The sequence below is a fragment of the Shigella sp. SIG3 genome, from assembly GCF_053555855.1.
The window spans coordinates 57,672-141,664 of record NZ_JBQZXE010000001.1; the positions used below are offsets into that span (position 1 = coordinate 57,672).

At 49.5% G+C, this 83,993-nt stretch carries 73 protein-coding genes, 4 tRNA genes, 1 other RNA gene and 8 pseudogenes (1 of these 86 only partly in view); 43 read left to right on the forward strand and 43 right to left on the reverse strand.

Annotated features, from left to right (window positions below; translation table 11 throughout):
- The 9 genes and pseudogenes from gadC to ACUU1I_RS00285 form a co-directional block, all read right to left on the reverse strand.
- A protein-coding gene (gene gadC, locus ACUU1I_RS00245; RefSeq protein ID WP_000063570.1) for a putative glutamine/gamma-aminobutyrate antiporter GadC crosses the window boundary here: on the reverse strand, positions 1-249 show its 5' portion. Its footprint begins 1,212 nt before the window's first position; 249 of the gene's 1,461 nt are visible here — the first part of the coding sequence; the start codon lies at positions 247-249; its stop codon lies beyond the left edge, outside the window.
- 94 nt (positions 250-343) lie between these two features.
- Positions 344-986 (reverse strand): annotated as a pseudogene (locus tag ACUU1I_RS00250) (pyridoxal-dependent decarboxylase); the annotation flags it as partial.
- 311 nt (positions 987-1,297) lie between these two features.
- The gene (locus tag ACUU1I_RS00255; protein ID WP_000806589.1) at positions 1,298-1,504 is read right to left on the reverse strand and encodes a hypothetical protein; all 207 of its coding nucleotides are present in this window, start codon (positions 1,502-1,504) and stop codon (positions 1,298-1,300) included.
- Between the two features lie 464 nt (positions 1,505-1,968).
- Positions 1,969-2,511: a hypothetical protein gene (locus ACUU1I_RS00260; RefSeq protein ID WP_000338538.1), complete on the reverse strand. Its 543-nt coding sequence runs from the start codon at positions 2,509-2,511 to the stop codon at positions 1,969-1,971.
- 64 nt (positions 2,512-2,575) lie between these two features.
- Positions 2,576-2,797 carry a hypothetical protein gene (locus ACUU1I_RS00265; protein ID WP_000555794.1) on the reverse strand — a complete coding sequence of 74 codons (222 nt, stop codon included), beginning with the start codon at positions 2,795-2,797 and terminating at the stop codon, positions 2,576-2,578.
- Between the two features lie 17 nt (positions 2,798-2,814).
- Positions 2,815-3,210, reverse strand: coding sequence for an HNH endonuclease (locus ACUU1I_RS00270; protein ID WP_000181722.1), 396 nt, complete (start codon positions 3,208-3,210; stop codon positions 2,815-2,817).
- Positions 3,211-3,969: 759 nt separating this feature from the next.
- The gene (locus ACUU1I_RS00275) at positions 3,970-4,722 is read right to left on the reverse strand and encodes a hypothetical protein (protein WP_171769626.1); all 753 of its coding nucleotides are present in this window, start codon (positions 4,720-4,722) and stop codon (positions 3,970-3,972) included.
- A gap of 1,050 nt (positions 4,723-5,772) precedes the next feature.
- Complete coding sequence (locus ACUU1I_RS00280) at positions 5,773-6,750, reverse strand: helix-turn-helix domain-containing protein (RefSeq protein ID WP_252992186.1); 978 nt, start codon at positions 6,748-6,750, stop codon at positions 5,773-5,775.
- Positions 6,751-7,044: 294 nt separating this feature from the next.
- Complete coding sequence (locus tag ACUU1I_RS00285; protein WP_000047768.1) at positions 7,045-8,250, reverse strand: tyrosine-type recombinase/integrase; 1,206 nt, start codon at positions 8,248-8,250, stop codon at positions 7,045-7,047.
- Between the two features lie 188 nt (positions 8,251-8,438).
- On the opposite strand from ACUU1I_RS00285, the gene eutB reads away from it, so the two are divergent.
- The 5 genes from eutB to eutR all read left to right on the forward strand — a co-directional run bounded on the left by eutB (position 8,439) and on the right by eutR (position 13,060).
- Positions 8,439-9,800 carry an ethanolamine ammonia-lyase subunit alpha gene (eutB, locus tag ACUU1I_RS00290; RefSeq protein ID WP_000769945.1) on the forward strand — a complete coding sequence of 454 codons (1,362 nt, stop codon included), beginning with the start codon at positions 8,439-8,441 and terminating at the stop codon, positions 9,798-9,800.
- A gap of 20 nt (positions 9,801-9,820) precedes the next feature.
- On the forward strand, positions 9,821-10,708 hold the full coding sequence (eutC, locus tag ACUU1I_RS00295; RefSeq protein ID WP_000372316.1) for an ethanolamine ammonia-lyase subunit beta: 888 nt from the start codon (positions 9,821-9,823) through the stop codon (positions 10,706-10,708).
- Between the two features lie 9 nt (positions 10,709-10,717).
- A complete protein-coding gene (eutL, locus tag ACUU1I_RS00300; protein ID WP_001111038.1) occupies positions 10,718-11,377 on the forward strand; it encodes an ethanolamine utilization microcompartment protein EutL in 660 nt (219 codons plus the stop codon).
- A gap of 12 nt (positions 11,378-11,389) precedes the next feature.
- On the forward strand, positions 11,390-11,851 hold the full coding sequence (gene eutK, locus ACUU1I_RS00305; RefSeq protein ID WP_000606254.1) for an ethanolamine utilization microcompartment protein EutK: 462 nt from the start codon (positions 11,390-11,392) through the stop codon (positions 11,849-11,851).
- Positions 11,852-11,935: 84 nt separating this feature from the next.
- Positions 11,936-13,060 (forward strand): HTH-type transcriptional regulator EutR, encoded by a 1,125-nt coding sequence (eutR, locus tag ACUU1I_RS00310; protein ID WP_000753687.1) that lies wholly within the window; start codon positions 11,936-11,938, stop codon positions 13,058-13,060.
- Here eutR and hemF read toward each other — a convergent pair.
- Both hemF and amiA read right to left on the reverse strand, forming a co-directional pair.
- Positions 12,994-13,893 (reverse strand): oxygen-dependent coproporphyrinogen oxidase, encoded by a 900-nt coding sequence (gene hemF, locus ACUU1I_RS00315; RefSeq protein WP_000801376.1) that lies wholly within the window; start codon positions 13,891-13,893, stop codon positions 12,994-12,996. The genes eutR and hemF overlap by 67 nt on opposite strands.
- Before the next feature lie 3 nt (positions 13,894-13,896).
- The gene (amiA, locus tag ACUU1I_RS00320) at positions 13,897-14,766 is read right to left on the reverse strand and encodes an N-acetylmuramoyl-L-alanine amidase AmiA (protein WP_000102891.1); all 870 of its coding nucleotides are present in this window, start codon (positions 14,764-14,766) and stop codon (positions 13,897-13,899) included.
- Positions 14,767-14,979: 213 nt separating this feature from the next.
- Here amiA and ACUU1I_RS00325 point away from each other — a divergent pair, with 213 nt between their 5' ends.
- From ACUU1I_RS00325 to yfeX, 4 genes are all read left to right on the forward strand, one after another.
- Positions 14,980-15,405 (forward strand): GNAT family acetyltransferase, encoded by a 426-nt coding sequence (locus ACUU1I_RS00325; RefSeq protein WP_000406000.1) that lies wholly within the window; start codon positions 14,980-14,982, stop codon positions 15,403-15,405.
- Complete coding sequence (locus ACUU1I_RS00330) at positions 15,392-15,841, forward strand: DUF2919 domain-containing protein (RefSeq protein WP_001399260.1); 450 nt, start codon at positions 15,392-15,394, stop codon at positions 15,839-15,841. Before ACUU1I_RS00325 ends, ACUU1I_RS00330 begins: the two co-directional genes overlap by 14 nt.
- Positions 15,842-15,901: 60 nt before the next feature.
- Entirely contained in the window at positions 15,902-16,477 is a 576-nt protein-coding gene (locus ACUU1I_RS00335; RefSeq protein WP_000838944.1) for an RpoE-regulated lipoprotein, read from the forward strand.
- 95 nt (positions 16,478-16,572) lie between these two features.
- Positions 16,573-17,472 carry a porphyrinogen peroxidase gene (gene yfeX, locus ACUU1I_RS00340; RefSeq protein ID WP_001380597.1) on the forward strand — a complete coding sequence of 300 codons (900 nt, stop codon included), beginning with the start codon at positions 16,573-16,575 and terminating at the stop codon, positions 17,470-17,472.
- Between the two features lie 88 nt (positions 17,473-17,560).
- On the opposite strand, the pseudogene ACUU1I_RS00345 reads toward yfeX, so the two are convergent.
- The 3 genes and pseudogenes from ACUU1I_RS00345 to murQ all read right to left on the reverse strand — a co-directional run.
- Positions 17,561-17,647, reverse strand: a pseudogene (locus ACUU1I_RS00345) (hypothetical protein); the annotation flags it as partial.
- 4 nt (positions 17,648-17,651) lie between these two features.
- On the reverse strand, positions 17,652-19,076 hold the full coding sequence (gene murP / locus ACUU1I_RS00350) for a PTS N-acetylmuramic acid transporter subunit IIBC (RefSeq protein ID WP_001040476.1): 1,425 nt from the start codon (positions 19,074-19,076) through the stop codon (positions 17,652-17,654).
- A 3-nt stretch (positions 19,077-19,079) separates the two neighbouring features.
- Positions 19,080-19,976 carry an N-acetylmuramic acid 6-phosphate etherase gene (murQ, locus tag ACUU1I_RS00355; RefSeq protein WP_001175640.1) on the reverse strand — a complete coding sequence of 299 codons (897 nt, stop codon included), beginning with the start codon at positions 19,974-19,976 and terminating at the stop codon, positions 19,080-19,082.
- 163 nt (positions 19,977-20,139) lie between these two features.
- Here murQ and murR point away from each other — a divergent pair.
- From murR to cysM, 7 genes and pseudogenes are all read left to right on the forward strand, one after another.
- Positions 20,140-20,998, forward strand: a pseudogene (gene murR, locus ACUU1I_RS00360) (HTH-type transcriptional regulator MurR).
- A gap of 128 nt (positions 20,999-21,126) precedes the next feature.
- Positions 21,127-21,918 (forward strand): SDR family oxidoreductase UcpA, encoded by a 792-nt coding sequence (gene ucpA / locus ACUU1I_RS00365; protein ID WP_152030550.1) that lies wholly within the window; start codon positions 21,127-21,129, stop codon positions 21,916-21,918.
- A 303-nt stretch (positions 21,919-22,221) separates the two neighbouring features.
- On the forward strand, positions 22,222-23,238 hold the full coding sequence (gene cysP, locus ACUU1I_RS00370; protein WP_000290218.1) for a thiosulfate/sulfate ABC transporter substrate-binding protein CysP: 1,017 nt from the start codon (positions 22,222-22,224) through the stop codon (positions 23,236-23,238).
- Positions 23,238-24,071, forward strand: a complete 834-nt coding sequence (cysT, locus tag ACUU1I_RS00375; RefSeq protein WP_000458420.1) for a sulfate/thiosulfate ABC transporter permease CysT — start codon at positions 23,238-23,240, stop codon at positions 24,069-24,071. Before cysP ends, cysT begins: the two co-directional genes overlap by 1 nt.
- Entirely contained in the window at positions 24,071-24,946 is an 876-nt protein-coding gene (gene cysW / locus ACUU1I_RS00380) for a sulfate/thiosulfate ABC transporter permease CysW (protein WP_000852686.1), read from the forward strand. Before cysT ends, cysW begins: the two co-directional genes overlap by 1 nt.
- Positions 24,936-26,033: a sulfate/thiosulfate ABC transporter ATP-binding protein CysA gene (gene cysA, locus ACUU1I_RS00385; protein WP_000021054.1), complete on the forward strand. Its 1,098-nt coding sequence runs from the start codon at positions 24,936-24,938 to the stop codon at positions 26,031-26,033. The genes cysW and cysA overlap by 11 nt, the downstream gene beginning before the upstream one ends.
- Positions 26,034-26,166: 133 nt before the next feature.
- Entirely contained in the window at positions 26,167-27,078 is a 912-nt protein-coding gene (gene cysM, locus ACUU1I_RS00390; protein WP_005070112.1) for a cysteine synthase B, read from the forward strand.
- 203 nt (positions 27,079-27,281) lie between these two features.
- On the opposite strand, the pseudogene ACUU1I_RS00395 reads toward cysM, so the two are convergent.
- Both ACUU1I_RS00395 and ACUU1I_RS00400 read right to left on the reverse strand, forming a co-directional pair.
- Positions 27,282-28,005: pseudogene (locus ACUU1I_RS00395) on the reverse strand (WGR domain-containing protein).
- A 32-nt stretch (positions 28,006-28,037) separates the two neighbouring features.
- Positions 28,038-28,412: a YfeK family protein gene (locus tag ACUU1I_RS00400; protein WP_000719924.1), complete on the reverse strand. Its 375-nt coding sequence runs from the start codon at positions 28,410-28,412 to the stop codon at positions 28,038-28,040.
- Positions 28,413-28,516: 104 nt separating this feature from the next.
- Here ACUU1I_RS00400 and pdxK point away from each other — a divergent pair, with 104 nt between their 5' ends.
- The gene (gene pdxK / locus ACUU1I_RS00405) at positions 28,517-29,368 is read left to right on the forward strand and encodes a pyridoxine/pyridoxal/pyridoxamine kinase (protein ID WP_000096660.1); all 852 of its coding nucleotides are present in this window, start codon (positions 28,517-28,519) and stop codon (positions 29,366-29,368) included.
- Positions 29,369-29,409: 41 nt separating this feature from the next.
- Here pdxK and crr read toward each other — a convergent pair whose 3' ends face one another.
- The 5 genes from crr to cysZ all read right to left on the reverse strand — a co-directional run bounded on the left by crr (position 29,410) and on the right by cysZ (position 34,290).
- Positions 29,410-29,919, reverse strand: a complete 510-nt coding sequence (gene crr, locus ACUU1I_RS00410) for a PTS glucose transporter subunit IIA (protein WP_000522247.1) — start codon at positions 29,917-29,919, stop codon at positions 29,410-29,412.
- 40 nt (positions 29,920-29,959) lie between these two features.
- Positions 29,960-31,687, reverse strand: coding sequence for a phosphoenolpyruvate-protein phosphotransferase PtsI (gene ptsI / locus ACUU1I_RS00415; RefSeq protein WP_000623124.1), 1,728 nt, complete (start codon positions 31,685-31,687; stop codon positions 29,960-29,962).
- Positions 31,688-31,731: 44 nt separating this feature from the next.
- A complete protein-coding gene (ptsH, locus tag ACUU1I_RS00420; RefSeq protein ID WP_000487600.1) occupies positions 31,732-31,989 on the reverse strand; it encodes a phosphocarrier protein Hpr in 258 nt (85 codons plus the stop codon).
- Positions 31,990-32,372: 383 nt separating this feature from the next.
- Positions 32,373-33,344: a cysteine synthase A gene (gene cysK, locus ACUU1I_RS00425; protein ID WP_000034406.1), complete on the reverse strand. Its 972-nt coding sequence runs from the start codon at positions 33,342-33,344 to the stop codon at positions 32,373-32,375.
- Between the two features lie 184 nt (positions 33,345-33,528).
- Positions 33,529-34,290 carry a sulfate transporter CysZ gene (gene cysZ / locus ACUU1I_RS00430; RefSeq protein ID WP_000254830.1) on the reverse strand — a complete coding sequence of 254 codons (762 nt, stop codon included), beginning with the start codon at positions 34,288-34,290 and terminating at the stop codon, positions 33,529-33,531.
- Between the two features lie 229 nt (positions 34,291-34,519).
- Here cysZ and zipA point away from each other — a divergent pair, with 229 nt between their 5' ends.
- From zipA to ACUU1I_RS00445, 3 genes are all read left to right on the forward strand, one after another.
- Positions 34,520-35,407 carry a cell division protein ZipA gene (zipA, locus tag ACUU1I_RS00435; RefSeq protein ID WP_000983145.1) on the forward strand — a complete coding sequence of 296 codons (888 nt, stop codon included), beginning with the start codon at positions 34,520-34,522 and terminating at the stop codon, positions 35,405-35,407.
- Between the two features lie 70 nt (positions 35,408-35,477).
- The gene (gene ligA / locus ACUU1I_RS00440; RefSeq protein ID WP_000443651.1) at positions 35,478-37,493 is read left to right on the forward strand and encodes an NAD-dependent DNA ligase LigA; all 2,016 of its coding nucleotides are present in this window, start codon (positions 35,478-35,480) and stop codon (positions 37,491-37,493) included.
- Between the two features lies 1 nt (position 37,494).
- Positions 37,495-37,713, forward strand: coding sequence for a DUF3820 family protein (locus ACUU1I_RS00445; protein ID WP_000410201.1), 219 nt, complete (start codon positions 37,495-37,497; stop codon positions 37,711-37,713).
- On the opposite strand, the gene ACUU1I_RS00450 is transcribed toward ACUU1I_RS00445, so the two are convergent.
- Complete coding sequence (locus ACUU1I_RS00450; RefSeq protein WP_000765613.1) at positions 37,710-38,708, reverse strand: bile acid:sodium symporter family protein; 999 nt, start codon at positions 38,706-38,708, stop codon at positions 37,710-37,712. The two genes, ACUU1I_RS00445 and ACUU1I_RS00450, sit on opposite strands and share 4 nt — an antisense overlap.
- Before the next feature lie 89 nt (positions 38,709-38,797).
- Between ACUU1I_RS00450 and ACUU1I_RS00455 the strand changes: the two genes are divergently transcribed.
- Complete coding sequence (locus ACUU1I_RS00455) at positions 38,798-39,724, forward strand: LysR family transcriptional regulator (protein WP_001109794.1); 927 nt, start codon at positions 38,798-38,800, stop codon at positions 39,722-39,724.
- Here the strand turns inward: ACUU1I_RS00455 and ACUU1I_RS00460 are convergent.
- The 5 genes from ACUU1I_RS00460 to ACUU1I_RS00480 form a co-directional block, all read right to left on the reverse strand.
- Complete coding sequence (locus ACUU1I_RS00460) at positions 39,715-40,056, reverse strand: FlxA-like family protein (protein WP_000201413.1); 342 nt, start codon at positions 40,054-40,056, stop codon at positions 39,715-39,717. The genes ACUU1I_RS00455 and ACUU1I_RS00460 overlap by 10 nt on opposite strands.
- A 119-nt stretch (positions 40,057-40,175) precedes the next feature.
- Positions 40,176-40,301, reverse strand: a non-coding RNA gene (locus tag ACUU1I_RS00465) — RtT sRNA.
- A 30-nt stretch (positions 40,302-40,331) separates the two neighbouring features.
- Positions 40,332-40,407: transfer RNA gene (locus ACUU1I_RS00470), tRNA-Lys, on the reverse strand.
- A 4-nt stretch (positions 40,408-40,411) separates the two neighbouring features.
- Positions 40,412-40,487 (reverse strand) — tRNA-Val (locus ACUU1I_RS00475).
- A 44-nt stretch (positions 40,488-40,531) separates the two neighbouring features.
- Positions 40,532-40,607, reverse strand: a tRNA-Val gene (locus tag ACUU1I_RS00480).
- Positions 40,608-40,865: 258 nt separating this feature from the next.
- On the opposite strand from ACUU1I_RS00480, the gene gltX reads away from it, so the two are divergent.
- Positions 40,866-42,281: a glutamate--tRNA ligase gene (gene gltX / locus ACUU1I_RS00485; protein ID WP_000695655.1), complete on the forward strand. Its 1,416-nt coding sequence runs from the start codon at positions 40,866-40,868 to the stop codon at positions 42,279-42,281.
- Between the two features lie 51 nt (positions 42,282-42,332).
- Here gltX and ACUU1I_RS00490 read toward each other — a convergent pair whose 3' ends face one another.
- Entirely contained in the window at positions 42,333-42,725 is a 393-nt protein-coding gene (locus ACUU1I_RS00490) for a MerR family transcriptional regulator (protein WP_000826503.1), read from the reverse strand.
- Between the two features lies 1 nt (position 42,726).
- The gene (locus tag ACUU1I_RS00495) at positions 42,727-43,086 is read right to left on the reverse strand and encodes a YfeC-like transcriptional regulator (protein WP_000032487.1); all 360 of its coding nucleotides are present in this window, start codon (positions 43,084-43,086) and stop codon (positions 42,727-42,729) included.
- Between the two features lie 220 nt (positions 43,087-43,306).
- Here ACUU1I_RS00495 and ACUU1I_RS00500 point away from each other — a divergent pair.
- A tRNA-Ala gene (locus tag ACUU1I_RS00500) sits at positions 43,307-43,382 on the forward strand.
- Positions 43,383-43,589: 207 nt separating this feature from the next.
- Positions 43,590-45,779, forward strand: a pseudogene (locus tag ACUU1I_RS00505) (bifunctional diguanylate cyclase/phosphodiesterase).
- A gap of 49 nt (positions 45,780-45,828) precedes the next feature.
- On the opposite strand, the gene nupC reads toward ACUU1I_RS00505, so the two are convergent.
- Positions 45,829-47,031, reverse strand: coding sequence for a nucleoside permease NupC (gene nupC, locus ACUU1I_RS00510; protein WP_000376337.1), 1,203 nt, complete (start codon positions 47,029-47,031; stop codon positions 45,829-45,831).
- Positions 47,032-47,329: 298 nt separating this feature from the next.
- Here nupC and ACUU1I_RS00515 point away from each other — a divergent pair, with 298 nt between their 5' ends.
- A complete protein-coding gene (locus ACUU1I_RS00515) occupies positions 47,330-47,386 on the forward strand; it encodes a hypothetical protein (RefSeq protein WP_418134935.1) in 57 nt (18 codons plus the stop codon).
- Complete coding sequence (locus tag ACUU1I_RS00520; RefSeq protein ID WP_000186369.1) at positions 47,367-48,605, forward strand: Nramp family divalent metal transporter; 1,239 nt, start codon at positions 47,367-47,369, stop codon at positions 48,603-48,605. Before ACUU1I_RS00515 ends, ACUU1I_RS00520 begins: the two co-directional genes overlap by 20 nt.
- Before the next feature lie 140 nt (positions 48,606-48,745).
- Here ACUU1I_RS00520 and ypeC read toward each other — a convergent pair whose 3' ends face one another.
- Together ypeC and ACUU1I_RS00530 are read right to left on the reverse strand one after the other, a co-directional pair.
- Entirely contained in the window at positions 48,746-49,072 is a 327-nt protein-coding gene (gene ypeC, locus ACUU1I_RS00525) for a DUF2502 domain-containing protein YpeC (RefSeq protein ID WP_000490072.1), read from the reverse strand.
- A 114-nt stretch (positions 49,073-49,186) separates the two neighbouring features.
- Positions 49,187-50,443: an ion channel protein gene (locus ACUU1I_RS00530; protein ID WP_152030549.1), complete on the reverse strand. Its 1,257-nt coding sequence runs from the start codon at positions 50,441-50,443 to the stop codon at positions 49,187-49,189.
- A gap of 203 nt (positions 50,444-50,646) precedes the next feature.
- Between ACUU1I_RS00530 and glk the strand changes: the two genes are divergently transcribed.
- The 7 genes from glk (at position 50,647) to ptsP (ending at position 58,087) form a co-directional block, all read left to right on the forward strand.
- Positions 50,647-51,612 (forward strand): glucokinase, encoded by a 966-nt coding sequence (gene glk, locus ACUU1I_RS00535; protein WP_000170347.1) that lies wholly within the window; start codon positions 50,647-50,649, stop codon positions 51,610-51,612.
- A 218-nt stretch (positions 51,613-51,830) separates the two neighbouring features.
- Positions 51,831-52,157 carry a PTS fructose transporter subunit IIB gene (locus tag ACUU1I_RS00540; RefSeq protein ID WP_000038456.1) on the forward strand — a complete coding sequence of 109 codons (327 nt, stop codon included), beginning with the start codon at positions 51,831-51,833 and terminating at the stop codon, positions 52,155-52,157.
- Positions 52,158-52,178: 21 nt separating this feature from the next.
- Positions 52,179-53,426, forward strand: a complete 1,248-nt coding sequence (locus ACUU1I_RS00545; RefSeq protein WP_000985333.1) for a PTS fructose transporter subunit IIC — start codon at positions 52,179-52,181, stop codon at positions 53,424-53,426.
- A gap of 14 nt (positions 53,427-53,440) precedes the next feature.
- The gene (gene ypdF, locus ACUU1I_RS00550) at positions 53,441-54,106 is read left to right on the forward strand and encodes an aminopeptidase (RefSeq protein ID WP_005070064.1); all 666 of its coding nucleotides are present in this window, start codon (positions 53,441-53,443) and stop codon (positions 54,104-54,106) included.
- The gene (locus ACUU1I_RS00555) at positions 54,081-54,524 is read left to right on the forward strand and encodes a M24 family metallopeptidase (protein ID WP_250542690.1); all 444 of its coding nucleotides are present in this window, start codon (positions 54,081-54,083) and stop codon (positions 54,522-54,524) included. The genes ypdF and ACUU1I_RS00555 overlap by 26 nt, the downstream gene beginning before the upstream one ends.
- A complete protein-coding gene (gene ypdE / locus ACUU1I_RS00560) occupies positions 54,524-55,561 on the forward strand; it encodes an aminopeptidase (RefSeq protein ID WP_000366002.1) in 1,038 nt (345 codons plus the stop codon). Before ACUU1I_RS00555 ends, ypdE begins: the two co-directional genes overlap by 1 nt.
- Positions 55,562-55,585: 24 nt before the next feature.
- Positions 55,586-58,087, forward strand: coding sequence for a phosphoenolpyruvate--protein phosphotransferase (gene ptsP, locus ACUU1I_RS00565; RefSeq protein WP_000955823.1), 2,502 nt, complete (start codon positions 55,586-55,588; stop codon positions 58,085-58,087).
- Positions 58,088-58,089: 2 nt separating this feature from the next.
- On the opposite strand, the gene ACUU1I_RS00570 is transcribed toward ptsP, so the two are convergent.
- The 3 genes and pseudogenes from ACUU1I_RS00570 to ypdA all read right to left on the reverse strand — a co-directional run bounded on the left by ACUU1I_RS00570 (position 58,090) and on the right by ypdA (position 61,405).
- Positions 58,090-58,947 (reverse strand): AraC family transcriptional regulator, encoded by an 858-nt coding sequence (locus tag ACUU1I_RS00570; protein ID WP_000646844.1) that lies wholly within the window; start codon positions 58,945-58,947, stop codon positions 58,090-58,092.
- Positions 58,948-58,959: 12 nt separating this feature from the next.
- A pseudogene (gene ypdB / locus ACUU1I_RS00575) lies at positions 58,960-59,693 on the reverse strand (two-component system response regulator YpdB).
- Positions 59,694-59,707: 14 nt separating this feature from the next.
- Complete coding sequence (ypdA, locus tag ACUU1I_RS00580; protein ID WP_000544359.1) at positions 59,708-61,405, reverse strand: two-component system sensor histidine kinase YpdA; 1,698 nt, start codon at positions 61,403-61,405, stop codon at positions 59,708-59,710.
- Positions 61,406-61,781: 376 nt separating this feature from the next.
- Between ypdA and alaC the strand changes: the two are divergent.
- Positions 61,782-63,009, forward strand: a pseudogene (gene alaC / locus ACUU1I_RS00585) (alanine transaminase).
- Between the two features lie 64 nt (positions 63,010-63,073).
- Here the strand turns inward: alaC and ypdK are convergent.
- Complete coding sequence (ypdK, locus tag ACUU1I_RS00590; protein WP_010723117.1) at positions 63,074-63,145, reverse strand: membrane protein YpdK; 72 nt, start codon at positions 63,143-63,145, stop codon at positions 63,074-63,076.
- A gap of 354 nt (positions 63,146-63,499) precedes the next feature.
- Positions 63,500-64,420: a kdo(2)-lipid IV(A) palmitoleoyltransferase gene (gene lpxP / locus ACUU1I_RS00595; RefSeq protein ID WP_000484404.1), complete on the reverse strand. Its 921-nt coding sequence runs from the start codon at positions 64,418-64,420 to the stop codon at positions 63,500-63,502.
- A gap of 352 nt (positions 64,421-64,772) precedes the next feature.
- On the opposite strand from lpxP, the gene ACUU1I_RS00600 reads away from it, so the two are divergent.
- Complete coding sequence (locus tag ACUU1I_RS00600) at positions 64,773-65,015, forward strand: YfdY family protein (RefSeq protein WP_000639883.1); 243 nt, start codon at positions 64,773-64,775, stop codon at positions 65,013-65,015.
- A gap of 76 nt (positions 65,016-65,091) precedes the next feature.
- Here the strand turns inward: ACUU1I_RS00600 and ypdI are convergent, their stop codons facing one another.
- Complete coding sequence (gene ypdI / locus ACUU1I_RS00605; RefSeq protein WP_000867638.1) at positions 65,092-65,367, reverse strand: colanic acid biosynthesis lipoprotein YpdI; 276 nt, start codon at positions 65,365-65,367, stop codon at positions 65,092-65,094.
- A gap of 296 nt (positions 65,368-65,663) precedes the next feature.
- On the opposite strand from ypdI, the gene ACUU1I_RS00610 reads away from it, so the two are divergent.
- The 5 genes from ACUU1I_RS00610 (at position 65,664) to yfdE (ending at position 72,031) form a co-directional block, all read left to right on the forward strand.
- Positions 65,664-66,287: a YfdX family protein gene (locus tag ACUU1I_RS00610; protein ID WP_000825597.1), complete on the forward strand. Its 624-nt coding sequence runs from the start codon at positions 65,664-65,666 to the stop codon at positions 66,285-66,287.
- 512 nt (positions 66,288-66,799) lie between these two features.
- Entirely contained in the window at positions 66,800-68,050 is a 1,251-nt protein-coding gene (gene frc / locus ACUU1I_RS00615; protein WP_000106759.1) for a formyl-CoA transferase, read from the forward strand.
- A gap of 53 nt (positions 68,051-68,103) precedes the next feature.
- Positions 68,104-69,798, forward strand: a complete 1,695-nt coding sequence (gene oxc, locus ACUU1I_RS00620; protein WP_001283468.1) for an oxalyl-CoA decarboxylase — start codon at positions 68,104-68,106, stop codon at positions 69,796-69,798.
- A gap of 69 nt (positions 69,799-69,867) precedes the next feature.
- Positions 69,868-70,812 (forward strand): transporter YfdV, encoded by a 945-nt coding sequence (gene yfdV, locus ACUU1I_RS00625; RefSeq protein ID WP_000955024.1) that lies wholly within the window; start codon positions 69,868-69,870, stop codon positions 70,810-70,812.
- Positions 70,813-70,885: 73 nt separating this feature from the next.
- Entirely contained in the window at positions 70,886-72,031 is a 1,146-nt protein-coding gene (gene yfdE / locus ACUU1I_RS00630) for a CoA:oxalate CoA-transferase (RefSeq protein WP_005047065.1), read from the forward strand.
- A 55-nt stretch (positions 72,032-72,086) separates the two neighbouring features.
- Here yfdE and evgS read toward each other — a convergent pair whose 3' ends face one another.
- Together evgS and evgA are read right to left on the reverse strand one after the other, a co-directional pair.
- The gene (gene evgS / locus ACUU1I_RS00635; RefSeq protein WP_005070035.1) at positions 72,087-75,680 is read right to left on the reverse strand and encodes an acid-sensing system histidine kinase EvgS; all 3,594 of its coding nucleotides are present in this window, start codon (positions 75,678-75,680) and stop codon (positions 72,087-72,089) included.
- A 4-nt stretch (positions 75,681-75,684) separates the two neighbouring features.
- Complete coding sequence (gene evgA / locus ACUU1I_RS00640; protein ID WP_000991370.1) at positions 75,685-76,299, reverse strand: acid-sensing system DNA-binding response regulator EvgA; 615 nt, start codon at positions 76,297-76,299, stop codon at positions 75,685-75,687.
- Between the two features lie 415 nt (positions 76,300-76,714).
- Between evgA and emrK the strand changes: the two genes are divergently transcribed.
- Together emrK and emrY are read left to right on the forward strand one after the other, a co-directional pair.
- Positions 76,715-77,878 (forward strand): multidrug efflux MFS transporter periplasmic adaptor subunit EmrK, encoded by a 1,164-nt coding sequence (emrK, locus tag ACUU1I_RS00645; protein WP_000435187.1) that lies wholly within the window; start codon positions 76,715-76,717, stop codon positions 77,876-77,878.
- A complete protein-coding gene (gene emrY, locus ACUU1I_RS00650) occupies positions 77,878-79,416 on the forward strand; it encodes a multidrug efflux MFS transporter permease subunit EmrY (protein ID WP_001018726.1) in 1,539 nt (512 codons plus the stop codon). The genes emrK and emrY overlap by 1 nt, the downstream gene beginning before the upstream one ends.
- A 107-nt stretch (positions 79,417-79,523) precedes the next feature.
- Here emrY and dsdA read toward each other — a convergent pair whose 3' ends face one another.
- Entirely contained in the window at positions 79,524-80,852 is a 1,329-nt protein-coding gene (gene dsdA, locus ACUU1I_RS00655; protein ID WP_000426407.1) for a D-serine ammonia-lyase, read from the reverse strand.
- A 17-nt stretch (positions 80,853-80,869) separates the two neighbouring features.
- Positions 80,870-81,088: pseudogene (locus ACUU1I_RS00660) on the reverse strand (GntT/GntP/DsdX family permease); the annotation flags it as partial.
- Positions 81,089-81,318: 230 nt separating this feature from the next.
- Here ACUU1I_RS00660 and ACUU1I_RS00665 point away from each other — a divergent pair.
- The gene (locus ACUU1I_RS00665; protein ID WP_001344440.1) at positions 81,319-82,314 is read left to right on the forward strand and encodes a LacI family DNA-binding transcriptional regulator; all 996 of its coding nucleotides are present in this window, start codon (positions 81,319-81,321) and stop codon (positions 82,312-82,314) included.
- A gap of 7 nt (positions 82,315-82,321) precedes the next feature.
- Here the strand turns inward: ACUU1I_RS00665 and cscA are convergent, their stop codons facing one another.
- Positions 82,322-83,755: a sucrose-6-phosphate hydrolase gene (gene cscA / locus ACUU1I_RS00670; protein WP_000194512.1), complete on the reverse strand. Its 1,434-nt coding sequence runs from the start codon at positions 83,753-83,755 to the stop codon at positions 82,322-82,324.
- Between the last annotated feature and the right edge of the window lie 238 nt (positions 83,756-83,993).

Here is an 83,993-nt window from a genome sequence, read left to right on the forward strand (position 1 = left end):
CCCAAATGCTTCTCCTATCCATCGAAATGCCCCCCCTTTTTGTGGATATGTTGTAGCTAGCTCAGCCGCAACAAAGGCAACAGGTACTAAAAACATAATTGCAGCAAAGGTATAGTAAAAAATGGCACCTAAGCCGTATTCTGCTTCAGAAGGTATAAATCGTAGACTTACTACAGCAGTTATATTCATGATAGCGAGTGTCCCCACTGTCATTTTCTTACTTTTGGGTGCGATATTAGCATTAGACATTTTTATACTCTCGAATATTTTTAAAATAGAAACATATAATTACGATGTAAATATAAAAACTAATATTAACTTTAACACTTATCTTAAAAACACTAACGCAATCTGCTTTACAAAAATAAGTAATACCTAAAGTCGTAACGACACCAATAGTGTTTTCATCGACATGCTTCAAAACCTCTTTAGCATTCATTATCAGGTGATGATCATCAAGTGGAATTTCACACAATTTCACATCACAGTAACGGCAGAATTTATGCCAGCATATTTGCACAGGATCGCAAATCAGGTTCGGTTGATTTACCTTGTACTTCGCGTTTTTTACACCACTGCCATTTTAACGCCAAGCGGCCGAGCATAGCAGCTTCAGATGAACCAATGGTTGAGCAACCTAAGGTGTGTCGCGAATCGGGGAAACTCCACGAATCGGAAAGCATACGCACACAGCGACCTTCAGGTTCCGCCATTTGTGGATATTCATCTTTATAAATCATGTTTTTATCAATAGCTAAATTAAGCAACTCACGGATTTCATCATCAAGCCATGTTTGACAGAAAGTAGCTAAGTTTTGTCGTGAATCCCCATCAAGGATGAGCTCATCACGTATGGCGCTGAATACATTTCGAGATTTCTTCTCATCTACACGCAAATGATATTTATGCAATATAAATGAAAGCTCAAGTGAGCTATGAATATCGACTGCTTCTCTATAACAAGAATTACCTGATTTATTTTTCATAATAAACGCCACTCAATACAATCAGATTAAACATTACAAACACAATCTGGATTTTGCAATTTTAAAACTATCAATTTTAGATATATTTTAATTAATATAAAACCATAAACATATCAAAAAATTACTTTATTATGGTCATGGTAGATGTGTTTCAATGCCAACCTGGTCTATTCCTACATATGTGAGAGCATATTTACAAAAAAATCGTTATTGTGATTTCAACGGTGATGCTGAAGTGGCACACTAAATTTGGCCACCTGAACAGAGGTGATATGCTCACCTCAGAACAACATGACGTGGTGTTATTCTGCTCAGTACTGTTCTGGCAATGAATCCAGCCAGTCCTCTGCATCTTCCTTGTAACACTCGTAGATGCAGTAATTGGTGAAACTGATGTATTTGGTTAGTAACTCTGCTTCGTTGTTCCTGTGCGCTCTTCTGGCCTGCTTACGTAGTTGTTTCGCTTCTGCCCGCTGGCCTTCGAGTATCTCCAGCCTGTCTGCAATATCTTGCTTCATGTTCAGCTCCTCGCGCGCGCATAGTACTTGTCCGAAAATTAATCGCCCGTCCCATCATTAATATCGATTCCCACGCTGTGTAACTGGCTATGAATGTCTCTGCGAATGAGAATTAAACGCTTGATGAACTCCATTTCCTCCGCGCTCTGGTTGCTCGGCCCCGATTTCATGTCGATGATTTTATTGATAGTTCCAAGCGAATATTCAGCCCACAGACGAAGCGTTTAGCGCTTCATGGCCTGTTTGCTCAGTGGCGAATGTTTCAGGTCTAAGACATGTTCTGCGAGGGTCTTAGCGATGCCCTGCATGATGCGTAGTGCCAACATGATGATTTTCTCCGGACTTGTGCTAATATAGTTCCCGAACATTGTTTCGAGACTGCTTATCCTGTTTGTCTTGTCCGATTTGTTCATTGGTCACATTGTTAAGTCAGCCGGGGTAATTCCCGGCTTTCTTTTATCCGATCAGTACCGAATCCCTATCGCATTGAATACGCGTTTCCGTTGCTCAGCTTCAGGATCGGTGGCCATTTCTGGTTCTGGCTCCGGCATAGACGGGGCGGCATCAAAATGCTCAATTTCACGACCGAAATACGAGTTCAGGTCAATACCTGCCGAACTATCCACTCCATCAAAATAGCGACGCTGTTCCTCGGTGAGACAGCTACCCAGACGTTCCTCAACCTGCGCCATAAACTCAACATCCGGTGAGAAGTACTCATCGGGATTCGGAGCACCGCTCTGTTTGTGCATCTCCATTTTCTCTGCGTTCGTTTTTAGCCCGGCAATGCGTTTCTCCAGTCCGGCGGCTTTAATAGCGTCAGCAACGATTTGTGGGATCTGCGGTTTAATTGTTTCGATAACTTCATTACTGATTAATTTAAACTGGGCCATACGGATCGCTTTAATCTGTTTATTTAGCAGTGCGCGTTCCCCTTCGTTGGCGGTTTTATCACGCTGTGCTACCAGTTCAGCGCCTTTATTTGCCAGTACCTCAAATGCGTCCATTATCTTTCCCCCCTTTTTTCGATTATTTAAAAGCGCTTATTGACACGCCAAAACGACGACTTAATTAGCAAATGAGTCGCCGCTTTGCAGTGCCTTCCATATCTTCCGGCATTTCAGACTGAAGTTTATCAGCTACTTCATCAACAAGTGGACGAACCGTTTCCACGAACTTGTCCGCAATATAATCAGCAGAACGCATCACTTTCTCATGGAATTCCTCACGGCGTTCCTGGGCGGCTGATTTAGGGGCTGTCGTGCGCTGAAAATAACTGTCTAATGAATGCATGGTATTTACTACTGTGTTTATAGTGATTGTTCAATTAATTGCGGTTGAAGCCATTGTGTGTGGCCCAGCCGAATAAGTTTGCGGACGTTTTTATGTATCCGGCGGTGCTTTTCTTTCGGCATCAGGCGAATATTCTTGATGCGGTTATCCTGTTTGTCCAAATTAACGTGGTGCACTTCATATAATGTCTCGTCATAAGCGCCGTATGTGTATACATAGCAGGCTTTCTGATAGGTGAGTGTCACTTTGAATTTACCTTCATGTACCGTTACAACCAAATGCCCTTTATTGGTCATGCTGCCTTTGATAACGTCTTTTGTTTCACGGCTAAACAATAAACCCGCTTCAGGGTCATAAATCCATCTGCGCCGCATAATATCGGCACAGCGTTCTAATCTTTCGATATTGGTCATGATGTTTACCTCAAAATGTGATGCGTGATTATTATCGTTCTGTTCTGTACAACCATTCTTTGCATTCGTGCTCCCAGAATAATTGGCGAGTACCGCGTGGGGTAAATGGCAAAGGGACTCCGGTTGATGGTTTTTTTAGCCAGCGCCTCAGCGTTCTGGTCGATACATTCGCCATTGCTGCGAACTGTTCTAATGTTATTGCTTTCATAAATACCTCGATACGAAAAAGAAGCCGCCCCACGGAGGAAAGAAGAAGCAAATTTTGAATTTCCGTGAGGCGGTGGATTCCGATTCCCTGAACCCATTACCCATGTGATACTTAATATTATAAACCTTATTTTTTCTGTTAACATTTTTGGCCATATATTGACAGCGGTTTTTGTTAGCAAAAAGTGCTATTTATTAAATCATCAAAGCAATAAAAGATTATTTGCACCCGCAAGGTAATGGCGGGATAATATTAGCGAGGGTTAGCCGCCCTCGACCTCAAAGTGATCTGTTAATAACTACAACGATATGTCTCTATTTCCCGCTTCTCCGGCGGGTTTTTTTTGCCTGCAAATCACCACATCAGAATTAATTAAATTGATACCGTTTAAAACGCTCCCAATCGCAATATAACGGCCTTAACTTCTGGCTATGCATTTGCTCAGGTGTGATCAAATTGATTCGTCAGGCGTGGAATAAGGCAATAAAAACGGGCATTGCGCCCGCTTGTGTTCACTGCATCGAAAATAACTTATCCATAATTCTTTTCTCCTATTCCCTGCACATCATTTCGGCACGGTCCCGATCTTCCTGTGTCGGATTAAAGTCCGGCGTTCTGTATCTGTTGCCTGAAATATACCGTGCATGATTGCGGCGACCTGAACGCGGCATTATCCAGTATTCGATGTTCTCACGCGTGGCAATGAGTAAACCATCTTCTACAAGCGTATTCAGGGCGTGCCATAGCTGCTTGTAAGTAACGTAACCTTCACCGACAAGATAATCCAGTGCGCACGACAATCCGCTTACTGTTAACTCTTTGGCGGCGAAATTTGGGTGTTCAGAAAGGAAATACTCCTGACCCTGTTTGCTGAATACCCAAAGGATCTGGCGGCGCAATTCTTCAACGTCCTGGCTATAAGCGTGATTGATATGTCTTTCAGCTACGAAAGCGCGGCCTTGTTTCCTGATTAGCCCATTACTAACCATCGTCATGAGTGAGCGGCGGGCGGCGTCAACCTGGACGCGGGTAACATTGCCACCATAAACGAGATCTGCGGCTTGTCGTGCGGTGATTGATTCGTTTTTTGCCAGATAGTCGAGGATCTGCCGTTGTTGTTCTGATATGCGCATGATGTGTAACCCCCTGATTTTCACAATAAACTTATCTCTTTTCTGCTTAATGTATGTATCTATTATGCGCTCAATATCGAGGCGGGGCAATGTTGCGATCAGTCCTGATCGCCACCATTCAGGCGAGTGAGAAAAATTTAATGAAATCGCATCGATTTTAAGCGCTCTCAATCGCTCTGTGGCGACGTTAAGTTTTCAGGTAAGCAAGTTAGCGCTTATGTGTGTTCATCGCGTTCTATGGGCCATTCCTTTCGAATTTGGCGCGGTCATGATAGTTCGCGGTGATCGGCGGCGGGGATAAAGTTTCCTGAGTGATCACTTAAGCCTGCTGTGCGTCGTGTGAGTGTGCTGTCTGCACCTGGCTATACGCTGCTTTGCTGCTGTTTCCTGTCTGGTCTGTATACGCGATAAAAACCATTGGTCTTGCAGTGTGGCGGTGTCGTTGGTTTTTATTGAGCGCGTAGCGCGATAGAAGGTGCGCTCTCAGATGTTTATGTGTCTACCTATGGTGAGCGCTCCGTGCCTTACGTCGTTTCATTGAGCATTGGCCCCAGGAGACGAGCGAAGCGAAGCTCTCCCCACTGCTAAGCTGGTTTTGTTTTTATCCTGCATGCTATTCCGCTTAAGCCAGCTAGTTAATTCGTCAAGGAATGATTTAAAGAGTCCTTTAACATTATGGTCACAATCCGAACAGCTTTATCGTGAGGATTTGACCTAGCCGAGCGGCAATGAGCGTAGTCCTGCTGCACAGAAGTTAAGGTCTGCTCTGGAGGTTATCAGGACGTAAGCACTAGTCTCATGATTCCGCCGAAAAGACGAAAAATCTTGGCGCTGATCTGTATTTATTATTTCTCTGTATTTATTACTTTGGGCCGCAAAAATGCGGCTAGTGAGTGGGCAAATTTGCGGCTAGTGAGTGGGCAAAAATGCCCACCTATTTTTTTTCAGCGTCAAAATCATGGCAAAATCATGACCTTTCTGGATGCTTCTTGAACAGTAATCACGCTTTTTCTTGCACTAACCAATTGAATAATAAAAGGTTCTGGCAAATAGGACCGCATTTTTGCGGCTTATTTTGCTTGCAGCCAGCGCCACGTCTGGGTTTGAGCTATCACTATCAAACTGGTTGTAACCGCGATGTGATTATTAGTTTATTGAGGTAATGATCTGATTATCTGACATGAAAAAAGGGGCATTTGCCCCCCTTTGCTGACCCGCTGCCTAGTGTACCAGGTAGCTGACTTTTGCTTCTCTTTCGTGCTGCTGTGCCGTCATTGAGGCCTCTTCTGCTGTGCCTTTTGACGGGATTCGCAGTCTGTAGGTTTTTCCACATTTGCCCCTCAGTGCCTGGCGCATTTCCTGGATAAGTCCCAGCTTTCTCAACGCTTCCAGGTGGCGATCTATCGTGTCAACGCTCTTACCTAACGCTTTTGCCATTTTGGTGCGGGAATACCAAATCTCATATTTGTCGTTACCGCGATACCTGCACTTGGATACCATCCACGTATATAGCTTTAACTCATCGCCTTTCAGCTTGTGAAACAGCCCGCTTTTGAAGAGGTAAGCCATAGCGTTATTGACGGCTGGAAGGTTGCGATAATCGTTTTGCTGGTCTTCCGTTTCCACCTGTTCCCGCTCTTCAGGCAACTGCTCCTCTTTACTATCAAAACGCAAATCTTCTTCCGCTTCTTCGTTAAACCATGAAGTCGGCTTGTCTGTGTTGGCTTTCGCTACTGGCTTGGGCATTGCCAGCGGGTGGCGGCATTCTTCTTGCTGCGCTGTGATTTGTTGTCTTTGCAGCTCCTTGAACTCGGCAATAGCCGCCGCTTTATTCTGTTCCTGTTCCTGTTCCTGTTCCTGTTCCTGTTCCTGTTCCTGTTCCTGTTCCTGTTCCTGTTCCTGTTCCTGTTCCTGCTCCTGCTCCTGCTCCTGCTCCTGCTCCTGCGCTGGTTCTGCATTGGCTAGCGCTGGCTCTTCATTGGCTGGCGACAAGATTTGATCTATGCGCACGAATCCAGTTGCTGGCTTGTATTCCCAGCGATACCCATCGAAGCGGATGATGTTCATGCCATCACGAAAGGCGGCCTGAACCTGTTCCGGAAGGGCTTGGAGTGTTTGAAGTGCTTGGAGTGTTGCAATTTTGTGTTTGACCAGTGTTTCGCCTGGTTTCGCCACGTAGGCGGTTGCTGATTGGTACATGGTATTTTTTTCCTGTGTTGTTTTTGTGTCCCCCTAGTGTGCTGTAGCCTCCAGGGTGTTTTTGTGTTGATCCTATTTTCGATCCCCGATCCACCCTGTTGCAAACACGGCTTTAAGTCATTGATATTTATTCATTTATTCCAACGATACTGGAATAATTGGAATAATTGATCCCATCGGCAAAGACAAAAAAAGCCGGACGAATCCGGAAAAAGTGAATAGTTATTTTGAAGGTGTCCAGTGTTTATCCGGCCTACTCCGGTGGAGTCGTCGGAAAACGTGATTAATCATTCATTACAGTTCAAGCGGATTGATACCATCAGCCAGTATCGAATCAATCGCGTCGGCGTAGTCCTGAAGCATTTGACGGCGCATTTTGAGATAGGCCGCTTGGTTGTAAACTCCCCTAATTCCCTTCGGGACGTGGGCTAGTTGGATCTCAATCCAATCAGGGTTATACCTGCCGCTTTCGTTAAGTGCGGTGCTGAACGTTGTGCGCCAGCCGTGGCCTGTGGCTATTGACTTGTATCCGATACGCTCAAGCGCCTTGAGTATCGCGCTGGCTGATAATGGCTTATCCATGAATCGGCCCGGGAACACGAAAACACTGTATCCGCTGCGTGTGAACTGGTCCTGCAATAGCTCGACCGCCTGCCGTGATAGCGGGACCACATGCGGGCGGCGGGCCTTCATGACTTCAGCGGGCAATGTGATTGTTGCGTCCTCCAGGTTTATCCATTCCCAACGGCACAAACGCAGTTCTGCGGTCCTTAATGCCGTTAATATAAGCAAACGTATTGCCGCCTGAATCTGGACGCTCCCGGCCCTCTCAAGGGCTTTGTAGAAGGCCGGAATTTCACTAATCGGTATCCACGCGTTGTGACCAGGTCGGCGGGCCTTCAGTGCCGTATCAAGATCTGCAACCGGATTCCTCGTTACCAGTTCGGTGATAACGGCAAACTTGAAGATCTCACCGATGCGCTGGCGTAGCTTGCGGGCCTGCTCCGGTGCGGTACGTTCTTTCTTCTGGAGTAATGCCAGCACGTCACGGGCGGTTATATCAACGATTGAACGCTTGCCAAGTACCGGATAAACGTCTTTCTCCAGTGCTGATTTGACCTGCTTTGTATAGCTCTCACTCCAGCCGCCTACCCTGGTAGCCAGCCAGTCCTCCGCTACCGTCTTAAAACCTGCCGCCATGTTGAGTGCATCAATGGCTTTCTCCTTGCGTGCCAAATCCATTGGGTCAATTCCCTGGGCTATCAGTAAACGGCTCTCTGTGGCGCGTTTGCGGGCTTCCTTGAGGCTAATCAGCGGATATACCCCAATAGCCTGTAACCGCTCTTTCTTGTCTATCCAGTACCGGAATCGCCAGTATTTGCTGCCGTTGGGATGCACCAGCAAAAACAGGCCGGGCGTCAGTGAAGCGGTGAGTTTGTATTGCTTGTCCTTTGGTTGTGCGGCGTCTATGGCCTTTGCTGTGAGTGGTGTTTTGCTCAAAACCGGATACCTCGATCTAACGACTCGATAACCCCGCTCATGTATCCGGCGAGTTCGGTTGCGTTCGGCAGGATAAGTAACGGGCGTGTTAAGGAAATCACCTTACATGACAAGGGCTAACGATGAAATAGAATTGTTTGCAGGCTGTGAGAAATGTTACTCATCACTTCTTCCTGAGGGAACGACTTATGAAACTAAAGACCACATTGTTCGGCAATGTATATCAGTTTAAGGATGTAAAAGAGGTGCTGGCTAAAGCCAACGAACTGCGTTCGGGGGATGTGCTGGCGGGCGTTGCAGCGGCAAGCTCACAGGAGCGCGTGGCGGCAAAGCAGGTGTTGTCGGAAATGACCGTAGCGGACATCCGCAATAATCCGGTGATTGCCTATGAAGATGACTGCGTGACGCGGCTGATTCAGGACGACGTTAACGAAACGGCCTACAACCAGATTAAAAACTGGAGCATCAGCGAACTGCGTGAGTATGTGCTGAGCGATGAAACCAGCGTGGACGACATTGCCTTTACCCGCAAAGGGCTGACCTCGGAAGTGGTCGCGGCGATAGCGAAGATTTGCTCCAACGCGGACCTGATCTACGGCGCGAAGAAAATGCCGGTAATCAAAAAGGCCAATACCACCATCGGTATTCCGGGCACCTTTAGCGCCCGTTTGCAGCCGAACGATACCCGTGACGACGTGCAAAGTATCGCTGCGCAAATCTATGAAGGGCTTTCCTTCGGGGTGGGCGATGCGGTGATCGGCGTTAACCCGGTAACTGACGACGTGGAAAACTTAAGCCGCGTGCTGGATACCATTTATGGCGTGATCGACAAATTCAACATCCCAACTCAGGGCTGCGTACTGGCGCACGTCACCACCCAGATCGAAGCGATTCGTCGCGGCGCTCCTGGCGGACTGATTTTCCAGAGTATCTGTGGCAGCGAAAAAGGGCTGAAAGAGTTTGGCGTGGAACTGGCGATGCTCGACGAAGCGCGCGCAGTGGGCGCAGAGTTCAATCGTATCGCCGGGGAAAACTGCCTCTACTTCGAAACCGGACAAGGCTCTGCGCTATCCGCTGGCGCTAACTTCGGCGCTGACCAGGTGACGATGGAAGCACGTAACTATGGGCTGGCGCGTCATTACGATCCGTTTATCGTCAACACCGTGGTTGGCTTTATTGGGCCGGAGTATCTCTACAACGACCGCCAGATTATCCGTGCTGGCTTAGAAGATCACTTTATGGGCAAGCTGAGCGGCATCTCTATGGGCTGTGACGGCTGCTACACCAACCACGCTGACTCTGACCAGAACCTCAACGAAAACCTGATGATCCTGCTCGCCACCGCAGGCTGCAACTACATCATGGGGATGCCGCTGGGTGATGACATCATGCTCAACTACCAGACCACCGCATTCCACGATACCGCCACTGTGCGTCAGTTACTCAACCTGCGCCCGTCACCAGAGTTTGAACGCTGGCTGGAAAGCATGGGCATTATGGCAAACGGTCGCCTGACCAAACGGGCGGGCGATCCGTCACTGTTCTTCTGATGACGCGGAGATAACACATCATGGATCAAAAACAGATTGAAGAAATTGTACGCAGCGTGATGGCGTCAATGGGACAAGCGGCCCCCGCGCCGTCAGAAGCAAAGTGCGCCACCACCAACTGTGCGGCACCGGTGACCTCGGAAAGCTGTGCGCTGGATTTAGGTTCCGCTGAAGCAAAAGCGTGGATTGGTGTTGAAAACCCGCATCGCGCAGACGTATTAACAGAACTGCGCCGCAGCACCGTGGCCCGCGTTTGTACCGGTCGTGCCGGTCCGCGTCCACGTACTCAGGCGCTGCTGCGTTTCTTGGCCGATCACTCTCGTTCGAAAGATACCGTACTGAAAGAAGTGCCGGAAGAGTGGGTGAAAGCGCAGGGCTTGCTGGAAGTACGCTCTGAAATTAGCGACAAAAATCTCTACCTGACTCGCCCGGATATGGGCCGCCGCCTGTGTGCAGAAGCTGTTGAAGCGCTGAAAGCACAGTGTGTTGCTAATCCGGACGTACAGGTCGTTATTTCTGATGGCCTGTCAACTGATGCCATCACCGTCAACTACGAAGAGATCCTGCCGCCGCTGATGGCGGGCCTGAAACAGGCCGGGCTGAAAGTCGGCACGCCATTCTTTGTTCGTTATGGTCGCGTGAAGATTGAAGATCAGATCGGTGAGATCCTCGGCGCGAAAGTGGTGATCCTGCTGGTGGGGGAACGTCCGGGGTTAGGGCAGTCAGAAAGCCTCTCCTGCTACGCCGTTTACTCGCCGCGTATGGCGACCACCGTTGAGGCCGATCGCACCTGTATCTCTAACATTCACCAGGGCGGCACGCCGCCGGTTGAAGCCGCAGCCGTCATTGTGGATTTGGCGAAACGTATGCTGGAGCAGAAAGCATCCGGCATCAACATGACCCGATAAGGAGGCATCATGCCAGCTTTAGATTTGATTCGACCGTCGGTAACCGCCATGCGGGTGATTGCCTCCGTTAACGCTGAATTTGCGCGTGAACTAAAATTGCCGCCGCATATTCGTAGCCTCGGGCTGATTTCTGCCGATTCTGACGACGTAACCTACATTGCGGCTGACGAAGCGACCAAACAAGCGATGGTCGAAGTGGTATATGGTCGCTCGCTGTATGCGGGAGCGGCACACGGCCCGTCACCGACTGCCGGTGAAGTGCTGATTATGCTTGGTGGGCCAAACCCGGCGGAAGTGCGTGCCGGTCTGGATGCGATGGTTGCACATATTGAAAATGGCGCAGCTTTCCAGTGGGCCAATGACGCAGAAAACACCGCCTTCCTGGCGCATGTAGTTTCGCGTACAGGTTCTTATCTTTCATCAACCGCCGGGATCACGCTTGGCGATCCGATGGCGTATCTGGTGGCACCGCCGCTGGAAGCGACCTACGGCATTGATGCCGCGTTGAAATCTGCCGACGTACAGCTGGTGACCTACGTCCCGCCACCGTCTGAAACCAACTACTCGGCAGCATTTTTAACCGGTAGCCAGGCCGCGTGTAAAGCAGCCTGTAACGCCTTTACCGATGCAGTGCTGGAAATCGCGCGTAATCCAATCCAGCGTGCGTAACGGAGGTTGCCGATGATCAATGCACTGGGATTGCTGGAAGTGGACGGCATGGTCGCCGCGATAGATGCAGCGGATGCCATGCTCAAAGCAGCTAACGTTCGTCTGCTCAGTCACGAAGTGCTTGACCCTGGTCGCTTAACGCTGGTGGTGGAAGGCGATCTGGCGGCGTGTCGTGCGGCGCTGGACGCAGGTTGTGCTGCCGCGATGCGTACCGGGCGTGTCATCAGCCGTAAGGAGATCGGTCGGCCAGACGATGACACCCAGTGGCTGGTTACTGGCTTTAACCGCCAGCCGAAGCAACCCGTAAAGGAACCCGACGCGCCAGTTATCGTCGCGGAATCTGCTGACGAGTTGTTGGCGCTGTTAACATCAGTATGTCAGGGAATGACGGCAGGAGAAGTGGCCGCCCACTTTGGCTGGCCGCTGGAAAAAGCCAGAAATGCGCTCGAACAGCTCTTTTCTGCCGGGACGTAACGTAAACGCAGTAGTCGTTATCGTCTCAAGCCCCATTAACCTGTCGGAGGTGCCGGGTGTCCTACAACACCCGGCATTAACATCATGAAAAAGACCCGTACAGCCAATTTGCACCATCTTTATCATGAACCCTTACCCGAAAACCTGAAGCTCACGCCGAAGGTCGAAGTGGATAATGTTCATCAACGACAGACAACGGATGTCTATGAACATGCTTTGACGATTACCGCCTGGCAGCAGATTTACGATCAGCTGCATCCGGGCAAGTTTCATGGTGAATTTACGGAAATTCTACTCGATGATATTCAGGTTTTTCGTGAATACACCGGTCTGGCGCTGCGTCAGTCGTGCCTGGTCTGGCCGAACTCGTTCTGGTTTGGCATTCCGGCGACGCGCGGTGAGCAGGGATTTATCGGTTCGCAATGTCTGGGAAGCGCAGAAATAGCAACGCGCCCCGGTGGAACCGAGTTTGAATTAAGTACGCCGGACGATTATACGATCCTGGGCGTAGTGCTGTCTGAAGATGTCATCACCTGTCAGGCTAACTTTTTGCACAATCCGGATCGGGTATTACATATGCTGCGTAGCCAGTCGGCGCTGGAAGTGAAAGAGCAGCATAAAGCCGCGCTGTGGGGCTTTGTCCAACAGGCGCTGGCGACGTTTTGCGAGAACCCGGAAAATCTCCATCAGCCTGCAGTGCGAAAAGTGCTGGGGGATAATTTGCTAATGGCGATGGGGGCGATGCTGGAAGAAGCGCAACCAATGGTGACGGCGGAAAGCATCAGTCATCAGAGTTACCGTCGGTTGCTTTCCCGCGCCCGTGAATATGTGCTGGAAAACATGTCCGAACCGGTGACGGTGCTGGATTTGTGTAATCAACTGCATGTCAGTCGCCGCACGCTACAAAACGCGTTTCACGCTATTTTAGGCATTGGCCCAAACGCGTGGCTGAAACGCATTCGCCTGAACGCCGTACGCCGCGAACTGATAAGCCCGTGGTCGCAAAGCACAACGGTAAAAGACGCCGCCATGCAGTGGGGATTCTGGCATCTGGGGCAATTTGCCACGGATTACCAGCAGCTGTTTGCCGAGAAGCCGTCGTTGACGTTGCATCAGCGGATGCGGGAATGGGGGGGAGGGAGTTACACCCAATCCCTGACCTTAATAAACTCACTTAACGCCGCTTCTGGGCTGCCATCTTTTGGCTGATAATCATACTCCCAGCGTACCAGTGGCGGCATTGACATCAGGATCGACTCGGTGCGCCCGCCAGTTTGCAGGCCAAACAGCGTGCCGCGATCCCAGACCAGATTGAACTCGACATAACGACCGCGACGGTAGAGCTGAAAATTGCGCTCGCGCTCGCCGTAGGCCATCGCTTTACGTCGCTCTACAATTGGTAAATAAGCGTCGGTGTAGCCTTTGCCTACCGCCTGCATAAAGGCAAAACAGTGGTCGAAATCTGGCGTGTTCAGATCATCAAAGAACAGCCCGCCAATGCCGCGCTGTTCGTTGCGATGTTTGAGGTAGAAGTAATCGTCGCACCACTTTTTGTAACGGGGATAAACGTCTTCACCAAATGGCTGGCACAGGTCACGGGCGGTGCGGTGCCAGTGAATGGCGTCTTCTTCAAAACCATAGAAAGGGGTTAAATCGAAGCCGCCGCCAAACCACCAAACGGGCTCTGCACCCGGTTTTTCGGCAATAAAAAAACGCACATTCGCGTGGCTGGTGGGAACATACGGGTTATGCGGATGCACTACCAGTGAAACGCCCATCGCCTCGAAACTGCGCCCGGCAAGTTCCGGGCGATGAGCGGTGGCGGAAGCAGGCATCGCCTCACCGTGGACGTGAGAAAAGTTGACGCCCGCCTGTTCGAAAACACCACCATTACGCAACACCCGACTGCGCCCGCCGCCGCCAGCTTCGCGCTGCCAACTATCTTCGACAAATTCTGCGCCATCGACGGCGGTCAGCTGCTGACAAATCGTATCCTGAAGGTTGAGCAGAAACTGTTTAACCTGGTGTGCGTCGGGTTTCATAACTTATCGCTTTTTCGAATGTGCTTTCTGGTTGTCGAACCAGTGGAAATAACTGATCACGCCTTCAGCAATCGCTGTGGCGATTTTCTGACGAAACGCCGCCGTGCCTAACAGCCGCTCTTCTTCCGGGTTGGTGATAAACGAGGTTTCCACCAGCACCGAAGGAACCGACGGCGATTTCAACACCACAAACGCGGCTTGTTCGGTGTTGCGGCTGTGCAGTTTATGCACCGGCTTAATCTTTTTCAGAATATGCGAGCCAAGCGTCAGGCTGTTTTTAATAGTATCGGTTTGCACCAGATCAAACAGTACTTGCTGCAATAGGTGATCCTTGTCAGTCGCCTTTTTACCGGCAACTTCATCGGCGCGGTTTTCGCGTTCAGACAGGTATTTCGCCATTGCGCTACTTGCCCCACGGTTAGAGAGGGCAAATACCGAAGCACCGGCAGCTTTCGGGTTGGTAAAGCCATCGGCATGAATTGACATAAACAGATCTGCGCCATGTTTATGGGCGATTTCAACGCGATCGTAAAGTGGGATAAACGTATCGCCAGAACGCGTTAAACGCGCATCAATCCCATGATTACGCAAAATGGAACGGACGTTTTTAGCAATCGCCAGCACCACATGTTTTTCTTTCGAACCGTTGCGTCCGATCGCTCCGGTATCAATTCCGCCGTGGCCTGGATCGAGAACAACGACACGTTTGCCGCCAGATTTTTTTGCTTTCGGCTTGCTGTGTCCGTTGCTGGTTTTTAAAGGTTCGTCTTTGGCAATGGCTTGCGACATTCCTGACAACGTCAGGGCAGCTAAACCGGCTTTCAGCACCTGGCGGCGCGAAGTGAGTGTTTTTAGTGGTTTAAAAGTGCTCATACGGCCTGAGTTGTAATAATAAAGTTCCAGATGTTATATCGTATCGCGTAATCCGTTACGACGGTTTGCTGTTGAGAATTGTTTTACTTTTCATTTCAATAGTTGACAACTCCCCATTATGCCACTTTTTCAACCGATTTTCGTCAGATATTGGCTAATTCGACCGTTCACGCCATAATCAGCCTTTTAACCCGCAAAAAGGTAACGAATACCATGGAGATACGCGTATTTCGCCAGGAAGATTTCGAAGAGGTCATCACCCTTTGGGAGCGTTGCGACTTGCTGCGTCCGTGGAACGATCCGGAAATGGACATCGAGCGTAAGATGAACCATGACGTCAGTTTGTTTTTGGTCGCTGAGGTAAACGGTGAAGTGGTCGGAACGGTGATGGGCGGTTATGACGGGCATCGCGGGTCTGCTTATTATCTTGGCGTGCATCCAGAGTTTCGTGGGCGTGGAATTGCCAATGCGTTGCTTAACCGGCTGGAGAAAAAGCTGATTGCTCGCGGCTGCCCGAAAATTCAGATCAACGTGCCGGAAGATAACGACATGGTGCTCGGAATGTATGAACGCCTGGGATATGAACACGCCGACGTGCTGAGTCTGGGTAAGCGTTTGATTGAAGATGAAGAGTACTGAGTTCCATCCTGTCCATTATGATGCGCACGGACGCCTGCGTTTACCCTTGCTCTTCTGGCTTGTGCTATTGCTTCAGGCGCGAACCTGGGTGCTGTTTGTCATTGCCGGTGCGTCGCGCGAGCAGGGTACTGCGCTGCTAAATCTGTTTTATCCCGATCACGATAATTTCTGGCTGGGGCTGATTCCCGGTATTCCGGCGGTGCTGGCGTTTTTGTTGAGCGGTCGGCGGGCTTCGTTTCCTCGCACCTGGCATGTGCTCTATTTTCTGTTGCTGTTGGCGCAGGTGGTTTTACTTTGCTGGCAACCGTGGCTGTGGCTGAACGGTGAATCCGTTAGCGGTATCGGTCTGGCGCTGGTAGTGGCGGATATTGTGGCGTTAATCTGGCTGCTGACCAATCGACGTTTACGCGCTTGTTTTAATGAAGAAAAAGAATAACGGCACTTTTTGGTGAATTTGCACTCCAAGCAACGTTATTGAATAACCAAAGGAAGTGACATGAAATCGCTGCGTTTAATGTTATGCGCTATGCCGTTGATGCTGACCGGCTGTTCCACGATGTCGTCAGTTAACTGGTCTGCCGCTAACCCGTGGAACTGGTTTGGATCGTCCACCAAAGTGAGCGAGCAGGGCGTGGGTGAATTAACGGCGTCCACACCACTGCAAGAACAAGCCATTGCTGATGCGCTTGATGGCGATTATCGCCTGCGCAGCGGAATGAAAACCGCGAACGGCAACGTGGTGCGCTTTTTTGAAGTGATGAAAGGCGACAACGTGGCGATGGTGATTAACGGCGATCAAGGCACGATCAGTCGCATTGACGTGCTGGATAGCGATATTCCTGCTGACACCGGTGTTAAAATCGGTACACCGTTTAGCGACCTTTACAGCAAAGCATTTGGCAATTGCCAAAAAGCTGATGGTGATGATAATCGTGCCGTCGAATGTAAAGCCGAAGGCAGTCAACATATTAGCTACCAGTTCAGCGGGGAATGGCGTGGTCCTGAAGGGTTAATGCCTTCGGACGATACCCTGAAAAACTGGAAAGTCAGTAAAATTATCTGGCGGCGTTAATTTGCGTCTGAACAAACCGCCGTCGCGAAAAAACACGTAAAATAGCGCTCAACAATGCCACGGATTGCGTGGCATTCTTATTTTCAGGAGGAACAATGTCTCAGGTTCAGAGTGGTATTTTGCCAGAACATTGCCGCGCGGCGATTTGGATCGAAGCCAACGTGAAAGGGGAAGTTGACGCCCTGCGTGCGGCCAGTAAAACATTTGCCGACAAACTGGCAACTTTTGAAGCGAAATTCCCGGACGCGCATCTTGGTGCGGTGGTTGCCTTTGGTAACAACACCTGGCGCGCTCTGAGCGGCGGCGTTGGGGCAGAAGAGCTGAAAGATTTTCCGGGCTACGGTAAAGGCCTTGCGCCGACGACCCAGTTCGATGTGTTGATCCACATTCTTTCTCTGCGTCACGACGTAAACTTCTCTGTCGCTCAGGCGGCGATGGAAGCCTTTGGTGACTGCATTGAAGTGAAAGAAGAGATCCACGGCTTCCGTTGGGTGGAAGAGCGTGACCTGAGCGGCTTTGTTGACGGTACAGAAAACCCGGCGGGTGAAGAGACGCGCCGCGAAGTGGCGGTTATCAAAGACGGCGTGGATGCCGGCGGCAGCTATGTGTTTGTGCAGCGTTGGGAGCACAACCTGAAGCAGCTCAACCGGATGAGCGTTCACGATCAGGAGATGATGATCGGGCGCACCAAAGAGGCCAACGAAGAGATTGACGGCGACGAACGTCCGGAAACCTCTCACCTCACCCGCGTTGATCTGAAAGAAGATGGCAAAGGGCTGAAGATTGTTCGCCAGAGCCTGCCGTACGGCACCGCCAGTGGCACTCACGGTCTGTACTTCTGCGCCTACTGCGCGCGTCTGCATAACATTGAGCAGCAACTGCTGAGCATGTTTGGCGATACCGATGGCAAACGTGATGCGATGTTGCGTTTCACCAAACCGGTAACCGGCGGCTATTATTTCGCACCGTCGCTGGACAAGTTGATGGTGCTGTAAGCGTTTCTGATTCATTGATTAAAGGCCAGGCAGTAACATTACTGACTGGCCTTTTTATTACTGCTTTAACGCCGCATATACTTGATCAACTACCTTCTGTCAGAACAGGGTATTTTGCGGCGCTGACGCTACAACTAACAGCCAGCAGAGAAAGATAGAGCATTGTCCGTTTCATAATATCAGTCCAGATTGACGTTACGGCAGCCAAAGAGCGTGGTGAAAATAAACCCGCAAACCCATGCCACCAGAATCCCGCCAGCATAAACCGCCATTGCCGGAAGGATGCCTTGTGCGGAAGTCATCAGCGGCAGCGCCACCAGACCAGACGGCCCAAAGGCGCTGTTTAAGCCCATCGGCAGACCCCACCAGGCTATCAATCCGATAAACAAACCGCCCGCCGCGCCGCCTAAACAGGCGGTAACAAACGGCTTCATGCGGGGCAGGGTGACACCGTAAATCAGCGGTTCACCAACGCCCAGCAGGCCGGGAATAATCGCCCCGCGTACCTGACTGCGTAGCGCACTGTGCGGTTGCGCCCGCCAGTAGAGTGCCAGCGCCGCGCCCACCTGGCCCGCGCCTGCCATTGAAAGGATGGGAAATAAGCTGTTGAATCCCTGGCTGTCCATTAACGCGAGGTAAACAGGAATAAAGCCCTGATGCACGCCAAATACCACGGCGATCAGGAACAGCCCGGCTAAAACCGCACAACCGAACGGATTACTGTTCAGGTGCATAAACAGCCATGACATACCTTCGAATAACCAGCCACCCAGCGGCATAATGATCAGGTACGCAAGCGTAGCGGTGATCAGCAGGGTGATTAACGAGGTCAGCAGCATGTCGAGATCGTCCGGCATAAAGCGGCGCACCATGCCTTCAATGCGGGCGCAGGCCCTCGCGGCAATCAGCACGCCGATAATATTGCCGCGCGGATCGATGGGCAGACCAAAGAAATCGTGAAAACCGGCGTAGTAACCGGTGGTTGCAGCGGGGTTATAACCGAGCAAAAAGAGTGCGGCAATAATTGCGCCATTGACGCCCGTGCCGCCAAATGCCTGGGCGGCGTTATAGCCCACCAGAATCACTAGGAAGGTGAACAAACCTTTGCTGAACACCTTCATAAAATTCAGCGCGTCGGGTAGCGTGCCCTGAGCATCTGCCGGAACGTGCATCACCGTGGCAATTAACGTCGCTATCCCCAGCAGCAGACCGGCGGCAATAAAACCGGGGATCAGCGGCGTGAAGATGGTGGCGAATTTGGCGAGAAATTGTTGCACGCCGGAGGTTTGTTTGGCTTTTAACTGACGTTTGTTCTGGGCGGCGATTTCTGCGGCATCCTGTACCGGTGCCTCGCCCAGCAGCTCGCTCATCGCTTTTGCGGCACGATGCGCTTTACCAGGCCCAAAAACGACCTGCACCTGGTCGCTGGTCAAAATGACGCCCTTCACGCCTTCCAGCGTTTTGATATTGGGATCAACCAGTGAACTGTCATGTACACCCAGACGCAGGCGCGTCATACAGTTACCACAACTGGCGATATTTCCCGGTCCGCCGACACGGGTAAGAATGGTGTTCAGAAGTTCACTGCTGATCTCTTTGGCCATGGGTTATTCCTTGTCTAAAACCTGACGAATAAAGCCGCCGTGTTGATCCAGGCGTTTTTTAGCTTCTGCGGCATCGAGATTTTTCAGCACCATCACAATGGCCGTTTTACAGTTGCGCTCGCAGGCAATTAACGCCGCTTCCGCTTGTTCGGCATTACATCCGGTGGCGTTTTTAACGATATTGACCTGGCGCACATGCAGTTTTTCGTTGGTGGCGACCACATCGACCATCAGGTTGCCGAACACTTTGCCGGATTTAATCATCAGCCCGGTGGAAAGCATATTGAGCACCAGTTTCTGCGCTGTGCCTGCTTTCATCCGCGAAGAACCGGTAACAACTTCGGCACCTACAATCGGTGTAATGGCAAACTCAGCGGTGGTTGAAACGGCGCTCCCCGGATTACAGGAAATTCCCACTGTGCGGCAGCCGAGCTGGCGTGCGTATTCCAGTCCGGCAATCACATACGGCGTGCGACCGCTGGCAGCAATGCCAACCACCACATCCTGTGCCGTTAAATTAATATTTTTCAGATCGTTAACACCACCTTCCCGGCTATCTTCAGCGCCTTCCACCGCGTGCTGAATGGCATATTCGCCTCCAGCAATCAAACCAACCACCAGACCCGGTTTCACGCCGTAGGTGGGCGGACATTCGCTGGCATCCAGAATCCCCAGACGACCGGATGTTCCCGCACCGAGATAAATCAGACGACCGCCGCCGCTGACCTGGGCGTGGATAACATCGATCGCCGCGGCGATATCCGGCAGGACGCGATCAACGGCAAGCGGTACGGTTTTATCTTCATCGTTGATAATCCGGCACATTTCCAGCGTCGATACGCGGTCAATTTCAGCCGAGGCGGTGTTCGAGCCTTCAGTAATCATCTTTTCTAGTTGCATCGGTGGTGACCTTACTATTTACGATCAAATAATTGCAGATGTATGGAATCATATATCCCGAATTGACAGACTTAAAGGAATCATTGAGTCTACACTCGCAGAGTGTGAAGAGCGTCATAAGAACTTAAGCGGAATTTTTGCTGCCAGCCCAGGAGAGTGGAAGATGTTGTACCTGACGAAAATACGCAATGCGGAAAGTGAATTTACCGGGAACGAGCAAAAAATTGCTGACTTTCTGCGGGCCAGAGTGAGCGAGCTGAAATCCGTCTCTTCACGGCAGATGGCGAAACAGCTCGGTATCAGCCAGTCGAGCATTGTGAAATTTGCCCAGAAGCTCGGCGCGCAAGGATTTACTGAATTGCGTATGGCGTTAATTGGCGAATACAGTGCCAGCCGGGAGAAAACGAATGCCACGGCGCTGCACCTGCACAGTTCGATTACCAGTGATGATTCGCTGGAAGTGATTGCCCGCAAACTGAATCGCGAAAAAGAGCTGGCGCTGGAGCAAACCTGTGCGTTGTTCGACTACGCGCGGCTGCAAAAAATCATTGAGGTCATCAGTAAAGCACCGTTTATCCAGATAACGGGCCTGGGCGGATCGGCGCTGGTGGGGCGCGATCTGTCGTTCAAACTGATGAAAATTGGCTATCGCGTGGCCTGCGAAGCCGACACGCACGTACAAGCCACCGTTTCCCAGGCGTTGAAAAAAGGCGATGTACAAATCGCTATCTCTTACAGCGGCAGTAAAAAAGAGATTGTCTTGTGCGCAGAAGCGGCACGAAAGCAGGGGGCAACGGTGATTGCCATTACTTCTCTGGCTGACTCTCCGCTGCGGCGGCTGGCGCATTTCACGCTCGATACCGTTTCCGGTGAAACCGAATGGCGTAGCTCGTCGATGTCTACCCGCACGGCGCAAAATTCTGTTACCGATTTACTGTTTGTTGGTCTTGTGCAACATCAATGATGTGGCGTCATTGAAAATGATTCAGCGCAGCAGTGAGCTAACACAACGCCTGAAATGATGCATAAAGCAGCGACTGGATTGAGATTTTCCTGAATTAGTGAGCTGATCCGCAGCAATATTTTGTTTATCCTGTATTTTCAGAGGGAATGGAGTGTAACGCTCTGTATTAACAAGGAGAGCATTAAAATGGGTAAACTCACGGGCAAGACAGCACTGATTACGGGCGCATTGCAGGGAATTGGCGAAGGAATTGCCAGAACTTTTGCACGTCATGGCGCGAACCTAATCTTGCTGGATATCTCCCCTGAGATCGAAAAGCTAGCGGACGAACTGTGTGGTCGTGGTCATCGCTGTACGGCGGTTGTCGCCGATGTGCGTGACCCGGCGTCGGTAGCCGCAGCTATCAAACGCGCGAAGGAAAAAGAAGGGCGCATTGATATCCTAGTGAATAACGCAGGCGTTTGTCGTCTGGGCAGTTTCCTCTATATGAGCGATGAAGATCGCGATTTCCATATTGATATCAATATTAAAGGCGTATGGAACGTCACGAAGGCGGTGCTGCCGGAGATGATTGCGCGCAAAGATGGTCGCATTGTGATGATGTCTTCAGTCACTGGTGATATGGTGGCCGATCCTGGCGAAACGGCGTATGCCTTAACGAAAGCGGCGATTGTTGGCCTGACTAAATCGCTGGCGGTGGAGTACGCGCAATCCGGTATTCGCGTTAACGCCATCTGCCCGGGATACGTCCGCACGCCAATGGCGGAAAGCATTGCCCGCCAGTCGAACCCGGAAGATCCAGAATCGGTGCTGACTGAAATGGCAAAAGCAATCCCGCTGTGTCGCCTCGCCGATCCGCTGGAAGTCGGCGAACTGGCGGCCTTCCTCGCATCGGATGAATCCAGCTATTTAACCGGTACACAGAATGTGATTGATGGCGGCAGCACACTGCCGGAGACGGTTAGCGTCGGTATCTGATTCACCTCTGTTTCCTCCCTGCATGTGTGGGGAGGATTTCGTCTTGAACTAAGTTCACCAGGCTATTTCATTTGTCATTTTGGCCCCGGGCAGTGCTCGAAATCCTCACGTACTATGTGTACGCTCCGGTTTCTCCGCGCTGTCCGTGTCCAAACTGCCTGCAACAATTACGCCTGTTGAACCAAGTTCTTATTCCCTTTTTAACTTCCAAATCACCAAACGGTATATAAAACCGTTACTCCTTTCACGTCCGTTATAAATATGATGGCTATTAGAAAGTCATTAAATTTATAAGGGTGCGCAATGGCCGTTAACTTACTGAAAAAGAACTCACTCGCGCTGGTCGCTTCTCTGCTGCTGGCGGGCCATGTACAGGCAACGGAACTGCTGAACAGTTCTTATGACGTCTCCCGCGAGCTGTTTGCCGCCCTGAATCCGCCGTTTGAACAGCAATGGGCAAAAGATAACGGCGGCGACAAACTGACGATAAAACAATCTCATGCCGGGTCATCAAAACAGGCGCTGGCGATTTTGCAGGGCTTAAAAGCAGACGTTGTCACTTATAACCAGGTGACCGACGTACAAATCCTGCACGACAAAGGCAAGCTGATCCCGGCTGACTGGCAGTCGCGCCTGCCGAATAATAGCTCGCCGTTCTACTCCACCATGGGCTTCCTGGTGCGTAAGGGCAACCCGAAGAATATCCACGACTGGAACGACCTGGTGCGCTCCGACGTGAAGCTGATTTTCCCGAACCCGAAAACGTCGGGTAACGCGCGTTATACCTATCTGGCGGCATGGGGCGCAGCGGATAAAGCTGACGGTGGCGATGAAGCCAAAACCGAACAGTTTATGACCCAGTTCCTGAAAAACGTTGAAGTGTTCGATACCGGCGGTCGTGGCGCAACCACCACTTTTGCCGAGCGTGGCTTGGGCGATGTGCTGATTAGCTTTGAATCGGAAGTGAACAACATCCGTAAACAGTATGAAGCACAGGGCTTTGAAGTGGTGATCCCGAAAACCAATATTCTGGCGGAATTCCCGGTGGCGTGGGTCGATAAAAATGTGCAGGCCAACGGTACGGAAAAAGCCGCAAAAGCCTACCTGAACTGGCTCTACAGCCCACAGGCGCAGACCATCATCACCGACTATTACTACCGTGTGAATAACCCGGAAGTCATGGACAAACTGAAAGATAAATTCCCGCAGACCGAACTGTTCCGCGTGGAAGACAAATTTGGCTCATGGCCGGAAGTGATGAAAACCCACTTCACCAGCGGCGGCGAGTTAGACAAGCTGTTAGCGGCGGGGCGTAAGTAATGTTTGCAGTTTCTTCAAGACGCGTGCTGCCGGGCTTTACTTTAAGCCTTGGCACCAGTCTGCTGTTTGTGTGCCTGATATTGCTGCTGCCGCTCTCTGCGCTGGTGATGCAGCTTTCTGAGATGAGCTGGGCGCAGTACTGGGAGGTGATCACCAACCCGCAGGTGGTCGCGGCCTACAAAGTGACGCTGCTGTCGGCGTTTGTGGCATCGATTTTTAACGGCGTTTTCGGTCTGCTGATGGCGTGGATTTTAACACGTTATCGCTTTCCGGGCCGCACGCTGCTTGATGCGCTGATGGATTTACCCTTTGCGCTGCCAACGGCAGTCGCCGGTTTAACGCTGGCCTCGCTCTTTTCCGTAAACGGTTTTTACGGTGAATGGCTGGCGAAGTTTGATATCAAAGTCACCTATACCTGGCTTGGTATTGCGGTGGCGATGGCCTTTACCAGCATTCCGTTTGTGGTGCGTACCGTGCAGCCGGTGCTGGAAGAGTTAGGCCCGGAATATGAAGAAGCGGCGGAAACGCTTGGTGCAACGCGCTGGCAGAGTTTCTGCAAAGTGGTGCTGCCGGAGCTTTCTCCGGCGCTGGTGGCGGGCGTGGCGCTGTCGTTTACCCGTAGTCTTGGTGAATTTGGCGCGGTGATTTTTATCGCCGGAAATATCGCGTGGAAGACGGAAGTGACGTCGCTGATGATTTTTGTGCGCTTACAGGAGTTTGATTACCCGGCAGCGAGCGCGATTGCTTCGGTGATCCTCGCGGCATCTCTGCTGCTGCTGTTCTCAATTAACACTCTGCAAAGTCGCTTTGGTCGGCGTGTGGTAGGTCATTAATGGCGGAAGTTACCCAATTGAAGCGTTATGACGCGCGCCCGATTAACTGGGGCAAATGGTTTCTGATTGGCATCGGGATGCTGGTTTCGGCGTTCATCCTGCTGGTGCCGATGATTTACATCTTCGTGCAGGCATTCAGCAAGGGGCTGATGCCGGTTTTACAGAATCTGGCCGATCCGGACATGCTGCACGCCATCTGGCTGACGGTGATGATCGCGCTGATTGCCGTACCGGTAAACCTGGTGTTCGGCATTCTGCTGGCCTGGCTGGTGACGCGCTTTAACTTCCCGGGACGCCAGTTACTGCTGACGCTACTGGACATTCCGTTTGCCGTATCGCCGGTGGTTGCCGGTCTGGTGTATCTGCTGTTCTACGGCTCCAACGGCCCGCTCGGCGGCTGGCTGGATGAACATAATCTGCAAATTATGTTCTCCTGGCCCGGAATGGTGCTGGTCACCATCTTTGTGACGTGTCCGTTTGTGGTGCGCGAGCTGGTGCCGGTGATGTTAAGCCAGGGCAGCCAGGAAGACGAAGCGGCGATTTTGCTTGGCGCGTCCGGCTGGCAGATGTTCCGTCGCGTCACATTGCCGAATATTCGCTGGGCGCTGCTTTACGGCGTGGTGCTGACCAACGCCCGCGCGATTGGCGAGTTTGGTGCTGTGTCGGTGGTTTCCGGCTCGATTCGCGGCGAAACACTTTCGCTGCCGTTACAGATTGAATTGTTGGAGCAGGACTACAACACCGTCGGCTCCTTTACCGCCGCCGCGCTGTTGACGCTGATGGCGATTATCACCCTGTTTTTAAAGAGTATGTTGCAGTGGCGCCTGGAGAATCAGGAAAAACGCGCGCAGCAGGAGGAGCATCATGAGCATTGAGATTGCCAATATCAAGAAGTCTTTTGGTCGCACCCAGGTGCTGAACGATATCTCACTGGATATTCCTTCTGGTCAGATGGTCGCGTTGCTGGGGCCGTCCGGTTCCGGGAAAACCACGCTGCTGCGGATTATCGCCGGGCTGGAGCATCAAACCAGCGGGCATATTCGCTTCCACGGCACCGACGTGAGTCGCCTGCACGCGCGCGATCGTAAAGTCGGTTTCGTGTTCCAGCATTACGCGCTGTTCCGCCATATGACGGTATTCGACAATATCACTTTTGGCCTGACGGTGCTGCCGCGTCGCGAGCGCCCGAATGCCGCAGCCATCAAAGCGAAAGTGACAAAATTGCTGGAAATGGTCCAGCTTGCGCATCTGGCGGATCGTTATCCGGCGCAGCTTTCCGGCGGCCAGAAACAGCGTGTGGCGCTGGCGCGCGCGCTGGCTGTAGAACCGCAAATTCTGCTGCTTGATGAACCGTTTGGCGCGCTGGATGCGCAGGTGCGTAAAGAGCTGCGTCGCTGGCTGCGTCAACTGCATGAAGAGCTGAAATTCACCAGCGTGTTTGTGACCCACGACCAGGAAGAGGCGACCGAAGTAGCCGATCGTGTAGTGGTGATGAGTCAGGGGAATATTGAACAGGCTGATGCGCCGAATCAGGTATGGCGCGAACCAGCGACCCGTTTTGTACTCGAATTTATGGGCGAAGTGAACCGCCTGCAGGGAACCATTCGCGGCGGGCAGTTCCATGTTGGCGCGCATCGCTGGCCGCTGGGCTACACACCTGCGTATCAGGGTCCGGTGGATCTCTTCCTGCGCCCGTGGGAAGTGGATATCAGCCGCCGTACCAGTCTCGATTCGCCGCTGCCGGTACAGGTACTGGAAGCCAGCCCGAAAGGTCACTACACCCAATTAGTGGTGCAGCCGCTGGGGTGGTACAACGAACCGCTGACGGTCGTGATGCATGGCGACGATGCCCCGCAGCGTGGCGAGCGTTTATTCGTTGGTCTGCAACATGCGCGGCTGTATAACGGCGACGAGCGTATTGAAACCCGCGATGAGGAACTTGCTCTCGCACAAAGCGCCTGATAGGTTGAGTGAATGTTAAACGCCCGGAGGCGCTTCCCGCGATCCGGGCTTTTTAATGGCAAGGTTTGTAACCTGTAGGCCTGATAAGACGCGCAAGCGTCGCATCAGGCAACACCACGTATGGATAGAGATCGTGAGTACATTAGAACAAACAATAGGCAATACGCCTCTGGTGAAGTTGCAGCGAATGGGGCCGGATAACGGCAGTGAAGTGTGGTTAAAACTGGAAGGCAATAACCCGGCAGGTTCGGTGAAAGATCGTGCGGCACTTTCGATGATCGTCGAGGCGGAAAAGCGCGGGGAAATTAAACCGGGTGATGTCTTAATCGAAGCCACCAGTGGTAACACCGGCATTGCGCTGGCAATGATTGCCGCGCTGAAAGGCTATCGCATGAAATTGCTGATGCCCGACAACATGAGCCAGGAACGCCGTGCGGCGATGCATGCTTATGGTGCGGAACTGATTCTTGTCACCAAAGAGCAGGGCATGGAAGGTGCGCGCGATCTGGCGCTGGAGATGGCGAATCGTGGCGAAGGAAAGCTGCTCGATCAGTTCAATAATCCCGATAACCCTTATGCGCATTACACCACCACCGGGCCGGAAATCTGGCAGCAAACCGGCGGGCGCATCACTCATTTTGTCTCCAGCATGGGGACGACCGGCACTATCACCGGCGTTTCACGCTTTATGCGCGAACAATCCAAACCGGTGACCATTGTTGGCCTGCAACCGGAAGAAGGCAGCAGTATTCCGGGCATTCGCCGCTGGCCTGCGGAATATCTGCCGGGGATTTTCAACGCTGCGCTGGTGGATGAGGTGCTGGATATTCATCAGCGCGATGCGGAAAACACCATGCGCGAACTGGCGGTGCGGGAAGGAATATTCTGTGGCGTCAGCTCAGGCGGCGCGGTTGCTGGAGCACTGCGGGTGGCAAAAGCTAACCCTGGTGCGGTGGTGGTAGCGATCATCTGCGATCGTGGCGATCGCTACCTCTCCACCGGAGTGTTTGGGGAAGAGCATTTTAGTCAGGGGGCAGGGATTTAAGGATTAATAGCATTGGAGACTGATGACAAACGCAAAACTGCCTGATGCGCTCCGCTTATCAGGCCTACAATGTTTCTGCAATATATTGAATTAGCAATATTTTTATGCCGGATCAGGCGTTTACGCCGCATCCGGCATAAACAAAGTGCACTTTGTCAATAATCTGATTTGTCGGCAGTTGTTGCTGCCGACAAATGTAGTTTTTAATTTTCGTGTGGAAAAGAAGTAAGGTCATCAATCATTTTTTGAAGTATTGGTGAGTCCTGACCGTCACCCCATTGAAGAATTTTTGCGGTAAGCTGATGACGCGCTAGTGCATTGAGTCCCATCTTTTTAAGTTTATGGGAGATTTTACCCATGACTTTGATCTGACCGAATGCAGTCGCGTAGGTAATCATATTGCTCTGGATAGAGCTCATTTCATCGGCTAGTAATTGCGCACGCACATCCTCTTCAAGAATACTGTCCATAGCGATGTATTTCATACCCCACATAGTTTCAATTAACATTTGAGGGAAATCAGCACAGTCCAGAACGGAGGCTATTTTCAAGTTCGTTTAGAGCATCAGCACCTTCATCGCTACCAAAAGGAGATTCTTCATCCCAGCAACACATATAAAGTGGATCAGTAAAATGGCACTGGAAGTTTGGGTGTGACGTTTTAAGATGTAACCCAATCTCTTCATCATCAAAATAGTAGAGATCCATGAAGTTAAAGTCTGGAGTTTCTTGATATCCTTTTTTCATTTTTGCGGCAATCAATTTACTGGCTTCTTTCAGACACTGTTCTTCATTATCGAATTCTTTTGTATGGAATTTACCAATACTACCTACCTTGCCATAGTTGACAGCTAAACTATCCCCTTCGTAATCTATCCACCAAAATTTATTCGATTTTTCATCGTGATAAATAAAGCATTTTTTCATGTTACCTCCTGTAAATGCCTTACCAAAGCGGATTAATTTCCTTCCGCAGGCACCGTTTTATCCGTCTGCGCAATTAACGCATGTAAAAAAGGCTGTGCGTTCTCATCGCTCTTACCGGGGATCTTCACGATATACGGCTTCCCGGTAATCGATGACGACGAAGCTACCTTATCAATAAACTGCTCGGCAGTGTCAATGCGGTTACGGGTATTGCCGAGCTTCAGACGCAGGTGGGAAACCGCTTCATCGCAGGTATGTTCATCACCGTTGCGCACAAATATCAAATCCTTTTTCTGTGCTAATCCCTCCAGCATGGCGTTGATGCGGGCTTCTTCATGAACAGTTAACTTCGCGTAAGCGGGGAGTGTCATTAGCAGCGTAATGGCCAGACAAATGATTTTCTTCACTGAATTACCTTATCTTTGTTTTGTAATAGCCGATTTGACTGCCAGAATCAGGTAAAGTTTCGGTTGGAATACGATGAGGATCATCGGCAAGGAGAAAAAATTAAATGAGTAGTTTGTTGTTGTTTAACGATAAGAGTAGGGCGCTGCAGGCGGATATCGTCGCCGTGCAGTCGCAGGTAGTGTACGGAAGCGTAGGCAACAGCATTGCGGTGCCTGCTATAAAACAGAACGGCTTGAATGTCTTTGCCGTGCCGACGGTATTGCTGAGCAATACGCCGCATTATGACACTTTCTACGGTGGTGCGATTCCGGACGAATGGTTTAGCGGCTATTTGCGTGCGCTTCAGGAGCGTGATGCGCTGCGCCAACTTCGTGCTGTAACCACGGGCTATATGGGAACGGCATCGCAAATCAAAATCCTTGCCGAGTGGCTGACTGCGCTACGCAAAGACCATCCTGACCTATTGATCATGGTCGATCCGGTGATTGGCGATATTGATAGCGGAATTTATGTCAAACCTGACCTTCCCGAGGCGTATCGACAATATTTACTGCCGCTGGCGCAGGGAATTACCCCCAATATCTTTGAGCTGGAAATCCTGACCGGTAAAAATTGCCGCGATCTCGACAGTGCCATTGCTGCCGCAAAAAGTCTGCTTTCAGACACATTAAAATGGGTGGTGATTACCAGCGCCTCCGGTAATGAAGAAAATCAGGAGATGCAGGTGGTGGTGGTCAGTGCCGACAGCGTGAATGTCATTTCCCATTCACGGGTAAAAACCGACCTGAAAGGGACTGGCGACCTGTTTTGTGCTCAGCTTATCAGTGGTTTGCTGAAAGGGAAGGCGTTAAACGATGCGGTGCACCGTGCGGGGTTGCGCGTACTGGAAGTGATGCGCTACACCCAGCAGCATGAGAGCGATGAATTGATTTTGCCGCCGCTGGCGGAAGCATAAAAAATGGCGCCGATGGGCGCCATTTTTCACTGCGGCAAGAATTACTTCTTGATGCGGATAACCGGGGTTTCACCCACGGTTACGCTACCGGACAGTTTGATCAGTTCTTTGATTTCGTCCATGTTGGAGATAACAACCGGAGTCAGGGTAGACTTGGCTTTCTCTTCCAGCAGCGGCAGATCAAATTCAATGACAGTATCGCCAACTTTCACGCGCTGACCTTCTTCAGCAATACGCTTGAAGCCTTCGCCTTTCAGTTCAACGGTGTCGATACCGAAGTGGACGAACAGTTCAACGCCGCTATCAGATTCGATAGAGAACGCGTGATTGGTTTCAAAGATTTTACCAATGGTACCGTCTACAGGCGCGACCATTTTGTTACCCGTTGGTTTGATAGCAATACCATCACCAACGATTTTTTCCGCAAAAACGACATCCGGCACGTCTTCGATATTGACGATCTCGCCAGAGAGCGGAGCAATGATCTCAATAGTTCCGGTATCCTTTTTGTCGTCGGAAACCAGAGATTTCAGTTTATCGAACAAACCCATGATCTTCTCCTAAGCAGTAAATTGGGCCGCATCTCGTGGATTAGCAGATTGTTTTTTCTTCAATGAACTTGTTAACCAGCGTCATTAACTCGTCCGTTGTCGGTTGAGCAAGAGCCTGCTCTGCTAACACCTTCGCATCTTCGAAGTTCGTGTTACGGATAATCTTCTTAATGCGCGGGATAGAAATGGCGCTCATAGAGAATTCGTCCAGACCCATCCCCAGCAACAGAAGTGTAGCACGTTCATCGCCAGCAAGCTCACCACACATGCCAGTCCATTTGCCTTCAGCATGAGAAGCATCAATAACTTGCTTGATCAAGTTCAGCACGGACGGTGACATTGGCTGGTAAAGGTGTGAAATCATATCATTACCACGGTCAACTGCCAGAGTGTACTGCGTTAAATCATTGGTGCCGATACTAAAGAAATCAACTTCTTTGGCTAAATGACGTGCAATTGTTGCGGCAGCCGGTGTTTCCACCATTACGCCGATTTCAATTGACTCGTCAAACGCTTTACCTTCGTCGCGCAGTTCCTGTTTGTAGATTTCGATCTCTTTGCGCAGTGCACGCACTTCTTCAACAGAGATGATCATCGGGAACATAATGCGCAATTTACCGAAAGCCGAGGCACGCAGGATAGCGCGGAGCTGATCGCGCAGGATCTCTTTACGATCCATCGCGATACGGATAGCGCGCCAGCCGAGGAACGGGTTCTCTTCTTTCGGGAAGTTCATGTATGGCAGCTCTTTGTCGCCGCCGATGTCCATGGTACGAACGATAACCGCCTGCGAGCCACACGCTTCAGCCACTGCTTTGTAAGCAGCAAACTGTTCTTCTTCAGTGGGCAGCGCGTCGCGGTCCATGAACAGGAACTCAGTACGATACAGACCAACGCCTTCAGCGCCGTTACGCTCTGCACCTTCAACGTCACGAACCGTACCAATGTTAGCGCATACTTCTACCTGGTGACCGTCCAGCGTAATAGCTGGCAGATCTTTCAGTTTAGCAAGCTCTGCTTTTTCAGAAGCCACTTGCTCCTGAACAGCGCGCATTTTATCAATAACTTCGTTGGTTGGATTGACGTAAACCTGATTATTTACGGCATCCAGAATCAGATAGTCGTCATTTTTCACCTGAGAGGTGACGCTACCGGTACCCACGATAGCAGGCAGTTCCAGAGAACGCGCCATGATAGAGGTGTGGGAAGTACGGCCACCCGCGTCGGTGATGAAACCCAGCACCTTCTTCAGGTTCAGCTGTGCGGTTTCGGACGGCGTCAGGTCAGCGGCAACCAGAATGACTTCATCCTGAATGGCGCTCAGGTCGATAATCTTCAGGCCCAGGATGTTGCGCAGCAGGCGCTTACCGATATCACGTACGTCAGCCGCACGTTCTTTCAGGTATTCATCATCCAGCTCTTCCAGGGCAGAAGCCTGACCTTCGATAACTTCATGAGCAGCTGCGTCAGCTGTCATGTGTTTATCTTTAATCAGGGCTATGATTTCCTGCTCCAGCTCCTCATCTTCGAGCAGCATAATATGCCCTTCAAAGATGGCTTCTTTTTCTTCACCGAACGTTTCACCAGCTTTCGTTTTGATCGTTTCCAGCTGGGCTGATGCCTTGGCACGACCGCTCAGAAAACGTTCAACTTCCTGAGCAACCTGGTCGGCAGAAATTTTTTTCCGGTCAATGACAATTTCGTCTTCTTTCAGAAGCAGAGCTTTACCGAAAGCGATACCCGGGGATGCTAAAATGCCTGAAATCATAACCCTACCTTACTTGTGACTGATTTTTAAAAGAACCCGGGAAATTACTCGAGTTCCGCCATCAGTTTAACCAGATGTTCAACCGCTTTCTGCTCGTCTTCGCCTTCTGCGGAGATAGTCACAACGGTACCTTGAGTCAGGCCCAGAGTCTGCAGTTTAAACAGGCTTTTCGCGCTGGCGCTTTTGCCGTTGGAAGTCACAGTAATTTCAGAAGTGAAGCCCTTAGCTTCTTTTACAAACTGGGCAGCAGGGCGGGTGTGCAGACCGTTCGGAGCGGTAATGGTAACTTCTTGCTGGAACATTGTATTTCCCCAACTTATAGGTTTAGTGTTGTGGAACTAAAGTCTAGCCTGGCGGTTCGACTTTAGCCTGTATTGTTAGCGCCAGTTTTTAACAGACGCGACGCACGAAGAGCGCAATACAGTCCATTGCTGGCGGGTGTTGACCGCTGACGTTTCGTACGTCATTAAACATTATGCCGCTAAAGGAAGAATTGAACCAAATCATAAAATCGATTCAGCTTTGGCTTTTCCTGTAACGATTAATTTCGCGCATCAAAATAATTAGTCTGGTTAAATACCAGTTCCGACAGGCTGAATCAATGCCAGGAGGGGCGAAAGTTTGAAGCAGGCCACAAAAAAGCACCTAAAAAGGTGCTTTTTTACGCATTTTTAACAAGCTGGCATTACTGTTGCAATTCTTTCTCAGTGAAGAGATCGGCAAACAATGCGGTGCTTAAATAACGCTCACCCGATGATGGTAGAATAACCACAATATTCTTGTTGGTAAAGCTTTCATCTTCTTGTAGTTTCAACGCTGCGGCAACAGCTGCTCCAGAAGAGATACCTGCAAGAATACCTTCTTCTTCCATTAGACGACGGGCGGTAGAAATGGCTTCTTCATTGGTGATGCCAATGACTTTATCGACCAGCTTGAGATCGAGGTTAGCCGGGATAAAACCAGCGCCAATACCCTGAATTTTATGCGGGCCAGGTTTAATCTCTTCACCTGCCAGCACCTGGGCGATAACTGGAGAATCGGTTGGCTCAACGGCGACAGAGATAAGATCGGTCTTGCCTTTGGTGCCTTTAATGTAGCGGCTGACGCCAGTCAGCGTACCGCCAGTCCCAACGCCAGCAATAAATACATCAACCTGACCGTCGGTATCTTCCCAGATCTCCGGACCGGTGGTTTTTTCGTGAATTTCAGGGTTTGCCGGATTGCTGAATTGTTGCAGCAGCAGGTATTTCTCTGGATTGCTGGCGACAATTTCTTCTGCTTTTTGGATTGCGCCTTTCATGCCTTTAGCACCTTCCGTCAGCACCAGGTTTGCACCTAACGCTTTCAGCAGCTTGCGGCGTTCAATACTCATGGTTTCTGGCATGGTCAGGGTGAGTTTGTAACCGCGAGCGGCAGCTACATAGGCCAGTGCAATCCCGGTATTACCGCTGGTCGGTTCAACCAGTTCAACGCCTGGTTTCAGCACGCCGCGCTTTTCGGCATCCCAAATCATGTTGGCACCGATACGGCACTTAACGCTGAAGCTGGGGTTACGAGATTCCACCTTCGCCAGAATGCGTCCGTTACCGATGCGATTCAGGCGAACCAGCGGCGTGTGACCGATAGTCAGCGAGTTATCTTCAAAAATCTTACTCATGGCCTGTCCTTAACTGTATGAAATTGGGATACAACAGGTAGCATACCCGCTCAGAGAATATGCGGAAGTAAGGATTTAGCATATCTATATACAGAAGGGAAATAATGACATGCAAGATGGAATAAGGGGCGGCATAAGCCACCCCTGTTTCACACAAACGGTTTACAAAATAACCGGTAGATTGTTACCGCCACATCGCGTGTTTATCGCGATAGCAATCGACCCACATCGCCGTCGCGCCACAAACGGCAACGGGCATGATGAACAGATTAAGCAGCGGGATCATCGTAAACAGGCTGGTTAAAGCACCAAACTGCATATTGGTGATTTTGCGTGTGCGCAGGGCGGTGCGCATCTCTTTAAACGGCACTTTGTGGTTATCGAAGGGGTAATCGCAATACTGGATGGCTAACATCCAGGCGCTAAACAGGAACCACAGTACCGGCGCGACGGTTTGCCCAATACCAGGGATGAAGTAAAGAATTAGTAATACAATTGCGCGCGGCAGATACCAGACAAATTTTTGCCATTCGCGTTTCATGATTCGCGGCACATCTTTCATGATACCGAAAATCCCGGTATCTGGCGGTGTAGCGCCAGTCAATCGTGCTTCCAGTTGTTCAGCCAATAAACCGTTAAACGGAGCGGCAATCCAGTTAGCAATCGTGGAGAAGAAATAGCCAAACACTAACAGCACAGAGATGACAGCCAGAGGCCACAACAGATAACTCAGCCATTGTAGCCAGTCCGGAACGTAACTCATGAAAGTCGGGATCCAGACATCGAGCTGTGTAAAGAGCCACCAGAATGCGCCCCCCATCAACAAAATATTGACCAGCAGCGGTAAAATAACGAAACGCCGAATCCCAGGTTGCGAGACGAGCTTCCAGCCTTGCGCAAAATAGTAAAAACCGCTGCGTGGGGCAGATGTGAATGATGAAACCATAATCAGGATGAGCTCCTTTTGACCAATCCCAGGAAAATTCTGCGTATTTTACCGGGTAATTGCGCAATGGACAGTTAGGATATGTTCGAAAAAACAGCAAAAAGCACGATTTCATCTATCTTTGTGCTGTGAAAGTTAATAGTGCACTTGCACTTGAGGTAATCGGCAAATACTCTTAGTGAGTAAATGTTTGCCGTGGTGGCAAGGTGTTAGAACAACAGAGAATATAATGATGCAGGATTTGCGTCTGATATTAATCATTGTTGGCGCGATCGCCATAATCGCTTTACTGGTACATGGTTTCTGGACCAGCCGTAAAGAACGATCTTCTATGTTCCGCGATCGGCCATTAAAACGAATGAAGTCAAAACGTGACGACGATTCTTATGACGAGGATGTCGAAGATGATGAGGGCGTTGGTGAGGTTCGTGTTCACCGCGTGAATCATGCCCCGGCTAACGCTCAGGAGCATGAGGCTGCTCGTCCGTCGCCGCAACACCAGTACCAACCGCCTTATGCGTCTGCGCAGCCGCGTCAACCGGTCCAGCAGCCAGTTTCGCCACAGGTCGCGCCAGCGCCGCAGCCAGTGCATTCAGCACCGCAACCGGCACAACAGGCTTTCCAGCCTGCAGAACCCGTAGCGGCACCACAGCCTGAGCCTGTAGCGGAACCGGCTCCAGTTATGGATAAACCGAAGCGCAAAGAAGCGGTGATTATCATGAACGTCGCGGCGCATCACGGTAGCGAGCTAAACGGTGAACTGCTTCTTAACAGCATTCAACAAGCGGGCTTCATTTTTGGCGATATGAATATTTACCATCGTCATCTTAGCCCGGATGGCAGCGGCCCGGCGTTATTCAGCCTGGCGAATATGGTGAAACCGGGAACCTTTGATCCTGAAATGAAGGATTTCACTACTCCGGGTGTCACTATCTTTATGCAGGTACCGTCTTACGGTGACGAGCTGCAGAACTTCAAGCTGATGCTGCAATCTGCGCAGCATATTGCCGATGAAGTGGGCGGTGTCGTGCTTGACGATCAGCGCAGTATGATGACTCCGCAGAAATTGCGCGAGTACCAGGACATCATCCGCGAAGTCAAAGACGCCAACGCCTGATACACTTAAGGCAAATTAACTCCTCTTCGAACCCCCGCTTGTCGGGGGTTTTTAGCATTGATGGTGCGATATGGAATCAATCGAACAACAACTGACAGAACTGCGAACGACGCTTTGCCATCATGAATATCTTTATCATGTGATGGATGCGCCGGAAATTCCCGACGCTGAATACGACAGGCTGATGCGCGAACTGCGCGAGCTGGAAACCAAACATCCAGAACTGATTACGCCTGATTCGCCTACCCAACGTGTAGGTGCTGCGCCGCTGGCAGCTTTCAGCCAGATACGCCATGAAGTACCAATGCTGTCACTGGATAACGTTTTTGATGAAGAAAGCTTTCTTGCTTTCAACAAACGTGTGCAGGACCGTCTGAAAAACAACGAGAAAGTCACCTGGTGCTGTGAGCTGAAGCTGGATGGCCTTGCCGTCAGTATTCTGTATGAAAATGGCGTTTTAGTCAGTGCCGCGACCCGTGGCGATGGCACCACCGGGGAAGATATCACGTCTAATGTGCGTACTATTCGCGCCATTCCGCTGAAGCTGCACGGAGAGAATATCCCGGCGCGTCTGGAAGTGCGTGGTGAAGTGTTCCTGCCGCAGGCGGGGTTCGAAAAGATTAACGAAGATGCGCGACGCACGGGCGGGAAAGTTTTTGCTAACCCACGTAATGCGGCAGCTGGTTCACTGCGTCAGCTTGATCCGCGTATTACAGCGAAGCGACCGCTCACTTTTTTCTGCTATGGCGTTGGTGTTCTGGAAGGGGGCGAGCTGCCGGATACTCATCTTGGCCGTTTACTGCAATTTAAAAAGTGGGGGTTGCCGGTCAGCGATCGGGTAACGCTTTGTGAATCGGCGGAAGAAGTGCTGGCGTTCTATCACAAAGTGGAAGAAGACCGCCCGACGCTGGGCTTTGATATCGACGGCGTGGTGATTAAGGTCAACTCACTGGAACAGCAGGAGCAGCTTGGCTTTGTCGCGCGTGCCCCGCGCTGGGCGGTAGCGTTTAAATTCCCGGCGCAGGAGCAGATGACCTTTGTGCGTGACGTCGAGTTTCAGGTTGGGCGTACTGGCGCGATTACGCCTGTTGCGCGTCTGGAACCTGTCCATGTTGCTGGCGTGCTGGTGAGTAACGCAACCTTACACAATGCGGATGAAATCGAACGTCTTGGTTTACGCATTGGCGATAAAGTGGTGATTCGCCGCGCTGGCGACGTGATCCCGCAGGTGGTTAACGTCGTGCTTTCTGAACGCCCGGAAGATACCCGTGAGGTTGTATTCCCGACGCATTGTCCGGTATGTGGTTCTGACGTTGAGCGTGTGGAAGGTGAAGCGGTTGCCCGCTGTACCGGTGGCCTGATTTGCGGTGCGCAGCGTAAAGAGTCGCTGAAACACTTTGTTTCCCGCCGTGCGATGGATGTTGACGGAATGGGCGACAAAATCATCGATCAGCTGGTTGAAAAAGAATATGTCCATACTCCGGCAGATCTGTTCAAACTCACCGCAGGCAAACTGACCGGACTGGAGCGTATGGGGCCAAAATTGGCACAAAACGTGGTTAACGCGCTGGAAAAAGCGAAAGAAACCACCTTTGCTCGCTTCCTCTATGCACTTGGCATCCGTGAAGTCGGCGAGGCCACCGCAGCAGGTCTGGCGGCATATTTCGGCACGCTGGAAGCGCTGGAAGCCGCTTCGATTGAAGAGCTGCAAAAGGTGCCTGATGTTGGCATTGTCGTTGCATCCCACGTTCACAACTTCTTTGCCGAAGAAAGCAACCGCAATGTCATCAGCGAGCTGTTGGCGGAAGGTGTTCACTGGCCTGCGCCGATCGTTATCAACGCGGAAGAGATTGACAGCCCGTTTGCTGGTAAAACCGTGGTGCTTACGGGCAGCTTAAGCCAGATGTCGCGTGATGACGCTAAAGCTCGACTGGTCGAACTGGGCGCGAAAGTCGCGGGCAGCGTGTCGAAGAAAACCGATCTGGTGATAGCGGGTGAAGCTGCAGGATCTAAACTGGCGAAGGCGCAGGAACTGGGCATTGAAGTCATCGACGAAGCGGAAATGCTGCGTTTGCTGGGTAGCTGAGATGGAAAAAGAGCAGCTGATTGAAATAGCCAATACGATAATGCCGTTTGGCAAATACAAAGGGCGTCGCTTAATTGACCTGCCGGAGGAGTATCTGCTGTGGTTTGCCCGCAAAGATGAGTTCCCGGCAGGGAAGCTCGGTGAGCTAATGCAAATCACGCTGCTGATTAAAACCGAGGGGCTGACGCAACTGGTCCAGCCCCTGAAGCGTCCGCTTTAAGCTTTATCGGCGCTGCTTTCCTGCTGCGCCTGTAACTGTTCGGTCTGGCGTTTGTATCGACGCGCTAGCACCGCACAGACCATCAATTGGATCTGATGGAAAATCATCAGGGGCAGCACCATCATACCGATCACCGATGTGGGGAACAGAATGTTTGCCATCGGGATGCCATTTGCCAGACTCTTTTTCGAACCACAAAAGACGATAGTAATTTCATCTGCCTTATTGAAGCCCAGTCGGCGTGCCATAAAGACGTTAACTACAATCACGATAGCCAGAAGAACGCAGCTGACCACCACGATAAACAGCAATGATCCCCAGCCAACTTTATGCCAGATACCATTAACGACGGCTTCGCTGAACGCTGTATAAACCACCAACAGAATGGACGTCTGGTCAGTTTTCGCAATCCATTTTTTATTGCGCGACACCCAGTCACCAATCCACGGCCGGGAAAGATGCCCCAACACAAACGGCAGCAGCAGTTGCAGCATAATTTTACCGACCTGCTCAAGGCTGCCCCTTGCACCGTGAACGTTCATCACCAGACCAACCAGCAATGGTGAAAGGAAAATCCCCAGCAGGCTGGATGCTGACGCAGAACAAACCGCCGCCGCGACGTTACCGCCCGCCATTGACGTGAAGGCGATTGCAGACTGCACGGTAGCCGGGAGAATGCACAAGTAGAGAAAACCGGAGTAGAGCATCGGGTCGACATTTACCGGTTTCCACCAGGCAAACAGTACACCCAGAATCGGAAACAGCACGAAGGTGCTGCACATTACCCACAAATGCAGTCGCCAGTGACCACCGCCAGCAATAATCGCCTCACGCGACAACTTCGCGCCGTGCATAAAGAACAGCAGGGCAATAGCTGCGGTGGTCAGATTTTCAAAGAAGGGGACGAAATCGCCTCTGGCCGGAAAGAAAGAGGCCAGCAACACCACCGTGATCAGGGTTAAGGTGAAAGGATCGAGGATACGAAAAAGTTTCATAAAGACTCCAGATGATCGATGGTTCTATTGTGCTTCTTCCAGTTTGAGAAATAAAATTGATTTATTGCATCCATTCATGAAGAAAACAGATGAATTATTCTTTAAAACAATTAAAGGTTTTCGTCACAGTAGCGCAGGAGAAAAGTTTTAGTCGTGCAGGAGAGCGTATCGGCTTGAGCCAGTCGGCAGTAAGTCACAGTGTGAAGGAGCTGGAAAATCATACTGGTGTTCGCCTGCTGGACAGAACCACGCGTGAAGTGGTGCTTACAGATGCAGGGCAGCAGTTGGCTTTGCGTCTTGAGCGACTGCTGGATGAACTTAACAGCACGTTGCGCGATACCGGGCGTATGGGGCAACAACTGAGCGGAAAAGTTCGGGTCGCTGCCAGCCAGACCATTTCCGCGCATCTTATTCCGCAATGCATTGCTGAAAGCCATCGCCGCTATCCAGATATTCAGTTTGTCCTGCATGATCGTCCGCAGCAGTGGGTGATGGAAAGTATTCGCCAGGGAGATGTCGACTTTGGCATCGTCATCGATCCAGGCCCAGTGGGCGATCTGCAATGTGAAGCGATTCTTTCCGAGCCTTTCTTTCTGCTTTGCCATCGCGATAGCGCTTTGGCCGTGGAAGATTATGTACCCTGGCAGGCATTACAGGGAGCGAAATTGGTGTTGCAGGATTACGCGTCAGGCAGCCGACCGCTGATTGACGCAGCGCTGGCGCGCAATGGTATTCAGGCGAATATTGTGCAGGAGATTGGACATCCGGCGACGCTGTTCCCGATGGTAGCCGCAGGCATCGGCATCAGTATTCTTCCTGCACTGGCGCTACCATTGCCTGAAGGTAGCCCACTGGTGGTTAAGCGCATTACGCCGGTGGTTGAACGCCAGTTGATGCTGGTGCGCAGGAAGAACCGTTCACTTTCCACCGCCGCTGAAGCGTTATGGGACGTGGTACGAGACCAGGGCAATGCGCTAATGGCTGGTCGGGAAGGGGATCCGTTGTATCAGATATAGATATCGATATGAGTCGTTTTTTCAACAGGATTTAGAAGGGATACATTCAGAGACAAACGCTGCTCTTTCTCCTGCGCCTTTTCTGCCTGCTGTTTCTGCAACTGCGCCAGTTGTGTTTCCAGTAGGGTGATTTGCTGTTGAATCAATTCGGCCTGTTTTTGCTTGTCTTCAGCACTGCCGCTAGTGTCTACAATCTCTTTAATTTGTTGAGTGAGTTTGATGATTTGCTGACTTATCCGCGCGATTTGTGAAGCAACATCGCTACCTTGTGATGCCCTGTTACTACTCTGTGTTTGTATGGAAGGAATTGAAGTTGAAGAGATAGTGGCCATTGTTCAGTCCTCGTCACTGTACGAGGTAATATCGGTAGAAGAACAAGGAACTTGAGAAGAAAAATCAATCTTACAAATCGCAGATAGCAAAAAAGCGCCTTTAGGGCGCTTTTTTGCATTGGTGGGTCGTGCAGGATGACTCGCTTCGCTCGCCCTTCGGGCCGTCGCCGCGAGCGGCTCCGTTGTTTCGCTGCGCTCAACTCAAACCTGCTGCAGGTTCGAATCTTTGAGTATCGCAGATAGTAAAAAAGCGCCTTTAGGGCGCTTTTTTACATTGGTGGGTCGTGCAGGATTCGAACCTGCGACCAATTGATTAAAAGTCAACTGCTCTACCAACTGAGCTAACGACCCGAAGTGGTGGGTGATGACGGGATCGAACCGCCGACCCCCTCCTTGTAAGGGAGGTGCTCTCCCAGCTGAGCTAATCACCCACTTCTCAATTTCTTGCTACACGGCGGAGACTACATAAAGTAGTTGGTGGGTGATGACGGGATCGAACCGCCGACCCCCTCCTTGTAAGGGAGGTGCTCTCCCAGCTGAGCTAATCACCCCCGCTGTGTGGAGTCGCATTATAGGGAGAGTTCAAAATGAGTCAACGCATTTTCTAAAGAAATTGTTCGTTCGTCGTAAATTTAAGCAAGATGATCGCAAAACAGACCGTGTTGCGCAATTTGTCAACGAAAACAATAATGCGTAAGGTAGAAACCCGAACTACATTGAGGAATCAGGCGGGAGTGATAGAATATCGCCCACTCAATTTTTCCAGGATTTGCCGGTTGTCGGCATCTTTCTAAACGTAAGGCCATTTCATGAAAATCAAAACTCGCTTCGCGCCAAGCCCAACAGGCTATCTGCACGTTGGCGGCGCGCGTACTGCTCTTTACTCCTGGCTTTTTGCACGTAACCACGGCGGTGAGTTCGTGCTGCGTATTGAAGACACCGATCTTGAGCGTTCCACGCCGGAAGCTATCGAAGCCATTATGGATGGCATGAACTGGCTGAGCCTGGAGTGGGATGAAGGTCCGTACTACCAGACCAAACGTTTTGATCGCTACAACGCGGTGATCGATCAGATGCTGGAAGAGGGCACTGCTTATAAATGCTATTGCTCTAAAGAGCGCCTGGAAGCGCTGCGCGAAGAGCAAATGGCGAAAGGTGAGAAGCCGCGTTATGACGGTCGCTGCCGCCACAGCCATGAGCATCATGCTGATGATGAACCGTGTGTTGTACGTTTTGCTAACCCGCAGGAAGGTTCTGTTGTTTTTGACGATCAGATCCGTGGTCCGATCGAGTTCAGCAACCAGGAACTGGACGATCTTATTATCCGCCGTACCGATGGTTCCCCAACCTATAACTTCTGTGTGGTTGTCGATGACTGGGATATGGAAATCACCCACGTTATCCGTGGCGAAGACCATATCAACAACACGCCGCGCCAGATCAACATTCTTAAGGCCCTGAAAGCGCCGGTGCCGGTTTACGCGCACGTTTCTATGATCAATGGCGATGACGGTAAAAAACTGTCCAAACGTCACGGGGCAGTCAGCGTAATGCAGTATCGTGATGACGGTTATTTGCCAGAAGCACTGCTGAACTATCTGGTGCGTCTGGGCTGGTCCCACGGCGATCAGGAAATCTTCACTCGTGAAGAGATGATCAAATACTTCACTTTGAATGCCGTCAGCAAATCTGCCAGTGCGTTCAACACCGACAAGCTGCTGTGGCTGAACCATCACTACATTAACGCGCTGCCGCCGGAGTATGTTGCTACTCACTTACAGTGGCACATTGAGCAGGAAAATATCGATACCCGTAACGGCCCGCAGCTGGCTGATCTGGTGAAACTGCTGGGCGAACGCTGCAAGACGCTGAAAGAGATGGCACAGAGCTGCCGTTATTTCTACGAAGATTTTGCTGAGTTCGATGCCGATGCGGCGAAAAAACATCTGCGTCCGGTAGCGCGTCAGCCGCTGGAAGTGGTTCGTGACAAACTGGCCGCGATTACTGACTGGACCGCTGAAAACGTTCATCACGCTATTCAGGCGACGGCGGATGAGCTGGAAGTGGGTATGGGTAAAGTTGGTATGCCGCTGCGTGTCGCCGTAACCGGTGCGGGGCAGTCTCCAGCACTGGATGTTACCGTTCACGCAATTGGTAAGACCCGCAGTATCGAGCGTATCAACAAAGCGCTGGATTTTATTGCTGAACGCGAAAATCAGCAGTAATTAGCGTGTAAAAAGATAAACGGCAGGAGATAATATCCTGCCGTTTTTTATTTATGCTGATTCGTCAATATCGAGACGGGCGAGGAAATTGCGAATTCCTTCACGTGACAAAAATTGCGCGACTTTTTCCTGCTCAATGTCTGTCATATTATCTATCGCGTTGATGATTTGTCGATACGCCGGGGCGCGTGCTCCAGGAGCGTATTCAGCAATTCTCTCTTCAGCTTCCATCAACATTGGTGTGTTATGGAAGGCTGGCGTGTTCTGAATAAACTCGCAAACTTGCGTATCGACCAGAATAAGTCTGGCACGACCGCCTTTCACGCCGGGAAATTTTTCCGTTTTCCAGCCTTTTTCTCTGATCCAACGGTTAACAGTTTGTTTAGCCACACCGAGGCATTCAGCCAGTTCTTCGGTGGTCATTTTATTGCGTAATCTTTTCATATTATTTGCTATCGCGAATCCCTAAGCGTTGTAACAATCCGATAATCCCTTCCCGCAGAAGCAAGGATGTAAACTGTTTTTGTTCAACTGGCGTCATCTCTTTCGCCAGTGTCACCAGCAATACTTCAAGCGGCGCATCACCAGAAAGGGCAGGCGCTTCTCCCTGACCTTCTGGACGTTCAGCATTGCGAATATATTCACGAACCTGTTCATTGACGTGAACCAGTCGGGCTTTACCACCCTGGACGCCAGGTTTTGGTGACGTTGTCCAGCCTTCCTTGCGTACCCATTTATTAATGGTCTGGCGGCTATAGCCGGTCAGTCTGGCAAGTTCATCTGGTGTCATCCTCTCCTTGGACATAACAATTCCCTGAATGTATGTGGGTCTATTAGTAGTTCATTTTATAACACCACTTTACAGGAAACCGTGACATGAATAACTACTGAATGCGAGCGGTTTTCCAAAATTGTTCATTTGCCTGATTTTTCAGCGATTGAAACTACACGTTGCAATTTGCCGTTGACACATTCGGGCGGAATTCATATGATGCCGCCCGTCAACTCGACAAGCTTTACGTGACGGGGCTATAGCTCAGCTGGGAGAGCGCTTGCATGGCATGCAAGAGGTCAGCGGTTCGATCCCGCTTAGCTCCACCAAATTTCCAACCCTCGCTGCAAAGCGGGGGTTTTTTGTCTCTGCTTTTTGCCGCTTTTGTAATACAGTTTACGTCCGGGTTAGCGCCGCCTGGTGAAAGCATCATTGGATGAAAAATCGGCAACAGGCTGGCCCCTGTTTGCTTCGCGATGCGAATAAACTTATTATTTGTGTGCCTGAAAACCCCGATCAGTGAGAGTAGTGTACTCATGTTTGTGGAGCATAACCTGATAAAAAATATCAAGATATTCACACTAGCGTTTACGCTCACCGTGGTACTTATTCAGCTATCCCGTTTTATTTCGCCACTTGCCATTATCCATTCCAGTTATATCTTTCTGGCGTGGATGCCACTGTGCGTAATGCTGTCAATCTTGTTTATCTTTGGCTGGCGCGGTGTCGTTCCCGTTTTATGCGGGATGTTTTGCACCAATCTGTGGAACTTTCATCTCTCTTTTTTACAGACTGCGGTCATGCTCGGCAGCCAGACGTTTGTCGTGTTGTGTGCCTGCGCAATATTACGCTGGCAGCTGGGGACGCGTTGGCGTTATGGATTGACCAGCCGATATGTCTGGCAACGTCTGTTCTGGCTTGGTTTGGTGACGCCGATCGGCATCAAATGCAGCATGTATCTTGTGGGGAGCTTCTTTGATTTCCCGCTAAAGATATCCACCTTTTTCGGCGATGCGGATGCCATTTTCACGGTCGTTGATTTACTAAGCCTTTTCACCGCAGTGCTGATTTACAACATGCTTTTCTACTATCTCACTCGCATGATTGTAAGTCCCCACTTTGCGCAGATATTGTGGCGCAGGGATATCGCTCCGTCGTTGGGCAAAGAGAAACGCGCATTTACCTTAAGCTGGCTGGCAGCGTTAAGCGTGCTGCTACTTCTGTTGTGCACACCTTATGAAAACGACTTTATTGCCGGTTACCTGGTACCCGTTTTCTTCATCATCTTTACCCTCGGGGTCGGTAATCTTCGCTATCCGTTTTTAAATCTCACCTAGGCTGTTTCAACGCTTTGCCTTCTGAATTACAACCAGAACTTTTTGCAAGGGGTGGAAACCGAATATTCGCTGGCATTTATTCTCGCGGTGCTGATTTCCTTTAGCGTTTGCCTGCTCTATATGGTGCGCATTTATCATCGCAGTGAATGGCTTAATCGCCGCTGGCATTTGCAGGCGCTAACAGATCCGTTAACGCTCCTACCCAACTTTCGTGCGTTGGAACAAGCGCCGGAGCAAGAGGCGGGCAAGAGTTTTTGCTGCCTGCGCATTGATAATCTTGAGTTTATGAGTCGTCATTACGGCTTAATGATGCGCGTTCACTGTATCCGCTCAATTTGCCGTACGCTGCTGCCGTTGATGCAGGAAAACGAAAAGTTGTATCAATTGCCGGGTAGTGAACTGCTGTTAGTGCTGAGCGGGCCGGAAACGGAAGGGCGACTCCAGCATATGGTTAACATCCTGAATAGTCGGCAAATTCACTGGAACAATACCGGGCTGGATATGGGCTATGGTGCTGCCTGGGGGCGTTTTGATGGAAATCAGGAAACCCTGCAACCCTTGTTGGGGCAGTTAAGCTGGCTGGCGGAGCAATCCTGCGCACATCATCATGTGCTGGCGCTGGATAGCAGAGAGGAGATGGTTTCCGGGCAGACCACTAAACAGGTGCTATTGCTGAATACCATTCGCACGGCGTTAGATCAGGGTGATTTGCTGCTCTACGCCCAGCCAATTCGCAACAAAGAGGGTGAAGGTTATGATGAGATCCTCGCGCGACTGAAATATGACGGCGGCATTATGACCCCGGATAAGTTTCTGCCCCTTATTGCTCAGTTTAACCTTAGCGCGCGTTTTGATTTGCAAGTGCTGGAATCCTTGTTGAAGTGGCTGGCAACACACCCTTGCGACAAAAAAGGACCGCGCTTTTCAGTCAATTTAATGCCGCTCACGCTGCTGCAAAAGAATATTGCCGGACGGATTATTCGTCTGTTTAAGCGTTATCACATCTCCCCGCAGGCGGTCATTCTTGAGATCACCGAGGAGCAGGCGTTTTCTAACGCAGAAAGCAGCATGTACAACATCGAGCAGCTGCATAAGTTTGGTTTCCGGATTGCGATTGATGACTTTGGCACCGGATATGCCAACTACGAACGGTTAAAGCGTTTGCAGGCTGATATCATCAAAATTGATGGCGTCTTTGTGAAAGATATTGTCACGAATACGCTGGATGCGATGATTGTGAGATCAATTACCGATCTGGCGAAAGCGAAGTCATTGAGTGTGGTCGCGGAGTTTGTCGAGACGCAACAGCAGCAGGCGCTATTGCATAAGCTCGGGGTGCAATATCTGCAAGGGTATTTGATTGGTCGCCCGCAGCCATTAGCTGATTAACAGGCGTAAAAAAGCCGGGGAATGATCCCCGGCTTTTTTATGTATGGTTTTACAGCACCAGTGCTGCGATTGACGCAGACAGCACACTCACCAGGGTAGAGCCGTAAACCAGTTTCAGACCGAAGCGAGAAACCACGTTACCTTGCTCTTCATTCAGGCCTTTAACTGCACCTGCGATAATCCCGATTGAAGAGAAGTTAGCGAAGGAAACCAGGAACACAGAGATGATGCCTTCAGCACGCGGAGAGAGCGTGGAAGCAATTTTCTGCAGATCCATCATCGCAACGAACTCGTTGGAAACCAGTTTGGTCGCCATGATACTGCCCACTTGCAGTGCTTCACTGGAAGGAACACCCATCACCCATGCAATCGGATAGAAGATGTAGCCCAGGATGCCCTGGAAGGAGATGCTGTAGCCAAACCAGCCAGTAACGGTGGCAAACAGTGCGTTCAGCGCGGCGATCAGGGCGATAAAGCCGATCAGCATCGCGGCAACGATAATGGCAACTTTGAAACCTGCCAGAATGTATTCACCCAGCATTTCGAAGAAGCTCTGACCTTCGTGCAGGTTGGACATCTGGATGTTTTCTTCACTGGCATCAACACGGTAAGGATTGATCAGCGACAGCACGATAAAGGTGCTGAACATGTTCAGTACCAGCGCAGCAACGACGTATTTCGGTTCCAGCATGGTCATGTATGCACCAACGATGGACATCGACACGGTGGACATTGCCGTGGCAGCCATGGTGTACATACGATTACGGGAGATTTTGCCGAGGATATCTTTATAGGCAATAAAGTTTTCTGACTGACCCAGAATCAGGGAGCTGACGGCGTTAAAGGATTCCAGTTTGCCCATACCGTTGACTTTGGAGAGCAGGAAACCAATTGCGCGGATAATCACCGGCAACACGCGAATGTGCTGGAGAATACCGATCAGTGCAGAGATAAAGACGATTGGGCACAGCACTTTCAGGAAGAAGAATGCCAGGCCTTGATCATTCATGCTACCAAAGACGAAGTTAGTCCCTTCGTTGGCAAATCCGAGTAGTTTTTCGAACATTTCGGAGAAGCCTTTCACGAAGCCTAAACCAACGTCGGAGTTCAGGAAGAACCACGCCAGTAACACTTCGATAACAAGCAGTTGAATAACATAACGGATACGAATTTTTTTGCGGTCGCTGCTTACCAGCAGTGCGAGAATCGCAACAACGGCAAGTGCCAGTACAAAATGAAGGACGCGGTCCATATTTGCTCCAAATATGAGGCAGGTTAAATTTCCGTGCACATTCTATGTAACATGGTTAAGGAAAACGAGATCTGACACACACTATAATGACGTCCTGTGACAGGCTTCAAAAATAGTGATCTGTCATACATTTCTGCTATGTTGTGTATGGAAGCTGAAAGTTATGTAAATGTGCTAACATTAAACATAACCATAACATTCAAGTCATCAATCTTTTCGTAATCGTAATCTTGGTCTATCAGAGAAATCACCACAATCCATTTAAATGAATTTGATAATCATTCTCGTTTAGAATAGCATGAAACATAGCAAAGGCTATGTTTTAGAGGCACAAGATGACGAACTATCGCGTTGAGAGTAGCAGCGGACGGGCGGCGCGCAAGATGAGGCTCGCATTAATGGGACCTGCGTTCATTGCGGCGATTGGTTATATCGATCCCGGTAACTTTGCGACCAATATTCAGGCGGGTGCTAGCTTCGGCTATCAGCTACTGTGGGTTGTCGTTTGGGCCAACCTGATGGCGATGCTAATTCAGATCCTCTCTGCCAAACTAGGGATTGCCACCGGTAAAAATCTGGCGGAGCAGATTCGTGATCACTATCCGCGTCCCGTAGTGTGGTTCTATTGGGTTCAGGCAGAAATTATTGCGATGGCAACCGACCTGGCGGAATTTATTGGTGCGGCGATCGGTTTTAAACTCATTCTTGGTGTTTCGTTGTTGCAGGGCGCGGTGCTGACGGGGATCGCGACTTTCCTGATTTTAATGCTGCAACGTCGCGGGCAAAAACCGCTGGAGAAAGTGATTGGCGGGTTACTGTTGTTTGTTGCCGCGGCTTACATTGTCGAGTTGATTTTCTCCCAGCCTAACCTGGCGCAGCTGGGTAAAGGAATGGTGATCCCGAGTTTACCTACTTCGGAGGCGGTCTTCCTGGCAGCAGGCGTGTTAGGGGCGACGATTATGCCGCATGTGATTTATTTGCACTCTTCGCTCACTCAGCATTTACATGGCGGTTCGCGTCAACAACGTTATTCCGCCACCAAATGGGATGTGGCTATCGCCATGACGATTGCCGGTTTTGTCAATCTGGCGATGATGGCTACAGCTGCGGCGGCGTTCCACTTTTCTGGTCATACTGGTGTTGCCGATCTTGATGAGGCTTATCTGACGCTGCAACCGCTGTTAAGCCATGCTGCGGCAACGGTCTTTGGGTTAAGTCTGGTTGCTGCCGGACTGTCCTCAACGGTGGTGGGGACACTGGCGGGGCAGGTGGTGATGCAGGGATTCATTCGCTTCCATATCCCGCTGTGGGTGCGTCGTACAGTCACCATGTTGCCGTCATTTATTGTCATTCTGATGGGATTAGATCCGACACGGATTCTGGTTATGAGTCAGGTGCTGTTAAGTTTTGGTATCGCCCTGGCGCTGGTTCCACTGCTGATTTTCACCAGTGACAGCAAGTTGATGGGCGATCTGGTGAACAGCAAACGCGTAAAACAGACAGGCTGGGTGATTGTAGTGCTGGTCGTGGCGCTGAATATCTGGTTGTTGGTGGGGACGGCGCTGGGATTGTAGTTGAATGAGCGTCGTATCTGGCACTATTGGCGGATGCGGCGTAAACGCCTTATCCGCCCTACGCGTTAAAGAGCCGGTTTGTAGGCCTGATAAGACGCGCTAGCGTCGCATCAGGCATTGTGCTCCATTGGAGGACGCGTTTAATGGCGGTGCCCATGTCCGCGGCCTTTTCCGCGATGATCGTCACGATCGCGCCAGCCTTCACGATAGCCACGCTCATATGCTTTACGCTTATCCCAGCCACGATGATAGCCATTATCATGACGCCACCAGCGGTTTTTGCGCCATTCATAATTGCGATGCCAGTAATCACGATCTCGCCAGTGACCACCGTCCCAGTAATTACCGTAATGATCGCGATCGCCAATTTGTAATTTGATCGATGGCAGTAGGGTGATTTCACCTGCATTTGCTGCAAGCGGGGTAAATGCCATCAGGGCGGCCGCCAGAAACAGTGACCTGAACATTGTTATTCTCCTTCACGATCGAAGCCGTCAGCGGCCTGTTAACGCAATATTACGGGGAGGTAAAGCCCCGTATCATCGCCATAACTCTTAAATCATAAAGGAGAGCATTTTTTGCTAAACATTATCGTGGGGTGGCTGTTGCTTCGGACGATTGACCATCATCATCGGCTTACCTGCTAATAACAGCCATGCCGGAAGCATGACGATACAGAGCAGCGGTAGCAATGTGGTATTGGGTACAACGACTGCCGCCATAAAAAGACTTAACCAGCCATCGCGTGTTACCACCAGCACGATGCCGAGAATAGCGCAGGAAACGGTTATTGCCGCTGGAACGGCGGGAACGTGCTCATGCAGCATCAACCCTAATGCCACGCCGACAAACACTGCCGGGAAGATTCGCCCACCGCGAAAGCCACTGGCGGCAGCAACGACCAGGGCGGCAAGTTTAATTACCGCCAGCAAAAAGTAATCGCTGGTGCTGAAAGCCTGATTTGCCACTATCTGCTGCATCTCATCCAGCCCTTTAAACAGCGAAACTGGTCCACCAATAACCCCCAGAATTCCGAGAATAAATCCGCCAATACCCAGCACGAGCACCGGATTTTTCATTTGATTCATTATCGCGTGCAACCGTGGTAAGCACCATACGGCGACCATCCCTGCTGCGATGGCAATCGCCGCGACAATTGCACCGCTGAGAATATCGGTCATTTCCATCTGTCCGTAATGCGCAATGGGCAGTGAAAAATGGGGATGGAAAAATAATCCGGTAGTAAGTGCACCAGCTGCTGCCGCCATTAACGGCGCAAAAAGACGATCCCATAGCGGAACTTCACTACTGCCATTTAAGGTTTGCGAAAATATCAACGCCGCCGCAACAGGTGTACCAAACAGCGCGCCGATGGTTCCGGCAGAGGCTAAAATAGTCCACTCCATTCGGTTGACGCGCGGTAACAGACGAGCGCCAATGGCGACGGCAAGGGCGATATTGACGGTCATGATCGGATGTTCCGGCCCCAGGCTGACGCCGCCAGCAAGACCGAGAATTAATGCTACGATAAGTCCAGGTAGCGCAGAGGGCGGAACCGGTGCGCCGATCAGCGGTTCACAGGCGGGGTCTGGTCCGGCATGACCCTGGCTGAAACGGATAACCAACCCCACCGCAATACCCGTTAGCGTTAATACACCGATGATCCAGAGGGGGGAATCCTGGGCTATCCCCAGAGTTCCCGGCAGTCGTTGCCAGAGCAAATTCTGTAATACCGAGGCGATTTTCATCACCACAATCAGAATAAGACTGGACGCAATCCCAATTGCCACGGCGGGGAGCGATAATAACAACATGGTTCTGGCTCGCGGATGGAGCATGTTCTATTCCTTATGCGGGGTCAGATACTTAGTTTGCCCAGCTTGCAAAAAGGCATCGCTGCAATTGGTGCTGAAACGATAAAGTAATTGTGTGACCCAGATCGATATTTACAGGGAGCCTGCCTTTCCGGCGTTGTTGTTATGCCCCCAAGTATTTACAGTGTGAGAAAGAATTATTTTGACTTTAGCGGAGCAGTTGAAGAATGACAAAGTATGCATTAGTCGGTGATGTGGGCGGCACCAACGCACGTCTTGCTCTGTGTGATATTGCCAGTGGTGAAATCTCGCAGGCTAAGACCTATTCAGGGCTTGATTACCCCAGCCTCGAAGCGGTCATTCGCGTTTATCTTGAAGAACATAAGGTCGAGGTGAAAGACGGCTGTATTGCCATCGCTTGCCCAATTACCGGTGACTGGGTGGCAATGACCAACCATACCTGGGCGTTCTCAATTGCCGAAATGAAAAAGAATCTCGGTTTTAGCCATCTGGAAATTATTAACGATTTTACCGCTGTATCGATGGCGATCCCGATGCTGAAAAAAGAGCATCTGATTCAGTTTGGTGGCGCAGAACCGGTCGAAGGTAAGCCTATTGCGGTTTACGGTGCCGGAACGGGGCTTGGGGTTGCGCATCTGGTCCATGTCGATAAGCGTTGGGTAAGCTTGCCGGGCGAAGGCGGTCACGTTGATTTTGCGCCGAATAGTGAAGAAGAGGCCATTATCCTCGAAATATTGCGTGCGGAAATTGGTCATGTTTCGGCGGAGCGCGTGCTTTCTGGCCCTGGGCTGGTGAATTTGTATCGCGCAATTGTGAAAGCTGACAACCGCCTGCCAGAAAATCTCAAGCCAAAAGATATTACCGAACGCGCGCTGGCTGACAGCTGCACCGATTGCCGCCGCGCATTGTCGCTGTTTTGCGTCATTATGGGCCGTTTTGGCGGCAATCTGGCGCTCAATCTCGGGACATTTGGCGGCGTGTTTATTGCGGGCGGTATCGTGCCGCGCTTCCTTGAGTTCTTCAAAGCCTCCGGTTTCCGTGCCGCATTTGAAGATAAAGGGCGCTTTAAAGAATATGTCCATGATATTCCGGTGTATCTCATCGTCCATGACTATCCGGGTCTTCTCGGTTCCGGTGCACATTTACGCCAGACCTTAGGTCACATTCTGTAAATCCTTCCTGTTATATCGGGAGGTAACTCTCCCGATAATATTTTAAATCATACAGTTAATTCAATTTTTCTTTGTGTCCCCTCACAAGGCCGACCTGCGTCACACTTCCGTACAGCGGGATTAATTCTCCAGTAAATGCATTATTTGTCTGGTAACGGCGATTTGTTTTGCACGTTCATAATTTCACTCGTCAACTATCACTGAACGAGGAATTAACGATGAGTAAGAAACTGATTGCCTTATGTGCCTGCCCAATGGGCCTGGCTCACACTTTTATGGCCGCTCAGGCGCTGGAAGAAGCGGCGGTAGAAGCCGGTTATGAAGTGAAAATTGAAACCCAGGGCGCGGACGGCATCCAGAATCGCCTGACGGCGCAGGATATCGCCGAAGCGACCATCATCATCCATTCCGTGGCAGTTACCCCGGAAGATAACGAACGTTTCGAATCACGCGACGTTTATGAAATCACTTTGCAGGACGCAATTAAAAACGCTGCGGGCATCATCAAAGAAATCGAAGAGATGATTGCCTCTGAACAACAGTAATATTCGACAGGGATAATTGTTATGGCCATTAAAAAACGCAGTGCAACCGTTGTGCCTGGCGCATCCGGTGCGGCAGCGGCAGTTAAGAATCCGCAGGCCTCTAAAAGCAGCTTCTGGGGTGAACTCCCGCAGCATGTGATGTCAGGGATTTCACGCATGGTGCCGACCTTAATTATGGGCGGTGTGATCCTCGCTTTCAGCCAGCTGATTGCTTATAGCTGGCTTAAAATTCCTGCTGAGATCGGCATCATGGATGCTCTTAATAGCGGGAAATTCTCCGGTTTCGACCTCTCCTTACTTAAATTTGCCTGGCTGTCGCAGTCCTTCGGCGGCGTGTTGTTTGGTTTTGCCATTCCGATGTTTGCTGCATTTGTGGCGAACTCTATCGGTGGCAAACTGGCGTTCCCGGCTGGTTTTATCGGCGGGTTGATGTCTACCCAGCCGACGCAACTGCTGAACTTCGATCCCAGCACTATGCAATGGGCGACCTCTTCGCCGGTGCCGTCCACCTTCATTGGTGCGCTGATTATTTCTATCGTTGCCGGTTACCTTGTGAAATGGATGAACCAGAAAATCCAGTTACCGGATTTCCTGTTAGCGTTCAAAACCACATTTTTGCTACCGATTCTTTCCGCCATTTTTGTCATGCTGGCGATGTACTACGTCATCACCCCCTTTGGTGGCTGGATCAACGGCGGTATCCGTACTGTGCTGACTGCCGCAGGTGAGAAGGGCGCGCTGATGTACGCAATGGGGATCGCCGCGGCGACAGCAATCGACCTTGGTGGCCCGATCAACAAAGCCGCAGGTTTCGTTGCCTTCAGCTTTACCACTGACCACGTATTACCGGTCACCGCTCGTTCTATCGCTATCGTTATTCCGCCGATTGGTCTGGGTCTGGCGACCATTATTGACCGTCGTTTAACCGGCAAACGCCTGTTCAACGCTCAACTTTATCCGCAGGGTAAGACCGCGATGTTCCTGGCCTTTATGGGGATTAGTGAGGGTGCGATTCCGTTTGCGCTGGAAAGCCCCATCACCGCCATTCCGTCATATATGGTCGGCGCGATTGTCGGCTCAACCGCAGCTGTCTGGCTGGGCGCAGTGCAATGGTTCCCGGAATCCGCTATCTGGGCATGGCCGCTGGTCACTAACCTGGGCGTTTATATGGCGGGGATCGCGCTGGGGGCAATCATTACTGCGCTGATGGTGGTGTTCCTGCGTCTGATGATGTTCCGCAAAGGCAAATTGTTAATCGATAGCCTGTAAGAAGGAAAATCCAGATGACATTACTCGCTTCGCTGCGCAACTGGCTTAAGGTGCAACAACTGGATGCGGTGCTTCTCTCCTCACGGCAGAACAAACAGCCGCATCTGGGGATCTCCACCGGATCAGGCTATGTGGTTATTAGCCGTGAAAGTGCGCACATTCTGGTAGATTCGCGCTATTTCGTTGAGGTGGAAGCCCGTGCGCAAGGCTACCAGCTGCATTTGCTTGACGCGACGAACACGCTTACCACTATCGTCAATCAAATCATTGCCGATGAGCAGTTGCAAACGCTCGGTTTTGAAGGCCAGCAGGTGAGTTGGGAAACCGCGCACCGCTGGAAGTCTGAACTCAATGCGAAACTGGTTAGCGCCACGCCGGATGTGCTGCGGCAAATCAAAACGCCAGAGGAGGTGGAGATAATCCGCCTCGCCTGTGGGATTGCCGATTGCGGAGCGGAGCATATTCGCCGCTTTATTCAGGCGGGGATGAGCGAGCGCGAGATAGCCGCTGAACTGGAGTGGTTTATGCGCCAGCAGGGCGCAGAAAAAGCCTCTTTTGACACCATTGTCGCCAGCGGCTGGCGCGGGGCGCTGCCGCACGGCAAAGCCAGCGACAAGATTGTTGCAGCGGGCGAGTTTGTCACTCTCGATTTTGGTGCGCTGTATCAGGGCTACTGCTGATATGACGCGCACCTTGCTGGTGAATGGCGAAGGGGTGAGCGCCGAATCTCACCCGCTGTTTGACGTCTATCAGATTGTCCTGCAGGCACAGCTCGCGGCAATCTCTGCAATTCGCCCCGGCGTGCGCTGCCAGCAGATTGACGACGCCGCGCGCCGGGTCATTACCGAGTCTGGATTTGGCGACTATTTCGGTCATAACACTGGTCACGCTATCGGCATTGAAGTCCATGAAGATCCGCGTTTTTCACCGCGGGACACCACGACGCTACAGCCAGGCATGTTGCTGACCGTGGAGCCGGGGATTTATTTGCTAGGGCAAGGGGGCGTGCGCATCGAAGATGTTGTGCTGGTTACCCCGCAAGGCGCAGAAGTGCTCTACGCCATGCCGAAAACAGTGTTGCTCACGGGAGAGGCATAATGGATTTATCGCTATTAAAAGCGTTGAGCGAGGCAGATGCGATCGCCTCCTCGGAACAGGAAGTGCGGCAGATCCTGCTGGAAGAAGCGGCTCGCCTGCAAAAAGAAGTGCGATTTGATGGTCTGGGATCGGTGCTGATCCGCCTCAATGAATCGACAGGTCCGAAGGTGATGATCTGCGCCCATATGGACGAAGTGGGATTTATGGTGCGCAGCATCTCCCGCGAAGGCGCTATTGACGTGCTGCCGGTTGGCAACGTGCGCATGGCTGCCCGCCAGCTGCAGCCGGTGCGCATCACCACCCGTGAAGAGTGCAAAATTCTAGGCCTGCTTGACGGCGACCGGCAGGGGAATGACGTTAGCGCCATGCGCGTGGACATTGGCGCGCGCACCTATGACGAAGTGATGCAGGCGGGAATTCGTCCAGGCGATCGCGTCACCTTCGATACCACTTTTCAGGTCCTCCCTCACCAGCGGGTGATGGGCAAAGCCTTTGATGATCGCCTCGGTTGCTATCTGCTGGTGACGTTACTACGTGAGCTGCACGACGCCGAACTGCCTGCGGAAGTGTGGCTGGTGGCAAGTTCCAGCGAAGAGGTGGGATTACGCGGCGGGCAAACTGCTACCCGCGCGGTGTCGCCGGACGTCGCCATTGTGCTTGATACCGCCTGCTGGGCGAAAAACTTTGATTATGGCGCGGCTAACCATCGTCAGATTGGTAACGGGCCGATGCTGGTGTTAAGCGATAAATCGCTGATTGCGCCGCCAAAACTTACCGCGTGGATTGAAACCGTGGCGGCAGAAATTGGCGTTCCGTTGCAGGCGGATATGTTCAGTAACGGCGGCACGGACGGTGGAGCGGTGCACTTAACCGGTACTGGCGTACCCACATTGGTAATGGGGCCTGCCACCCGCCACGGACATTGCGCGGCATCGATTGCCGATTGCCGCGACATTTTGCAGATGGAGCAACTTTTATCTGCCCTTATTCAACGTCTTACGCGTGAGACGGTTGTTCAACTGACGGATTTCAGATGATCTCCTGATTAACCCGGAGCGGTTATGTTAACGATTCAATTTCTCTGTCCTTTGCCTATGCCTAACGGTCTACATGCTCGTCCGGCGCGGGAACTTAAAGAACAGTGCAGCCAGTGGCAAAGCGAAATCACCTTTATCAACCATCGCCAGAACGCAAAGGCCGATGCTAAAAGCTCGCTGGCGTTGATTGGAACTGGCACCTTATTTAATGACAGTTGCAGCCTGAACATTAGCGGCAGCGATGAAGAGCAGGCGCGGCGCGTGCTGGAAGAGTACATCCTGGTGCGCTTTATCGACAGCGACAGCGTTCAGCCGACGCAGGCAGAACTGACGGCGCATCCGCTGCCGCGTTCATTAAGCCGCCTTAACCCGGATTTACTGTACGGCAATGTGCTGGCAAGCGGCGTCGGCGTGGGTACGCTGACCCTGTTACAAAGCGACAGCCTCGACAGTTATCGGGCAATCCCCGCCAGTGCGCAAGATTCCACCCGGCTGGAGCACAGCCTGGCAACGCTTGCCGAGCAACTGAATCAGCAATTGCGTGAGCGTGACGGCGAAAGCAAAACTATCCTCAGCGCTCATTTGTCGCTGATTCAGGATGATGAATTTGCAGGCAATATCCGTCGCCTGATGACAGAACAGCATCAGGGACTGGGGGCGGCGATCATCAGCAATATGGAGCAGGTTTGCGCCAAACTATCTGCTTCTGCCAGCGATTATCTGCGCGAGCGGGTCAGCGACATTCGCGATATCAGCGAACAGTTGCTGCATATCACCTGGCCGGAACTGAAGCCGCGCAACAATCTGGTGCTGGAAAAACCGACCATTCTGGTGGCTGAAGATTTAACCCCAAGCCAGTTTTTGAGCCTTGATTTGAAAAATCTTGCGGGTATGATTCTGGAGAAAACCGGGCGCACCTCGCATACACTGATTCTGGCCCGTGCCTCGGCGATCCCGGTACTGAGTGGCTTGCCGCTGGATGCGATTGCCCGTTATGCCGGGCAACCTGCAGTGCTTGACGCCCAGTGCGGCGTGCTGGCGATTAACCCGAATGACGCGGTGAGCGGTTATTATCAGGTCGCGCAGACGCTGGCGGATAAACGCCAAAAACAACAGGCGCAGGCTGCCGCGCAGCTGGCCTATTCCCGTGATAACAAGCGTATTGATATTGCGGCGAATATCGGCACCGCTCTGGAAGCGCCAGGCGCGTTTGCCAACGGCGCGGAAGGTGTCGGGCTGTTCCGTACCGAAATGCTCTATATGGATCGCGACAGCGCGCCGGACGAGCAGGAGCAATTTGAAGCCTACCAGCAGGTGCTACTGGCGGCGGGCGACAAGCCGATTATCTTCCGCACGATGGACATCGGCGGCGATAAAAGCATTTCTTATCTGAATGTTCCCCAGGAAGAGAACCCATTCCTCGGCTATCGCGCGGTACGTATTTACCCGGAATTTGCTGGCCTGTTCCGCACTCAACTGCGGGCCATTTTGCGCGCCGCCAGTTTCGGCAACGCCCAGTTGATGATCCCGATGGTTCACAGCCTCGATCAGATCTTATGGGTGAAAGGCGAGATCCAAAAAGCGATCGTTGAGCTTAAGCGCGATGGCCTGCGTCATGCAGAGACGATTACGCTTGGGATCATGGTGGAAGTGCCGTCGGTGTGCTACATCATCGACCACTTCTGCGATGAGGTCGATTTCTTCAGTATCGGCTCCAACGATATGACCCAGTATCTGTATGCGGTCGATCGTAATAACCCGCGCGTATCGCCGCTATATAACCCGATTACGCCATCGTTCCTGCGCATGTTGCAGCAAATAGTTACCACTGCGCATCAGCGGGGCAAATGGGTAGGCATTTGCGGTGAACTGGGCGGTGAAAGCCGTTATCTGCCGCTACTGCTTGGGCTGGGCCTGGATGAGCTGAGTATGAGTAGCCCGCGTATTCCGGCGGTGAAAAGCCAGCTTCGTCAACTGGATAGCGAGGCGTGTCGGGAACTGGCGCGTCAGGCATGTGAATGCCGCAGTGCGCAGGAAATTGAAGCGTTACTCACCGCCTTTACGCCGGAAGAAGACGTTCGCCCACTGCTGGCGCTGGAGAATATCTTTGTTGATCAGGATCTTAGCAATAAAGAGCAGGCGATCCAGTTCCTGTGCGGCAACCTCGGCGTTAACGGGCGCACTGAACATCCGTTTGAGCTGGAAGAAGATGTCTGGCAGCGGGAAGAGATTGTTACCACCGGCGTTGGTTTTGGCGTAGCGATCCCGCACACCAAATCTCAGTGGATCCGTCATTCCAGTATCAGCATTGCCCGGCTGGCGAAACCGGTTGACTGGCAGTCAGAAATGGGCGAAGTCGAACTGGTGATCATGCTGACGCTGGGTGCTAACGAAGGGATGAATCATGTGAAAGTCTTCTCGCAGCTGGCGCGTAAACTGGTGAATAAAAACTTCCGCCAGTCGTTGTTTGCCGCGCAAGATGCACAAAGTATCCTGACGCTGCTGGAAACAGAATTAACCTTCTGACGTTAGCCCTGAAAACGGGCGCTGTACTCTCCCGGCGTCAGACCAAACTGACGCCGGAAAACGCGACAAAAATAGTCGCTATCCGGAAAACCGCAACGCTGTGCCACTTCATGAATTGACAGATGATATTTCTGCAAAATCATCCTCGCCTTCGCCATTCGCACCCAACGCACATACTCGATAAAACGCATCGTTCCATGCTGAGCAAACAGTTTTGACAGATGATTGGGCGTGATATTAAAAAACTGCGCCACGCTCTCGCGGGTGAGCGGCTGGGCATAATTATCCTGAACCCAGTTACAAATGCTGTGATAGAGAAAATCGCCGCGCGGTTGCGAATTACCCGGCGGCATATTCACCACGTTGCGGCAAAGATGCAGCAAACTTAACACCAGTGGCTGAATGATATTCTGCTCCAGCGGCGAACGGCTAAGATGGGTGAGGGCGGTAAGCATCGCTTCACCTTCACCGCGTTGCAGGCTGGGAAGCTGGATCTGGCGAGCAGGATGCAACAACGACGTGGTGCGGCTATCGTAAAACGATAACCCAAGCCAGGTCGGTGCGAACACCAGGCTTAACAGCATCACCGGTTTGTTGTTGATCGGTAAATTAGCCGCGCGTGCCGGAATAAACAGCATTTCTCCTTCCACCATTCGCTGCTGCTTTGCTTCCAGCAGGTTGCCGTATTCGCCGCGCAGCACGATATCCAGACGGGGAAAATCAATACATAAACTGCCCACCGGTAACGAGGCAGGCTGGCTGGCAAACCAGACGCGCCCCAGTAGTTGCGGGTTAAGCACTAGGCCGCTGAACAGATCGGCGAAAAATTGTTGATCGGCGGGCAAGCCTGGTGCTTTCATGAAAGTTCCCGATTAAAGATGCATTAACTGGCGAAATTCTTTCACTTTGCTGCGGCTGACCGGCACTTCAAAATCCAGATCTTTCAGTCGCAGAATGTAGGTGTTATTAAACCACGGTTCGATTTCGCGTATTTTGTTCAGATTGACACAAAATGAGCGATGGCAGCGGAAAAAATGCGACGGCGGCAGTTTGCTGCAAAATTCGGTAATGTTCATCGGCATTACGTAGGATTCACGCCGCGTATAGACAAAGGTCATTTTCTCGTGCGCTTCGGCGTAATAGATATCGTTAATTGGCGTGACGATTATTCGCTCATCTTTCACCAGATTAATGGTGTCATTCTCACGCGTTACCGTCGCGGCAGGCGTACGCTGGTCTGCTGTTGTTGCCAGGCCGCTTCCAGTTTTTGCAGCATCCCGGTAATACGTGACTCCTGATATGGTTTGAGAATGTAGTCAAACGCCTCCAGTTCAAACGCTTCTACCGCATGTTCTTTCCACGCGGTGATGAACACAATAAACGGTTTATGGGCGAACTGGCTGATGTTTTGCGCCAGCAACACGCCATCCAGCGACGGAATATTGATATCCAGAAAAATGGCGTCGACGCGGTTATGCTGCAAAAACTTCAACACGTCCAGACCGTCGTCAAAGGTGCCGACAATCTCCATCTGGCTGTGCTCTTTAATTAGCCAGCTCAGTTCCTGTTGTGCCAGGAATTCGTCTTCAACAATGATGACTTTCACAATATCACTCCGGCTCAAAGCAATAACGTAGCCTGTGAGGCGACTGGGGTGCGTTGGTTAGGAATGTAAAACGCAATTTCCGTCCCCGGCTCCAGGCGGCGGATATGCAGCCCCTCGCCATACAATAACTTCACGCGATGATGGACATTCAGCAGGCCAATTTTATTGCCCGGCATTTCATTCGCTTCGACCCGCTCAATCACCTTTGGATCGATGCCGTGCCCGGTATCTCGCACCGCAATGCGTACCCGATTTCCGCACTCTGCAACGCTGATGGTGACAACGCCTTTACCTTTGCAAGGCTGAATACCGTGGACAATGGCGTTCTCCACCAACGGCTGGATCAGCAGGCTGGGAATGCAGCAATTCACCTCTTCATCAATATCATAGATAACCGTCAGCTTGTCGCCAAAGCGGGCCTGCTCAATGGCAATATAGTCTTTAATTTGATACAGCTCTTTTTTGATATCGATTTGCTCATCGTCTTTTAATTCAATGTTATAGCGCAGATAACGCGACAGATTAAAGATCAACTGGCGAGCGGTATCCGGATTCAGACGGATTGACGATGAAATAGCGTTCAGAGCGTTAAACAGAAAATGGGGATTAATTTTGCTTTGCAGGGCGCGAAGCTCTGCCTTATTTGCCATTTCACGTAGCTGCTCGGCGCGTGAAACCTCCAGTTGCGTGGAGATGATTTGCGACAGACCGACCGCCATTTCCTGTAATGACGAGGTGATCTGATGCGCGTGGCAGTAGTAAATTTTCAGCGTTCCGGTCACGACCCCTTTCTCCCACAATGGGATCACCAGCATGGAATGAATCTCTGGTGTGCGGTGGGCTTCATCATTGTTTTTAATGATGATTTTTCCGTAATTCATCGCCTGACGGGTAGTCGGGCTAATGAAGTCATCGCCATTCTGATAGTTATGTTCACCCACGCCAACATAGGCCAGCACATGATCGGTATTAGTAATCGCCACCGCATCGGCGTGAATGTCATCGCGGATAATTTCGCAGACCTTGCGTAATGACTCGCTATTGACATGGCGAAACAGCGGTAGCGTTTTGTTGGCGATATCCAGCGCCAGCTTGGCCTGCCGCGCGGCGCTGGCCTCTTTTTCGCCCTCAACGCTTTGCACCAGAAGCACAATAAAGCCGATACAGACGCTACCGAGGATCATTGGAATGCCGATTTTAGAGACGATATCGATCCCCAACGCGGTAGTTGGTGCCCAGACAATTACCAGAATCATGGTCAACGTCTCACACAACATGCCGCCGAGAATACCGACGCGCCAGCGCTGTGCTTTGGGGATTTTCAGGTTTATCCAGCCTGATATACAACCCGCCAGAATGCTGGTGATAAAGCAGGGGATCGCCGTCACGCCGCCGATATCAATTAAATACCGGTGAATACCCGCAATCACGCCGGTAATGATGCCTACCCACGGGCCAAACAGAATCCCGCCGGACATCACCGCGATAATACGTACGTTCACCAGCGAGCCTTCTACGGGAACGCCGGACCAGGTGCTGAACAGGGCGAACAGCGAGAAAATGGCGGTAACGGCGAGCAATTCTTTTGGGGAGTGCGCCGACTTGTGCAACAGTTCGCGAAACAGGCGGATACGGATGAGAAAGAACAGGCAGATAAGCATTAACGCTGCCCGATCGAAGACCGCCAGCAGCATGTTGAATATTTCGTGCACGGGTGACTCTGAATAAGGATTAAACCTCTATGATAGGTAACCTGAAGGCTGATGACCAGCAGGCCGTTTTTGAGGAAAAACCATAAATTTAAAAGGGGATTGAAAGATAAATGGTGTATTAGCAATGTATCTCTTGATAATGCACTTCTGGCTGGTAAATTTATTGAAATTATAATGTTAATAAAATTGGTGGTAATTTTCTTGTTAGCGTAGAAAAATTTTCTGTTTTTGAAGTGGAGTTCCTCATTTAAATCCATTGATAAAAATGTTCTAAAACGCTGGACAGACAGAAATTAATCAGGCTATTTTCAAAACAGCCACCATTGTGGCAGCGTCGCTCGGACGGTCCGGGCGCTAACGTTAATCTGAGGAAATTATGGCTGACACTCGCCCTGAACGTCGCTTTACGCGCATTGATCGTCTCCCGCCCTACGTTTTTAACATCACCGCTGAACTGAAAATGGCTGCGCGTCGGCGCGGCGAAGATATTATCGATTTCAGCATGGGTAACCCGGACGGTGCGACTCCGCCGCATATCGTCGAAAAATTATGTACTGTGGCCCAGCGCCCGGACACGCATGGTTACTCCACTTCACGCGGCATTCCGCGGTTACGTCGCGCCATTTCCCGCTGGTATCAGGATCGCTACGACGTTGAAATCGACCCGGAATCAGAAGCCATCGTCACTATTGGTTCGAAAGAGGGCCTGGCGCATCTGATGCTGGCGACGCTGGATCATGGTGACACGGTGCTGGTGCCGAATCCAAGTTACCCGATCCATATTTATGGCGCGGTGATTGCAGGGGCGCAGGTACGCTCAGTGCCGCTGGTGGAAGGTGTCGATTTCTTCAACGAACTGGAGCGCGCCATTCGTGAAAGTTATCCGAAACCGAAGATGATGATCCTCGGCTTCCCGTCGAACCCAACCGCGCAATGCGTGGAACTGGAGTTCTTCGAAAAGGTTGTGGCGCTGGCGAAACGCTACGATGTGCTGGTGGTCCATGACCTGGCCTATGCCGATATCGTCTACGATGGCTGGAAAGCGCCGTCAATTATGCAGGTGCCGGGTGCACGCGATGTGGCGGTCGAGTTCTTTACGCTGTCGAAAAGCTACAACATGGCGGGCTGGCGTATCGGCTTTATGGTTGGCAACAAAACGCTGGTCAGTGCCCTGGCGCGAATCAAAAGCTATCACGATTACGGCACTTTTACGCCGTTGCAGGTGGCGGCGATTGCGGCACTCGAGGGCGATCAACAGTGCGTGCGCGACATTGCCGAACAGTACAAACGCCGTCGTGATGTATTGGTTAAAGGGCTGCATGAAGCGGGCTGGATGGTCGAAATGCCGAAGGCTTCGATGTATGTCTGGGCGAAAATCCCGGAACCATATGCGGCCATGGGATCGCTGGAATTTGCCAAGAAGCTCCTTAACGAAGCGAAGGCTTGTGTCTCGCCGGGGCGACTATGGTGATACGCATGTTCGCTTTGCACTGATTGAAAACCGCGACCGTATTCGTCAGGCCATCAGAGGGATTAAAGCGATGTTCCGTGCCGACGGTTTACTACCCGCCAGCAGCAAACATATTCACGAAAACGCGGAATAAACACCGTCGTCAGAAATGCAAACAGGAGCCTGATGGCTCCTGTTTTTCATTGCACAGTTTGCTTTTAGATCATCAGGGCAAAAGTACCGGCCCAAACGATGACCATAAAAGAAATGCCCATAAAGAAATATTTCACTTTACATCTCTCCGCGTAATTACTGTTACGCCTGAATGACTTCATTACACCTGATACAGTGAGTTGACACCGGGCAAAGCGACCTTAAAAGCCCTGTATTTTACCGTGGGCATCACACCAGAATTCTGAGCTAAACTGCTCGAGACGGCGCTAATGTACGCCTAAAACTGAAACGAGACAAGAGGCATTTTCTTATTTACTTTTAGTAACTTACAAGTGTCTCATATCGGCGACAGTTTAATTTCTGACGGTAATAATTAGATATTCAGCGAAGGAAAAAACTTAAGAAAAAAGCCATAAAAACCATGAGGTTATTATGGCCGATTTGAGGAGGGAAAGAGTAAGAGCAGTTTGTTAAATGTACAACGACGATTCTCCCACCGGGCGCGTTTTAAAGCGACGGTGGATCCAGAGGTACTGCTCCGGTGCGCGCATGATCTCTTTCTCGATAATCTTGTTCATATAAGCAGCGGCTTGATTTTCATCTGTCGGGTAGCCTTCCATCTCTGGGGTGATGAACAAACGATATCCGCTGTAATCCGCTTTTCTTACCATCGTTACGGTCAACATGGCTGCGCCAGAGAGACGGGAGAGAACATAGGTGCCATTGGTTGTGGCGACATTTTCCACCGCAAAGAACGGCGCGAAGGAGCTGCCTTTACGACCATAATCCTGATCGGGAGCAAACCATACCGCTTCACCTTTCTTCAGTGCACCGACAATGCCGCGCAGATTATTTCTGCCGATCATCGCTTTGTTAGAGCGCATGCGCCCACGGGTCTGCACCCATTCCATCAGCTGATTATTATGTGGACGATAGGTAGCCATCATTGGTTGGCACAGTCCCATCACGCGGCCGCCCAGTTCCAGCGACATAAAATGGACGCCGACAACCATTACGCCGCGATTTTGCATTTGTGCGCGTTTAAGGTTATCCAACCCTTCAACATCAAACCATTTACGTACGCGACTGTCGGGCCAGAACCATGCCATGCCGGTTTCTACCAGCGCCATGCCGAGTGAACGAAAGTTTTCGGCAATCATCTTCTCGCGTTCTTCCGCAGAATGCTGCGGGAAACAAAGTTCCAGGTTTTTACGGGCGATAGATTCACGACGTTTCAGGAATGGTCGCGCCATTGCGCCAATACGCGTGCCGAGAAAGCAGAGAACAGGATAAGGAAGCTGTACCCAAAGCCAGAGTACACCAAGCCCAAACCATGTGAGCCAGTAGCGAGGATGTAGAAACTCGCGGGAAAATTTGCATTGTGGAAACATAGTTACCTTCTGTAGATACGAATTGTTGTATCGCAGAAGATTCCATGTCGACAGCGGTACACTCAATTGGTTGGGCCATCATGTACGACAATGGTTCCTGTAAAGAGTGTAAAGACTAGTCAGGACATAACCACGAGGAGCATGAATGCGGTGGCTCTACTTTATCACTGGCTGACTGCTTTCAGCTACTGATTATTAATCGTGCAAAGTAAAAAATTTTCCGCACGCAATAGCGTTGCATTTAACGTGCTGTTTTCATTGATGCTTAGCAAAAATTGCCAGAGGTTAAGGATTGTCTTACTATTAAAGTGACTGAAGTTACAGGTTTTTTAGCGCGGCAGGAGGTTGAGCTATGATTTATTTATGGATGTTTCTCGCCCTGTGTATTGTCTGCGTAAGCGGCTACATCGGTCAGGTACTGAACGTGGTATCGGCGGTCTCTTCTTTCTTCGGCATGGTGATCCTCGCTGCACTCATTTATTACTTCACCATGTGGTTAACTGGCGGTAATGAACTGGTGACGGGGATATTTATGTTTCTTGCCCCGGCTTGTGGCTTGATGATTCGCTTTATGGTGGGGTATGGCAGGCGATAGTGGGTCAGGATGGCTCATTTGGGCAGGTGTTCACATCAGCATCAGACATGATTGTTCACCTGCCATGTGACAGACGCTATCTCACAGGATGAATAAGATAATTCGCCTTTGTCGGATAAGTAGGCGTGATTTCTTCTGTGAGGTTTAATGGTGGCACATCTTCTCTCATCTTAAACAAAATCGCCTGTGATGGCTGAAGTTTTGTAGAGTGTGTGGTCGTCATCGCTGATGTTTTTTCAGTCTCTTTATAGCTCCTCTCACTTACACCACCAGAAATGGAAAATGCAAAAACATTGCATGCCATAATAGAGACCAATAAAAATAAGCTGAAAAGTATTAAGTTTACTTTCATAGAAAGTTATCCTGAAAATGGTTCACTGAGAACCATACGATGTTATGGCTGTATTTACATATAATTAATCAATATTTACATCAATATAATAAATGACATCTCTTTGTGGTATATAAGAATAGTTCTCTGCGACAGGAGGCATATTCCTACAACTGTAAGACTAAATGCCGCTTTGCGATAATAACTACAATTGTAAGATAACCCTTTCAAAATGACCGTTGCTCTCTGATTTCTCATTTCATGCTCACCCAATATGATGGCGGCGTTTTCTAAAACTGTTAAAGAATGAGGTAAGTATGAAACGTTTAATTATGGCTACGATGGTCACAGCAATTCTGGCATCTTCAACTGTATGGGCTGCTGATAATGCACCGGTAGCGGCACAACAGCAAACTCAGCAAACCCAGAAAACGGCAGCAGCAGAGCGTATCTCTGAACAAGGTTTATATGCGATGCGTGACGTGCAGGTAGCGCGCCTGGCTCTGTTTCATGGCGATCCGGAAAAGGCAAAAGAACTGACCAATGAAGCTTCCGCTTTGCTGTCAGATGACAGTACCGAATGGGCAAAGTTCGCTAAGCCAGGTAAAAAGACCAATCTCAATGATGACCAATATATTGTCATTAATGCATCTGTCGGAATTTCTGAGAGTTATGTAGCAACACCCGAAAAAGAAGCCGCGATAAAAATTGCCAATGAAAAAATGGCGAAAGGGGATAAAAAGGGCGCAATGGAAGAGCTTCGCCTGGCCGGTGTTGGCGTAATGGAAAACCAATATCTGATGCCGCTTAAACAGACTCGTAATGCACTTGCTGATGCGCAGAAACTGCTTGATAAAAAGCAATACTACGAGGCAAACCTGGCGCTTAAAGGTGCGGAAGATGGAATCATCGTCGATAGCGAAGCACTGTTTGTGAACTAATGCTGACAGGCAGTATATTGAGGTAAAGGATTTAACTCCCTCCAGCCGACAATTTTTTATGACCACAATACGACAGGTTGTGGTCATAAAATTATTTGGCGCTCGCGGTTCTATAAACACGCATTTTATTTTCCTCAAAGTAAACCGCAATAATCCCGTGTCATCACAAATCATTTATTATGTTATGCTTTATGGTACGCTTTAAAAAGCGTAATCATACTCTTACTTGTAAATCACCGGCGCTTCTTACAGTTGTAAGAATAACATCACAAATGTCGCGACTCTCTCTGATTACCACGAATCAATATTTATCATATTCTTCTTTTCGTCCTCACTACTTACCATGCAGAAAGGAATTGGAAGTGGCGATGAAATAATTTTCAGTACTTGATACAGGAATTTAAAAATATCGAGTGCCGCTACGAAGATATTTTGCGGATTATTTATAGAGGGCGTTATGCCTTAAATAAACGCTAAATTAACACATATTTAATTAACTAATAGGTATTGCTATGTCAACTCCACTTCAAGGAATTAAAGTTCTCGATTTCACCGGTGTGCAATCTGGCCCATCTTGTACTCAAATGCTGGCCTGGTTTGGCGCTGACGTTATTAAAATTGAACGTCCCGGCGTTGGTGACGTAACGCGTCACCAACTGCGAGATATTCCTGATATCGATGCGCTTTACTTCACCATGCTTAACAGTAACAAACGTTCTATTGAGTTAAATACCAAAACAGCGGAAGGCAAAGAGGTAATGGAAAAGCTGATCCGCGAAGCTGATATCTTAGTCGAGAACTTTCATCCAGGGGCCATTGATCACATGGGCTTCACCTGGGAGCATATTCAAGAAATCAATCCACGTCTGATTTTTGGTTCGATCAAAGGGTTTGATGAGTGTTCGCCTTATGTGAATGTAAAAGCCTATGAAAACGTTGCTCAGGCAGCGGGTGGCGCGGCATCCACTACGGGTTTTTGGGATGGTCCGCCGCTGGTAAGCGCTGCAGCGTTGGGTGACAGCAACACCGGAATGCATTTGCTGATCGGTTTACTTGCTGCTTTGCTGCATCGCGAAAAAACGGGGCGTGGGCAACGAGTCACCATGTCAATGCAGGATGCCGTATTGAACCTTTGCCGCGTGAAATTACGTGACCAGCAGCGTCTCGATAAATTGGGGTATCTGGAAGAATACCCGCAGTATCCGAATGGTACATTTGGTGATGCAGTTCCCCGCGGTGGTAATGCAGGTGGTGGCGGTCAGCCTGGCTGGATCCTGAAATGTAAAGGCTGGGAAACCGATCCTAACGCCTATATTTATTTCACTATTCAGGAGCAAAACTGGGAAAACACCTGTAAAGCCATCGGCAAACCAGAATGGATTACCGATCCGGCATACAGTACAGCCCATGCCCGACAGCCACATATTTTCGATATTTTTGCTGAAATCGAAAAATACACTGTCACTATTGATAAACATGAAGCGGTGGCCTATTTGACTCAGTTTGATATTCCTTGTGCACCGGTTTTAAGTATGAAAGAAATTTCACTTGATCCCTCTTTGCGCCAAAGTGGCAGTGTTGTTGAAGTGGAACAACCGTTGCGTGGAAAATATCTGACCGTTGGTTGTCCAATGAAATTCTCTGCCTTTACGCCGGATATTAAAGCTGCGCCGCTATTAGGTGAACATACCGCTGCTGTATTGCAGGAGCTGGGTTATAGCGACGATGAAATTGCTGCAATGAAGCAAAACCACGCCATCTGATATTAACGGGGGCTTCTGGCTCCCAATTTATAAAAATTTCGAGGTTATTAATCATGTCAGATCAACTTCAAATGACAGATGGTATGCATATCATCGTTGAAGCATTAAAACAGAATAATATTGACACTATTTATGGTGTTGTAGGTATTCCTGTGACGGATATGGCACGCCATGCCCAGGCGGAAGGCATTCATTATATTGGTTTTCGTCATGAGCAGTCGGCAGGCTATGCCGCTGCGGCAAGCGGTTTTCTTACCCAAAAACCGGGGATCTGCCTGACAGTTTCTGCGCCAGGATTCCTCAATGGTTTGACCGCATTGGCCAACGCAACGGTAAATGGTTTTCCGATGATCATGATTAGCGGCTCCAGCGACCGCGCGATCGTCGACCTACAGCAAGGTGATTATGAAGAGCTGGACCAAATGAATGCGGCAAAACCGTATGCCAAAGCAGCATTTCGCGTTAATCAGCCGCAGGATCTTGGCATTGCATTGGCACGCGCTATCCGGGTCTCTGTATCGGGTCGCCCTGGCGGAGTTTATCTTGATTTGCCAGCAAATGTCCTGGCCGCGACGATGGAAAAAGACGAAGCGTTAACCACGATTGTTAAAGTTGAAAATCCGTCGCCAGCATTATTGCCATGCCCGAAGTCAGTCACTAGCGCAATTTCGCTTTTAGCAAAAGCTGAACGGCCATTAATTATCCTTGGCAAAGGCGCGGCGTATTCACAAGCTGATGAACAGCTTCGTGAATTTATTGAAAGTGCTCAGATTCCATTCCTGCCAATGTCTATGGCGAAAGGGATCCTTGAAGATACGCATCCACTTTCTGCGGCAGCTGCGCGTTCGTTTGCCCTGGCAAATGCTGACGTTGTCATGCTTGTTGGTGCACGACTGAATTGGTTATTGGCACACGGTAAAAAAGGATGGGCGGCAGATACACAGTTTATTCAACTGGATATTGAACCGCAGGAAATTGACAGCAACCGCCCCATTGCTGTGCCAGTCGTTGGTGATATTGCATCCAGTATGCAAGGTATGCTGGCAGAACTGAAACAAAACACATTTACGACTCCACTGGTATGGCGCGATATTTTAAATATCCACAAGCAGCAAAATGCACAAAAAATGCATGAAAAATTAAGTACAGATACTCAACCATTAAATTACTTTAATGCATTAAGTGCTGTGCGCGACGTATTGCGCGAGAACCAGGATATTTATTTAGTTAATGAAGGTGCAAATACCCTGGATAATGCACGAAATATTATTGATATGTATAAACCACGTCGTCGTCTGGATTGTGGTACCTGGGGTGTCATGGGCATCGGTATGGGCTATGCCATCGGTGCTAGCGTGACTTCTGGTTCTCCGGTTGTCGCCATTGAGGGTGATAGTGCTTTTGGTTTCAGTGGGATGGAAATTGAAACGATTTGTCGATATAACCTACCGGTGACGATCGTTATTTTTAATAATGGCGGCATCTACAGAGGAGACGGTGTTGATCTCAGTGGCGCTGGTGCACCATCACCAACGGATCTGTTGCACCATGCAAGGTATGACAAATTAATGGATGCGTTTCGTGGCGTTGGCTATAACGTCACCACGACAGATGAACTTCGTCATGCTTTAACCACCGGTATTCAGTCGCGCAAACCGACCATTATTAATGTGGTTATCGACCCTGCAGCAGGAACTGAAAGTGGCCATATTACCAAACTTAACCCAAAACAAGTCGCTGGTAATTAAATACTGACATCGTCTCCTCTTGCCAACTCATTATGCGATGGTGAGGGGACCCTTATCGGAAATACTATTATGCTAACATTTTTTATTGGCGATTTATTGCCTATTATCGTAATCATGCTGTTGGGTTATTTTAGCGGCAGACGAGAAACTTTTTCAGAAGATCAAGCCCGCGCATTTAATAAACTGGTATTAAACTACGCTCTTCCTGCGGCTCTATTTGTTTCTATTACCCGGGCAAACAGGGAAATGATTTTTGCGGACACTCGTCTGACCCTTGTATCACTTGTGGTTATTGTCGGATGTTTCTTTTTCTCCTGGTTTTGTTGCTACAAATTTTTTAAACGTACCCATGCAGAAGCAGCTGTATGTGCATTAATTGCGGGTTCACCTACCATTGGATTCCTGGGGTTTGCAGTTCTCGATCCTATTTATGGTGATTCCGTATCAACAGGTTTAGTGGTAGCAATTATTTCTATTATTGTTAACGCAATTACTATTCCTATTGGTCTGTATTTGCTGAATCCTTCCTCAGGAGCGGATGGTAAGAAGAATAGTAATCTGAGCGCATTAATTTCTGCGGCAAAGGAGCCAGTAGTATGGGCACCTGTTCTGGCAACGATCCTGGTGCTGGTTGGGGTAAAAATTCCGGCAGCATGGGACCCAACCTTTAATCTGATTGCGAAGGCTAACTCAGGGGTAGCGGTATTCGCTGCGGGGTTGACTCTGGCTGCACATAAATTCGAGTTCAGTGCCGAAATTGCTTATAACACCTTCCTGAAGTTGATTCTGATGCCACTGGCGCTGCTTCTCGTTGGTATGGCATGTCATTTGAACAGCGAACATTTGCAGATGATGGTACTGGCAGGCGCATTACCGCCGGCATTCTCCGGAATCATTATTGCCAGCCGGTTTAATGTCTACACCCGTACTGGTACAGCGTCATTGGCTGTGAGCGTACTGGGCTTTGTCGTCACGGCTCCCTTGTGGATTTATGTCAGTCGACTGGTTTCATAATTAATCATGTTATTGATTTTACATAAATGCCGAAGTGTCTTTTCACCTTCGGCTTTTTTCAAGGCATAAGCAAATGACAAATAATGAAAGCAAAGGGCCGTTTGAAGGCTTATTAGTTATCGATATGACACATGTCCTTAATGGACCTTTCGGAACTCAACTTCTTTATAATATGGGCGCAAGGGTAATTAAAGTTGAGCCACCAGGTCATGGTGATGATACCCGCACATTTGGTCCCTATGTGGATGGACAGTCACTCTATTACAGTTTTATTAATCATGGCAAAGAGAGTGTGGTTCTTGATTTAAAGAATGATCACGATAAAAGTATATTTATAAATATGCTCAAACAAGCTGATGTATTAGCTGAGAATTTTCGCCTAGGTACAATGGAAAAACTGGGGTTTTCATGGGAAAGGTTACAAGAAATCAACCCGCGCCTCATATATGCTTCATCGTCAGGTTTCGGACATACCGGTCCGCTAAAAGATGCTCCTGCCTACGATACCATCATTCAGGCAATGAGTGGGATAATGATGGAAACAGGGTACCCTGATGCTCCGCCAGTGCGTGTTGGTACCTCTCTTGCGGATCTATGCGGCGGTGTCTATTTATTCAGCGGAATAGTGAGTGCACTTTATGGCCGCGAAAAGAGCCAGAGAGGGGCGCATGTCGATATAGCGATGTTTGATGCCACGCTGAGTTTTCTGGAGCATGGTCTGATGGCATATATTGCGACAGGGAAGTCACCACAACGCCTGGGAAATCGCCATCCCTACATGGCACCTTTTGATGTTTTCGATACTCAGGATAAGCCGATTACGATTTGTTGTGGTAATGACAAGCTTTTTTCTGCGTTATGCCAGGCACTGGAGCTTACGGAACTGGTTAATGATCCCCGATTTAGCAGCAATATTTTACGCGTACAAAACCAGGCTATTCTTAAACAATATATTGAGCGAACGTTAAAAACGCAGGCAGCTGAAGTTTGGTTAGCCAAAATACATGAAGTTGGTGTGCCCGTCGCGCCGTTATTAAGTGTGGCTGAGGCCATTAATTTGCCACAAACTCAGGCGAGAAATATGTTGATTGAAGCCGGAGGAATAATGATGCCGGGTAATCCGATAAAAATCAGCGGCTGCGCGGACCCGCATGTTATGCCGGGAGCGGCAACGCTCGACCAGCATGGGGAACAAATTCGCCAGGAGTTCTCATCATAAATGTAAGATGTGCTGGTAAATAGCTCCCACATTAGAACATTGTGGGAGCCGCAATTTAGTCATTTTTCTGACAGAAAACAGCAATCTCCTGGTCCAGCTCTGCAATGTGTTCTTTAACAGAGTTCAGCAGCTGAAGAATTTCAGGCTTACTGTCATCTGAAGCAGGTGTTATTTCTAACTGATGGCTAATATTAATCAACTTTTGCAAATTCAGGATGTTAGCCGCACCGTGGATGCGATGAATACACTGATGGAAAGTTCTGTTATCGCCAGCTTCTAGTGCATGAAACGCAGCGGGTAGATCTTTATGCGTTTCATGCTGGAAAGTCATGAGAATCTCCTGCATCAGTTGTAGATCATTCGCCGTATTATTTTTCAGGGCTTCGATATCAAGGTGGCGATACTGAGGTGCAATATGCGCAACCTGGTGTAACTGACTTAAATGTGTTTTCAGTACATCCAGGGTCAACGGTTTGAACAAACATAAGTTCATGCCGCAACTTAACCCTTTTTCACGTTCGTTAGCCTGTGCGTTGGCTGTAAGCCCCCAGATGGGTAAGGAAGAATTTTGCTCACGGAGTTTGCGAGTCAACTCAAAACCATCCATATTCGGCATATTAACGTCAGTAATAAGCAGATCATAATGTTGCATACTGACTTTGTGTAGCGCTTGCACACCATCAGTGGCTTCATCAACATCATATCCTAATAGATTTAGCTGGCGTTTGAGTAATAGCCTGTTGGTCGGATGATCATCCGCGATTAATATGCTCAACTTTTCAGGTAGTGTGATGGGTTGTTCTGCTTTTGCCTCGACAGTCGCCACTTGCTGGCTAATTTCTACCGGGATTGTGATCGTAAATGTTGTTCCTATGCCTGGATGACTTTCTAATGATAAATCGCCCTGCATATTTTTAATTAATTCTTTGCAGATCATTAAGCCTAAACCAGAACCTGTTTGCTGACGACCTGCACTTGTTTGGCTGTAGCGTTTAAACAGTTGTTGTTGTTCTTCCTGCGATAATCCACTTCCAGAATCCATAATCGTCATTTTGATAACAGCGTGGTTGTCATCAATGTGACCCAGGGAGGTCGTAATTTTTACTGCCCCCTCGGTGGTAAATTTGAGAGCATTACTCAGTAAATTTGATAAGACCTGCTTAAACGCCTGAGGGTCGATCTTAACCAGGTAATGATCAGGAAATGTACTGCTGCAACTTAATGCGATCGATTTGCTTGCAGCAATCGCACCGAAAGAGTGACAAGTGTTCTGGACTAAAGTAGGGATATCGACCCATTGTGGTTGAAGTTGATAGTTACCCGATTCAATTTTGTCGACATCAAGGATTTCACCAATTAAGCCGAGGAGTGATTGTCCGGTGGCGTAGGCAAGTGAAATCGCCTCCACCCGTTGCTCCTTGCTAAGACCAGAACCCGACAGAAGTTCCAGGAAGCCCATAATAGAGCTTATTGGTGTTCTTATTTCGTGACTCATCGTTGCCAGAAACTGACTTTTTGCTACGGTAGCCTTTATCGCTTTATTTTTTTCTACCTCGAGTGCATTAATTAGATCACGCGTTTCAGTAATATCTTGCCAACCACAAATATATACTGCATTGTCACTTGCAGGAAGATTGCATAATGTATGCCAGTGATTAATGCATCTTTTCTCGATGCCATTATCAATTTCAAATACCTGTGTGTATATTGTTCGATTTTCTTTCGTTTCTGCTGTGACTTCATGCGCATTAGAAAAAACATCTTTAAAGGGTGAGTCACTGTTTTCTAATGGTAACATTGCATTTTTGTAGTAATCCGCAGTGAAATAATGTTCAAAAGCACTATTATGACTAATGACATTACCTTGCCAGTTTACAACATAAGTTGGATTCGGTAAGGAATCCGAGAGTGCTTTTCGGAATGATATTTGGTTTTCTAAATCACCCTGAATGACTTTACGACGACGAACTGAGCGTAACAGGTAGAATCCCCATAAAAGGCTACTGCCAACTAATAAAACGGATAATGTCGTAACAATATAAAATTGCTCGCTATATAGGTCCCATGTGTCAATGGTCACATTGGGCATTTTAATCCATTTTTCCGTCAGGCGCAGAACTTCGCTTGGGGGAATTGCATTCAGTGCTTTATTAATAATATCCTTAAGTTCCGGTTCTCCGCGAGGAAAAGCGAACGAAAGCGATGCATTCGGAACGCCAGGAATAAGAAAATGATAAAGTTCATTAGGATAGTAATGATCGATCATGTAACGCGAATTTAGCTGTGTCGCGACCAGAGCATCAAGTTCACCTTCCTTAACCTTGTGAAATGCAGCGCTGGCATTATCGACCTGTATCCATTCAACCTCCGGATACATCTCTTTTAATTGCGAATGCAGCTCATAATAATATGGAATGGCAACTTTCATTCCTTTTTTTAATGTTTGTTCACTGTCAGGCGCTTTTTGCATGACAAAAACGTAAGGCGTTGTTATGAAGGCTTCAGCAAATAAAACATTATTTTCTCGATCTTCACTATAAATAGCGCCAGGTATTATATCCCATCCTCCGGGGCTAAGCTGTGTTCCAGCATGGATATTGTGTGAAACGGTGATCGGAGAAAAATTTAAACCTGTTTGCAAGGTAATAATATTAAGAATATCCCCCATAACGCCCCGAACCGAGCCATTTTCATCCGTCATAGAATAGGGGGGCGAGTAAGGATTTTCCAGCACCTTTAAATTGGGATGCTGCTTAATCCACTGTTTTTCATGTTCAGTGAGTTCTAATGGTTTGTTCAGAAAGGCCAGGTTTCCTGTATCAAGCCAATTTTGTGATACTTCATAGCGAACTTCATTTGTTAAAGCATCAACAAATCTATTGAGTACTTCATTAAGAATGACAGATTCTTTTCTGGTCAAGAAAAAATTATATTGACGCGGCGAGTTATAATATTTCACTACATTTAAGGAGTGAGTGAAATAGCGGGAAATCATACTGCTGGTAATGATGTTACTACCAATAAAGTAATCATTGTGCCCAGCTGAGACGGATGCTAATGCCTGATATAAATTTGTAAAAGAGATAATTGTTGCTTTTGGAAATGATTGATGAATTACCTCGTCTGGGGGGTAATTTGCTACCCGAGCAATATTTACTGGTTTTGGTGAGGTAAGCGGTCGCATTGAGTCGTGAAGGGTGGTTACCAGCGCCGGAAAGGTAATTATCAATGGTTTGGTTGCAGCAATGTCATTATTAAGAGGCGGCGAAGTAACTAAATGTGATAACACTATATCGACTTCACCTTCTGCAAGCGCGTCCATTGCTTTTTGATGATCTGCGTATTCCCGGAGTGTTAATTTGATATTTAACGCTCTTTTTAAAAGATTTAAATAATCAGCATTAATACCACGAACCTGTTGCTGCGAATCGGTATGCAACAAGGTAGCCGTTTGGGACTTGTGTACTGCAATCACAAGATTTTTTTTGCTCGCTAACCAACGTAATTCCTTGTTGCTCAGACGTACTGGATCAAGTGTGACACGGTTGTTACTACTGATGCCACGATATTCGATGTAATCTTCGTCTGCGAAACTTATGGTCGACCAAAGACCACAACAGAGAAGAAAAAAATAGGGTAAAAACTTCATGTGATTAGCCGATTTTGTTACGTTGCGCGAATGTGTAAAGATCCATCAGTGATTTACATTCTAATTTTTCCATCAGGCGACTTTTATACGTGCTGACAGTTTTGTTGCTGATGAACATTTTTTCCGCAATGTCATTATTATCCTTGCCATCAAGAATATACCGCATGACACTAATTTCTTGTTTCGATAAGGAGTCGAGTTTTTGCTGGTCGGACGTTAAACTTCCAACAAACCGGTTGAGAGAGAAGGGGAAATAGCAGTAGCCATTTTTTGCAGCTTCAATAGCCGCAATGATATTGTTCATGCCTTCTTTTTTACTCACGAAACCATTAGCGCCAGCATCAGCACAATGTTTCCCGTAAAAATGGTCATTTTTAGCGGAGACGATAATAATAATTCCACTATATTGGCGCTTCCTCAGCGTTTCTAACACCTGGATACCGTTAACTCCGGGGATATCGACATCAATGATGACGATATCAGGCTTAAGTGTTTCCACCCGCTGAACGGCGCTTCCGCCTTCAGTTAACTCCGCTAAGATTTCAATATCGTTTTTGATCAATAAATTACGAATTGCTGCGATAGCAAGAGGATGGTCATCAATAATTATTGCGTTCATAGATTATTCCCTTTGCAATGAAGCATCTCCCTTCTCCCTGTAGTAATACAGACATAAGGCGTCATCTCATTTTCTCAATAAAAATAAGAAAATCTGAGCTTCCTTTAAGATAATTCGACAAGTATACCATATAAATAGTCGGCATAAATGAAATGTCAACAATAAAATCAGGGATTATACCGATGATTTATAGTTTCAAGTTAGCACTATAAGTCTTCTCACTAATCCTACAGGCGTAAGAATTGTATTGCAAAAGCCACGGTTTAGTCCTCTGTTGTTTTTTTTGCACCTCATTTAAATTAGGCCTCCAACGTTCCTGGGATAATGTGCAACACATGCACTGTGTTTGATATGAAGAATGAATACTCTTTTCATTCAATTCATAAATTTCATCTATGCGAAATGAGAGATAATAGTGGAACAGATTAATTCAAATAAAAAACAGTCTAACAGAAAAAAATACTTTTCTTTATTGGTGATAGTTTTATTTATTGCGTTTTCAGGTGCCTATGCCTATTGGTCAATGGAATTAGAAGACATGATTAGTACAGATGACGCCTATGTCACGGGGAATGCAGATCCAATTTCTGCACAAGTCTCAGGTAGTGTCACTGTAGTTAATCATAAAGATACGAACTACGTTCGACAGGGTGACATTTTAGTTTCACTGGATAAAACTGATGCCACTATCGCACTCAATAAAGCTAAAAATAATCTGGCAAATATTGTTCGGCAAACGAATAAACTGTACTTACAGGATAAACAATACAGTGCCGAAGTCGCTTCAGCACGTATTCAGTATCAACAATCTTTAGAAGATTATAACCGTCGTGTGCCTTTAGCGAAGCAGGGGGTTATTTCAAAAGAAACGCTGGAGCATACCAAAGATACGTTAATAAGTAGCAAAGCGGCACTGAATGCCGCTATCCAGGCTTATAAAGCGAATAAAGCTTTAGTAATGAACACACCATTAAACCGTCAGCCACAAGTAGTTGAAGCGGCGGATGCAACCAAAGAAGCCTGGTTGGTGCTTAAACGTACGGATATAAGGAGTCCGGTTACTGGCTATATTGCCCAGCGAAGTGTTCAGGTCGGCGAAACAGTGAGTTCCGGACAATCGTTAATGGCTGTCGTACCGGCACGTCAAATGTGGGTTAATGCCAACTTTAAAGAAACACAACTCACGGATGTACGGATTGGTCAATCAGTCAATATTATCAGCGATCTTTATGGTGAAAATGTTGTGTTTCATGGTCGGGTGACAGGGATCAATATGGGAACCGGCAATGCGTTCTCCTTATTACCTGCACAAAATGCGACAGGGAACTGGATCAAAATCGTTCAGCGTGTACCGGTTGAAGTTTCTCTTGATCCAAAAGAACTCATGGAACACCCCTTGCGCATTGGTTTATCGATGACTGCAACTATTGATACGAAGGACGAAGACATTGCTGAGATGCCTGATCTGGCTTCAACCGTGACCTCCATGCCTGCTTATACCAGTAAGGCTTTAGTTATCGATACCAGTCCGATAGAAAAAGAAATTAGCAACATTATTTCGCATAATGGACAACTTTAATGGCAATCACTAAATCAACTCCGGCACCATTAACCGGTGGGACGTTATGGTGCGTTACTATTGCATTGTCATTAGCGACGTTTATGCAAATGTTGGATTCCACTATTTCTAACGTCGCAATACCGACAATATCTGGCTTTCTGGGAGCATCAACAGACGAAGGCACCTGGGTTATCACCTCGTTTGGCGTAGCAAATGCCATTGCGATCCCTGTTACCGGCAGGCTGGCACAAAGAATAGGCGAATTAAGGTTATTTTTACTTTCAGTCACTTTTTTTTCGCTGTCTTCCTTAATGTGTAGTTTATCGACCAATCTTGATGTGCTGATATTTTTTAGAGTCGTTCAGGGATTAATGGCGGGGCCGTTAATTCCACTGTCACAGAGTTTATTATTAAGGAATTATCCACCAGAAAAAAGAACATTTGCTCTGGCATTATGGTCAATGACCGTGATTATCGCTCCGATATGTGGGCCGATATTGGGCGGCTATATTTGCGATAACTTTAGCTGGGGTTGGATATTTTTAATCAATGTCCCTATGGGGATTATCGTCCTGACATTATGCTTAACCTTACTTAAAGGAAGAGAAACTGAAACTTCACCGGTAAAAATGAATCTACCAAGACTGACCCTGTTAGTGCTCGGTGTTGGTGGCTTGCAAATTATGCTTGATAAAGGGCGCGATCTGGATTGGTTCAACTCGAGTACAATAATAATATTAACAGTAGTATCAGTTATTTCTCTGATCTCTTTAGTCATTTGGGAATCGACCTCAGAGAACCCGATTCTTGATCTCAGTTTGTTTAAGTCCCGTAATTTCACCATTGGTATTGTGAGTATCACCTGCGCGTATTTATTTTACTCTGGAGCGATCGTCCTTATGCCGCAGTTACTCCAGAAAACGATGGGGTATAATGCGATATGGGCCGGGCTTGCTTATGCGCCCATCGGCATCATGCCACTATTGATTTCACCTTTGATAGGACGTTATGGCAATAAAATAGACATGCGGGTGTTAGTGACATTCAGTTTTTTGATGTATGCGGTTTGCTATTACTGGCGTTCTGTGACATTTATGCCAACGATTGATTTTACAGGCATCATTTTGCCACAGTTTTTCCAGGGATTCGCCGTTGCCTGTTTCTTTTTACCCTTAACAACGATTTCGTTTTCAGGCTTGCCAGATAATAAATTTGCCAATGCCTCGAGTATGAGTAATTTTTTTCGTACCTTGTCAGGATCAGTTGGTACGTCGTTGACAATGACGCTGTGGGGACGACGCGAATCGTTACACCATAGTCAGTTGACAGCAACCATCGATCAATTTAACCCCGTGTTTAATTCATCGTCACAAATTATGGATAAATACTATGGTTCGCTTTCAGGAGTTCTTAATGAAATTAATAATGAAATAACCCAACAGTCACTTTCTATTTCTGCAAATGAGATTTTCCGCATGGCGGCTATTGCTTTTATCTTACTTACGGTTTTGGTTTGGTTTGCGAAACCGCCGTTTACAGCGAAAGGCGTTGGGTGATGATAAAAGGAGGGGGTTATAGCGGGTAAGACCGGGGATCTTAAGTCTGCGCCATCGGCAGCATCGCTCACCCAGGGAAAGGATTGCGATGCTGCGTTGAAACGTTATTAACGGCCTTTTGCCAGATATTGATTCATCTCTTCTTCCGGCACCATTCCACCTCCCGTCGCCCACACCAGATGAGTGGCATTACGCAATTGTTCTGCGCTGAAACCGTGCATCTGTTGGTAACTTACTGATGCACACACGCGCTGAGGTCCGGCCATACCCGCCAGTGCTGAAGGTTCAAGACGAATACCTTCTTCCTGCGCCAGCCAGCCAAGCATGTCATACATGGTTTGATCGCTAAGGGTATAGAAGCCATCCAGCAGACGCTCCATTGCCCGCCCGACAAAGCCTGATGCGCGACCAACTGCAAGGCCATCCGCTGCGGTAAGGTTGTCGATACCAATATCCTGAACAGAAATCTGATCGTGTAATCCTGTATGGACGCCTAACAACATACAAGGGGAGTGCGTTGGTTCGGCAAAAAAGCAGTGAACATGATCGCCAAACGCCAGTTTAAGCCCGAATGCGACGCCACCAGGACCACCGCCAACACCACACGGCAGATAGACAAACAGAGGGTTATCAGCATCGACGATACGGCCTTGCTGGGCAAATTGCGCTTTAAGACGCTGGCCAGCGACGGAATACCCAAGGAACAACGTGCGGGAATTTTCGTCATCAATAAAGAAACAGTTCGGGTCAGACTGCGCTGCTTTACGTCCTTCCTCGACGGCAACACCATAATCTTGCTCATATTCCACGACCGTAACGCCATGGCTGCGCAGTTTCGCTTTTTTCCATGCCCGGGCATCAGCAGACATATGAACTGTCACCTTAAAGCCAATGCGGGCGCTCATAATGCCGATTGATAACCCCAGATTTCCGGTTGAGCCCACAGCAATGCTGTATTGGCTAAAGAACTGTTTAAACTCCGGAGAAAGCAGTTTGCTGTAGTCATCATCAAGCGTCAGCAACCCCGCTTCCAGAGCCAGTTTTTCTGCATGTGCCAGGACTTCATAAATCCCGCCGCGTGCTTTTATAGAGCCGGAAATGGGCAAATGGCTATCTTTTTTCAGTAGGAGTTGCCCGCTGATCGGTTGTTGATATTCCTTTTCCAGCCGTTTTTGCATAGCCGGAATGGCAACCAGTTCTGATTCAATAATCCCCCCAGTGGCAGCAGTTTCAGCAAATGCTTTTGCCAGATAGGGTGCAAAACGGGATAAGCGCGCATGGGCGTCCTGAACATCCTGTTCGGTCAGGCCAACATAAGGTAAACCTTCAGCCAATGAGGTCGTGCCAGGATTAAACCAGGTGGTTTCTTTAAGAGCAACCAGATCCTTTACCAACGGATACTGGGCGATGAGCGAGTTCATTTTAGCGTTTTCCATAGTACGTCTCTTTGCGCTTAGATGATAAATGACAGCAGGAATGTGCCCGCCAGAGCGACGACTGAAGCGATAAATGTCGCTGTCGTATAGTATTTAAATGTTTCATTGAGCGTAGCGCCGCAATATTGCTTCACCAGCCAGAAAAGCGAGTCCGTAACGATCGTGCAGCCAATTGCACCTGAACCGATAGCAATCGCAATAATTTCCGGGCTGATGTCGGGATACAGTGGCAGCACAATGATCCATATTTATATTTTCTTCTCCAGGTTGGCGATGCCAGTTGGCATGTTTTACTTACTTGCCTATATGGTTACTCGTTGGCGAGAACAGAGGCGGAATTGGGGACAATTGTCCGGGAATTATTGTTATTTTTTATTGTATTGCTGTGTCAGGTGATAGGGCGTTGGATCTCGCCAGTGACGTCTGTTTCTGCTACAGTGCCCGTTTTACGGCAAACGGCTTGGGTATGGCTTCATTAAAGGATGTCGCACGCTTGGCGGGAGTGTCGATGATGACAGTCTCCCGGGTGATGCATAATGCAGAATCTGTGCGTCCTGCAACGCGTGACCGCGTATTGCAGGCAATCCAGACCCTGAATTATGTTCCTGATCTTTCCGCCCGTAAGATGCGCGCTCAAGGACGTAAGCCGTCGACTCTCGCCGTGCTGGCGCAGGACACGGCTACCACTCCTTTCTCTGTTGATATTCTGCTTGCCATTGAGCAAACCGCCAGCGAGTTCGGCTGGAATAGTTTTTTAATCAATATTTTTTCTGAAGATGACGCTGCCCGCGCGGCACGTCAGCTGCTTGCCCACCGTCCGGATGGCATTATCTATACTACAATGGGGCTGCGCCATATCACGCTGCCTGAGTCTCTGTATGGTGAAAATATTGTATTGGCGAACTGTGTGGCGGATGACCCAGCGTTACCCAGTTATATCCCTGATGATTACACTGCACAATATGAATCAACACAGCATTTGCTCGCGGCGGGCTATCGTCAACCATTATGCTTCTGGCTACCGGAAAGTGCGTTGGCAACAGGGTATCGTCGGCAGGGATTTGAGCAGGCTTGGCGTGATGCTGGACGAGATCTGGCTGAGGTGAAACAATTTCACATGGCAACAGGTGATGATCACTACACCGATCTCGCAAGTTTACTCAATGCTCACTTCAAATCGGGCAAACCAGATTTTGATGTTCTGATATGTGGTAACGATCGCGCAGCCTTTGTGGCTTATCAGGTTCTTTTGGCGAAGGGGGTACGTATCCCGCAGGATGTCGCCGTAATGGGCTTTGATAATCTGGTTGGCGTCGGGCATCTGTTTTTACCGCCGCTGACCACAATTCAGCTTCCACATGACATTATCGGGCGGGAAGCTGCATTGCATATTATTGAAGGTCGTGAAGGGGGAAGAGTGACGCGGATCCCTTGCCCGCTGTTGATCCGTTGTTCCACCTGATATTATGTTAACCCAGTAGCCAGAGTGCTCCATGTTGCAGCACAGCCACTCCGTGGGAGGCATAAAGCGACAGTTCCCGTTCTTCTGGCTGCGGATAGATTCGACTACTCATCACCGCTTCCCCGTCGTTAATAAATACTTCCACGGATGATGTATCGATAAATATCCTTAGGGCGAGCGTGTCACGCTGCGGGAGGGGAATACTACGGTAGCCGTCTAAATTCTCGTGTGGGTAATACCGCCACAAAATAAGTCGCTCAGATTGGTTATCAATATACAGCCGCATTCCAGTGCCGAGCTGTAATCCGTAATGTTCGGCATCACTGTTCTTCAGCGCCCACTGCAACTGAATCTCAACTGCTTGCGCGTTTTCCTGCAAAACATATTTATTGCTGATTGTGCGGGGAGAGACAGATTGATGCTGCTGGCGTAACGACTCAGCTTCGTGAACCGGGCGTTGTAGAAGTTTGCCATTGCTCTCTGATAGCTCGCGCGCCAGCGTCATGCAGCCTGCCCATCCTTCACGTTTTGAGGGCATTGGCGATTCCCACATATCCATCCAGCCGATAACAATACGCCGACCATCCTTCGCTAAAAAGCTTTGTGGTGCATAAAAGTCATGCCCGTTATCAAGTTCAGTAAAATGCCCGGATTGTGCAAAAAGTCGTCCTGGCGACCACATTCCGGGTATTACGCCACTTTGAAAGCGATTTCGGTAACTGTATCCCTCGGCATTCATTCCCTGCGGGGAAAACATCAGATAATGCTGATCGCCAAGGCTGAAAAAGTCCGGACATTCCCACATATAGCTTTCACCCGCATCAGCGTGGGCCAGTACGCGATCGAAGGCCCATTCACGCAATGAACTGCCGCGATAAAGCAGGATCTGCCCCGTGTTGCCTGGATCTTTCGCCCCGACTACCATCCACCATGTGTCGGCTTCACGCCACACTTTAGGATCGCGGAAGTGCATGATTCCTTCTGGTGGAGTGAGGATCACACCCTGTTTCTCGAAATGAATACCATCCCGACTGGTAGCCAGACATTGTACTTCGCGAATTGCATCGTCATTACCTGCACCATCGAGCCAGACGTGTCCGGTGTAGATAAGTGAGAGGACACCATTGTCATCGACAGCACTACCTGAAAAACACCCGTCTTTGTCATTATCGTCTCCTGGCGCTAGCGCAATAGGCTCATGCTGCCAGTGGATCATATCGTCACTGGTGGCATGTCCCCAGTGCATTGGTCCCCAGTGTTCGCTCATCGGGTGATGTTGATAAAACGCGTGATAACGATCGTTAAACCAGATCAGGCCGTTTGGATCGTTCATCCATCCGGCAGGAGGCGCGAGGTGAAAATGGGGATAGAAAGTGTTACCCCGGTGCTCATGAAGTTTTGCTAGTGCGTTTTGCGCCGCATGCAATCGAGATTGCGTCATTTTAATCATCCTGGTTAAGCAAATTTGGTGAATTGTTAACGTTAACTTTTATAAAAATATAGTCCCTTACTTTCATAAATGCGATGAATATCGCAAATGTTAACGTTAACTATGGCGTTTTGTGATCGAATATGCATGTTTTAGTAAATCCATGACGATTTTGCGAGAAAGAGGTTTATCACTATGCGTAACTCAGATGAATTTAAGGGAAAAAAATGTCAGCCAAAGTATTAATGCC

Coding starts and splice junctions, on each gene's coding strand:
- ACUU1I_RS00455 (WP_001109794.1), top strand. CDS start 38,798: ATGAATTATTCTTTAAAACAATTAAAGGTTTTCGTCACAGTAGCGCAG.
- lpxP (WP_000484404.1), bottom strand. CDS start 64,420: ATGTTTCCACAATGCAAATTTTCCCGCGAGTTTCTACATCCTCGCTAC.
- ptsI (WP_000623124.1), bottom strand. CDS start 31,687: ATGATTTCAGGCATTTTAGCATCCCCGGGTATCGCTTTCGGTAAAGCT.
- eutB (WP_000769945.1), top strand. CDS start 8,439: ATGAAACTAAAGACCACATTGTTCGGCAATGTATATCAGTTTAAGGAT.
- dsdA (WP_000426407.1), bottom strand. CDS start 80,852: ATGGAAAACGCTAAAATGAACTCGCTCATCGCCCAGTATCCGTTGGTA.
- ACUU1I_RS00445 (WP_000410201.1), top strand. CDS start 37,495: ATGGAAAAAGAGCAGCTGATTGAAATAGCCAATACGATAATGCCGTTT.
- nupC (WP_000376337.1), bottom strand. CDS start 47,031: ATGGACCGCGTCCTTCATTTTGTACTGGCACTTGCCGTTGTTGCGATT.
- zipA (WP_000983145.1), top strand. CDS start 34,520: ATGATGCAGGATTTGCGTCTGATATTAATCATTGTTGGCGCGATCGCC.
- ACUU1I_RS00335 (WP_000838944.1), top strand. CDS start 15,902: ATGAAATCGCTGCGTTTAATGTTATGCGCTATGCCGTTGATGCTGACC.
- ACUU1I_RS00600 (WP_000639883.1), top strand. CDS start 64,773: ATGATTTATTTATGGATGTTTCTCGCCCTGTGTATTGTCTGCGTAAGC.
- eutC (WP_000372316.1), top strand. CDS start 9,821: ATGGATCAAAAACAGATTGAAGAAATTGTACGCAGCGTGATGGCGTCA.
- glk (WP_000170347.1), top strand. CDS start 50,647: ATGACAAAGTATGCATTAGTCGGTGATGTGGGCGGCACCAACGCACGT.
- ACUU1I_RS00570 (WP_000646844.1), bottom strand. CDS start 58,947: ATGAAAGCACCAGGCTTGCCCGCCGATCAACAATTTTTCGCCGATCTG.
- ypdF (WP_005070064.1), top strand. CDS start 53,441: ATGACATTACTCGCTTCGCTGCGCAACTGGCTTAAGGTGCAACAACTG.
- amiA (WP_000102891.1), bottom strand. CDS start 14,766: ATGAGCACTTTTAAACCACTAAAAACACTCACTTCGCGCCGCCAGGTG.
- hemF (WP_000801376.1), bottom strand. CDS start 13,893: ATGAAACCCGACGCACACCAGGTTAAACAGTTTCTGCTCAACCTTCAG.
- oxc (WP_001283468.1), top strand. CDS start 68,104: ATGTCAGATCAACTTCAAATGACAGATGGTATGCATATCATCGTTGAA.
- crr (WP_000522247.1), bottom strand. CDS start 29,919: ATGGGTTTGTTCGATAAACTGAAATCTCTGGTTTCCGACGACAAAAAG.
- ACUU1I_RS00330 (WP_001399260.1), top strand. CDS start 15,392: ATGAAGAGTACTGAGTTCCATCCTGTCCATTATGATGCGCACGGACGC.
- emrY (WP_001018726.1), top strand. CDS start 77,878: ATGGCAATCACTAAATCAACTCCGGCACCATTAACCGGTGGGACGTTA.
- murQ (WP_001175640.1), bottom strand. CDS start 19,976: ATGCAACTAGAAAAGATGATTACTGAAGGCTCGAACACCGCCTCGGCT.
- ACUU1I_RS00260 (WP_000338538.1), bottom strand. CDS start 2,511: ATGGACGCATTTGAGGTACTGGCAAATAAAGGCGCTGAACTGGTAGCA.
- yfdV (WP_000955024.1), top strand. CDS start 69,868: ATGCTAACATTTTTTATTGGCGATTTATTGCCTATTATCGTAATCATG.
- cysK (WP_000034406.1), bottom strand. CDS start 33,344: ATGAGTAAGATTTTTGAAGATAACTCGCTGACTATCGGTCACACGCCG.
- ucpA (WP_152030550.1), top strand. CDS start 21,127: ATGGGTAAACTCACGGGCAAGACAGCACTGATTACGGGCGCATTGCAG.
- eutR (WP_000753687.1), top strand. CDS start 11,936: ATGAAAAAGACCCGTACAGCCAATTTGCACCATCTTTATCATGAACCC.
- ACUU1I_RS00665 (WP_001344440.1), top strand. CDS start 81,319: ATGGCTTCATTAAAGGATGTCGCACGCTTGGCGGGAGTGTCGATGATG.
- ACUU1I_RS00450 (WP_000765613.1), bottom strand. CDS start 38,708: ATGAAACTTTTTCGTATCCTCGATCCTTTCACCTTAACCCTGATCACG.
- ptsH (WP_000487600.1), bottom strand. CDS start 31,989: ATGTTCCAGCAAGAAGTTACCATTACCGCTCCGAACGGTCTGCACACC.
- ACUU1I_RS00460 (WP_000201413.1), bottom strand. CDS start 40,056: ATGGCCACTATCTCTTCAACTTCAATTCCTTCCATACAAACACAGAGT.
- pdxK (WP_000096660.1), top strand. CDS start 28,517: ATGAGTAGTTTGTTGTTGTTTAACGATAAGAGTAGGGCGCTGCAGGCG.
- cysT (WP_000458420.1), top strand. CDS start 23,238: ATGTTTGCAGTTTCTTCAAGACGCGTGCTGCCGGGCTTTACTTTAAGC.
- cysP (WP_000290218.1), top strand. CDS start 22,222: ATGGCCGTTAACTTACTGAAAAAGAACTCACTCGCGCTGGTCGCTTCT.
- ACUU1I_RS00495 (WP_000032487.1), bottom strand. CDS start 43,086: ATGTCCAAGGAGAGGATGACACCAGATGAACTTGCCAGACTGACCGGC.
- ACUU1I_RS00610 (WP_000825597.1), top strand. CDS start 65,664: ATGAAACGTTTAATTATGGCTACGATGGTCACAGCAATTCTGGCATCT.
- ypdI (WP_000867638.1), bottom strand. CDS start 65,367: ATGAAAGTAAACTTAATACTTTTCAGCTTATTTTTATTGGTCTCTATT.
- frc (WP_000106759.1), top strand. CDS start 66,800: ATGTCAACTCCACTTCAAGGAATTAAAGTTCTCGATTTCACCGGTGTG.
- murP (WP_001040476.1), bottom strand. CDS start 19,076: ATGGCCAAAGAGATCAGCAGTGAACTTCTGAACACCATTCTTACCCGT.
- cysA (WP_000021054.1), top strand. CDS start 24,936: ATGAGCATTGAGATTGCCAATATCAAGAAGTCTTTTGGTCGCACCCAG.
- ligA (WP_000443651.1), top strand. CDS start 35,478: ATGGAATCAATCGAACAACAACTGACAGAACTGCGAACGACGCTTTGC.
- ACUU1I_RS00545 (WP_000985333.1), top strand. CDS start 52,179: ATGGCCATTAAAAAACGCAGTGCAACCGTTGTGCCTGGCGCATCCGGT.
- yfeX (WP_001380597.1), top strand. CDS start 16,573: ATGTCTCAGGTTCAGAGTGGTATTTTGCCAGAACATTGCCGCGCGGCG.
- eutL (WP_001111038.1), top strand. CDS start 10,718: ATGCCAGCTTTAGATTTGATTCGACCGTCGGTAACCGCCATGCGGGTG.
- yfdE (WP_005047065.1), top strand. CDS start 70,886: ATGACAAATAATGAAAGCAAAGGGCCGTTTGAAGGCTTATTAGTTATC.
- ACUU1I_RS00280 (WP_252992186.1), bottom strand. CDS start 6,750: ATGTACCAATCAGCAACCGCCTACGTGGCGAAACCAGGCGAAACACTG.
- ypeC (WP_000490072.1), bottom strand. CDS start 49,072: ATGTTCAGGTCACTGTTTCTGGCGGCCGCCCTGATGGCATTTACCCCG.
- evgS (WP_005070035.1), bottom strand. CDS start 75,680: ATGAAGTTTTTACCCTATTTTTTTCTTCTCTGTTGTGGTCTTTGGTCG.
- cysW (WP_000852686.1), top strand. CDS start 24,071: ATGGCGGAAGTTACCCAATTGAAGCGTTATGACGCGCGCCCGATTAAC.
- cscA (WP_000194512.1), bottom strand. CDS start 83,755: ATGACGCAATCTCGATTGCATGCGGCGCAAAACGCACTAGCAAAACTT.
- ACUU1I_RS00270 (WP_000181722.1), bottom strand. CDS start 3,210: ATGACCAATATCGAAAGATTAGAACGCTGTGCCGATATTATGCGGCGC.
- ACUU1I_RS00540 (WP_000038456.1), top strand. CDS start 51,831: ATGAGTAAGAAACTGATTGCCTTATGTGCCTGCCCAATGGGCCTGGCT.
- ptsP (WP_000955823.1), top strand. CDS start 55,586: ATGTTAACGATTCAATTTCTCTGTCCTTTGCCTATGCCTAACGGTCTA.
- gltX (WP_000695655.1), top strand. CDS start 40,866: ATGAAAATCAAAACTCGCTTCGCGCCAAGCCCAACAGGCTATCTGCAC.
- eutK (WP_000606254.1), top strand. CDS start 11,390: ATGATCAATGCACTGGGATTGCTGGAAGTGGACGGCATGGTCGCCGCG.
- ACUU1I_RS00255 (WP_000806589.1), bottom strand. CDS start 1,504: ATGAAGCAAGATATTGCAGACAGGCTGGAGATACTCGAAGGCCAGCGG.
- ACUU1I_RS00325 (WP_000406000.1), top strand. CDS start 14,980: ATGGAGATACGCGTATTTCGCCAGGAAGATTTCGAAGAGGTCATCACC.
- cysZ (WP_000254830.1), bottom strand. CDS start 34,290: ATGGTTTCATCATTCACATCTGCCCCACGCAGCGGTTTTTACTATTTT.
- ypdE (WP_000366002.1), top strand. CDS start 54,524: ATGGATTTATCGCTATTAAAAGCGTTGAGCGAGGCAGATGCGATCGCC.
- ACUU1I_RS00530 (WP_152030549.1), bottom strand. CDS start 50,443: ATGCTCCATCCGCGAGCCAGAACCATGTTGTTATTATCGCTCCCCGCC.
- ACUU1I_RS00490 (WP_000826503.1), bottom strand. CDS start 42,725: ATGAAAAGATTACGCAATAAAATGACCACCGAAGAACTGGCTGAATGC.
- ACUU1I_RS00265 (WP_000555794.1), bottom strand. CDS start 2,797: ATGCATTCATTAGACAGTTATTTTCAGCGCACGACAGCCCCTAAATCA.
- ACUU1I_RS00520 (WP_000186369.1), top strand. CDS start 47,367: ATGACGAACTATCGCGTTGAGAGTAGCAGCGGACGGGCGGCGCGCAAG.
- evgA (WP_000991370.1), bottom strand. CDS start 76,299: ATGAACGCAATAATTATTGATGACCATCCTCTTGCTATCGCAGCAATT.